The sequence below is a fragment of the Candidatus Sysuiplasma acidicola genome (assembly GCA_019721035.1).
Lineage (GTDB): Archaea > Thermoplasmatota > Thermoplasmata > Sysuiplasmatales > Sysuiplasmataceae > Sysuiplasma > Sysuiplasma acidicola.
Window position 1 is genome coordinate 1 of sequence record JAHEAA010000002.1, and the last position, 115,343, is coordinate 115,343.

At 51.1% G+C, this 115,343-nt stretch carries 114 protein-coding genes, 4 tRNA genes and 1 other RNA gene (1 of these 119 running past the window's edge); 70 read left to right on the forward strand and 49 right to left on the reverse strand.

Annotated features, from left to right (window positions below; translation table 11 throughout):
* A partial coding sequence (locus KIS30_00915; protein ID MBX8645310.1) for a hypothetical protein occupies nt 1-251 on the reverse strand: 251 nt, incomplete at its 3' end.
* A gap of 107 nt (nt 252-358) precedes the next feature.
* Between KIS30_00915 and KIS30_00920 the strand changes: the two genes are divergently transcribed.
* The 8 genes from KIS30_00920 (at nt 359) to KIS30_00955 (ending at nt 6,016) form a co-directional block, all read left to right on the forward strand.
* Complete coding sequence (locus KIS30_00920; protein ID MBX8645311.1) at nt 359-520, forward strand: DUF2080 family transposase-associated protein; 162 nt, start codon at nt 359-361, stop codon at nt 518-520.
* A gap of 145 nt (nt 521-665) precedes the next feature.
* Complete coding sequence (locus KIS30_00925) at nt 666-818, forward strand: hypothetical protein (GenBank protein ID MBX8645312.1); 153 nt, start codon at nt 666-668, stop codon at nt 816-818.
* A gap of 52 nt (nt 819-870) precedes the next feature.
* Nucleotides 871-1,782 (forward strand): ribonuclease Z, encoded by a 912-nt coding sequence (rnz, locus tag KIS30_00930; protein ID MBX8645313.1) that lies wholly within the window; start codon nt 871-873, stop codon nt 1,780-1,782.
* Between the two features lie 119 nt (nt 1,783-1,901).
* Nucleotides 1,902-3,101: a methionine adenosyltransferase gene (locus KIS30_00935; protein MBX8645314.1), complete on the forward strand. Its 1,200-nt coding sequence runs from the start codon at nt 1,902-1,904 to the stop codon at nt 3,099-3,101.
* A complete protein-coding gene (locus tag KIS30_00940; GenBank protein ID MBX8645315.1) occupies nt 3,082-3,687 on the forward strand; it encodes a hypothetical protein in 606 nt (201 codons plus the stop codon). The genes KIS30_00935 and KIS30_00940 overlap by 20 nt, the downstream gene beginning before the upstream one ends.
* Nucleotides 3,688-3,984: 297 nt before the next feature.
* Nucleotides 3,985-4,374 carry a hypothetical protein gene (locus KIS30_00945; protein ID MBX8645316.1) on the forward strand — a complete coding sequence of 130 codons (390 nt, stop codon included), beginning with the start codon at nt 3,985-3,987 and terminating at the stop codon, nt 4,372-4,374.
* Nucleotides 4,375-4,477: 103 nt separating this feature from the next.
* On the forward strand, nt 4,478-5,242 hold the full coding sequence (locus KIS30_00950) for a hypothetical protein (GenBank protein ID MBX8645317.1): 765 nt from the start codon (nt 4,478-4,480) through the stop codon (nt 5,240-5,242).
* A 156-nt stretch (nt 5,243-5,398) separates the two neighbouring features.
* A complete protein-coding gene (locus tag KIS30_00955; protein ID MBX8645318.1) occupies nt 5,399-6,016 on the forward strand; it encodes an FMN-binding negative transcriptional regulator in 618 nt (205 codons plus the stop codon).
* Between the two features lie 172 nt (nt 6,017-6,188).
* Here the strand turns inward: KIS30_00955 and KIS30_00960 are convergent, their stop codons facing one another.
* The 4 genes from KIS30_00960 to KIS30_00975 all read right to left on the reverse strand — a co-directional run bounded on the left by KIS30_00960 (nt 6,189) and on the right by KIS30_00975 (nt 7,446).
* The gene (locus tag KIS30_00960) at nt 6,189-6,422 is read right to left on the reverse strand and encodes a hypothetical protein (protein MBX8645319.1); all 234 of its coding nucleotides are present in this window, start codon (nt 6,420-6,422) and stop codon (nt 6,189-6,191) included.
* Between the two features lie 99 nt (nt 6,423-6,521).
* Nucleotides 6,522-6,707, reverse strand: coding sequence for a hypothetical protein (locus tag KIS30_00965; GenBank protein ID MBX8645320.1), 186 nt, complete (start codon nt 6,705-6,707; stop codon nt 6,522-6,524).
* Nucleotides 6,708-6,885: 178 nt separating this feature from the next.
* Nucleotides 6,886-6,970 (reverse strand) — tRNA-Leu (locus KIS30_00970).
* A complete protein-coding gene (locus KIS30_00975; GenBank protein ID MBX8645321.1) occupies nt 6,961-7,446 on the reverse strand; it encodes a hypothetical protein in 486 nt (161 codons plus the stop codon). The genes KIS30_00970 and KIS30_00975 overlap by 10 nt, the downstream gene beginning before the upstream one ends.
* Nucleotides 7,447-7,589: 143 nt before the next feature.
* Between KIS30_00975 and KIS30_00980 the strand changes: the two genes are divergently transcribed.
* Together KIS30_00980 and KIS30_00985 are read left to right on the forward strand one after the other, a co-directional pair.
* Nucleotides 7,590-8,000 carry a hypothetical protein gene (locus KIS30_00980; GenBank protein MBX8645322.1) on the forward strand — a complete coding sequence of 137 codons (411 nt, stop codon included), beginning with the start codon at nt 7,590-7,592 and terminating at the stop codon, nt 7,998-8,000.
* A gap of 1 nt (nt 8,001) precedes the next feature.
* Complete coding sequence (locus KIS30_00985; protein ID MBX8645323.1) at nt 8,002-9,234, forward strand: 2,3-bisphosphoglycerate-independent phosphoglycerate mutase; 1,233 nt, start codon at nt 8,002-8,004, stop codon at nt 9,232-9,234.
* Here the strand turns inward: KIS30_00985 and KIS30_00990 are convergent.
* From KIS30_00990 to pheA, 6 genes are all read right to left on the reverse strand, one after another.
* A complete protein-coding gene (locus KIS30_00990; GenBank protein MBX8645324.1) occupies nt 9,231-10,247 on the reverse strand; it encodes an isocitrate/isopropylmalate dehydrogenase family protein in 1,017 nt (338 codons plus the stop codon). The genes KIS30_00985 and KIS30_00990 overlap by 4 nt on opposite strands.
* 30 nt (nt 10,248-10,277) lie before the next feature.
* Nucleotides 10,278-10,796 carry a 3-isopropylmalate dehydratase gene (locus KIS30_00995; protein MBX8645325.1) on the reverse strand — a complete coding sequence of 173 codons (519 nt, stop codon included), beginning with the start codon at nt 10,794-10,796 and terminating at the stop codon, nt 10,278-10,280.
* Nucleotides 10,793-12,115, reverse strand: a complete 1,323-nt coding sequence (locus KIS30_01000) for a 3-isopropylmalate dehydratase large subunit (protein ID MBX8645326.1) — start codon at nt 12,113-12,115, stop codon at nt 10,793-10,795. Before KIS30_01000 ends, KIS30_00995 begins: the two co-directional genes overlap by 4 nt.
* Complete coding sequence (locus tag KIS30_01005; protein ID MBX8645327.1) at nt 12,116-13,315, reverse strand: homoaconitate hydratase; 1,200 nt, start codon at nt 13,313-13,315, stop codon at nt 12,116-12,118.
* A gap of 516 nt (nt 13,316-13,831) precedes the next feature.
* Complete coding sequence (locus KIS30_01010; protein ID MBX8645328.1) at nt 13,832-14,311, reverse strand: YbaK/EbsC family protein; 480 nt, start codon at nt 14,309-14,311, stop codon at nt 13,832-13,834.
* A gap of 79 nt (nt 14,312-14,390) precedes the next feature.
* Nucleotides 14,391-15,245 (reverse strand): prephenate dehydratase, encoded by an 855-nt coding sequence (gene pheA / locus KIS30_01015; GenBank protein MBX8645329.1) that lies wholly within the window; start codon nt 15,243-15,245, stop codon nt 14,391-14,393.
* Nucleotides 15,246-15,521: 276 nt separating this feature from the next.
* Here pheA and rpe point away from each other — a divergent pair, with 276 nt between their 5' ends.
* From rpe to KIS30_01035, 4 genes are all read left to right on the forward strand, one after another.
* Nucleotides 15,522-16,169, forward strand: coding sequence for a ribulose-phosphate 3-epimerase (rpe, locus tag KIS30_01020; GenBank protein MBX8645330.1), 648 nt, complete (start codon nt 15,522-15,524; stop codon nt 16,167-16,169).
* Between the two features lie 365 nt (nt 16,170-16,534).
* Nucleotides 16,535-16,942, forward strand: a complete 408-nt coding sequence (locus KIS30_01025; GenBank protein MBX8645331.1) for a hypothetical protein — start codon at nt 16,535-16,537, stop codon at nt 16,940-16,942.
* A gap of 144 nt (nt 16,943-17,086) precedes the next feature.
* Nucleotides 17,087-18,589, forward strand: a complete 1,503-nt coding sequence (gene purH, locus KIS30_01030) for a bifunctional phosphoribosylaminoimidazolecarboxamide formyltransferase/IMP cyclohydrolase (GenBank protein ID MBX8645332.1) — start codon at nt 17,087-17,089, stop codon at nt 18,587-18,589.
* Between the two features lies 1 nt (nt 18,590).
* The gene (locus KIS30_01035) at nt 18,591-19,523 is read left to right on the forward strand and encodes a bifunctional 5,10-methylenetetrahydrofolate dehydrogenase/5,10-methenyltetrahydrofolate cyclohydrolase (protein ID MBX8645333.1); all 933 of its coding nucleotides are present in this window, start codon (nt 18,591-18,593) and stop codon (nt 19,521-19,523) included.
* On the opposite strand, the gene KIS30_01040 is transcribed toward KIS30_01035, so the two are convergent.
* Entirely contained in the window at nt 19,474-20,193 is a 720-nt protein-coding gene (locus KIS30_01040) for an N-acyl homoserine lactonase family protein (protein ID MBX8645334.1), read from the reverse strand. The two genes, KIS30_01035 and KIS30_01040, sit on opposite strands and share 50 nt — an antisense overlap.
* Nucleotides 20,194-20,357: 164 nt before the next feature.
* Here KIS30_01040 and KIS30_01045 point away from each other — a divergent pair, with 164 nt between their 5' ends.
* Both KIS30_01045 and KIS30_01050 read left to right on the forward strand, forming a co-directional pair.
* The gene (locus KIS30_01045) at nt 20,358-21,824 is read left to right on the forward strand and encodes an ATP-binding protein (protein ID MBX8645335.1); all 1,467 of its coding nucleotides are present in this window, start codon (nt 20,358-20,360) and stop codon (nt 21,822-21,824) included.
* Nucleotides 21,821-22,117 (forward strand): DUF357 domain-containing protein, encoded by a 297-nt coding sequence (locus tag KIS30_01050; GenBank protein MBX8645336.1) that lies wholly within the window; start codon nt 21,821-21,823, stop codon nt 22,115-22,117. The genes KIS30_01045 and KIS30_01050 overlap by 4 nt, the downstream gene beginning before the upstream one ends.
* 17 nt (nt 22,118-22,134) lie before the next feature.
* Here the strand turns inward: KIS30_01050 and coaBC are convergent, their stop codons facing one another.
* The 5 genes from coaBC to KIS30_01075 all read right to left on the reverse strand — a co-directional run bounded on the left by coaBC (nt 22,135) and on the right by KIS30_01075 (nt 27,533).
* Nucleotides 22,135-23,313, reverse strand: coding sequence for a bifunctional phosphopantothenoylcysteine decarboxylase/phosphopantothenate--cysteine ligase CoaBC (gene coaBC / locus KIS30_01055; GenBank protein ID MBX8645337.1), 1,179 nt, complete (start codon nt 23,311-23,313; stop codon nt 22,135-22,137).
* A complete protein-coding gene (gene tmk / locus KIS30_01060; protein MBX8645338.1) occupies nt 23,313-23,924 on the reverse strand; it encodes a dTMP kinase in 612 nt (203 codons plus the stop codon). Before tmk ends, coaBC begins: the two co-directional genes overlap by 1 nt.
* Before the next feature lie 63 nt (nt 23,925-23,987).
* Nucleotides 23,988-25,454: an aminomethyl-transferring glycine dehydrogenase subunit GcvPB gene (gcvPB, locus tag KIS30_01065; GenBank protein ID MBX8645339.1), complete on the reverse strand. Its 1,467-nt coding sequence runs from the start codon at nt 25,452-25,454 to the stop codon at nt 23,988-23,990.
* Nucleotides 25,451-26,767 carry an aminomethyl-transferring glycine dehydrogenase subunit GcvPA gene (gene gcvPA, locus KIS30_01070; GenBank protein MBX8645340.1) on the reverse strand — a complete coding sequence of 439 codons (1,317 nt, stop codon included), beginning with the start codon at nt 26,765-26,767 and terminating at the stop codon, nt 25,451-25,453. The genes gcvPB and gcvPA overlap by 4 nt, the downstream gene beginning before the upstream one ends.
* 70 nt (nt 26,768-26,837) lie before the next feature.
* Nucleotides 26,838-27,533, reverse strand: a complete 696-nt coding sequence (locus tag KIS30_01075; GenBank protein ID MBX8645341.1) for a DNA replication complex GINS family protein — start codon at nt 27,531-27,533, stop codon at nt 26,838-26,840.
* A 77-nt stretch (nt 27,534-27,610) separates the two neighbouring features.
* Here KIS30_01075 and KIS30_01080 point away from each other — a divergent pair, with 77 nt between their 5' ends.
* The 3 genes from KIS30_01080 (at nt 27,611) to KIS30_01090 (ending at nt 29,227) form a co-directional block, all read left to right on the forward strand.
* On the forward strand, nt 27,611-28,012 hold the full coding sequence (locus KIS30_01080; GenBank protein MBX8645342.1) for a hypothetical protein: 402 nt from the start codon (nt 27,611-27,613) through the stop codon (nt 28,010-28,012).
* A 172-nt stretch (nt 28,013-28,184) separates the two neighbouring features.
* Nucleotides 28,185-28,278: transfer RNA gene (locus KIS30_01085), tRNA-Lys, on the forward strand.
* 178 nt (nt 28,279-28,456) lie between these two features.
* Nucleotides 28,457-29,227, forward strand: coding sequence for an ATP/GTP-binding protein (locus KIS30_01090; protein ID MBX8645343.1), 771 nt, complete (start codon nt 28,457-28,459; stop codon nt 29,225-29,227).
* 114 nt (nt 29,228-29,341) lie between these two features.
* On the opposite strand, the gene ilvD is transcribed toward KIS30_01090, so the two are convergent.
* A complete protein-coding gene (gene ilvD, locus KIS30_01095) occupies nt 29,342-31,021 on the reverse strand; it encodes a dihydroxy-acid dehydratase (GenBank protein MBX8645344.1) in 1,680 nt (559 codons plus the stop codon).
* Between the two features lie 90 nt (nt 31,022-31,111).
* Nucleotides 31,112-32,401 carry an adenylosuccinate synthase gene (locus KIS30_01100; protein MBX8645345.1) on the reverse strand — a complete coding sequence of 430 codons (1,290 nt, stop codon included), beginning with the start codon at nt 32,399-32,401 and terminating at the stop codon, nt 31,112-31,114.
* 185 nt (nt 32,402-32,586) lie between these two features.
* Here KIS30_01100 and KIS30_01105 point away from each other — a divergent pair, with 185 nt between their 5' ends.
* Genes KIS30_01105 through KIS30_01115 form a run of 3 tightly spaced genes read left to right on the forward strand, consistent with a single transcriptional unit; the run spans nt 32,587 to nt 35,687 of the window.
* Complete coding sequence (locus tag KIS30_01105) at nt 32,587-33,300, forward strand: hypothetical protein (protein ID MBX8645346.1); 714 nt, start codon at nt 32,587-32,589, stop codon at nt 33,298-33,300.
* Entirely contained in the window at nt 33,301-33,546 is a 246-nt protein-coding gene (locus KIS30_01110) for a hypothetical protein (protein ID MBX8645347.1), read from the forward strand.
* 14 nt (nt 33,547-33,560) lie between these two features.
* Entirely contained in the window at nt 33,561-35,687 is a 2,127-nt protein-coding gene (locus KIS30_01115; GenBank protein MBX8645348.1) for a hypothetical protein, read from the forward strand.
* Here KIS30_01115 and dnaJ read toward each other — a convergent pair.
* The 4 genes from dnaJ to KIS30_01135 all read right to left on the reverse strand — a co-directional run bounded on the left by dnaJ (nt 35,674) and on the right by KIS30_01135 (nt 41,130).
* The gene (gene dnaJ / locus KIS30_01120) at nt 35,674-36,810 is read right to left on the reverse strand and encodes a molecular chaperone DnaJ (protein MBX8645349.1); all 1,137 of its coding nucleotides are present in this window, start codon (nt 36,808-36,810) and stop codon (nt 35,674-35,676) included. The two genes, KIS30_01115 and dnaJ, sit on opposite strands and share 14 nt — an antisense overlap.
* Nucleotides 36,811-36,835: 25 nt before the next feature.
* Nucleotides 36,836-38,713: a molecular chaperone DnaK gene (dnaK, locus tag KIS30_01125; protein MBX8645350.1), complete on the reverse strand. Its 1,878-nt coding sequence runs from the start codon at nt 38,711-38,713 to the stop codon at nt 36,836-36,838.
* Between the two features lie 21 nt (nt 38,714-38,734).
* Entirely contained in the window at nt 38,735-39,370 is a 636-nt protein-coding gene (locus KIS30_01130; protein MBX8645351.1) for a nucleotide exchange factor GrpE, read from the reverse strand.
* 116 nt (nt 39,371-39,486) lie between these two features.
* Nucleotides 39,487-41,130, reverse strand: a complete 1,644-nt coding sequence (locus tag KIS30_01135) for a TCP-1/cpn60 chaperonin family protein (GenBank protein ID MBX8645352.1) — start codon at nt 41,128-41,130, stop codon at nt 39,487-39,489.
* 318 nt (nt 41,131-41,448) lie between these two features.
* Between KIS30_01135 and KIS30_01140 the strand changes: the two genes are divergently transcribed.
* Both KIS30_01140 and KIS30_01145 read left to right on the forward strand, forming a co-directional pair.
* On the forward strand, nt 41,449-42,075 hold the full coding sequence (locus KIS30_01140; protein MBX8645353.1) for a hypothetical protein: 627 nt from the start codon (nt 41,449-41,451) through the stop codon (nt 42,073-42,075).
* Nucleotides 42,068-42,553, forward strand: a complete 486-nt coding sequence (locus KIS30_01145; GenBank protein ID MBX8645354.1) for a DUF2240 family protein — start codon at nt 42,068-42,070, stop codon at nt 42,551-42,553. Before KIS30_01140 ends, KIS30_01145 begins: the two co-directional genes overlap by 8 nt.
* A gap of 24 nt (nt 42,554-42,577) precedes the next feature.
* Here the strand turns inward: KIS30_01145 and KIS30_01150 are convergent, their stop codons facing one another.
* Together KIS30_01150 and KIS30_01155 are read right to left on the reverse strand one after the other, a co-directional pair.
* Nucleotides 42,578-43,093 (reverse strand): TIGR00270 family protein, encoded by a 516-nt coding sequence (locus KIS30_01150; protein MBX8645355.1) that lies wholly within the window; start codon nt 43,091-43,093, stop codon nt 42,578-42,580.
* A gap of 190 nt (nt 43,094-43,283) precedes the next feature.
* The gene (locus tag KIS30_01155; GenBank protein MBX8645356.1) at nt 43,284-43,997 is read right to left on the reverse strand and encodes a hypothetical protein; all 714 of its coding nucleotides are present in this window, start codon (nt 43,995-43,997) and stop codon (nt 43,284-43,286) included.
* Between the two features lie 391 nt (nt 43,998-44,388).
* On the opposite strand from KIS30_01155, the gene KIS30_01160 reads away from it, so the two are divergent.
* Nucleotides 44,389-44,514, forward strand: coding sequence for a hypothetical protein (locus KIS30_01160; GenBank protein MBX8645357.1), 126 nt, complete (start codon nt 44,389-44,391; stop codon nt 44,512-44,514).
* Between the two features lie 35 nt (nt 44,515-44,549).
* Nucleotides 44,550-44,915 carry a cupin domain-containing protein gene (locus KIS30_01165; GenBank protein MBX8645358.1) on the forward strand — a complete coding sequence of 122 codons (366 nt, stop codon included), beginning with the start codon at nt 44,550-44,552 and terminating at the stop codon, nt 44,913-44,915.
* Nucleotides 44,916-44,924: 9 nt separating this feature from the next.
* Here the strand turns inward: KIS30_01165 and KIS30_01170 are convergent, their stop codons facing one another.
* Entirely contained in the window at nt 44,925-45,431 is a 507-nt protein-coding gene (locus KIS30_01170) for an OsmC family protein (GenBank protein MBX8645359.1), read from the reverse strand.
* 554 nt (nt 45,432-45,985) lie between these two features.
* On the opposite strand from KIS30_01170, the gene KIS30_01175 reads away from it, so the two are divergent.
* From KIS30_01175 to KIS30_01185, 3 genes are all read left to right on the forward strand, one after another.
* A complete protein-coding gene (locus KIS30_01175) occupies nt 45,986-46,639 on the forward strand; it encodes a cyclase family protein (protein MBX8645360.1) in 654 nt (217 codons plus the stop codon).
* 121 nt (nt 46,640-46,760) lie between these two features.
* The gene (locus tag KIS30_01180) at nt 46,761-47,651 is read left to right on the forward strand and encodes a cation diffusion facilitator family transporter (protein MBX8645361.1); all 891 of its coding nucleotides are present in this window, start codon (nt 46,761-46,763) and stop codon (nt 47,649-47,651) included.
* A 528-nt stretch (nt 47,652-48,179) separates the two neighbouring features.
* On the forward strand, nt 48,180-49,625 hold the full coding sequence (locus KIS30_01185; protein ID MBX8645362.1) for an NADP-dependent isocitrate dehydrogenase: 1,446 nt from the start codon (nt 48,180-48,182) through the stop codon (nt 49,623-49,625).
* 93 nt (nt 49,626-49,718) lie between these two features.
* On the opposite strand, the gene KIS30_01190 is transcribed toward KIS30_01185, so the two are convergent.
* Nucleotides 49,719-50,336, reverse strand: coding sequence for a hypothetical protein (locus KIS30_01190; protein MBX8645363.1), 618 nt, complete (start codon nt 50,334-50,336; stop codon nt 49,719-49,721).
* Between the two features lie 163 nt (nt 50,337-50,499).
* Here KIS30_01190 and KIS30_01195 point away from each other — a divergent pair, with 163 nt between their 5' ends.
* Complete coding sequence (locus KIS30_01195; GenBank protein MBX8645364.1) at nt 50,500-51,069, forward strand: hypothetical protein; 570 nt, start codon at nt 50,500-50,502, stop codon at nt 51,067-51,069.
* Between the two features lie 8 nt (nt 51,070-51,077).
* Here KIS30_01195 and KIS30_01200 read toward each other — a convergent pair whose 3' ends face one another.
* The gene (locus KIS30_01200) at nt 51,078-51,524 is read right to left on the reverse strand and encodes a hypothetical protein (protein ID MBX8645365.1); all 447 of its coding nucleotides are present in this window, start codon (nt 51,522-51,524) and stop codon (nt 51,078-51,080) included.
* A gap of 239 nt (nt 51,525-51,763) precedes the next feature.
* Between KIS30_01200 and KIS30_01205 the strand changes: the two genes are divergently transcribed.
* Both KIS30_01205 and KIS30_01210 read left to right on the forward strand, forming a co-directional pair.
* Nucleotides 51,764-52,591: a methylated-DNA--[protein]-cysteine S-methyltransferase gene (locus KIS30_01205; GenBank protein ID MBX8645366.1), complete on the forward strand. Its 828-nt coding sequence runs from the start codon at nt 51,764-51,766 to the stop codon at nt 52,589-52,591.
* Entirely contained in the window at nt 52,557-53,531 is a 975-nt protein-coding gene (locus tag KIS30_01210; protein ID MBX8645367.1) for a DMT family transporter, read from the forward strand. Before KIS30_01205 ends, KIS30_01210 begins: the two co-directional genes overlap by 35 nt.
* A 94-nt stretch (nt 53,532-53,625) precedes the next feature.
* Here the strand turns inward: KIS30_01210 and KIS30_01215 are convergent, their stop codons facing one another.
* Entirely contained in the window at nt 53,626-54,972 is a 1,347-nt protein-coding gene (locus KIS30_01215) for a hypothetical protein (GenBank protein MBX8645368.1), read from the reverse strand.
* Between the two features lie 464 nt (nt 54,973-55,436).
* On the opposite strand from KIS30_01215, the gene eif1A reads away from it, so the two are divergent.
* From eif1A to KIS30_01285, 14 genes are all read left to right on the forward strand, one after another.
* Entirely contained in the window at nt 55,437-55,760 is a 324-nt protein-coding gene (eif1A, locus tag KIS30_01220; protein MBX8645369.1) for a translation initiation factor eIF-1A, read from the forward strand.
* A gap of 28 nt (nt 55,761-55,788) precedes the next feature.
* Nucleotides 55,789-56,658 carry a serine protein kinase RIO gene (locus tag KIS30_01225; protein MBX8645370.1) on the forward strand — a complete coding sequence of 290 codons (870 nt, stop codon included), beginning with the start codon at nt 55,789-55,791 and terminating at the stop codon, nt 56,656-56,658.
* Complete coding sequence (locus KIS30_01230; protein ID MBX8645371.1) at nt 56,636-57,214, forward strand: KH domain-containing protein; 579 nt, start codon at nt 56,636-56,638, stop codon at nt 57,212-57,214. The genes KIS30_01225 and KIS30_01230 overlap by 23 nt, the downstream gene beginning before the upstream one ends.
* The gene (locus tag KIS30_01235; protein MBX8645372.1) at nt 57,211-58,473 is read left to right on the forward strand and encodes a tRNA pseudouridine(54/55) synthase Pus10; all 1,263 of its coding nucleotides are present in this window, start codon (nt 57,211-57,213) and stop codon (nt 58,471-58,473) included. Before KIS30_01230 ends, KIS30_01235 begins: the two co-directional genes overlap by 4 nt.
* A complete protein-coding gene (locus KIS30_01240; protein MBX8645373.1) occupies nt 58,467-58,760 on the forward strand; it encodes a 50S ribosomal protein L21e in 294 nt (97 codons plus the stop codon). Before KIS30_01235 ends, KIS30_01240 begins: the two co-directional genes overlap by 7 nt.
* Nucleotides 58,757-59,086: an RNA polymerase Rpb4 family protein gene (locus KIS30_01245; protein MBX8645374.1), complete on the forward strand. Its 330-nt coding sequence runs from the start codon at nt 58,757-58,759 to the stop codon at nt 59,084-59,086. Before KIS30_01240 ends, KIS30_01245 begins: the two co-directional genes overlap by 4 nt.
* Nucleotides 59,087-59,100: 14 nt before the next feature.
* The gene (locus KIS30_01250) at nt 59,101-59,649 is read left to right on the forward strand and encodes a DUF655 domain-containing protein (GenBank protein MBX8645375.1); all 549 of its coding nucleotides are present in this window, start codon (nt 59,101-59,103) and stop codon (nt 59,647-59,649) included.
* 13 nt (nt 59,650-59,662) lie between these two features.
* Nucleotides 59,663-60,475, forward strand: coding sequence for a ribosomal RNA small subunit methyltransferase A (rsmA, locus tag KIS30_01255; GenBank protein MBX8645376.1), 813 nt, complete (start codon nt 59,663-59,665; stop codon nt 60,473-60,475).
* Between the two features lie 28 nt (nt 60,476-60,503).
* Nucleotides 60,504-61,691 carry a redox-regulated ATPase YchF gene (locus KIS30_01260; GenBank protein MBX8645377.1) on the forward strand — a complete coding sequence of 396 codons (1,188 nt, stop codon included), beginning with the start codon at nt 60,504-60,506 and terminating at the stop codon, nt 61,689-61,691.
* A 101-nt stretch (nt 61,692-61,792) separates the two neighbouring features.
* Nucleotides 61,793-64,189 carry a ribonuclease H-like domain-containing protein gene (locus KIS30_01265; GenBank protein ID MBX8645378.1) on the forward strand — a complete coding sequence of 799 codons (2,397 nt, stop codon included), beginning with the start codon at nt 61,793-61,795 and terminating at the stop codon, nt 64,187-64,189.
* A 151-nt stretch (nt 64,190-64,340) separates the two neighbouring features.
* Nucleotides 64,341-65,777: an IS66 family transposase gene (locus tag KIS30_01270; protein MBX8645379.1), complete on the forward strand. Its 1,437-nt coding sequence runs from the start codon at nt 64,341-64,343 to the stop codon at nt 65,775-65,777.
* Between the two features lie 165 nt (nt 65,778-65,942).
* A complete protein-coding gene (locus tag KIS30_01275; GenBank protein ID MBX8645380.1) occupies nt 65,943-66,647 on the forward strand; it encodes a hypothetical protein in 705 nt (234 codons plus the stop codon).
* A 512-nt stretch (nt 66,648-67,159) separates the two neighbouring features.
* Entirely contained in the window at nt 67,160-70,927 is a 3,768-nt protein-coding gene (locus KIS30_01280) for a DUF2341 domain-containing protein (protein MBX8645381.1), read from the forward strand.
* Nucleotides 70,928-70,981: 54 nt separating this feature from the next.
* The gene (locus KIS30_01285) at nt 70,982-71,635 is read left to right on the forward strand and encodes a phosphoribosyltransferase (protein ID MBX8645382.1); all 654 of its coding nucleotides are present in this window, start codon (nt 70,982-70,984) and stop codon (nt 71,633-71,635) included.
* Between the two features lie 34 nt (nt 71,636-71,669).
* Here KIS30_01285 and pgk read toward each other — a convergent pair whose 3' ends face one another.
* Both pgk and KIS30_01295 read right to left on the reverse strand, forming a co-directional pair.
* Nucleotides 71,670-72,917 carry a phosphoglycerate kinase gene (gene pgk / locus KIS30_01290; protein ID MBX8645383.1) on the reverse strand — a complete coding sequence of 416 codons (1,248 nt, stop codon included), beginning with the start codon at nt 72,915-72,917 and terminating at the stop codon, nt 71,670-71,672.
* A gap of 6 nt (nt 72,918-72,923) precedes the next feature.
* Nucleotides 72,924-73,940 (reverse strand): type II glyceraldehyde-3-phosphate dehydrogenase, encoded by a 1,017-nt coding sequence (locus KIS30_01295; protein ID MBX8645384.1) that lies wholly within the window; start codon nt 73,938-73,940, stop codon nt 72,924-72,926.
* Between the two features lie 285 nt (nt 73,941-74,225).
* Here KIS30_01295 and KIS30_01300 point away from each other — a divergent pair, with 285 nt between their 5' ends.
* Complete coding sequence (locus KIS30_01300) at nt 74,226-74,735, forward strand: 50S ribosomal protein L16 (GenBank protein MBX8645385.1); 510 nt, start codon at nt 74,226-74,228, stop codon at nt 74,733-74,735.
* A gap of 83 nt (nt 74,736-74,818) precedes the next feature.
* On the opposite strand, the gene KIS30_01305 is transcribed toward KIS30_01300, so the two are convergent.
* Both KIS30_01305 and ftsZ read right to left on the reverse strand, forming a co-directional pair.
* Nucleotides 74,819-75,571: an HAD-IA family hydrolase gene (locus KIS30_01305; GenBank protein ID MBX8645386.1), complete on the reverse strand. Its 753-nt coding sequence runs from the start codon at nt 75,569-75,571 to the stop codon at nt 74,819-74,821.
* Between the two features lie 95 nt (nt 75,572-75,666).
* Entirely contained in the window at nt 75,667-76,845 is a 1,179-nt protein-coding gene (gene ftsZ / locus KIS30_01310; protein ID MBX8645387.1) for a cell division protein FtsZ, read from the reverse strand.
* A gap of 181 nt (nt 76,846-77,026) precedes the next feature.
* Between ftsZ and KIS30_01315 the strand changes: the two genes are divergently transcribed.
* Together KIS30_01315 and KIS30_01320 are read left to right on the forward strand one after the other, a co-directional pair.
* On the forward strand, nt 77,027-77,728 hold the full coding sequence (locus KIS30_01315) for a hypothetical protein (GenBank protein ID MBX8645388.1): 702 nt from the start codon (nt 77,027-77,029) through the stop codon (nt 77,726-77,728).
* A gap of 3 nt (nt 77,729-77,731) precedes the next feature.
* A complete protein-coding gene (locus KIS30_01320) occupies nt 77,732-78,502 on the forward strand; it encodes a 3-oxoacyl-ACP reductase FabG (protein ID MBX8645389.1) in 771 nt (256 codons plus the stop codon).
* A 3-nt stretch (nt 78,503-78,505) separates the two neighbouring features.
* On the opposite strand, the gene KIS30_01325 is transcribed toward KIS30_01320, so the two are convergent.
* Together KIS30_01325 and KIS30_01330 are read right to left on the reverse strand one after the other, a co-directional pair.
* Complete coding sequence (locus KIS30_01325) at nt 78,506-80,317, reverse strand: hypothetical protein (GenBank protein ID MBX8645390.1); 1,812 nt, start codon at nt 80,315-80,317, stop codon at nt 78,506-78,508.
* A gap of 271 nt (nt 80,318-80,588) precedes the next feature.
* Complete coding sequence (locus KIS30_01330; GenBank protein ID MBX8645391.1) at nt 80,589-81,536, reverse strand: transcription initiation factor IIB; 948 nt, start codon at nt 81,534-81,536, stop codon at nt 80,589-80,591.
* A gap of 421 nt (nt 81,537-81,957) precedes the next feature.
* Between KIS30_01330 and thpR the strand changes: the two genes are divergently transcribed.
* Nucleotides 81,958-82,509, forward strand: coding sequence for an RNA 2',3'-cyclic phosphodiesterase (gene thpR, locus KIS30_01335; GenBank protein MBX8645392.1), 552 nt, complete (start codon nt 81,958-81,960; stop codon nt 82,507-82,509).
* 3 nt (nt 82,510-82,512) lie between these two features.
* Here thpR and KIS30_01340 read toward each other — a convergent pair whose 3' ends face one another.
* Entirely contained in the window at nt 82,513-82,881 is a 369-nt protein-coding gene (locus KIS30_01340; GenBank protein ID MBX8645393.1) for a hypothetical protein, read from the reverse strand.
* A 405-nt stretch (nt 82,882-83,286) separates the two neighbouring features.
* On the opposite strand from KIS30_01340, the gene KIS30_01345 reads away from it, so the two are divergent.
* The 3 genes from KIS30_01345 to KIS30_01355 are packed head-to-tail and all read left to right on the forward strand — an operon-like array spanning nt 83,287 to nt 86,100.
* Complete coding sequence (locus KIS30_01345; GenBank protein MBX8645394.1) at nt 83,287-84,444, forward strand: glycosyltransferase; 1,158 nt, start codon at nt 83,287-83,289, stop codon at nt 84,442-84,444.
* A gap of 5 nt (nt 84,445-84,449) precedes the next feature.
* Entirely contained in the window at nt 84,450-85,040 is a 591-nt protein-coding gene (locus tag KIS30_01350) for a hypothetical protein (GenBank protein ID MBX8645395.1), read from the forward strand.
* 1 nt (nt 85,041) lies between these two features.
* Nucleotides 85,042-86,100, forward strand: a complete 1,059-nt coding sequence (locus KIS30_01355; protein MBX8645396.1) for a glycosyltransferase family 4 protein — start codon at nt 85,042-85,044, stop codon at nt 86,098-86,100.
* On the opposite strand, the gene KIS30_01360 is transcribed toward KIS30_01355, so the two are convergent.
* Nucleotides 86,070-87,050, reverse strand: coding sequence for an FKBP-type peptidyl-prolyl cis-trans isomerase (locus KIS30_01360; protein MBX8645397.1), 981 nt, complete (start codon nt 87,048-87,050; stop codon nt 86,070-86,072). The two genes, KIS30_01355 and KIS30_01360, sit on opposite strands and share 31 nt — an antisense overlap.
* Nucleotides 87,051-87,070: 20 nt before the next feature.
* On the opposite strand from KIS30_01360, the gene asnS reads away from it, so the two are divergent.
* The gene (asnS, locus tag KIS30_01365) at nt 87,071-88,429 is read left to right on the forward strand and encodes an asparagine--tRNA ligase (protein MBX8645398.1); all 1,359 of its coding nucleotides are present in this window, start codon (nt 87,071-87,073) and stop codon (nt 88,427-88,429) included.
* A gap of 6 nt (nt 88,430-88,435) precedes the next feature.
* Here asnS and gcvT read toward each other — a convergent pair whose 3' ends face one another.
* The gene (gene gcvT / locus KIS30_01370) at nt 88,436-89,539 is read right to left on the reverse strand and encodes a glycine cleavage system aminomethyltransferase GcvT (GenBank protein MBX8645399.1); all 1,104 of its coding nucleotides are present in this window, start codon (nt 89,537-89,539) and stop codon (nt 88,436-88,438) included.
* Nucleotides 89,540-89,566: 27 nt separating this feature from the next.
* On the reverse strand, nt 89,567-90,727 hold the full coding sequence (locus tag KIS30_01375; protein MBX8645400.1) for an AAA family ATPase: 1,161 nt from the start codon (nt 90,725-90,727) through the stop codon (nt 89,567-89,569).
* Nucleotides 90,728-91,374: 647 nt separating this feature from the next.
* On the opposite strand from KIS30_01375, the gene KIS30_01380 reads away from it, so the two are divergent.
* Entirely contained in the window at nt 91,375-92,811 is a 1,437-nt protein-coding gene (locus KIS30_01380; GenBank protein MBX8645401.1) for an IS66 family transposase, read from the forward strand.
* 517 nt (nt 92,812-93,328) lie between these two features.
* Complete coding sequence (locus tag KIS30_01385) at nt 93,329-93,907, forward strand: 50S ribosomal protein L15e (protein ID MBX8645402.1); 579 nt, start codon at nt 93,329-93,331, stop codon at nt 93,905-93,907.
* Here the strand turns inward: KIS30_01385 and KIS30_01390 are convergent, their stop codons facing one another.
* Nucleotides 93,908-94,765 (reverse strand): hypothetical protein, encoded by an 858-nt coding sequence (locus KIS30_01390; GenBank protein MBX8645403.1) that lies wholly within the window; start codon nt 94,763-94,765, stop codon nt 93,908-93,910. It lies immediately after the preceding gene.
* Nucleotides 94,766-95,015: 250 nt separating this feature from the next.
* Between KIS30_01390 and KIS30_01395 the strand changes: the two genes are divergently transcribed.
* Nucleotides 95,016-96,413, forward strand: a complete 1,398-nt coding sequence (locus tag KIS30_01395; GenBank protein MBX8645404.1) for an MFS transporter — start codon at nt 95,016-95,018, stop codon at nt 96,411-96,413.
* A gap of 18 nt (nt 96,414-96,431) precedes the next feature.
* Here KIS30_01395 and KIS30_01400 read toward each other — a convergent pair whose 3' ends face one another.
* A complete protein-coding gene (locus tag KIS30_01400; GenBank protein MBX8645405.1) occupies nt 96,432-97,655 on the reverse strand; it encodes a hypothetical protein in 1,224 nt (407 codons plus the stop codon).
* A gap of 153 nt (nt 97,656-97,808) precedes the next feature.
* Between KIS30_01400 and KIS30_01405 the strand changes: the two genes are divergently transcribed.
* Nucleotides 97,809-97,893 (forward strand) — tRNA-Leu (locus KIS30_01405).
* Nucleotides 97,894-97,968: 75 nt separating this feature from the next.
* Complete coding sequence (locus KIS30_01410; GenBank protein MBX8645406.1) at nt 97,969-98,721, forward strand: aminoglycoside 6-adenylyltransferase; 753 nt, start codon at nt 97,969-97,971, stop codon at nt 98,719-98,721.
* Between the two features lie 99 nt (nt 98,722-98,820).
* Here KIS30_01410 and KIS30_01415 read toward each other — a convergent pair.
* Together KIS30_01415 and KIS30_01420 are read right to left on the reverse strand one after the other, a co-directional pair.
* Nucleotides 98,821-98,905, reverse strand: a tRNA-Leu gene (locus KIS30_01415).
* A gap of 111 nt (nt 98,906-99,016) precedes the next feature.
* Complete coding sequence (locus KIS30_01420) at nt 99,017-99,982, reverse strand: NAD-dependent epimerase/dehydratase family protein (GenBank protein ID MBX8645407.1); 966 nt, start codon at nt 99,980-99,982, stop codon at nt 99,017-99,019.
* 84 nt (nt 99,983-100,066) lie between these two features.
* On the opposite strand from KIS30_01420, the gene KIS30_01425 reads away from it, so the two are divergent.
* The 3 genes from KIS30_01425 to KIS30_01435 all read left to right on the forward strand — a co-directional run bounded on the left by KIS30_01425 (nt 100,067) and on the right by KIS30_01435 (nt 101,884).
* Complete coding sequence (locus tag KIS30_01425; protein MBX8645408.1) at nt 100,067-101,251, forward strand: glycine C-acetyltransferase; 1,185 nt, start codon at nt 100,067-100,069, stop codon at nt 101,249-101,251.
* 122 nt (nt 101,252-101,373) lie between these two features.
* Nucleotides 101,374-101,667: RNase P RNA component (gene rnpB, locus KIS30_01430), an RNA gene on the forward strand.
* Between the two features lie 73 nt (nt 101,668-101,740).
* Nucleotides 101,741-101,884: a hypothetical protein gene (locus KIS30_01435; protein MBX8645409.1), complete on the forward strand. Its 144-nt coding sequence runs from the start codon at nt 101,741-101,743 to the stop codon at nt 101,882-101,884.
* 13 nt (nt 101,885-101,897) lie between these two features.
* Here KIS30_01435 and KIS30_01440 read toward each other — a convergent pair whose 3' ends face one another.
* Nucleotides 101,898-103,127 carry a threonine ammonia-lyase gene (locus tag KIS30_01440; GenBank protein MBX8645410.1) on the reverse strand — a complete coding sequence of 410 codons (1,230 nt, stop codon included), beginning with the start codon at nt 103,125-103,127 and terminating at the stop codon, nt 101,898-101,900.
* Nucleotides 103,128-103,379: 252 nt separating this feature from the next.
* Between KIS30_01440 and KIS30_01445 the strand changes: the two genes are divergently transcribed.
* The 3 genes from KIS30_01445 (at nt 103,380) to KIS30_01455 (ending at nt 106,687) form a co-directional block, all read left to right on the forward strand.
* On the forward strand, nt 103,380-104,348 hold the full coding sequence (locus tag KIS30_01445; GenBank protein MBX8645411.1) for a hypothetical protein: 969 nt from the start codon (nt 103,380-103,382) through the stop codon (nt 104,346-104,348).
* On the forward strand, nt 104,338-105,489 hold the full coding sequence (locus KIS30_01450) for a hypothetical protein (GenBank protein ID MBX8645412.1): 1,152 nt from the start codon (nt 104,338-104,340) through the stop codon (nt 105,487-105,489). Before KIS30_01445 ends, KIS30_01450 begins: the two co-directional genes overlap by 11 nt.
* A gap of 295 nt (nt 105,490-105,784) precedes the next feature.
* On the forward strand, nt 105,785-106,687 hold the full coding sequence (locus tag KIS30_01455; GenBank protein ID MBX8645413.1) for an NAD(P)H-binding protein: 903 nt from the start codon (nt 105,785-105,787) through the stop codon (nt 106,685-106,687).
* Here KIS30_01455 and KIS30_01460 read toward each other — a convergent pair.
* Nucleotides 106,684-107,337, reverse strand: coding sequence for a hypothetical protein (locus KIS30_01460; GenBank protein ID MBX8645414.1), 654 nt, complete (start codon nt 107,335-107,337; stop codon nt 106,684-106,686). The genes KIS30_01455 and KIS30_01460 overlap by 4 nt on opposite strands.
* A 45-nt stretch (nt 107,338-107,382) precedes the next feature.
* Between KIS30_01460 and KIS30_01465 the strand changes: the two genes are divergently transcribed.
* The 3 genes from KIS30_01465 (at nt 107,383) to KIS30_01475 (ending at nt 111,080) form a co-directional block, all read left to right on the forward strand.
* Nucleotides 107,383-108,510, forward strand: a complete 1,128-nt coding sequence (locus KIS30_01465; protein ID MBX8645415.1) for an AIR synthase family protein — start codon at nt 107,383-107,385, stop codon at nt 108,508-108,510.
* A 78-nt stretch (nt 108,511-108,588) separates the two neighbouring features.
* Complete coding sequence (locus KIS30_01470; protein MBX8645416.1) at nt 108,589-109,854, forward strand: MFS transporter; 1,266 nt, start codon at nt 108,589-108,591, stop codon at nt 109,852-109,854.
* 131 nt (nt 109,855-109,985) lie between these two features.
* Nucleotides 109,986-111,080, forward strand: a complete 1,095-nt coding sequence (locus KIS30_01475) for a hypothetical protein (protein MBX8645417.1) — start codon at nt 109,986-109,988, stop codon at nt 111,078-111,080.
* Nucleotides 111,081-111,085: 5 nt separating this feature from the next.
* Here the strand turns inward: KIS30_01475 and trxB are convergent, their stop codons facing one another.
* Together trxB and KIS30_01485 are read right to left on the reverse strand one after the other, a co-directional pair.
* Complete coding sequence (trxB, locus tag KIS30_01480) at nt 111,086-112,012, reverse strand: thioredoxin-disulfide reductase (protein MBX8645418.1); 927 nt, start codon at nt 112,010-112,012, stop codon at nt 111,086-111,088.
* A 246-nt stretch (nt 112,013-112,258) separates the two neighbouring features.
* A complete protein-coding gene (locus KIS30_01485; protein ID MBX8645419.1) occupies nt 112,259-112,597 on the reverse strand; it encodes a hypothetical protein in 339 nt (112 codons plus the stop codon).
* 140 nt (nt 112,598-112,737) lie between these two features.
* On the opposite strand from KIS30_01485, the gene KIS30_01490 reads away from it, so the two are divergent.
* Both KIS30_01490 and erpA read left to right on the forward strand, forming a co-directional pair.
* Nucleotides 112,738-113,826, forward strand: coding sequence for an alcohol dehydrogenase catalytic domain-containing protein (locus KIS30_01490; GenBank protein ID MBX8645420.1), 1,089 nt, complete (start codon nt 112,738-112,740; stop codon nt 113,824-113,826).
* Nucleotides 113,827-113,971: 145 nt separating this feature from the next.
* Nucleotides 113,972-114,304 (forward strand): iron-sulfur cluster insertion protein ErpA, encoded by a 333-nt coding sequence (gene erpA, locus KIS30_01495; GenBank protein ID MBX8645421.1) that lies wholly within the window; start codon nt 113,972-113,974, stop codon nt 114,302-114,304.
* Here the strand turns inward: erpA and KIS30_01500 are convergent.
* The gene (locus KIS30_01500) at nt 114,286-114,747 is read right to left on the reverse strand and encodes a hypothetical protein (GenBank protein MBX8645422.1); all 462 of its coding nucleotides are present in this window, start codon (nt 114,745-114,747) and stop codon (nt 114,286-114,288) included. The genes erpA and KIS30_01500 overlap by 19 nt on opposite strands.
* Nucleotides 114,744-115,343, reverse strand: the 3' portion of a protein-coding gene (locus tag KIS30_01505) for a M48 family metalloprotease (GenBank protein MBX8645423.1). Its footprint extends 588 nt past the window's final position; only the last 600 of its 1,188 coding nucleotides appear in the window; its start codon lies off the right edge, out of view — the gene reads right to left on this strand; it ends in the stop codon at nt 114,744-114,746. Before KIS30_01505 ends, KIS30_01500 begins: the two co-directional genes overlap by 4 nt.

Genomic DNA, 115,343 nt, shown 5'->3' on the forward strand with positions numbered 1-115,343 from the left:
AGTATGACGACCTTCTGCTCGGGCGTCACCTTCGGCGGCCTGCCCGTGCCGCCGTCAGCAGACAGTATGATTGACGATGCACTCTTCACAACAGTGTACAGTTCCCTTGCAGCACACTTTATCCGCTGTTCATATGACTGCTCATACTCACTCCAGTCCCTTGCGGTGTGCCTGGCGTACTGTTCCCTGTACTTCTTCACAAGGAAATCGAATTCACTGCGGAAACGGTCGAGCTGCTCGTTTGTCAGCACAAACAGTAATGGTCGCAAAGGTATATATGGATATCCATCAATATCCATATGCAGACAGACGGGCAATCTGCTTAAACGCACGTTGTCCATGCTCTGACGGTCATAACATGTCGCGCGAAATAAAGGTGGATGAGGGCACGATACTGCTGAAAGACGAGGTTGAGGTATTCTATGAGCGGAAGATCACAAAGTTCGGCAACTCTGCAAAGCTCGATGCACCGAAGAAATACATAGGCAAAAGAGCCTATGTTATCGTTCTCAAGAGATAGCCCGTGGGCGACTTATGTCCCACTCCCCCGGTGCTGCATTGATTTATTAATGTGTATGTATCTTTCCAAAGCGATGGCTGAAAGGCACGCATTAAGAAAGGGCTCGACAGAATCATGTTCGGTTGCCGGTTGCGGGGAACCTGCTATGAAATCAGTTTCGGCCAGGGAAGCAGATAAAAAGGCAAAGCTTTCGCTGGAGGGAAACGCCAGTGGCAGGGCACATCTCTGCAAATATCATTACAAAGAATACAAAAAGGCAACGAAGGCGGAACGTGAACTGGACAGACTTGCATGGTAACCTGAAACGACAGTGAGCTGTGACAGTTTCAGCCTCTCAAGGAGAGAATGTTGTGGAAGTGCTTTTTCTCGGTACTGGTGCAACCTTGCCTTCCAGGAAGCGCAATGTTTCATCCACTGCAGTGATACTGGATGACAGCAGGATGATGCTGCTTGACTGCGGAGAGGGAACTCAGCGGCAATTGATGCTTTCAGGCCGTTCGTACATGAAGGTGAGATGGATAGCACTCTCTCACTTCCACGGTGATCATATGCTCGGTATACCGGGGCTCGTACAGTCCATGCAATTTTCCGGAAGAAAGGAGGAGCTGACGTTTTTCGGACCTGCAGGGCTGGTCCGCCTTCTGAAGGCGATGCGAACTGCGGGCCTGCTGAATAACACGTTCCCGATACGTGCTGTTGAAATGCATGACGGGAGAGTCCGTGCTGTCGACCTGGGGAAGTTCACACTCCGCGCCATCGATTCGGAACACAATGCTCCTTCTCTCGCATTCAGGGTGCAGGAGAAGGACAGACCGGGCAGATTCCATCCGGGAAAGGCGCGCAGACTCGGTGTTCAGCCAGGGCCGCTGTTCAGCAGGCTCCAAAAGGGTATGTCTGTCACAGTTAACGGGAAAGTAATCAGGCCGGAGATGGTAATGGGCCCTCCTCGCCCCGGCCCCTCAGTAGGCTACGCCGTGGATACAAGGCCCACTGCAGGAATCACGGAATTCATGCATATGGTGAGCGTTCTTGTTTTCGATTCCACCTTCGACAGCGGGCTGCGCTATAGAGCGCTTGAAACGAAGCACTCGACATGTGTGGAGGCGGCAGAGACGGCAAAGCAGGCAGAGGTCGGGAGACTGTACCTTACACACATCGGGGGAAGATATGATGACCCTGGCCTGCTTAGCGAGCAGGCAAGGAGCATCTTCCCGTCATCATTTGTTGCAAGAGATTTCCTGAGATACGTTCCAAGAAAATGAATAAGCTGTTCGTATGTGCCTCTTGAACTGGATATTCCATATGGAATACATTTCGGACAAACAGCTATTAACGATCAAAATATCGGAGCGTTAAAAGAGGTTACAAGGGAGTTAGTAATTTGGCAAAGAATATCACAGTCAGAGATCTGAAATCCGAGCCTGTTGAGAAGAAAGAGACGGAGATGGTGGAGAGGAAGGGCATTGGCCATCCAGACAGTGTGGCTGACGGCATATCGGAGCAGGTGAGCAGGGCGCTGAGCAGATATTACTTGAAGAATTTCGGCAGAGTTCTGCACCACAATACCGATGAGTGCCAGATAGTCGGCGGTCAGGCAACTCCCGCGTTCGGCGGCGGTGTCATAACGGAGCCTGTGTACATCCTTCTTGTCGGAAGAGCGACTGACTCGGTTAACGGCACCAAAGTCCCGGTCAAGGATATTGCCGAGGAGGCTGCAAGAAATTACCTTAAGAATACATTCGGCGAACTCAACACCGAGAAGGATGTCATCATTGCTACGAAAATTGGACCGGGCTCGGTGGACCTCAGGGGAGTGTACGAGACACAGAAGCTCCTTGCCAATGACACAAGTTTTGGTGTCGGTTTCGCGCCGTTTACTGAAGCAGAGCGTATTACGCTAGAAACTGAAAGATATATCAACGGCGAACTGAAGAAGAGCATACCTGGTGCCGGCAAAGATGTCAAGGTTATGACCTCGAGGCGGGGTGACAGGATTGTCGTTACATGTGCCGTCGCCATGATCGGCAGACGCATTCGAGACAGAGATCACTACGTTAGCGTCAAGGAAGAGCTGCGCGAGAAGGTACTAGACTTTGCGGTGCGCATCACCTCCCGTGAAGTGGTCGTCAATGTCAATACCGCGGATGATTATGAGAGTGGCATATACTACAATACCGTCACTGGCCTATCAATGGAGAATGGGGACGATGGCTCCGTCGGAAGGGGTAACAGGGTGAACGGGCTGATCACACCTTTCAGGCCGATGAGTCTTGAGGCAGCTGCAGGCAAGAATCCTGTTACACACGTTGGCAAGATATACAATCTGCTCTCAAACCAGGTGGCCGCGAAGGTGTGCGAGGTTGCAGGAGGAGATGTTATCGAGGCTAATGTCAGGATACTCTCACAGATTGGCAAGCCCGTTTCGGAACCGCTCTCCAGCAATGTAGATATGATACTGGGCAACGGCGTGAAACCCGGCAGATGGTCAAGCGAGGCAGAAAGCATACTATCGGAATACCTAGACAACACAGATAAGTATGTAACACAGAGAATAATAAGGGATGAACTATCGGTTTTCTGAACTGCTCCGTATGGGCGGCAAATCGGAAAAGGGGCCAGGAAGGAAATTTGGCCCCTTTCATTATTTTAAAGCACTGACGCTGATTGACAAAGCAGGAAGGACAGGAAGAGCGAAACTTGCCTCTGAGATCGGGATCGGTGAGGGAAGCATAAGGACTCTGCTGGATGATCTGGAAACGAACTCGCTTATTGCAAGAAACAATTCCGGCAACGTCGTGACATCTGAAGGGAAACGTGTTATCTCCTCTCTGCCTATCGCGATAATGGGCATACAAAACTGCAGCCTTTCTCTCTCGGGTCATTCGAGTGTCGCCGTTGTCAAATCCGCTTCAAAACGTGTGACGAACGGCATAATGCAGAGGGACGAGGCTGTTCGCAATGGCGGTGTTGGTGCCACCACGCTGATTGTAAGGAAGAAGGGCCTCTATATACCGCCTGAAATGAAGCATGTAAACGACAGGGAACTCGAAAATGCCGTGTTCGGGGAGATGCATGCGAGCGAGGGTGATGTGGTTATCGTTGGGTCAGGCAGCACTGCCATCTCTTCTGAAATCGCCGTTTTCTCAGCTTCATTAACACTATTGTGAAACAGCCACATTTGGATTCATAGTGCCGTTGGCCGAAACGTCATGCACACATACTGTCCTCTTCTCATCATGAGCAAACTTTTTGTCTGAATGCCATCGAAGTACCGCCGGTGGATGCACCCAGGGGCATAAGAACGTCACAGAATGCACTTCGAACGCCTGTCTTGGTGACTCGAAACGCATCGCTGGAACTCACTGGCTGACGAATCGTCATACAATGTACGACGCACAACAAAAATATTATATACTATCCGACTGTTATCTTCACTTCGCAAATACCCGAAGGAGTGTAGCATAATGTCGGACAACCGGATATCTCTGCGTCTTGACGACCACGAGATTAGGACCATCGACGAATTCCTGGATACGCATCCGGATATCGCCAACAGGTCCCAGCTCGCAAGAGTGTCGATAAGACGGTTTATCACCGAGGAGAACGGTGAGAAACTGTCTGATGACTCTCAGGCAGATCAAGAGCGGGGAAAAAGGGTGATGGTTGTTCTTGCCCCGGCTGAAGCGGATTTGCTCGAGCAGATGGTGAAGAACGGATTATTCGTGTCCTTGAAGGATGCGATAAGCTACATCATGAAGACTTACACCATAAACAGGGAGAACAGGCTCGAGAAAGTCATGGAGTCTATCTGTGACATGAGGGAAAAGCTGGTGCAAGTGGACCGCGAGCACTGAGAAGGGAAAGAGTTTAGCGGCTGTCAGAAGGGATGGGATGCACGTACAGTTCCTAAACAATGGGCACCTTCGGGATATTTCGGATAAATAAAGGAGGAGACAAATGTCTGAATTCGGAGAGTTCATCCAGGAAGGAATGGATGTGTCCATTGTGGGCGGAATCGGAGAACCCAAAGTATGCGTTGTTGGCTGCGGCGGCGCGGGCAACAATGTGGTCGAGGGGCTATACTGGGACCACCCCGGCATAGAAACGATAGCCCTTAATGATAATCAGGACAGGCTCTGCTCGATTTCGTGCAGTTCGGCGCTGTTGATCAGGCCGGAAGACATGGATGCAATCGAAGAGCTTTACGGCGGAGCGATACGGGAGAAACTGTCAAATTCAGACATCGTTTTCGTGGTTGTCGGCCTGGGTGGAACATTCGGTTCGGTAGTGGCGCCTGTTGTTTCAAAAGTGGCCAAGGAGATGAATCTGACTGTCCTCTCTGTAGGCATACAGCCCTTCGCGGAGGAGATGAGACCGCATTGCGAGGAGACGCTCAGGGAACTGAGAGTCATGTCGGATGCCGTCGTAGTCATAGATAACAACAAACTGACTGAGATTTCCGAGGACCTTACGGTTGAAGAGGGTTTCAAGATCATACAGAACGGCATATCAAAGATCATCACGGCAGTCTGCCAGCACATAACGGACCAGATCGCGAGCTACCTCAATACCGACATAGCGGAGGAAATAAGATACGACCTGCAGAGCATGAGCGATGTGGGGCACGAGCAGACGCCAGGGCACGCAGTCACAGGCACAGAGTCCGCATTCATGCAGGCGTCACTATTCAGCGTCGAAGGTCCGTTCTTTAACTTTCAGTGATTGCGTAGCCGCAACCAACCTCCCTGCGAGTTGAATGCACTCGGGGGAGAAATCCATTTCCACTTAACTTTCGACGTGCTAAAGCGACTGGACTCGAAAAGACATGTTCAGCATCCGACATAAACGTCTTATTCTATCTAATCCTCACTAGTGCTTGTGTACGTACCAAAATATTACATCATGGAAGGAAAACATGCTAAGGTTGAATTCATCCGTAAGAATTCATTCGGTGTGATGTTCTCACGGCATGAGGATGCCCCATGGGCGACGCACACCCCATTCATCTACGCAGAGAAGGCAGACGATCATGATGTCCTTCTTGGGCACATGGCAAGGGCCAATCCGCAATGGAAGGACATGGACTCGCAGAAAGTCCTGGTTGTTTTTCAAGGTCCGCATGCGTATATATCGCCTTCGTGGTATATCGAGAAGAATCAGGTGCCGACGTGGAACTACGTCGCGGTGCACGTCACTGGAACTGCAAGTGTGCTCGATGATGCAGGAACAAGAGAGGTTGTTGCAGGACTGCTGAGTTTCTATCGCAGCGATGCTAACTTGATAGAAAGTCTGGGCGATGAGCCTTTCAGGAGTTTGTTGAAGGCGACAGTTGGTTTCAGCATAGCGATTGAAAAGCTTGAGGGTGTTACAAAGCTGAACCAGAACAAGTCGACCGCGAGCAGGGCAAATGTTGCCGAACAACTGCTGGTTTCGGAAAATCCCACAACAAAGGAACTTGGCAGGATTATGAAGGATTATATTTCCTTCAAAGAGTGACAATCCTACGGAACATCCGGTGCTTTCTTTTTGATCTGTGTAACGGCTCTCCTAATGGCTGAAGAAGTGAAGGTCTAATTAACACATTTCGATAGTTGCAGATTCCATCGTCGGTTATGCTGAGAGTTTGAATGTGATTGCCGCCTGGTTTACGAACCTGCAAACTAAGCGTTCAGGCATGCGGATCACCTACAAACCACATTTCCAGAGCTTCATTTTCCCCTTTGAACATCCAGCCCCCTCCCAATCGTCTCCTGCCAATGGTCTTGGTGAAAAGATATATTACCTTGTTTTCTAGCACAACTTTGAGCGGTGGTATGAGTCCACGTGAATCTCTGAATCTCTCACCGCACGTCACAGTTATGTCCTTTATTGAGCGCTTTTCTATAATGAACAAGAGATCCATCTTATCGTTATAGAAGCGCAGGGCATTCTCTGTAACAGACAGATATCCTTCATGCTTGTGCAGGGGTCTACCCAGAGGCTGTGATGTGTGAGCTGTAAGTCATCTTTCCAATTTCGTAATGTTTTCAAACTCATCTGAAAATATCCACAAAGCCTCAAACAGGGAACCGGCTGTCTTGAGCACATTCTCAATGTACTTGCTTCTTGGAACGTCTCCTATCTCCGCATCTATTAGTTTGATTATATTTTCATCGAGAGATATGCTTATTTTTTCATTCGTCTGCACTGCCTCATGCGATTATCGCACTTTATGAATTAATGCTTTTACTACTAGTAGTAAATATTTGCATTACACAATTCAATCACCACCGTTGCGGAAACCTGCAAGACTGCATCTCTCCTCATGAATGTGTCTGATACGTCTTCATGAGGTTGAGCGGAGAATCGCAGACGAAGAATGCTGATGCAGGAGGCCGGATTCGAACCGGCGAACCACTGCTGGACAAGGTCCTAAGCCTTGCGCCTTTGGCCAGTCTTGGCTACCCCTGCTTATTCCGTACCTCGTCTATTAATCTACTGATGAAGCCGATTGCAGTCTCTCTTTTCCCTGGATATGTGATGAGACGTATTTCAATGTCTACAGAATCCCTTTGTTTCCTAGATGCCGGGTCCGCCGACGAGTACAGTACCGGAGCATCGGCAAAGGCAGACTGCTTGTCAAATCTCATATGAAGTCTGTTCGAATCATCCATCCTCTGGTCCAGCTGATTAAGTAGTTGATCAATATCTTTCCCTGTCAATCTTGATAGTATATGTGTGAACGCCGCATTGCCTTCCGTTCGTCCAGTGACCAGCTTCATGGGCAGACCAAAGTGCGACTCTGCGACTACCAGTTCAAATCTTGCATCAGGTCCGAGAAGGTTACGTATGGCCGTCACTACTTTCTCCGGATCTTCTGTGGGGTGACAGATGCCCAGGCATGAGATATCGCCTATTCTTCCCTTAGGGTACTGTTCTTTTTCCATATTTTGCACCTTCAGGCAACTGCCAGGTTTCAGCGTACAAAACTCAATCACTACTTATTTCTAGCCTGTCCGTATTGGAATTCCTGCCGGATGGCAGGGCACGTCAGATGGGCTAGATTTAATTCTGAGTTTGCGTTAATGCTGTGAACAAAGAAGACGGTGTGCATAACGTGGTGCCTAAAGCCAATGACCTGGTGAATGCCGAAATACTTTCTGCAGCCATTCAGGCAAAGACCGGTTTGAGCCCGGCAGAATCAGACGGGATAGCAGAGATGGTGCTCTCGTATTTCGGCTTTGACCTGCAGGTAATAGACAACGCGCTAGAGCCCGACGACAGAAAGGTGTTCTATCTGCTACATGATGCAGGCATACTGTCCAGTGACTGGGAGGAGACGATGATACCGAACGGCAAGATGTGGCGCATCTACTACTGGGAACTAAACGTGGCGCAGGTAAGGAATATCATCTCTAAAAAGAAGAGCGGCGTCACTGACACGAGCGTATATGATCGTCTGCCTTCTGAGGCATGGGAGCGCCACACAACGCGGAGATGAAATGATGAAACGAAAAATATTGTTAATAGTGTGCGACGGCCTCGGTGACAGGCCTACGCCGGATCTTGGTGGTAAGACGCCGCTGCAGGCTGCCTTGAAGCCGAACATTGACATGCTTGCGGGAAAAGCGATGCATGGACTCATTTACACCATCTCACCTGGCATTGTGCCTGGCAGCGACACATCGCACCTTTCCCTGCTGGGCTACGATCCGCGGGATTTCTATACAGGGAGGGGCCCGTTTGAAGCACTGGGTGCAGGCATGAAACTGAAACCCGGGGAAGTAGCTTTCAGGTGTAATTTCGCAACAGTCGACGGGAAGGGAGTCATCACTGACAGACGGGCCGGAAGGATTCGGGAGCCGGAGACCGCTGAGCTCGCATCGCTCGTCTCCGATATGCATATAAACGGAGCGCACGTGCGATTTAAGGAGAGCACCGAGCACCGGTGCGTGCTAGTCATCGGCGGCAAGGGGCTAGGACCAAAGGTCAGCGACACAGACCCTGGCAGTACCGGCATGCCACTGCAGCTTTCAAAGGGTAAAGACGCCGCTTCGGCTAAAACGGCAAAGATACTCAATGAATTCACAAGAATCGCAGGCAAAGCATTTTCAGACAGCGCGATAAACAGGGATAGAATCAAACAGGGCCTGCCGCCTGCCAATGCGGTGGTTGCGCGCAGCGGCGGCACATTCCCCTCAATCGAACCATTCAGAGAGAAGCACGGTCTTAAATTCGGCGCGGTTGCCGCAGAGGGCCTGATAATAGGGCTGTGCAAGGCTCTTGGCGGAGAAGTTGTCACGCCTCCGGGCGCTACCGCCGGTATGGATACGAATCTGAGAGCCAAGGGCAAGGCTGCTCTGGCGATGCTCAGAGAAAAGGATTTTGTCCTGGTGCATGTCAAGCCCACTGATATTGCAGGACATGACGGCAACGCTCGCGGTAAAGTGGACATACTGCAGAGGACGGACGCAATGCTCGGCGACATAATAAGTAAGGCTGGAGATGACGTTGTTCTGGCAATCACCGGAGACCATTCGACGCCCGTTTCTGCGAAAGAACACACATGCGATCCTGTCCCGCTCATGGTTTTTGCCAGTGGTCTGCGTCCGGACGGCATTCCGGCGTTCGATGAAATCAGCGCTTCCACCGGATCGCTCAACTGGCTTAAGGGCCTGGAACTGATGCCGCTGCTGAAAGGATATGCAGGGTGGAATGAGAAGTACGGTGCCTAGGCTGAATCGTGCGTCTCTCTGATGGCTTTCGCCACTGCCTTACCGAACTGCGACGTCGTGCACGACCCCCCTGCGTCCGGCGTACTGATACCTTTCGACAGAAGTTCCGACACTGCAGCCTCGATGGCTTCAGCCGCTCCGGAGTACTCACTGGCCGCTTTCTTCATGGACAGGTGCCTGAACATCATGGCGCCTGACAGTATGAGTGCAACGGGGTTGGCCACGTCACGCCCTGCTATGTCAAAGGCAGAGCCGTGAACAGGTTCGAATATGGCATGCTCCTCCCCTATATTTGCTGAAGGTGCGAAGCCCAGACCGCCGACAACCTGCGCCGCCTCATCTGAAAGTATGTCACCATAAAGATTCGATGTGACTATGATATCAAATGCTGCCGGGTCCCGCACCAGATTCATGGCGGCAGCATCGACGAGCATTTCGTCATATCTCACGCCTCCGAACTTTGACACCGTCTCCCGGCATGTTCTTGAAAAGAGTCCATCCGTTACCTTAAGCACATTTGACTTGTGCACGCATGTGACCCTCTTCCCCCTGTTTCTTCCGGCCGCGAGCTTCGAAGCGTATTCCGCAACCCTTGCTGTTGCCTTTTGTGTGATCAGTCTCAATGCCAGGGCCCCGCCTTCAAATTCAAATTCCATCCCCCTGTAGAGATCTTCCGTGTTCTCCCTGACGACCACGAGATCGACGTTGCTGCAGACAGAAGCGACGCCGGGCAGATTCCTGGCTGGCCTTATATTTGCATACAAATCGAGCAGTTGTCTCAGTTTCACTATGACCTCCGCAGCGCACTGACCGACAGGAGCCTTGAGGCAGGCATCCGATGAACGAATAATTTCCAGTGAGCGCTCAGGCAGCGCCGTGCCGGAGGCATTCTTTACCCGATCGCCGGCGTCCGCGCTCTCCAGTTTGACTTCGAAGCTGAATTTATCTGCTACTGCTTCAATGATCGGGTATACTGCCCTCATAACTTCGGGTCCGATACCGTCCCCTTCCATGATCGCAATGTTCAGTGGCACGTCTTTACCCTACCTTCCGGAAGAGAGTCTTTCTTTGAGTCTGCTCCTGGCCATTCCCAAATTGCCGCCGCGCATGACGACTTCCAGCTCCTTGTCATCCACGAGAAGCGACGATAGGCGTTCGCCGGATTCCGAAAGCACGATCCTGTCCTCCAAATTTATCTCAATCTCCTGCCCGGGACTCATCTCATCAACACTCTGTGCTTTAAGCAGCGGAAGGCCGTTGTTGACGGCGTTTCTGTAAAATATATCCGGAAAGGACAAGGCTATTACGGCCACGACATTATTGAATTTCAGTGAATACACTGCCTGCTCTCTGGAGCTGCCGCAACCGAAGTTCTCTCCTGCCACAACTATGTTCCGTTCATTCTTCCTGCACGCCGCCGCAAAGCCTGGATCATACTTTTCGAATGCATGCTCCGCGAAGAAGCTGCCTTCCCAGCTTTCCTGAAGCAGATTCGCGGGTATGATGAAGTCTGTATTTATGTTGTTCCCGAATTTTCTCACTATTCTGCCTTTAAGTTTCAAGCGTCATCACCGATGTAATTCCTAGGATCTGTTATTCTTCCCTCCAATGCCGATGCAGCTGCCACCGCCGGAGAGGACAGGTAGATGAACGCGTCATCGGCACCCATCCTGCCTCTGTAATTCCTGTTGCTTGTGCTTAGGCATCTGTTTCCCGGACCGAGAACACCCATGTGCTTGCCGAAGCAGGGTCCGCAGTTCGACGACTCTATGTTTGCCCCAGCATCCGCTATAGCTGAGAGAATGCCGTTCGAAGCGGCCCAGTTGAACACCCTCCTGCTTGCCGGTATCACAATCAGGTTCACGCTGCTGCTCACCCGTCTTCCCCTGAGTATGCGCGCCACAATTTCAAGATCAGTTTTTCTTGCATTTGCGCAGGAGCCTATGAAAACTGTGTCAATCTCATCGTGCACCTCGCTGACCGGTTTCGCATTAGCGGGTGAGTGTGGAAGTGACACCGTAGGTTCGACAGTGGATGCGTCAATATCCACCCTTCCTGCGTAGTCTGCATCGGCGTCGCTGGTCCGCGCATTAATCATTGCATGTTCGTCGAAATGCCTGCCTGTGTTTACGAAAGCCTGCCTGACGTATTCTGCCGTAATGTGGTCGGGATTCACCAACGCGCTGCGCGCTCCCATTTCGACAGAAAGATTGCACATGGTGAATCTGCCGTCCATCTCCATGGCGGAGACAGTATCACCAGAAAACTCCGCAACCCTCCTGGAACAGCCGCCCTCTCCCATCATGCCAAGAATGTGCAGTATCAGATCCTTTGGAAAAACACCTCTTCCCAGTTTGCCCGAAATCGAAAAGAGTATGGTCTCCGGCACCGTAAATGAATACAGTTCTCCGTTTGCCAGAGCATGATTTGCTTCGGTGGTGCCTATGCCGAAGGCAAGAGCTCCAAGTCCGCCCTGAGTGCACGTGTGAGAGTCAGTCGCCACAGCTATTTCACCGGGAAGAACAAACCCCTCTTCTCCTGCAACGGTATGTTCTATCCCGTCTCCTTCATGATACATCTTCACGCCTGTCTGCGAGGAGAATTCGTGCATCAGTCCGATTCCCCTGCTCACGCTTTCGGAACAGGAGGGAACGCTGTGGTCCGGGAAGAAGTTCACTCTCGAACGATCAAACACATACGGCTTCTTCCCCGCTTCCCTGAATATTTGACCGAAATCCCTGTCGAAGTTTAGAATCGCAGGAGGCGCGATGACCTCATTAAGATAGAGCCTGTCCACCGGCAGCGCATCTATTTTCTCTCCCGCACGGACATCCCTCCCCATGGCCCTGGAGACTATCTTCTCCACTGCGGTTCGCTTCATTTATACGCCTCCGTCATGCATGGCAATCTCGCCTGTCACTGTCTGTCTGGCCGCCTGTGCCAGCTGCACCAGTTCGTCTGTGGAAGTGATGCTTCCGTTGTCTCCCCTCTCCTTAACCTTCCTGACCACCCAACCCAGTTCCTTCGGTCCAAGGCTGATGTTCAGCGCATTGAGCTGCGCGGCAATGCCGTGCCTCCCAGAGTGCTTTCCCGCCTGCATCCACCTGCCTCTTCCGACGATGCCAGGATCGAACGGTTCATATGTGAGTGGATTTTCCATGATGCCCTGGGTATGTATGCCCGATTTGTGGCCGAATGCGTTGGTCCCGACAATCGGCTTGTTGACCGATATGGGGAATCCCGTGATCTCTGAAACGAAATTGCACGCTTCTGCGAGCCTACCGATCCTGATGCCCGTACTGAAACCGTAGAGCCTCTGCGCGGCCATCACGAACTCCTCGAGCGATGTATTGCCCGCTCTTTCCCCTATGCCTATGAGAGTTGTGTGCACTTGCTTCGCACCGGCCTCCACAGCCGAAATGCTGTTGGCTACAGCCAGTCCAAAATCATTGTGGCAGTGTACGCTGACGTCAATGCCAGTGGCGAAGATGGCCCGTACCAGTGCTCTCATTCTTTCAGGTGTACATATGCCAACCGTGTCCGCTATGTCGAACATTGTTGCACCGGCATCCCTCACGACACGTGCCACTTCGATTAGGTGAGACGTGTCTGTCCGTGTAGCATCCATCGCGGAGAACTCAATCTCAAGGCCGTGTGCCTTTGCAAATTCGACCGCATCCACGGCCTTCTTCATCATCTCTTCACGCGAAATTCTCAGCTGGTCTCTCAGGTGTATGTCTGATGATGAAATGAAGATGTGTATGCCGCCTACGCCGCAGTCAATCGCCTTTTCGATGTCCCTTATCTCTGCGCGTGCCAGGCATGTCACTTTGGCATCGAGTTCCGAGGATGCAATCATACTTACGGCCTTCTGCTCTCCCGCTGATGTTATCGGGAAACCCGCTTCAATTGTATTTACGCCGAGGTCATCTAGCATTCTTGCTATGTCCATCTTCTGTCTTTCCGTGAGAGATATGCCCGGCGTCTGTTCGCCATCCCTCAGTGTGGTGTCAAGTATGCTTACAGCACCTCTGCCGAAAGGAGTCGTGGCGTCGCCGATGTCTGTTGCGTACGGTTCTATCTCTGCAGGCACATTGTTTCCAATCCGCACATGGGCGGAACGTTCAGTAGCTGAGTATTCACTTCTCAAAAATACCACCTGGAATGATAGAGAGACAACAGACTGATCGCAGTCTGTGTCTCTCAGTTCAACAAAAGCAAGGCTGCATCATGCGAGACAAAAACAGCTGAAGCAGTCGTGCAATTGTTCATCTGTATGCGACATAGTAGCTTGCTTTTTAAACTTTTCTGTACGCTTTTTTCTGTGAGTTGCACAGCGCAGCAAACGGTCGGTTTCGGGGGAATCGTGATGGAACAGGTATATTGCTTTGTGCATCCGTATATTTTTAAAAACTTCAGTTCGAGTCAAGCATCAATGTTGTCTTCGAACGAGATTGAAATCCATTTTTATGCTAAGCGCCGTGCCATTGCTCTACTCATGATGCGGCGTGGTTTCAGACTCCGTAACTGCAATAATCCACGATACACTGCCTTCAGGAAACAACGTCTCTGTTTGTGACATAATTGTGTTGCAATTTCAGCTTTTATCTGCAAGCTGCTCCGATACACTGACCTCTGCGCCTCCGGCGAGTTCGATGAGCCTTTTAACCGGAATCCTGAAGACTGAGTTTGTTTCACCGCCCGCAGTCCAAACGTGTTTGAATCGTTTGAGTGATGTGTCAATCAGCGTGCGCACCTCGCCGTTGTGCGGAAACGGCGGAACCCCACCGGCAGTATATCCCGTGAGTTTTTTCACCTCATTCCTCGGTGCCAATCTGACCTTTGAGCCCAGTGCAGATGAAAGTTTCGATGTGCTTACTCTCATGTCTCCTGAAACAACAACGACAAACGTCCCTGCGCCTGTGAAAACAACGGATTTCGCAATTTCAGCCACGCTGCAACCCAGTGCGGCTGCAGCGAGTTCCGAACTCTCGGTGCTCTCTGCGAACGTTACAATTTCTGCGGGCAGGCCCCGTTCAGCAATATATTTGCGGACCCTTTCGACATCGTCTGGCATTCCGGTATGTATCGGTAAAGCCGCTATTATATTTTCGATTTACGCAGCAGGGCTGAAAAATCTAAACGCACAGAGTTATTCAGATAGCATTATTGCTTTTCGGAGGGAGCGCCATCGGATATGATCCAAGCACTTTTACATACTGTGAAAGGCCGCGCAACCGTCTGACTGCGTTTATGCATGCTTCATCATCCATGTTTCCTTCGAAATCCATGAATAGGTGGTATTCCCAGGGATGCCCTTTCTTTGGTCTCGACTCGACCTTGCACAGATTGATGCCCAGTTCCGCAAAAGGCGCCAGTGCCTTGTATAAAGATCCTGGTGTGTGGTCCACTGAAAATATGAGCGATGTCTTTGCCTGTTCAGCTACATGTTGAGAGTCCCTGGACAGGATCAGGAACCGGGTGTAGTTCGCGCTCTTTCCCTCTATGCCTTTCTCTATGACTGAAAGACCGTACAGTGCTGCGTTTTGCTCACCGGCTATCGCCGCGCCGTCCTTCATGCCCTTTTCCTTTATCATGCGTACGCTTCCAGCTGTGTCGTAGGTTCCCACCATCTTGACTCCAAGCCGGGTAAGAAATTCCCTGCACTGCTCAATCGCCTGGGGGTGTGAGTACACAGTCCGGATCTCTGAAAGGTGCGCTCCGTGAAGGCCTATTAGGCAGTGTTCGATTTTCAGCACGATTTCGCCAGTAATATTCAATGTCGTTTCTGCAAGCATGTCGTACGTTTCATAGATATTTCCCCCGATAGAGTTCTCAACTGGTACTACCCCTGCTTCCGTTTCGCCATTTTCGACTGCCCTGAATACATCACTGACAGTTCTCAGCGGGACGGGCTCAACATCTTGCCCGAAGTGATCGAATATTGCCTGTTCGCTGTATGCACCGTGCTCTCCCTGGAAGCCTATGTGTTTGACTGACAATTCATCCATCCATGTGTTCTGATGAGCTGTGTGTCACTTCTTCGCTCAAGGAACAGTAGGTGACATACTCTTCCCATTAAAAGGTGTCGTCTTGCCGCTTCAGTGTATATGTTTATTCTACCTCAGTTTTCACTTTGGTGTACCATCTGAATCAGTAGACGTGCGGGAGGAACAATACTTCATCGCGCAAGGAAGGGCATATTTCATATTTTGGGCGCGAAACTTCTCTTGTCAGAAACTTTAATAGTTGGATGATTTCATGCACACCCACGGAGAAGAGACAATTTGTCTAGCATCTCACCCTCCATACTTTCCAGCGATTTTGGAAACCTTCGTTCCGAAGTCAGAATGATTGACGCTGCTGGAGCCAGCAGCGTCCATATAGATGTCATGGACGGGCATTTCGTGCCAAATCTGACGTTCGGACCAGCACTTGTCAAATCTATCAGAGATGCCACGAAACTGCGTTTCGATACTCATCTTATGATTGAAAGGCCGGACAAGTTCATACCTCAATTTTCGGATGCAGGTTCAGACCTTCTGATAGTTCATCCTGAAGCAAAGCACGATATGCGGAAGACGCTGAAACTCATTGCAGACTGCGGCAAGAGACGAGGTGTGGCCGTGAATCCGGAAACACCAATAGTGAAAGTGCACGATTACATTGCTGACGCGGATCTTCTGCTCATAATGACAATCAATCCAGGCTTTGGCGGGCAGAAATTCATGCCTGAAATGATACCCAAGGTCGAGGAGGCACGCAGGTACATAGACAGGGAGGGCCTGAGAGCGATAATATCGATAGACGGCGGTGTTGACCTCGAGAATGGGAAACTGCTGCTAAGTGCTGGCGCACACGAGCTCGTTGCAGGGACGGCTGTCTTTCGTTCCGGAAATCCAGCCGAGGCCATCAGGCGATTCATTGCGCTCTGAGATATTATACTCAGGTCATGACTGTTAATTGCAATTTAATCGATGGATTACTCCCGTTGGTTCTGATGCTTGCAATTGATAGAACGCCTTCCAACAGGCATATTGATGGGTCTAATACAGCCAGTCCTCACTTCTGCGTGATCTTGCATTAGGAAGGAGTCTAGGCACAGGGTTTAAATTCTCCAATGTGAGAACATTGTGGATGTTTTCCGTTTGGAGACTGCAAGTGAAAAATTTCGGCAGGAATCTGATATGCATTTCCCCAGGCACGCCCTGGTTATTGAATGCACTGTTTCTTCGATTTTCGAACTGATTAACGTATTTTTCAAAAGAACTGTCCTGAAAGTTAGATTATGGTGTATTTCATGGGTGGCAGTGTAATGTCGCACAAGCTACCGAGCGAAGAAGACATCGCAAAGGCAATCATATCGTGCCTCAATGAACACGGAGTGGTGAATTCTCAGAGGAAGCTTGGTGAACTGGTAAGACAGAAAATCAAAGGGGAGGAAAGCAGTTATATTGTAAGCGACAAGAGAATCAGAAAAATCGCAATATCCAGGAAACTGGTCGAACTCGAATTGAAATATAAGGAAGAGAGATACAGCAGTCTCCCTCACAAGTGCCCAATATGCGGCTCTAGACTCAAACGGTTGAGAAACATGACTGTTTATGGAGGTACCGTGACGCTCGGCTACATTTGCAACGGATGCAAGTACTGGACGGGCCTGAAGAGAAACGTCCCAGCCAGATATATTTTCACCTCCAGAAGGTAGGAGAAACCGATTGTCTCTTCATTCATTTCTGAAACAACCTTTAAATCGGTGTCATCATTTCAATCAGGGTAATCAGAGTGCAAAGAGGAGGCGTTTTTCATTAGGCCGCTGAACGCACTTTTCAGCGTTCACGACAAACAGGGATTGGGGGAGTTTGCCCTCGAGCTTCAAAAATTCGGCATCGGCTTTTATGCAACCGACAGCACAGGCGCGTATCTGGAAACGCATGGTATAAACGTCAGGCGCATTTCTGACATAACAGGCTTTTCAAATCTCCTTGATGGGCGGGTGAAGACACTTCATCCGTCCATCTTCGCGTCGATACTCGCGGTACGCGGCGACCCTGAGCATATGAAACAACTCTCTTCGCTCAACATGCCGCCGATAGACATTGTGGTTTCGGATCTCTATCCCTTCGAATCTGCTGTCAGGGAGCCAAATCGCAGGCTGGAGCACATGCTCGAAAATATAGACATAGGTGGTGTTTCTCTCATCAGAGCTGCGGCAAAGAATTTCCAGAACGTTGCTGTTGTAACCGAGAAGCGGCAGTTTAAGGAAGTCGTACAGGACCTCGAAAAAAACGGCGGCTCTTTTTCAGATCATCTGCTCAGAGAGCTCTGTATCTCCGCCTATCGTAAGACTGCATACTATGACAGCGTGATCGCAGAAGCACTTTCCGGGATGCTCGGCATTGACGGATTTCCTGAGAGACTCACACTGAACGGTGCTCTGAAGACGGGACTGAAGTACGGCGAAAACCCGTACCAGCGGGCCGCCTCATACACAAAATGGAACAGCGGCGACGATTCCATACTCTCTGCCGAAATAGATGGTGGAAAAGAACTATCGTACAACAATCTGCTCGATGTCAACATGGCAGTCGAGCTGATATCCGGGTTCTCATTGCCTGGTGCTGTGGTCGTCAAGCACGCCAATCCCTGTGGCGTCGCGACAGCCGACGATGCCTTCAAGGCACTTTCGAGTGCGTTTGAAACGGATACCCTGTCCGCGTATGGTTCTGTGATTGCCGTGAACAGGAACTTGAATGCAGAAAGCGCGAGTTATCTCTCGGGGAAATTTGTAGAGGTCATAGTTGCCCCTGGTTACGACACTGAAGCGCTTGGAATATTAAGAAAGAAAAAGAAGCTGCGCATCATAACATATCGCGGGAAACCTGCTCGGGAAGGCAGTAATTTTGATGTCAGACGGGTGATCGGCGGATATCTGGTCCAATCGGTTGAGACCCCAGAGGTCCTGAATAGTGATTTGAAGATCGTAACAAAAAGAGCCCCCACAGATGAGGAGATGGCCGGTTTGCTCTTCGCCACAAGAATCGTGCGGTTTCTCTGGTCCAATGCCATTGTGCTTGCAAGCGGAACAAAGACCGTGGGCATCGGCGCCGGTCAGAGCAGCCGGGTTGACGCCGTGAAAATAGCTGTCTCGAAGAGCTGTGGAAAGTCGCGGGGCAGCGTCATGGGCTCTGACGCTTATTTTCCTTTCCGGGACGGCATCGACGAGGCTGCCAATGGCGGGGTTACGGCTGTGATGCAGCCTGGCGGCTCAATAAGGGATGCTGAAGTCATAAGGGCGGCAGATGAGAACGACATGGCAATGGTCTTTACAGGGATAAGACTTTTCAGACATTGAGATGGCAGACATGCATAGCTGCAGGACGATAGATGGAAAGAAGATCGCGGCATCGATAAGGGCGGGGACGATTGAACTGCTCAGCGCCGGTGGAGGCAGTTCGAAACCGGTTATTCTGACTGTTAGCATCGGAAACGATCCTTCGGTGGAAAGTTATGCCAGGCAGAAAGAGAAGGAGGCGGCTTACACCGGCATCGAATTCAGGAGAGCACACTTTGGTGCCGAGGCAGACGAGGGGGAGGTCACGGACCTCCTCCGAAAGGGTGCAAACGACGCAAATGTGAATGCGATAATGATACATGCGCCAACACCGCCGGGATTCGACATCGACAGATTGAGTGCTGCCATTCCGCCGGAGAAGGATGTTGACTGCCTTACCAGCGTTAGCCGCGGAATGCTGTTTTCCGGAAAGCCGATGTTTGCCCCTGCGACCGCTGAGGCCGTGATAGAGATACTGAAACACGAGCACATAGTTACGTCGAAAAAGCATGTCGTGATAATAGGAAGGAGTCTCACCGTCGGAAAGCCGTTGGCGAGTCTGCTGCTGATGCGCGGACAGTACGCCGATGCGACAGTCACATTATGTCATTCGGCGACCGACGACATAGCGAAATACACCAGACAGGCAGACATCCTGGTGGCTGCGGCAGGCAGGGCACATCTCGTGACGGGAGAAATGATACGGAGCGGTGCAACGGTGATAGACGTGGGCATCAATCCATTGCCGGTGCAGGGATCTGAACGCAGACAGGATATCACCGGTGACGTCGACTTCGACTCCGCTTTTCCGATCGCTGGAGTAATGACACCTGTACCCGGTGGCGTAGGGCCTGTGACATCTGCAGTCCTGATGAGGAACGTTGCCAGAGCCTGGCTGAAGGGAATCAGCCGACGACGACCAGATCGTATTTCATCTGCAGAAGATCGTGACTAGCTATGTAATCTCCGCCGATCGCCCGCAGCCTGTCTATGGACGCTAGCTCACTCTTCGGATCATACATTATTCCTGTCACATCACGGCGCTCAAGATTTTCCATCAGGGGACATGCATCACCCATGTATACAATCCGTTTGCCGCCGGCCTCTATGACTACAGATTGATGGCCCGGTGTATGGCCCGGCGTCTCAATCACATTCAGGCCCGAAGCTATGTTGCTGTCCCCGTCCACCAGCTCGAATTGCAATTCGTTGAAAAACTCCCTGACGTAGCCCCCTCTCATCCACCGATCAGGATTGTTTGCATAATGCAATTCCTGTTTCTGGACAAAATATCTCGCTTTTCTGAATAACCTGTTGTTCCCGCAGTGATCCATGTGCAGGTGTGTGTTAACCACGATTGTAATATCATCAGGAGTGAGGCCAAATTCGGAAAGACTTCCGACAATATCCTTCTTCTTCGTATATCTCACATGTTTTGCGAGACTGTCCGGCAGTGGAGCGATGCCCGTATCAACAATAATGTTTTCGTTATCCGTCCTGACAAGCAGCGGCTTGAGCGCTGCCATGTATTTTATCCCGTAATAGGGTGTTTTCATGTAAACGAGCATTCCCATATCCAGTTCGAGATAACCGTCCTCAAGAAGGTGAACTTCCTTTACAGGCATAATCGATCTGAACGCAATGACAGGCCCATAAATCAATCTTGCCTGTACCGCCGCATTGTCGGGAGAAGGAAAGGCAACGTGCTGTTCGCTTATGCAACGGCGCTAAGCAGGAGTCGACAATTAAATAAGAATGCCCGTTCATACGGCTGCCGGGATGCACGTAGATGGTCGAGTCAGCAGAGTCAGCATATTCTACACATTTTGCCGGTCCTGAAGAGGAAGCACTCGGTATTGTGTTCGGCAACGCCGGCACGTATGAATTCGAATTCGTCGTCACAGGTAATGTGGAGAGAAACGAATACGTCCAGGTACAGCACGAATCTTACGGTTGGATACTGGGGACAGTACAGGAGGTAAAAGTCAGGACGGATCTTTCGGACGAAGGCGCAAAGCGCATAGCCCTCGGGGAGAACGTGCAATTCGAGAGGACTACTATCGGCTCTGTCCGTGTATTCGGATATCCGGATGGAAAGGGCGGTATCAGTTCACCTGGAACGCCGGTTTCACCCGGGACACAGGTATTCCGTGCCACCGATGAAGCCATATCCTCAACGCTCGGCCTTAGTTTCAGGAAGAATGGCGCATACGTCGGCTCACTCAGAGGCCGCGACATACATGTGATGCTGGACATCGACACCATGGTGCAGAAGCACATCTCGGTTATAGCGAAGACTGGAGGAGGCAAGAGCTACCTTGCCGGTGTCATTATAGAGGAACTCGTGAAGAACGGAGTGACTGTGCTCATACTCGATCCGCATGGAGAGTACGGGACGCTCAGGGAGAGTGCTCCTGCAGGCGGCGCGGTATTCAATTATGGGAAGCATGTTGTGGAATTTGCATTCAACACAGAGATTAACAAAGGCGCGCGGGAGCTGCGCCTTACGTGCTCGAATTTCACAGCCCGTGAACTGCTCTCGATCACTTCTATCGGCGACAGCAAGGCACACCTCTCGATTCTCTCCTCGGCGATAGAGGAGGCAAAGAAGGAGGGCGGCTACGGCATCGATACGCTGATGAAGATACTGGAAAATGACGAAAGCCAGTTCTCTCTCCAGCTCATTGCGGAACTGAAGAATCTGGAGGAGGCACACATTTTTGCGCCCGAAGGAACGAAAATGACAGAGATAGTGAACAGCGGCATGGCAACAATACTCAACATGAAGGGAGCAGTTCCGGAAATCCAGTGTCTCTTCGTCAGGAGAATACTCACCGCGCTCTTTGAACTGAGAAAGAGGGACAGGATACCGCCGCTCCTCGCTGTTCTCGAAGAAGCACACAATTTCAGCCCACAGCAGGGCAAGACTGATGCGAGCAGAATCATACGGACAATAGCGGCGGAAGGGAGGAAGTTCGGACTGGGCATGATGGTCATAACGCAGAGGGCGGCAAAGGTAGACAAGAATGTGCTGAGCCAGTGCAACACGCAGTTCATACTCAGGATAACCAACCCGAATGATCTGAAGGCAGTCTACACTTCGATTGAAGGGCTGACGGAGGAACTCATGGAGGAGGTACCCAGACTCGCCACTGGGGTATGCATCGGTATAGGCGCAGGACTTCAGGTGCCGATCATGCTCGATGTGAGAAGAAGAGAAACGAAGCACGGCGGAGAGAGTGTAAAGGTGACATGAAAACAGACAGAATCACGGACGAGAAACTGCGCAGATATACCGAAATCACAGAACAGGCAATTTCAAAGCTGATAATATCCGTCCCGGAAGAAGGACTGCTGCGCAAAGCAGCGGAAGACTACCTCAGCATGGCGAAAAACTATTACAGCGATTCGAAGCACTTCGCTTCGGAAGGCGATTTCGTGAATGCATTTGCGTGCCTCAACTATGCGTACGGATGGATCGACGCAGGGGCCAGGCTGGGCCTGTTCAACGTCGGGTCCGACCATAAACTCTTCACGCTCTCGAAATGAACAGGCGGTAATGTTGATCAGAGTGAAGGGAGCATACCAACAATCATTTCAGCGAGCTCTCTCTTCGTGCCTTCAACGAGTTCATCTGTTTCTTTCGTTATCAGATGTGCTCTGGTCGTGTCGTCGCGCACGTGTGCCAGATTGTTTGCAACTATCATATCAAGCCGCGCTTCCTTCAACCGCTTTCTGGCGCTGCCCACAACGGCCGCCTCGTCCCCGACATCGGCCTTGAATGCGACCAGTACTTTGCATTTTTCCCTTATTTCTTCGATAAACTTCGGTGCCCTTTTGAGCCTGAGCTGTAAGTCGGAGGTCGACGGCATCTTTCCTTTCTTCCTTTCGGGTATGAAGTCCGGCAGGGACGCAGGAACGATCACTATGTCGAATTTCCTGTCAGCAATCATTGCACGCAAATCAGAAAGGGTCCTGAACGGCGTGCATTTTAGGTACGAAGGCACTTCAACGTCCATTCTGCCGCACCACAATGTGACATTCGCCTTCTGCTCGTAGGCGGCAGTTGCAATCTCAATCGCCGTCCTGCCGGTGCTCCTGCTTGTCACCATCCTGACGTCGTCAATCTGCTCTTCGCCTGCACCTCCGACAACGAGGACGCCGCGTCTCCTAAGTGTCCCTGTTGAGAAACATCTTGCCACCTCCTCGACGATGAACGCGTTGTCGAGAAGCTTCGCCTCGTCTTCAGCAATAATGGACGGGAGCACGTTGACGCCCTGTCTCCTCAGGCTTTCAATATTTCTCTTGAGAAACGGGTTGTTCATCATCGTCGAGCTCATGGACGGCGCAACGATCACAGGGACGTTCATGCCGAGTGCGTTCAGGCAGAGTGTCGTAACGGCGTCATCCGCGATTGCGTGCGAAATTTTGCTTAGGACATCGGCAGTCGCAGGCGCAACCACAACCGCATTCTGCCTGTCTTTGGCAAATGCCGATATGTGCTCAACTTCGCCCGTAAGCGCCGTGACAGGCTCCACGCCGCATGCAAACCGCAGCGCATCTCTGCTTATAATCCGCGTGGCCGCTTCAGTCATCAGCGGCACGACTTCTGCGCCGTGCCTGATGAGTTCTCTTGACAGCTTTACAGTCTCCGTCGCAGCTATGCTTCCCGAGATGCACAGCAGTACCCTGTTGCCACCGAGTCTCCTGTCCCTGTTTCCAAATATTCTGGTTGCCGGATGCATCAGCTCAGCTCCATTGCACTTTTTATTGCGTAGAGCACTTCCTCGCAAACCTCCGATGCCCGTCCGTTCGCATTTATGCTCAGTTTCGCCCCACGGTATGCACGGTATTCTCTTCTGTACGACGCGGCGGTCTCGCGGAGGAGTTGTTCGTTCTCAAACAAAGGCGAATGAGCGCCCCTGCTCCTTATCCTGCTGATTGCCACTGATGTATCACTGTCCATGTAAATCAGCATGTCGGGAGCATCCATGAATGGTCTGTTTATGGCGCGGAGCCACGAAGAACGGTCCACGCCTTTCAATCTGTACTGTGCCCCCTGGTATGCTATCGTAGACATGAAATACCTGTCACACAACACCGTCTTCCCCTGTGTCAGCCACCGTCTGATGTTGAGCGTGTGCACTGCCCGGTCGTGTGTGAACAGCAGTGCGCTGCAGTCTATTGCTGATACTGGCGCATCAGCGAATTTCCTCTCGCAGGCCTCCGCCGTTGCAAGAATCGTTCTGTCGTAAGGCTCTGATGTGAGTTTAACGCTGCAGACTTTCCTCAATCTGTTGTAAATGAACCGCGATACGGTCGTCTTGCCGCTTCCGTCTATTCCTTCGAAAACGATGAAGAATGGTCTGCGGGGCGTGCAATCACCTGCGCCCCATCGGACGCGGTTCGCGACGCACGCTCACTTCCCGCTCCCCCTTTGTTCGAATTCCTTCCAGGTGAACACCATGTTCCTGGCCGCCCTTACTTCATCTATCCTGCTGCGCCCGGTGGAATGGGGTGCGGTGTGCAGCACTTCCGCAGGTTCCGAGGCCGTCTCAATGAACATGCGCGCGACTTCATCCAGTGTGTCCCTCGACAGGTTTTCCGTCGGTTCTATCATCAGCGCCTCGCTTACTATCTGTGGGAAATAAATCGTCGGAGGATGTATGCCATAATCAATGAGCCTCTTGGAAATGTCCAGCGTGCTGACGCCTCGCTTTGACTTGATGTCGGATGCGCTGGCTACAAATTCATGTTTCTTCAGCCGCTTGTACGGAACCGAATACGCGGACGAAATGCGCTTCATCAGGTAATTGGAATTCAGCACTGCCGTCTCGCTGTTGTGTACAAGCCCGTCGCTGCCGTTCATGAGAATGTATGCATATGCCCGGAGAAGAATGCCGAAGTTGCCATAGAAGGAGTGGAGTTTGCCTATGCTCTCCGGCCTGTTGTAATCAAGATCATATGAATCGTTTCTGTGCACGACTACAGGCACTGGAAGGAATTTTTCGAGATGCTGCCTTACGCCGACAGGGCCGGCCCCGGGCCCACCGCCGCCGTGTGGAGTCGCGAATGTCTTATGGAGGTTGAAATGAACGATGTCGAAACCCATCGCGCCCGGGTTCGTCTTGCCGATGATGGCGTTCATGTTAGCTCCGTCGTAATAGAGCAGCGAACCCCTCTCGTGCATGATGTCCGCAATTTCGCCAACCTCTTCCTCGAAGAGCCCGAGCGTGTTCGGATTGGTCAGCATTATGGCTGCGACACTGTCATCCACAGATTTTCTGAGCAGACCGACATCGACCATACCGTCCTTTGACGGCAGCTCCCGGACTTCGTAACCTGCCATGGCGGCACTGGCGGGATTCGTGCCGTGAGCGGAGTCAGGCACGAGTATGGTATCCCTCTTCTCGCCTTTTTTCTCGAAGTGCGCTTTCGTCATGAGCATGCCTGCAAATTCACCCTGTGCGCCACCGGCAGGCTGCAGCGACACTGCATCCATACCTGATATTCTGCAAAGTGCCTGTGAGAGCTCATACAAGATGCGAAGTGCGCCCTGAACAGTTTCAACAGGCTGCAACGGGTGTAATCTAGCTACTTTTTCAAGCGAAGCTATATTCTCTGAAACCTTTGGATTGTACTTCATTGTGCATGAGCCCAGAAGGTGAGGGCCGTTGTCTACAGAATAATTCATTTGCGAGAGGTTGACGTAATGTTTCATCAGATATCGTTCAGATACATCGGGGAGGTGCAGCACCTTTCTCTCTAGCACACCCTTGTCTGTTCTGGCTGAGGGCCGCCTGATCTTGTTGTCGAAACCGAATACAGCAGGTGCCTCGATCTCGTTCAGCAGCGGCTCTTCCCAGTGAGCCTGGGAAAAGTTCAATTTACCGATGCGACTGCTTTGACCAGTTTCCGTATTTCTTCACCATCCGTTCTCTCGTTTACAGCCCAGAGGGATGCGTTGCCGAGTTCCGGCAATATGTCGCCGAGCGGCAGGCCCGCAATCACGTGATGTCTGAGCATCTCCTTTGCAATGTGTTCCGGTTTGCTGTTCGTCTTCAAGACGAATTCATTGAAACCGTACCCGCGAAACGGCACAATGAAACCCGCCTTCACAAATGCATCCATCGCGAGTGACCTGTTATACTCTATGGTATCAGCGAGTGATTTCAGTCCTCTGGTGCCCATCGCAGCTATGTATACGGAGGCGGCAACAGAAAGCAGCGTCTGATTGGTACACACATTGGACGTTGCCTTTGACCGTCTAATGTGTTGCTCTCTCGCCTGCAGCGTGAGGCAGAATGACCTCCTCCCCTCCCCGTCCACCGTCACGCCGACGACTCTGCCGGGCATCTTTCTCACATGCTCCTTTCTGCAGGCGAAAATGCCGAGATAAGGGCCGCCGAAGTTAAGTCCGAGGCCAAGCGGCTGCCCCTCTCCAACGACGATATCTGCACCGTACTCTCCGGGAGGAACTACTGTCGCAAGCGAAAGTGGGTTAACACCGGCCACAAGCGGTACATTCCCTATGCTGTTCTTGATATCCATGATGTCCTCCTGGTAGATGCCTAGGAAATTCGGCATCTCGACATAGGCGCCGCAGGCTCCCTCCCTGGCCATGGTCCTCAGTTCATCAGTGTTTGCCTGGCCAGTTGTTGCTGAATAGCCGTATTCCCTGAGTGTAACTCCTGTTCCGACCAGGTAGTTGGCTATGACTGATTTCTTCCATGGCGCCATGGCTCTTGGAATCAGGAAATTGCTACCCTCCCGAATGCGAGTGCACATCATCGCAGCTTCGCCTGTCGCGCTGGCTCCGTCATAAAGCGATGCATTGACAACGTCCATGGCTGTGAGTTCGCTCATCATGCTCTGGTATTCGAATATGAGCTGCAGCAGCCCCTGGCTCAATTCTGCCTGATAGGGTGTATATGAAGTGTAAAGCTCGGAGCGCCCTATAACGTGCTGGACCAGCGCCGGAACAAACGTGTCGTAAGCTCCGGCGCCGACGTATGATGTGTATTCCGCAGAACTCACGTTCAAGTCGAGCACATTCTTCAAATACGAAACGACTTCCATCTCGCTCATGCCTTCGGGTATGTCGGGCCTGCCCGTTCGAAACTTTTCCGGTATGTCTGAGAACAGATCATCGACAGAGCGCAGCCCCAGAAAGCGAAGCATCTCTTCGTTTTCATTCAAGTGTATCACCTACGATCAAAGTGGACCAGGACTTAATCTTTCCTAGCTAGCAGCAATGTATGTTTGCCCATCAAATGCCATGAGATGCAATCTCCACCGCAACCTTTCTGTTCGTGAGTATTTTCGCATACTGTGCCGGTATGTTTGCCACTTCACCTTTTTTCAAACTGAAATCACCGAATTCTGTTGAAAATTTCGGAGCGTCGCTGATGAATCGCAGCAGGACCATCTTCTGCTCACCAACCTCATGATCTATCTCATGATCTGTGTGTGCAATCCCAGCGGCAATCTGGGCCGGCGGTTCAGGATATTCATTTACAGTTTCGACGCGCTCCTTCACTGTTTCCACGCTTGTTTTGGCAGCTGTAACATACTCTTCCTTCTGAGGCTTTCCATCGAGTGATGACTTTTCATGCAGTCTTACAACGGATACTGCCTTCGAGAGAAGTGCCCTTTCTTCGTCTGCGAGCCCGCGGAGTTCCACTTCGGCCTGATGTCTCTGGCTCACAGCCAGCAGCATGAGTTTCCTGGTCCTGAATTCCCATATGTGCCTCAGCAGTTTAGTCGCCTCATTGATTTGTGATCTAGCGGCAGCAGAGAGCTCGCTGTTCTCGCGGCTTCTCTCCTCCTCCGCCGTCAGTTCCTCTATGTAGAGACGGGCCTTCGCGTAAAAATCGCCGGGGAGTTCGGTCAGCACATCTTTCCTTTCGTTCCTGTATATCTTTGTTATTTCGCTGTAGTTGACCCTGTACTCTTCTGAGGCCATCGCTGATTGATAGCCGGGACATTATAAGAAACCTTTTTTTATGAGTGCACAGATCTGTAAGCAGAGCGGCGCCCGGCATGACTTCTTCCCGCGAGTTTCTTGAGAAGATGGAAAAGGTCATCGCGGATCTTCGCGAACTGAATTCGGAGACTCCAATTATCGTGGAGGGACAGAACGACAGAAAGGCGTTGAGAAGTCTCGGCATCGGCGGCGAAATAATCGTTCTCAACGGCAGGCATACGATATTCGAAATGTGCGAAGAACTGGGGCGTAGGTACAGAAGGGCCATCATACTCACTGACTGGGACAGGAAGGGAGGGCAGCTGTGCCGTGCACTGTCGCACGGACTCGCGTCTAATGGCGTAAGGCCGGATGACCGTGTCAGGGCACGCATTTCTTCGCTCAGTATTGGCGAATCAAAGGATGTGGAAGGTCTACCATCGTATGTTGAGCGGCTGAAGAAGAGGGCGCTGAAGTGATACATTTCGCGATGCCGTAGTTCCACATGCACAATCAATTTAACCCCCCTGATGTTATGGGTGAATTCGCTGAGAGCGTGTATCATCTGGAGTGCCTGAATCATGCATGTCCGAAAGGTCAGTTGTATGTGCCTGTGGACTGCAGTAGTTCATCTCCATGTTCATGCTTCACGGGTCCGTAGCTCAGCTAGGTAGAGCAATCGGCTCTTAACCGAAAGGTCGAGGGTTCGAATGACACGCAGTGTCCGAATCTCCCTCCGGGCCCGCTTTCGAACTTATGTGATCCTGACATCGACAGTTGCTCGGCATGCATCTGCCATCATGAATCCGCGCGTAACACATATTTATGCTGCATTGCTTGATAATCTCGGACAATATGTGATCATAGCGACAAGATGAACACATTAATCTACAAGGATATACCAAAGACATCGTGGTGAGATCATGAAAAAAATCGTATTCGTCGGCACTGCAGGTGCAGGGAAAACCACACTTACGGCGGCTTTTCAGAACTGGATGCACGATAACGGCTATGATGCCGTCACTATGAATTTGGACCCGGGGGCCGATAAGCTGCCCTATTCACCTGATGTGGATATAAGAGACTGGGTGAAACTGGACAGTGTGATGAATGAATACAGTTTGGGTCCAAACGGCGCTCAGATTGTTGCGGCCGATCTTCTCGCGCTTAATATGGACAAAGTCCTAGAACCTGTGGAGAAGCTTGACAGCGACTATCTGCTCGTTGACACCCCCGGTCAGCTTGAGCTGTTTGCGTACAGGCAATCAGGTAGTATTGTTATCGAGAAGTTAGGGCTGGACGAGAGCATTCTTGCGTTTGTGACTGAACCCACTATGTGTAAGACGCCCTCGGGTTTTGTCTCTTCCGCCATGCTCTTTGCAAGCGTAAATTTCAGATTCGATGTGCCCGCGCTCAATATACTCTCCAAATCTGACATAGTGACGGGAGACGAGCTGGCAAAGATCATAGAATGGTCAAGTTCGGAATCGGGGCTGTACGAGGATCTCATGAACTCCGATGCAAAGGCATCAAAAGTCCTCAGTATCGAGGTGTATAAGGCACTTCAGGAAATAAGTGCGTACAGCGAGATGATCCCTGTCTCTGCAGAAGACTACTCCGGTCTCGCGGATGTGTATGGAAAGGCACAGGGGATATTCCAGGGCGGCGAGGATCTGGACAAGCGCATCAGCTAATGCACCTGATAGCATTGGTCGGGCGGAAAGGCACGGTGCAGGCAGCCGGGCATGATCCGCCGATGTATCCACTTCTGCAAATATGTGCAATCTGTAGCAAGCGCAACAGGTGTTTCAGCTGGCCCGCGGATTCAGCACCGCTCCCTCAGAAGCAGACGATACCAGGGCAGCATATTGGCGCAGCAGACCCGGGCCCGCGCCGTCCTCCTTCTTCTTCCATACACTCCTGCGCCGCGACAGTTCGGCTTCGTCCACATGGACATCCAGTCTGCCGTTTTCCGTATCGATGGTTATGCTGTCTCCGTCCTTCACGAGCGCAATGGGTCCGCCTGCAGCCGCTTCAGGGCAGACGTGCCCTACCATGATGCCTCTGGTGGCACCCGAGAACCGTCCGTCTGTCACGAGGCCGACTTTCTCTCCAAGCCCCTGGCCGACTATTGCTGCCGTTACTGCCAGCATTTCCCTCATACCCGGTCCTCCGCGCGGTCCTTCATATCTTATGAGGACTATGTCCCCCTCCCTGATGCTCTTCTTCATAACCGCGTTGAATGCATCTTCTTCCGAATCGAAGACTCTGGCCTTGCCAGTCATCTGCTCAACTCTGGAAGCGGAAGCCTTGATTACGGCACCATCAGGAGCGAGGGAACCATGCAATATTTTTATTCCTCCGCGGCGGTATATCGGTGATGATATTTCATGGACAACTTCCTGCGTCATGCCATTCGTCTCCAGCACTGAAAGGTTTTCTCCAACCGTTTTTCCCGTCACAGTCAGCGCATCATTTCTCAGCATGCCTGCATCAAGCAGCTTCTTCATCAGCGCCGGAACGCCGCCGACCCTGTGGAGATCGGCCATGACGTATTTGCCGGATGGCTTCATGTCCACAATCTCCGGGACCTTCGCGCCTATCCTGTCAAACTCTTCAAGGTCAAGTTTCAGACCGGCTTCACTCGCTATCGCAATGAGGTGAAGAACTGCATTCGTCGAGCCTCCGGAAGCCATGAGCACAGCGATGGCGTTTTCGAATGATTCGTGCGATAGTATGTCTCTGGGTTTCAGGTCCGTCTCCAGCAGATCCATCAGCTTCCGGCCGGTCTCGAACACAAAACTCGTTTTGGATCCTTCCACCGCCGGAGGTGAAGCGCTTCCGGGCAGCGCGAGGCCCAGTGCTTCCGTCATCATGGCCATAGTATTGGCTGTGTAGAGACCGCCGCAGGCTCCCGCCGTGGGTATGGCGCAGTCTTCCATGACCTTCAGCTCCTTTGCGGACATGTTGCCTGCCGAGTATGCTCCAACCGCTTCGTAAACATCTCCTATGGCGATTGGTTTGCCGTGGTAGCTTCCGGGAAGCGTGGTGCCACAGTACATTACAATGGACGGAAGGTTGAGCCTGGCCATTGCCATCATCATGCCGGGATTGGTCTTGTCACAACCTGAAAGGCCGACAAAACCGTCATATCCGTGTGCATTTACTGTGAGTTCCACTGTGTTTGCGACAAGCTCCCTGCTTATAAGCGAATATTTCATTCCTCTCGTGCCCATCGCTATGCCGTCAATAACAACGGGGGCGGTGAACATGCGCGGAGTTCCGCCCGCAGATCTAATGCCTTCCTTCGCTTTTTCGCCCAGTGATAGAACATGCATGTTGCATGGTCCTGCCTCATTCCATGCCGCGGCCACTCCGACGATGGCATGTTCCAGATCGTTGTCTGTCAGTCCCATCGACTTCATGAATGCCCTGTTCGGCGCCCTCTCGGGCCCTGCATAGACTTCCCTGGATCTTCTCTCAGACATGCGCTTAAACTCTGATTCATGTAATTTAATCTTGCGCAGCAAGACTGTTTTACTCAAGTGTAGCACGACTCGGATGCCGCGGCATGGCCATTAAATGGCGAATTTTCCCCTCACTATAGTCCTGTCTCTGGAATGCCCGACCGAAATAATCCTCGCTCTGACTTCGAGGAATTTTTCTATGAACGAGATGTAGGTCTTCGCCGCTTCCGGAAGTCCGGAATACCGATCCATCCCTTCGTCCAGCTCGTCCGACCAGCCTTTGAATTCCCTGTACACCGGTTTCACGGATGAAAGCACCGAAGCATCTGACGGGTAGTCCTTGAGCTTCCTGCCTTCGTATTCGTAACCCACTGCAACCTTCAGCCTGTCGATGCCCGATAGAACATCCAGTTTGGTCAGCGCCACCTCGCTTGCCCCGGACACCATAATTGCGTGGCGCACTGCGAACAGATCCAGCCATCCACAGCGCCTGGGCCTTCCGGTCGTGGTTCCGACTTCCATACCTTTGAGCGCAAGATGCTCCCCGACCTCATCCGAAAGCTCAGTCGGGAAGGGTCCGGCGCCCACTCTGGTAGAATACGCCTTCAGTACACCGAAGGTTTTTATCCTATGTCTCGGCGACATGCCTGACGAAGAATATGCATTCCCCGCGACTGTATTCGATGAAGTGACAAACGGATAATTGCCGTGGTCGATGTCAAGCATTATGCCATGCGCACCTTCAAAGAGCAGTTTCCTGTCTCTTGACATCATGTCATTAATCATGCTGGCTGTATCCCTGACGTGGCCTGAAATGACGGCATGGAATTTCAGTAAGGCGTCGTATATCTCGTCCGCATCTATTTTCACATCCAGTGAAAGGGCGGAAGCGTATGCACTTTTCACCCTGCAGACAAATTCCAGTTTCTGTTTCAGTTCATGGGGCTTCTGCAGTTCGTTAATCCTGAAACCGAGTCGTGCACATTTGTCTGCATAGCAGGGGCCTATCCCTTTCTTCGTCGTGCCCAGCGCATTCGCTCCACGCAGCATCTCTTCCGCACCGTCGAGCTGTTTGTGGTACGGCATCACCATATGCGCCCTGTCGCTTATGTAGAGCTTCGAGAGGTTGAAACCCTTGCTCTCTATGCCTTCCATCTCCGAAAGCAGTTCGCCCGGGTCCACGACTGAGCCGTTGGCTATTATGCCGGTGACACCCTTGTGCAGGATTCCCGACGGTATCTGGTGAAACTTGAAGCGCCTGTTGTCAAATTCCACGGTGTGGCCTGCATTCGCTCCTCCCTGAAAGCGCACTACTGCATTCGCCATCCCGGCCATAAAGTCGGTAATCTTACCCTTTCCTTCATCTCCCCATTGAAGGCCTACAAGAACAGTGGCAGGCATAGTTGCCTCAATCACGGTCAAAGCATAAAACTATCTCCGATCGTTTATCGTGCCTTATGACAATGTGAATCACGTTTCCACCGGGTGTGTTCAGCACTTAATTTGCAATGCAGCTGTGAATTAACATCTTTCGGCGACCTCTCCCCCTGTCGCCGTTTAAATAACCCTGCCTCCTGGATATTTACATGCAAACAGTAAATCCACGGCATGCCTCCTTCGTCCATCCTGGTGATGACGCAAGCGGTGTGCACGCGTACATGCCTATTGCCGAGTGCCCCGGACAGTTGATGGAGAGCGGCCGCAGCTATCTTCTACATGGCGACAGTCTTGCCGTGAACCGCATACTGCACTCCACCGTTTTCAAGTCACTGTGCGTCTCAGATGGCACCGTTCTATGGGTTGACGGCGGTAATGCATTCAATCCGTACGATATCGCCGAACTTGCGGAAAGATGCGGGTACGACACGCAGAAATTCCTCTCGAGGATAAGGGTGGCAAGGGCATTCACAGCTCATCAGCTGAACTCAATTTCACGCTCCGCAATGGCCGAGGCTGACCTGCACGGCGTTTCATTTCTTGCAGTCTCATCTATTGCCGAACTCTTCACCGGCGAAGTCAGGTGGAGAGAGGGCACGGATCTGCTCGTAAATTCGCTGAACAGATTCGGAGAACTCACGGCAAGACACGGATGCTGGACACTGATGACAACTTCCGTGGACGTCTGCGGGAGCAGTGAAATGGAACACGCGCTGAGCACCGGCTTCGACAGGACACTGTATGTGCAATATTGCAGCGGCAGGATAGCGGTAAGTGCCGACGGTGAGGCACCAGCCATAACCAGATGGAATGCGCATCACCATCAGCGTTCATTGCAGGAATTCGGGGAGGAAGTGTGCTGAATGGGAAGAACCGTTCCTACATTCAGGGAAGAGATAGAGCGGGTCGTTGCACGATGGGAATTTTTCGGCAGAGCGCTGAGGCGTGAAGATCGAATATACCTGAAACGAATAATCGTAAAGGCACGGCGTAACGCCGCCGCATCCTCGTACGCCGCTTTTCTGAATCCGGTGGAAGGCATGATGCTTTCCATTCTCATGGAGCAGGAAAAGGACATAGAGGAACTCAAAAACGGTCACCGCTTCTGAACGTGGCGGAACAGATGGAAGGGCATATACTGGACTGCTATGCAGATACAGAAAGAAACAGGATCGTCCTCTGGGTCAGTGGAAAGGAGACAAAGAAGATAGAGTGTGAATACAGGCCATATTTCTATATCCAGGGGACCGGCCTGGATCGTCTTGCAAAACAGATCGCCGCAGAAGGTGCCGACGTGCTGTTTGAAAGCAGGAGGACCGCGCCGTCCATGCGTGTATCTAGGCTGCTGAAAGTTTCTTCATGCAATTTCGGGCTGCTGAAAAGACTCGCGGAGCGCATATATGCTTCAGGGGCACATTCGGCATTTACGCTTTATGATGTTGACATACCGTATGAACAGCGTTTCATGATCGACACCGGCATTTTCCCGCTCGCCCGCGTCTCGATATCCGGCGGAGGGCGCATATATTGCATGGATTCCGCAAGCGATCTGGATTACGACTTGCCGGAGTTCAGTGTGTGCAGAATGGGTGCTACGATGCGCGGACGCGGCATCACGCAGAGCATAAGCGGAATCGATGTAGACGATACGGCATTGCGCGGCGATGAACGGCATATGCTCATGGAGGCAGTGCGGATACTCAGAGAAAAATCTGCAGACATAATAGTCACAGAAGGGGGCGATGATTTCATAAGGCAGATGTACCGTAGAGCGTCGGCCCTGTCGCTGCATTCATTCACGCTTGGAAGGGAAGAAGGGCTGCGTGATTCCTACGGCGCGAAGAGCTACACAACGTACGGACGCGTGATGTACAGGCCATCGCCTTCCATGCTCAAAGGCCGTGCACACATCGATGCAGACAACTCCTTCCTTTTTCTCGAATCCGGGATGAACGGCCTGGTGGAAATATCGCGCCTGTCGCTCATAGGGCTGCAGCAGATGGCAAGACTTTCTCCAGGCACGGCAATAAGCAGCATGGAGACAGCCGAGGCACTGAAGAGAGGTGTGGCCGTTCCGTGGAAGAAGAACAGACCAGAAGATTTCAAGAGCGCTTCGGAGCTCATCGTTTCGGACAGGGGCGGTTTCATATATACGCCACGCCCGGGTTTCTACAGCGATGTGTATGGCGTAGATTTTTCGTCGCTGTATCCAGGCATTATGGAGAAGGAGAATATATCTGTGGACACGCTCAACTGCGTCTGCTGTGCGGATGTGGCTGCACGTGTGCCGGGTCTCCGCTACCATTTCTGCAGAAGCAGAAAGGGCATCGTGCCTGCCGTTGCAGGCATGCTGATGGCGCGCAGGCGCCGCTACAGAAGATCTGGTAGCCATGCATCGCGGGAGAGGAGCAATGCGCTGAAATGGGTTCTCGTCACTTCGTTCGGGTATACCGGCTACAGGAACGCTAAATTCGGCAGCATAGAGTGCCACGAATCGATAAACGCGTTCGGAAGAGAGATGCTCCTGAAGGCAGCCGATATTGCAGGTGAAATGAACTTCAGCGTGCTGCACGGAATAGTGGATTCGCTCTGGCTCCGCGGTGATGGCGACATAGGCTCTTTTGCCCGGAGGGTCAGTGAGGAGACCGGCATTACGCTCTGCGTGGAAGGCAGATACAGATGGATCGTCTTCCTCGAAAACAAAGGAAACGGTGAAGGGAGTTTGAACAAATATTACGGTGAGTTTGAAGACGGCAGCATGAAACTCAGGGGAATAGAGTTGAGGCGTTCCGACACACCGGGTGTGGTGCGTTTTGCGCAGAACATCCTGTTGCAGAAACTCCGCGGGTCGTCAGGCATTGAGGATTTCCTGTCAAGAGCATCTGAGGGAATCAGCAGTATAAAGGATATTGTGAAATCCGTCGGGCGCGGAAACTATCCGGTGGATGAGCTCATAATGACGAAGAAGGTGTCGAAAAATATCGTCGAGTACAGAACTGAAAATGAGCAGAAGCTGGCACTCGCAGCTCTCCGCGCAGGGGGCATTGACCTGAATGCGGGAGAAACCGTGCGTTTTGTCGTCGCCCCGGACGGAAACGGCAGCAGAATTATTCCAGAACAGTTCCTGTCAGGTGGTGAGCTGTACGACGCATATTACTACACAAGACTCGTTGCAAGAGCCGTTTCCACAATGCTCTCTCCGTTCGGATACACCGAGGAGCGCGTGCTTTCCATGCTCAAACGTTCCTGAGTTTCGAGAAAAAACCTTTGCCCTTTTCATCGATGGTTTCAAACTTGCGCAACAGTTCCTTCTGTTCAGAACTGAGCTTTTTCGGTATCCTGACATTCACAGAAACAAACAGGTCACCATTGCCCTTGCCACGCATCCTCGGCAAGCCTAGCCCTGCCATCCTCAGCGTCGTTCCGGGCTGAGTGCCCTGCGGAATCTGCATCTTTGCCTTGCTGCCGATTGTCGGCACCTCTATTTCACCGCCAAGTGCAGCAAGCGTGAACGGAATTTCTGCCGTATAGAAGATATTCTCTCCCTCTCTCTTGAAGTGTGGATGCTCGGCAACATTCAGCACAACGTAAAGGTCGCCGGGCGGCCCGCCATTGGTTCCGGGCTCACCAGCGCCTGCAATCCTGAGGTGAGTTCCTTCCTCAGCTCCGCGCGGTATCTGCACCTCGATTTTGGAAAGGGTGTGCGTCTTTCCCTTTCCGTTGCAGGCGCGACACCTCTCCCTTATCACTTTGCCTCTGCCGCCGCAGGTCTGGCACGTCCTGACGGTGACAAAATTACCGCCGAGAGAACTCTGCCTGTGTGTCATCTGACCCTTGCCGTTGCACGTCGGGCATGTCGATAGATTGCCTTTCTCTGCTCCCGTTCCTTTGCACTCGGTGCAGGGGACTGCTCTTGGCACCTCTATGGTCCTGCTGCTCCCTGTATTCACTTCCTCGAGCGTTACGTCCAGGTCATACTGAAGCGATGCACCGGTTTCTGCATAGGAACCGCGTCGTTGCCTCTGCGAGCCAAAGAAAACATCGAAGATGGAGCCGCCACCGCCAAAGCCGAAACCAAGATTGCTGAAGATGTCACCAATGTCCTGGAAATGTGTGAAATTTGACCAGTCAAAGCCTCCACCGCCGAAGTTTACTGCCTCGCTGCCGTACGTGTCATAATTTTTCCTCTTCTGGGGGTCCATGAGAACTTCATAGGCTTCGGATATTGTCTTGAATTTCTCCTCGGCTTCCTTTCTGTCAATCTTGGCGACGTCCGGGTGATATTGTTGTGCCAGTTTCCTGTACGCGCGTTTTATATCGTCGGGGGAAGCGTCCTTGCCGACGCCCAGCACGGCATAGTAGTCCTTCGCCATCTGATGCAGACCTCAGGTAAATCTTTCACTTGTCATCCACTATTTTGTAGTTTGCGTCGACGTAACCGTCGCCGTCCTTTCCATCGCTCCCGCCTGCGCCAGACTGCGAATCACCGGATGTGGCGGTTGCTTCACCCGACGGAGGCTGCTGACTGGCCGCCTGACTCTGATAAACTTTTGACGACGTTTCGTAGAGCATCTTGCTCAGCTCCTCTGTCTTCTGCTTCAGCTTCTCGGTGTCGTCGCCTTTCAGCAGTTCCTCCAGTTCCTTCCTCACGTTCTCTATCTTTTCCTTGTCCTCTGCAGTGAGTTTATCTCCCAGGTCGTCCACAGTCTTCTTTGTGGTGTAGGATAGGGACTCGGCCATGTTCCTGACTTCGGCCTTATCCTTTGCCTTACGATCATCTTCTGCAAACTGCTCCGCTTCCTTCATCATTTTGTCAATTTCATCCTTTGAAAGCTTGTTGCTTGCGGAGATGGTTATCTTCTGCTCCTTCCCCGTTCCCTTGTCCCTGGCACTTACATGGAGTATGCCGTTTGCATCTATGTCGAACTCGACTTCAATTTGCGGAACACCGCGCGGCGCCGGAGGAATGCCTATCAGGCTGAATTGACCGAGCGTGACGTTGTTGGCCGCCATCGGTCTTTCGCCCTGAAGCACGTGTATCTCGACGCTCGTCTGGCCATCTGCCGCAGTCGTAAATGTCTCTGCCTTCTTTGTCGGTATTGTTGTATTCCGCTCTATGAGTTTGTGGAACACGCCGCCCTGCACTTCAACGCCAAGCGACAGCGGAGTCACATCCAGGAGCAGTATGTCTTTCACAGTCCCCTCCAGCACTCCTCCTTGTATTGAAGCGCCCATCGCAACACATTCCATCGGGTCCACGCCCCTCACGATCTTGCTGCCGAGTATGTCTTCGACGAATTTCTGCACGATCGGCATCCTTGTTGGACCGCCCACCAGTATGATCTTGTCTATGTTGGAAGCACTGACTTTCGCGTCACTCAGTGCCTGATTTATCGGCGCCCTGCATCTTTCTATAATGGGTCTGATAAGATCCTCAAGCTTTGCGCGCGTGAGCTTCATCGTCAGATGCCTGGGGCCGCTGGCGTCCTGCGCTATGAATGGAAGATTGATCTCCGTTTCCAGAACGGTGGAGAGTTCCACTTTTGCCTTTTCGCACGCCTCTCTTATCCTCTCCATTGCCGTCTTGTCGTTAACAAGATCGATTCCGCTTTCCTTTTTGAAGGTCCCAACCACATGGTCTATGATTGCCTTGTCCATGTCTGTTCCGCCGAGCTGCGTATCGCCGCTCGTCGATATGACCTCAAAAACACCCTGCCCGAATTCCATGGTGGTGACATCAAGCGTTCCGCCGCCCAGATCAAAGACGAGTATTTTCTGCTCCTTGTCTGATTTGTCAAGTCCGTACGCGAGTGCCGCGGCCGTCGGTTCGTTGATGATGCGTACGACTTCCAGGCCTGCTATTGATCCTGCGTCCTTGGTCGCCTGCCTCTGGTTATCGTTGAAGTACGCAGGAACGGTTATTACTGCCTTCTGGACCGGTCCGCCGAGGAATGCCTCGGCATCCCTCTTGATTTTCTGAAGTATGAATGCGGAAATCTGCTGAGGCGTGTAATTCTTTCCTTCAATGCTGTATTTGTAATCCGAGCCCATTTTCCGCTTTGCAGCAAATATGGTTCCAGCAGGATTGGTGATGGCCTGCCTTCTTGCCGGTTCGCCTATTAGCACACCGTCCTTAGTAAATGCGACAACTGAAGGAAAGGCCTTGCCGCCGATGCTGGTTCCTTCCGCGCTCGGTATAATCGTCGGCCTACCGCCTTCTATTACTGCGGCTGCCGAATTGCTTGTTCCCAGATCTATTCCAATGATTTTTGCCATATTTTTCTCACCTTGTGATATTCAAACATTCCTGTCCGTCTCTTCTGCGCTCTGTTTACGCTCCACTCTCCTCGACACCCGCACCTTCGCTGGCCTGACAACCTTGCCGTTCAGTGTATATCCTTTCTGGTACACTTCCATTATCTCGTTGTCCCCGTATTCGGAATTCTCCTGAACGACAAGTGCCTCATGGTAATAAGGATCGAAGAGCTTGTTCGTCGGTATCTCTTTCAAGCCTTCCTCGACCAGTATCTGCATGGTGTTTTCCCTGATTTTTTCTATTCCTGCCCTGAATGCGTCGTTGCCACCGTTTCCGTGCATTTCACCGAGTCCCCTCTCCAGGTCATCGATAACGTTCAGGAGTTTTTTTACAAGACGCTCATTGATGAGTTTACTGTACTCTTCACGCTCCCGCTCGATGCGCTTTCTGTAATTGTCAAAGTCAGCTTGTATTTTCTTCAGCAAATTTTCGTAGTCCCTGATTGTTGTCTCCTTTTCTATGAGGGACTTGCGCAGCAATTCTGTTTCAGTCCTGAGCATTTCTGCCGATTCCGCGCTTCCGACCTCGTCAACTTGTGCTTTCGCATCGGCGTTGCTCTTGCTACGCTCACCGTTATCTGTGCCTGCGATCTCCCTTTCCGACGAATCATTCTCCATGTTTTCAACCTTCAACGCAGTGTCGGCCTTTGCAATCCGTTTGCACCTGCTCTGTTATTAATTTTATGGAATCCCTGTTCATCCACGGCACGTTGCTGACCTGAAGATTGTTGCGCTCAGTCCTCGTCTCCACCTTCGCCGTACCCGCCAGGAGGAGTCTTTCCTCCTGGTGCGGAAGATTTTACAGATATTACATCATCTATGCGCAGTATCATCGACGCCGCATCGGCGGCCGACTGGATAGCCTGTCTGCCCACTCTCAGAGGCTCAAGTACCTTTTCCTTGCGCATGTCAGCTACCCTGCCTTTGAGTACATCCACTCCGTGATACTTGTTGCCCGCCTTGTGGCTGCTCCTGAGCTCAATCAGTATGTCGATAGTGTCCATGCCTGCATTTTCTGCCAGGGCCGTTGGTATGACTTCAAGTGCATTTGCAAAAGCTTCAATGGCCATCTGTTCTCTTCCTCCTACAGACGTTGCATAATCACTGAGTTTCTGCGAAAGTTCTATGGCTGTTGCTCCTCCGCCGGCGACCATTTTCCCGTCCTCCACTGCGAGGGCAACTACACTGATGGCATCGATGAGCGATCTCTCCAGCTCATCAACCACGTGCTCGCTCCCTCCTCTCAGCAGCACTGAAACGGACTTGGGATTCTTGCACCCTGTGACGAATGTAAGTTCATCATCCTGTATCTTGCGCGCCTCGACAGTTGCCGCATGCCCCAGATCGTTTGCACTCAGGTCGTTCAATCTGGTTACAATATTCGCGCCGGTGGCCTTGGCCAGTTTCTCCATGTCTGATTTCTTAACCCTTCTCACCGCGAATATGCCCTCTTTGGCAAGGAAGTGTTGAACAATATCATCTATACCCTTCTGACAGAACACTGTGTTGGCTCCTGCTTTCTTTATGCTTTCAACCATAGACTTGAGCATCCCCTCTTCCTCGTCCAGGAATCCGCGAAGCTGTGAAGGATCCGTGATCTCAATCTTGGAATCAAGTTCTGTTTTCTTTATTTCCAGGGCGGCGTCAATAACGGCAATTTTGGCATTCTTGACGGTTCTTGGCATAGCGCTGTGTACCGGCTCCTTGTCGATGATTATGCCGTTAAGGAGCATCGTGTCTCCAATTCCCCCTCCCTGCTTCTTGACAAGCTGTATGTCGTCATCATCGACGTGATAACTGCCGTCGACCAATTCCGCTACGCTGGTGACCGCATCGACTGCAATTTTTGCCAGCTGCTCCCTTACACCTGCAACTCCCTTCGAACTCATAGCTGTGGCGGCTATTTCCTGGAGCGTTTCTTTGTCTCCTGGCGAAATTTTGATGGACACACTGTCAAGGTAATCCATGCATCTGTTCGCGGCGTCTTTGTATCCTCTTGTGACGACAGTTGGATGCACGTTGGATGAGATGAGCTGCTGTGCGTTCTTCAGCAGTTCCCCTGCGAGAATTACGGCCGTTGTGGTTCCATCGCCGCATTCAGAATCCTGTGTCTTTGCGACTTCAACAATCATTTTTGCGGCCGGATGCTCGATTTCCATCTCCTTGAGTATTGTCACACCGTCATTGGTTATCACGACATCTCCCATGCCGTCAACGAGCATTTTGTCCATGCCGCGCGGACCGAGTGTCGTCTTCACTGCGTTTGCAATTGCCATGGCTGCATTTATGTTGTTGGACTGGGCGTCCTTGCCCTTTTCTCTCTTCGTTCCTTCTCTCAATATCAAAATCGGTATCTGATTGCCTTGACCTGCCATCATGCTTTTAATCGCCTCTGTTTATAACTGCTTATGTTTGCATTTCTATATATACTTTTCTATCAGCTTTCAGGTCTGCCGCATCTTCCATCCAATCACGACCTCTCTGCTTCCGCTTTCACGCGAGCTACCGAATCACATCTTTGATGGTTCAAGGATTCTTTGCGTGCAGGCAATTGGTGCTTCAGAGATTCCGCGCGCATGCCGCCAAGTCAATATGACCGTGTAAAGGGTGGCAAATTTCTGAGCAACGGCAGAGCTCTATTGCATACAGGGGTCTCAATGCAAGATATTTATTACCACTTGCATCTCCACTTCCGAATGAGCGGGCAGCGAATCATAGAAGTTGACGTTTCCGGCGGCTACGTTATTACAGATGGGGAGCGTATAGACCCTTTCGACGTTGTCGATTCATTGCATGGCACGGGCGATAAAATATTGATTCACGATATGGATGGAAGACGCCGCAATAAGCATCAGCTAGATATGATTCAGGATCTTTCAGCAGAAATAACGGTGTGGTATGAAGGCGGTTTCAGACGCGCCGATAATTTAATCGACCCCATTGTCGCTGGGGCTGAAGAGATAGTTGTCGGCCGTGGCCATTTCACAATGGCGGAGTTCGAAACGGCAATCAGAATAACTGATAGCGTTGTTATAGATGCTGATTTTGAACATACCGATGGGGTGAAGGATGCGGGTTTTTCGGAACAGTCCCTTTTCAGAATGCGCGATCTTTTTAATATGGGTTATTCGGGTTTCATACTTTCACCTGACAAGATTGAGGGTTTAAGTGAGTTCATAGGCAAAGCAGATATGAATCTCTGGATTAGAACGGGCGAGTCGATAGACTCGCTGTCTCAACTTTCAAGAGAGTTCCCGGCTCTAATGACTAAAGTGCAGGGACGTATAGCATCTATCAGTGAGCTGGAGGATAAAGATGGCTGATATTCAGGCCCTGAAGACTGCCGTTTCTGCAATTTTCAGAAGAAAAGGCAAAAAGACTATCACCGAGGAGGAATTTGTTTTTGCCGCATCGATGGAGCTGCGATGGTTCCCGCCAGACAGGGCTGCGGTTTTTCTCCGAAACGCGAAGCGGGCAGGACTCATACTGCAGAAGGAAGGCGGAATATGCCCTTCTTTTGACATCAATTCAAAGGATATAAAGCAGGTCATCACACCTCCGCTAACCATCGCAGAGGAACCAGGAGACGCTGCCGCTGAAATTGTTGAGGCCATTGCATCCAGTCTCAGGCTGAGCAAGAGTGAGGCTATGGCGAGAGTCAACCGAGTGCGCAAGGAATTGAATCTGGAAACAGCCGCTGCAGCAGTGCTTGTGGGCCTGAAGGAACATCTCGACATGTCCGAGTATGCGGAACTCGCGCTGGATGAGATGCGCCGTAACTACGGACATGCAAAGCAGTGATTACGTTCCGATCGCCCTGTTAACTCATTGTTCGAGAAAATCGCCGAGTGTCAACTCTCTCTTCTTTGCCGCGGGCAGTTTGTAATCAAATTTGGCATTCTCGATGAGCTTGATCTTCAACTGTTTCTCCAGCTTTCTCACGAGTGCATCACTCGGTGTCAGTTTGCCCGATTCCAACTCCCTTATCACGCTTCGCTTCTCGTTCAGCTTTGCCGCAAGTTCCTCCTGATTCAGTCCCATGGCAGTTCTCGCTCCCAGTATCCTTTTTGAATAGTCTCTCGCAAGTTCGCCGGCGCCCTCGCTGAGCGGATCCGGTTCATCTTTTTTTGCCGTTTTGGGTTTCAATGAGCCTGCCGCAGGGCTGATAGAAACTGTCCTGTATGACTTAGATGTGGAACTAACGATTTGATTTCTACGTGTGGGTGTTTCCACCAGTTTGCCGAATCTCATGCACTCCGGTCCGAGCAGCATGGTTGCGTTCTCAACTCTTGCTCTGACAACCTTACCAACTTCATTTCCGCACAATTCACAAACTGCCATTTGAACCGCTCCTTGATTATCTTCAGGGACTGTACCCCCGACCACGGCGCACAGGGCACGTGCGCGTCGATGTCGCACGCTCTGTTATCCCGCATCAGGACATAGGTACTGGAAATAGAATAATCTATGCTTTTTCATATCTTTTTCAAGAATTGATACGCAAATACGCCCCGTCAGTCATGCCGCATCTCTACTGCAATATGTCTCGTTCGGCCATTGAACGGAGCAACGTTGCCTTTTGGACCAGCTCATCGCTCTCCAAATTGCCTATCTGAAATAACGAAGTCAGTTCGATATATGCTTCAGGCATGTCAAGGATTTCAACCATCTGCTCTTTAATCCATTTGTCATATGCGATGGGATAAGTTTTTCTGCTTATGAACAGAGCCTGTAGATACTCCCTTGACGCGTTAAGAAGCCTTTCGAGGCACTGAAAGTGTAATCCTCTCCCCTCATAGAGAGGGATATGCTCCAGATTGTTGAACATATATCGTTTCACTTCCGCAAGTCTACGCTTTCTGAGTGTTTCGTCGTAGTAGGGCAGAAAGACGTTGCCCAATGCCTCGAATCTGCCGCGCCTGTCATAAAGGAGATGTGAATAAACAAATGTGTTTCCTATCTCCAGTTCAAAATTGTCAGGACCTGATGTCCAGCCGCGTTTCACCGGCAGTAACTTGCCGTCGGTTAAGTTAAGGTCAAGGTGTGAAAATCTGCCCGCACCTTCCAGTTCTTTTAATTCACGCACATTCATGCAGGCTTCTCCTACTTCCTTTTCAAGATGCGAAGCATGTGCCATGTCATCTAGCAGGATTGTTATATCGACGCACGAATCTGTGGTGGCTCTGCCTCTGGCACAGGAACCAACTAACAAAATTGATTCCACATGCTGATTTACGCTGAACAATTCGACGAATTTTTCCGCAGCTTTACGATGTAGGTCTGAGGGGTATGCTACCACGTTATCTGTTATCCTTGTAACTTTACAGCTTTTTTAATATTGTGAGCTGCGAATCTGCTCTATTTAGGAAAAAGTGTTGAAACTGAAACGCTTTATGGCCCAATATGCTTCTACTGTCAAGCATGGGCGGTGACGGAACCGAACCCTGAAATGCGTATGGAGCTCGGTGTTCGCATAACCCGTAATGGTGGCACTAATGTTCCGATTTTATGGCGAATTTTCATCGTCAACCTGGGAGTAAGTCACGCGTTCGGATGCAGATGATTAGTAATGAGCGGAATTTCTGGTAAGAATGCAATAGTATCTACAGTGAGCCACAATCAGGCAAAGCATTCATATGAAGCGTTTCGGTGAGCCGGAGGATCTGGGACAGCAGATGGCATTTATAGGCTCTAAAGAATCTTCAGACATCACAGGAGCAAACATTCAGATCGACAGGGGAATAATTAAATTTCCGTTTTGATGTTATGATGAATCAAGTTGTTACAGAACGGTGGTATGGGCTTGGTTGTTAAGCTGGAAAAAGTCTCCTGGGATGGCGTGAAGCAGGACACACTCTCAGACATGATAACAAGGCAGATGGTTTACGGGGAAAAGGCAATGGTGGCAAGGATTTTTCTCAAAAAGGGGGCAGTGGTCCCCGCACACAAACACGAAAGCGAGCAGCTTACATGGATCATTAGCGGTGCCTTGGAGTTCACGATAGATGGCAAGAAACTGACGGTCATCGCAAATGAAGTTCTCAAGATTCCTTCCATGGTGGAGCATGCGGCTGTTGCGCTCGAGGACACATACGACGTGGACATATTCAGTCCTATACGGCTGGACTGGATAAACGGGGACGACGCATACATGAGAAAGTAGGATTTATGATCAGACCTCGAGAATCTCCGTCTCAATCGGATGTTCGACCGCAAACACTGCCGGGCATCTCTTTCTTGCGGCCGACACCTGCGTTCTTATGTCCCTGTCGGCGATGACTTCTATCTTGAGTTTCTTAATGATGGGTATGTCGTTTTCGACCACAATCGGTCCGATATCATACGACAGTGTGCCTTTAACCTTCAGTTCTTTGAGTTCGATTCCGTCCACGGCACACTGTATTGCTAGCGTGGATGTATAGCATGCAAGCACGCCATACAGCATGTAGGCAAGAGGTGAGGGTCTGACGCCCTTTCCTCCCAGCGGTGAAGGCTCGTCACAGCTGACCAAAAAATCAGAGTAATCTGTGTGGAGCGTGGCTGTGAACATCGGACTTCCGATGAGGCTGAATGTACCGACGACCTCTTTCTCTATGGGTATCGAGCCGTTGTTCGCTCTGGCTTTCCTGGACGTTTCCTCAATTATGTCAAGAGAAAGATTATTTGCAATGCGTGCCATGCTGTTCCCGCAAACTCATAATTGTGACCATACTAATAAATTGGCCAATCTTCGAGTGTGCCGGACAGGGTGGGACATGTTCGGGACAATACAGCATACTTTCCTTGAGATACTGTCCAGATGGTGTTGCCTGCACGGGTAAAGAGAGTGGATGCCGACCAGATTTAGACGTGCAGTATCAGCGATGCGATGAGAGGTGGACTTTTTAATATGAACTCAACCAGATGTTAAGCGTCGGTGCTCTACTCATTGCAACAGTCTGGCGGATGACGGCGGACGGCAGTCCCAGCGCGATTCTGAAGAACCTTTCGGCGGTTGTTTCTGCACATTCTGAAAGTAGCATACCCTGCGCAACATCCTTATGAAGAGACACCGGTATAAGGCTTCAATCAGATTGATGGCGGATAATGGCGGTCATAATTCTGGTCGATCTAAGGCTTCCAGGATAATACACCTAAAACAAACAGGTTATCGTCTGAGCGATTATGAACGGAGCTCAGTCGGGGAGATTGCCAACGAAACCAACAATTATCTAATCAGGCATACTCTACAACATGGAAATAAAGGGCATCGTTGACCTTACAAATGAAGTTCGCACGCACATGCCTATATGGCCCACCTCTCCATTGCCTGTAATCTCGCCGGTCGGAGTCTTGAGCAGAGATGGTTACAATTTCGAAACGATTTCCGCGGGCACGCATACAGGCACACATGTAGACGCGCCTTATCATTTTGATGAAAAGGGAAAAACAGTGGATAAGATAGAACTCAAGACGCTGGTGAGCGAGGGCTATTGCCTGAAGTTCACCCCGAAAGGCACGGAGATAACCGTATCTGATATGAGGGCCAAATGGAAGCCTGAGTATGACGGAAGGACGATTCTTTTCAACACAGGATGGAGCAAAAAGAGGGGTTTCACAAAGGAATTTTTGTATGATTTCCCGGGCCTCTCGCTCGACACAGTCGAGTTTATCGTAGATCACGGCATCAACGTTCTTGGAATCGACACGCTTAGCATGGACCCATTCGCGCATTCAAAGTTCGATGTCCACAGGGCTCTCCTGTCAAGGGGAAAGGTATTCCTGGAAGACCTTACGAATCTGGAGGCGCTCACCGAAGGCAAAAAATATCTGATAGCCGCACTGCCGCTGAAACTTCAGAACGCCAGCGGCTCAATGGCGCGTGTTATCGCGCTCGACGTTTTCTGAAGGATTCTGAACCCTGGGCTGTCGGTTGAGCCACTTGAATAGTGACATATGGCTGTAAAAATTGAATTTGTGCGCAGAGCTTTTAAGACGGAGCACATCACTCTTAAACCTGGTAACCGGTTTGGAAAAAAACAGAGCCGCCACCCTGTCACTGATAAGCAACAGTGCGCTCTCGGTTTCCAAGATTGCTGTGGGGATCATGACCGGCTCCGCGGCAGTATTCAGCGATGGAATTCATTCATTCACCGATGTTGCTGCATCTCTTTCGACTGCTGTTTCTGTCCGCGCTGCATCGAAACCCGCAGACTTCCACCACAGATTCGGGCACCAAAAGTTTGAAAATGTCTCGGGTGTCTTCGAATCTATTCTGTTGCTTGGTGCCGGCGTCGTTATTGTAGCAGAGGCTCTGGGGCGGATAGCCGTGGGTTACCGAATAACCGATATGTGGATTGCCATCGCGGTCATGATTGTGTCCGCCGTGGTGGATTTCTCTGTCGCCTTGCCGGTACGCAACGCATCGAAGAGAGCTGATTCAATAGCGCTGAGGGTGGACTATGCTCATATCGCGACAGATGCGCTGGCATCTGTCGGCGTAATCGTCGCACTCCTCCTGGTTCAACTGACCGGCAACATCTTTTTTGATACAGCTACTGCATTTATGATCGCGATAATAATGGGCTTCTCCGGCCTGTCATTGCTGCGCGAGTCCGGCGGACCGCTTGTGGATGTTAAAATATCTGACTCCGAGGAGGAACGTATCAGGGAAATTCTGCTGCGATATTCTGATACATGCGGTTACCACATGCTGCGAACCAGAAAGGCAGGCAACGTACGGTTTGTTGATTTTCATCTTACGTTCCCGCTCTCGATCACATTGCTTGAGGCCCATGACATATCCGACAGAATAGAAGCGGAATTGATGGCTGTGCTTCAGAACTGCAATCTCACCATACACATGGAACCCGTGGGCGTAGATTGTGAATCCGACGTGCATGATGGTAAGAAATCCTGACCCGGATACCGGCAACGCACTCGGGCCGATTCACGGTTGACTGCTGCCGTTCAATGTTCATGACCCGCTCGCTGTTTGTAACCTTTCTGTTAGCACACATCAATCTGAAGAGAATGCAACTGGAACTCGACCTCATGCCCGACCAAACAAGATCACTGATTGTTGCACCAAATCATGTCTTAATCTTTTCACCTGCTGTAGAGCAAAGAGGAGAAAAGGCAGTATGCCGTTCTTAGCCACAATTCCACCCCTCCTGGGAGTATTCAGCTTGTAAAGTTTTCCGACCTCGCCGTAGACGTTCATTACTTAGGATAGTTCCGCGCTCCTGTATCAAAAGTCCGAGAAAATGGAAAGGCATTATGTCGCAGGAATCAGGAGTTGTGTGCCGGGACGCATGCAACTCTGCGTCCTCTCCATGGAGTGGAATCGTTCATCTGTGGTCTTTGGCTCGTGCATCTCTTTGGCAGACAAGGTTTCATGAAGAAGAAGGAGTTTAACAGGCGAGCAAGCTGAATGAAGAATGATAACATGACGCAACGAACTTCGATCTCAGTAGCATATGGGGACGGCATTGGCCCGGAAATAATGAAGGCAACACTGGATGTGATTCAAGCTGCCGGCGCGAACATCGAAACCGAGATTGTTGAGATTGGTGAAAAGGTGTACCTGCGTGGCGTGGAAACAGGAATAGAGCCAAGTGTATGGGATTCTCTGCGACGCACCAAGGTATTTCTCAAGGCACCGATAACCACTCCACAGGGAGGTGGGTACAAAAGCCTTAACGTCACTATGAGGAAGGCTCTGGGATTGTACGCAAACGTTCGCCCGTGCGTGTCTTATCACCCATTTGTCCAAACCAGGCATCCGACAATGGATGTTGTCATTATTCGCGAAAACGAAGAGGACCTGTATGGCGGGATTGAACACAGGCAGACGAGTCAGGTGTATCAGTGTCTCAAGCTCATAACAAGACCGGGGTCAGAGAAGGTTATTCGTTACGCGTTTGAGTATGCCCGTGCTAACGGGCGCAAAAAAGTCACTTGTTTTGTCAAGGACAACATCATGAAGCTTACCGACGGACTTTTTCACAAGGTGTTCGACGAAATTGCCGTCGAGTATCCCGATATCAAGAATGAAACGTGGATTGTCGATATCGGTGCTGCCAAGCTTGCTGACGGTCCGGAAAACTTTGACGTGATCGTCATGCCGAATCTGTACGGCGACATACTGTCGGACGTGGCTGCGCAAATCGCAGGATCTGTCGGGCTGGCCGGTTCTGCCAATATTGGAGAGCAGTGCGCAATGTTTGAGGCCATTCACGGCTCTGCACCACGACGTGCCGGACAGAATGTTGCGAATCCGTCAGGATTGCTGCTCGCTGGAGTCATGATGCTGGCTCACATCGGTCAGCCGGACGTTGCAGCACGTGTGTACAATGCATGGCTGAAGACGATCGAGGATGGCATTCACACTTATGACATATTCACCGAAGGTGTCAGCAGACAGAAGGTCGGTACAAGTGAATTTGCCGAGGCCGTGATAAGTCGTCTGGGAGAAGTGCCCGTGACGCTTAAGCCAGCAACCTATGCCACATCGCAGTCCATGCATCTGTGGCAGGCAGGGAACCGGGACAATAAGCCTGAGAAGCGTCTGGTAGGTGTCGATGTATTTCTGGATTGGGAACGTGGCTCTCCGGACGATCTCGGCACAGCTCTCAGTCAGATATCGGGCGGCCCTCTGCATCTGCAGATCATAACGAATCGTGGCATAAAGGTCTGGCCGAACGGATTGCCGGAAACATTCTGTACGGATCACTGGCGGTGCAGGTTTACAGGAAACGGAGAGGAAGCAGTTCAACCCATCCAGGTGATAGAACTGCTCAGGCGTGTAATAGAGGCGGGTTTTGATAACATCAAGACGGAAAACCTCTATCTCTTTGATGGCAAACCGGGATTCTCTGCCGTGCACGGATAGGAACTCTCAGCATGATGGTTTCGGACCGAAGGGAAACAACGCTGAATTGACGTGCAGGGATACAACTACTTTCCGCGCCCTGTCTGCAGAATCCTATTCTGCAGTAATTTCTATCCTTCTTCTTCGCAGCTGCATCACCGTCATCCTGAATGTGTTCATGGAATCGAACACCAGCGTGACAGGTGCGCTTGCTCCTGCTAAAGACATGCTCAACGACTGCATACCGGAAGGCATCGTCGAAGTCTTGACGCTTTCTATGTTGCTATAATAGAAAACTTCATTTCTTCCCGCATTCCGCACGCCGAAACCCTTCGCGAAAAATCGAATTCCGATCGCATTTCTTCTTGCAATCGGTGACAGGAACATTATCGCGAAGAGGAACGGGATAAAATATATTGGAGGCAGTTTGGCGAAGTACTCGAGCAGTACGAAAGCTGCGAACGGGCCGAACGATACAATTGTGGGCAACCATCTGTGCAATCCCTTCTTGCTTTTTATCTCGATTGTCGAGCCCGAAAGCGCCTCTGCTGCAGACGTACCGGCCGGCGGAGAATACGCAGTCGTTTGCGTATTGCGTGCCGATACGCTGCTGGAATGCAGGGAAGACGATATCCCGAGCTGACTGTCGAGAAGATAGTAACCGCAATTGGAACAAATTGCAACCGAGCCCTTGTTCTTGTAACCGCAATGAGCGCAGACTGTCTTTGCCACGGAACATCAACAGTCAGGCAAGATATATATGAGTAATCCTTCCTCCGTCGCGTTCTCCGGGGAGGACGCCTCATCGGGAACGTCCATTCGCAGCACGTATCGGTGCGCCCGCTCCCTCTCATATGGCAAATGCCGATATATGCATGGAAACAATTGCCCCTGCATGGCAAAAGACAGAAAATTCTGCAGATTCAACCGCGGTGCGTCTACTACTGTCGGCGATGTAAAGGATGATCCAGTGCTCACTAGGGACATACCAGAAGGTGGGTTCTGCATATCTGTGTTTGTTGTGATCAGACAGCGCGGCAAACAGAAGAATGTGCTCTTCGGAAAAATCAATCCGTCGGCAGACTGGAAGAATATTGGTGCACTCGACGAAAAGAGGGTGGAATTGTTCAAGGACGGATGGATGCTGCCGTCATCCCACCTGATTGTCCACGAATCACCGGCTGATGCTGCAGAAAGAATATTGGACGAGCAGCTTGGAATGCCAGGACTCAAACTCAGGGAACCAATCGTTGTTTCTGAGACATATCGTTCTTCACTCAAGCCGGAGGGACCGGAACACTGGGACATCCATCTCATATTCAACGGCACAATCAGCGGGAGCCGCCTGCTGCCGACCAATGCATGGTCGGAACTCAAGTTCATCAATACGGCAGGTACATCTGCGCGCAAGGTTGTACGCAACCACATGGACATCGTGCGATTCTCGTCCCGGGCGGGTAAATAAGCTTCAGCTCATGCCGCCTGCTTGAAATAGGCCACAACGCGCGGTCTTGTCAGGTATATGAGCAGCACTATGCCTATGACGGTTCCGAGCGGGAAGGAGATGAGTTCAAGCACCGCGAGAATCATGACCAGTATGCGAGCCCAGTTTCTCCCTGTCAGCAGCGCAGCGCCGAATATTATTTCCAGCAGCGAAATGGCTATGAGGCCGAGACCCAGCACACCAAACGGCGTGACAGAAAGCAACGTCGCTATGGCCGATGAGAATATCAGCGATCCCGCTCCGGCAAGTACCTGGAGTATTCCAAGGATCGTGACGCCAGTCGGTCGCCGTATTCGTGCGGGTGGATAATCGACAAACCTGGTGGATCCACAGGCATGGCAGTATGTCGTACCACGGTCCTCGGCGGTGCCACAGGTCGCGCAGTAATATCTCGGGGAGGCTATTTGGTTTGCCATGGCGTTTCCATCGATCAGTCCGTGTTAAAATGGATGCTATCTGGTTATCACATTGATTATTCAGTTGCGCATTTCCGGTCGCCGATTGCGTCAGGCCGCGGAGCAAGATTCAGACAAAACAACTATGATATGGGCATTGCTGGGGGATGTGAAATATGTACTGTTACGGCAGAAATGTGTGCGGAGATTCGTCGCGTGCTGCGCTGTGCTTGGAACGACTTACGGGCGGTGCGGGCTGATTGATGAACAAGAGTGAAACGGTTGAAAAATTGTGCGATTATATTCGCAGGAACGCTTCGTCAGAGATGTCTCTGTCGAGTCTGGGCAAGCATTTCAAATTGAGCCCGTTCACCATACAGAAGATGTTCAAGGAGATTATGGGCATCTCTCCAAGGAAATATATCGAGGAGTGCCGCATAGTCCTGCTGAAGAAGCATCTCAAAAACGGAGAACCGATTCCCGCTGCCATATACAAGTCAGGATATAACTCTCAGAGCTGGCTTTATGTCGATTCGACTTCGAAGCTTGGCATGACGCCGTCATGCTACAGGAAAGGAGGAGAGGGGGTCCATATACGCTATATGACGGCAAAGTGCAGACTCGGTCGTCTGCTCGTCGCGGAGACAGAGCACGGGATATGTGCAGTCAGCATAGCAGACGGCGAGCAGCAGTTGATTTCAACACTTCGCAACGAATATCCGAAGGCAGAAGTCACCAGATCAGAGAAGGTGAGGGACCGCCTGAATGCTGTTCTCGATTATTTCGATGGTCAGTTGCTGAACTTGCCTGTTGATATTGGAGGAACGGACTTCCAGCGGAGGGTATGGGCTGCCCTGCTCACCATACCATACGGTGAGACGCGAACATACAGCGACGTGGCGGAAATGATAGGCATGCCTCTCGCTCACAGGGCGGTTGCAAACGCATGCGCGGCGAATCCGGTTCCACTCATCGTTCCGTGCCATAGGGTCGTAAGGAAAGACGGGCAGATTGGGGGATATGCCCTCGGTCCGGAAAGGAAGAGCTATCTGCTTGAGCACGAACGTGACCGAAGGAGCCCTGGTTAGGTTGTCTGCGGAGGCGAAATTGACGGTGCCGTCCGCTGTTACGGCTCGGACGGCGCGGACAGGCAGAAAGCAAAGAATCGAGGCGTATTCTCTTCTCGTTCTGCTGGGTATAATCTGGGGAATGGCATTTGTGGCGCTGAAAGTGATGGAAACCTACCTTTCGCCGGTGAACATGACGCTTCTGAGGTGGCTTATAGCATGTGCCGCATTTATCGCACTCGCTCCTGTGGCGGGCAGGCTGAAGACAAGATTCAACATCAGGGATCTTCCAAGATTCCTGATAGTCGCCTTCACTCTAGTGGTGTGTTACAATCTCGCCCTGAATTTCTCGGAGAAAATAATATCCGCAGGTCTCGCGGGCCTCCTTGTTGCCCTGGGTCCTGTGTTCCTGATCATCCTCTCCTATGTCTTCACCGGAGAAGAACGCAGACGTGAAGTGGTGCTTGCAATGGTACTCGCCTTTTCGGGCGCTCTTATACTCTCATTTGGAGCTGAAGGCGGCGGAAGCGATTCAATCATAGGGGTGATGGAAGCGGTAGGATCGGCGCTTTCATTTGCCGTATATGCACTTCTGTCGAAACCGCTTGTAACGAAGTACGGCGCCAGGCCGCTGACGATATGGACAGGCATTGCCGGAACTGCCATGCTTCTTCCTCTTCTGTCGTCAAGTTTCTTCAGTCATGTGCAGGCGATGCCGCCCGCTGGATGGATGGCTATACTGTACCTTTCTTTGCTAAGCTCGGTAGTAGGCTATATGCTGTTCTATATGCTGCTTGACCGTGGCCTCATCTCAAGGCTTTCGATACAGCTCTATCTCGTGCCGGTTGTAAGCGTGATTGGCGGAACAGTACTGCTCTCGGAGCCTGTTACCGTTTACACAATTGGAGGAGGCGGCATGCTTCTGTCGGCGATAGCGCTCTCCTCCAGAAAGCGGAAATGAGTTTCCGCGATTCTGCCTCATCTAACGTCCACAGGGCGCATATGAGTCAAGACCGTAAAAACCGGATGAAAAAGGTTTGCCGGATGATCCTCGCTCAGCCCGTCTGCACGTATCCTGCTGTGCTGTCGCTGTAGTATGCGAAACTCCAAGTCGGCGGAGCGTTCAGTATGAACGGAATCATGTAGCTTGCATTCAGCGGTATCAACGAAGCGGTGCTTCCGTACTCGATGTTGTAAAGGCTTCCGTTGAAGTAGTAGTCGCTTATCGGATAGCTCGAGAAAGGCTGGAATTCAAGCTGCGTATACGTGCTGTAGAACGCCGTGCCGTTGTATGGTATCGTTGCATTCCAGTACTTGTATTGGGCAGGAGCATTCTGGTCGATAATCTGGAAAAAGAGGCTGTTGTTTGACGGCTGGTCTATGATGCTGAGTGTCAGCACTGATCCTGCCGGTGTCGGAAAGCCCGGCTGGATGCTTGGATTGCTGGAGTTAAGGAAGTAGTGAGCTATGCAGTTGACGCCCGGGACATACCACGGAGAGATGTATCCGTTCGGATTGATATCGACACCCAGCTGGAAGAAACCCACGCAGCTGGAGCGCGTGGTGCCGTAATAGTTCATTGCGTTAATCTGGAAGCTGAGCACACCTGTTTCAGGCACATTCCAGCTGTTCAGAACCATGTTAGCACGAAGAACGGTGAAGGCCGGCAGAATGTTGACCAGAAGGCCAGACCCTTGCCCGTAGCCTTCCATGGGGTTGTATCCCGGTATGTTTATGGGAATCTCGTAGCTAGTCAGGACGATGTCGGTGAAGTATGACGATGATGTAGTCGAACCTGCGACTGCGATTTCTATGCCGGTGTAACTGTATGCGGCAGGAGTGCTCAGGTTAAAGAAGTACGAGCTTGAGCCATCAACGAACAACTGCATTGTCCAGGAATACGACGTTGGCGTGCTCGTGTTGAGAACGATTGCCGTAACGTATACCCATCCGTCAGGATATACAGACTGGGGTATCGGCGCAGCCACCGGTCGGAGGCTGTTGAAACTCTGGCCTGCATAAACAACTGTCCCGCTCACCCCGACGGCGGCTACCTGACTGCCTGAAGCGCCTTGAATACCGAACATAGCCATTCCATTGCCCGCATAGATGGCGACCTGGAATGAAATAAGCTGGTCACCCTGAACGACTCCTTTTGAATCGGAGAGCAGACTGCCTGATTTCACTTTCAGTACATTTTCACCATAATAATTTGGCCTGTCGGTAAGCCTGGCACTTCCAGACAGCAGATTCCAGCCATAGCTGCCGTATGTCGTTCCCCTTGCAAATGTCGACACAAGGGCGAAAGCTCCCGTTGTTGAGGCGGCGGGTGCCATCCTTTCCTCCATTGTGGCCTGGTGACTTCCCGGTTGTGCGTACGCAGGGACCAGGGATGCGATCATGAACATTACCACACATATACACAGAATCCCCCTGATTTTCTGCATGAGCCAGCAAACAGCACTCGCGTATTTAATCAAGACGCGTGTCGCGATACGGAATTTTCTCGTGCGCCTGATTTGAACCGGACTCCGCGCCTGTTCATTGACGCTCTGATCCACTGTTCAGAATTCGGTCCAATGGCATGAAGGCCGCAAGGAAAAACGGAAAATCGGCGCTGAAAGGGCAGGCCATAAACGTTTTGGCCCTTCAATTTGTACTCTCATCCCGTTTCTATTTCCCAGCCGAATATGCGTCCCGTTGCTTCGTTGCCGGCTCTTTTCGAATGTGACGACCTGTTTTTAAGCACAACCTTTTTAATCGTATCCCTCTTACTTAAAAATGACGAACAGAAAAGCGGAGATAATATTTGAGCATTAAAAGTAACAGAGAAAGACAGGCGAGATTCGAGAGCAGAGCGGAGTCGGTGGTTGAGGGCGAGGAGGGCACCGACAATTATATGCGTGTCCCGCTTCCCAGGAGGAAGCAGGGCGAAATGCTGGCCGTAGCCGATCAGCTACTCGGAGGTTCCCGGATAAAGGTCCAGTGTGCCGACGGAAAAGCAAGGATGGGACGCATTCCCGGCAAGATCAAGAAGAAGATGTGGATCCGTGAAGGAGATCTGGTCATAGTCAAACCGTGGGATTTCCAGGAAGATAAAGCAGATATACTGTACCGTTACACCAAGACTCAGTCGTCGTATCTAAGCAGAAGGAATCTCATACCATCCGGCATCAACATTTTCACATGATGCTTATAAGAGGCTGTCTTTCTTCAATGTGGCATACGCGGCATCGGGTGACGGCATAGGCTGTTTGCCGGAAGCGATGCCGCTGTCCGAACCGGGTGCAGAGACAATGGTAAATGCCAAGGAAGACAGGTACGAAAGGATGCTCGAACCGCTCAAGAAGCGTATCAAGGGAGCGGATGATAGAAAAGTCTACGATCAGTTCTTCGACAGCCGTACTCTCATGCACATTTATTCGCTCATGAAGGCAGGCATCATCAATACGGTCGACTTTCCAGTAGCCACCGGGAAGGAAGGCGGTGTTTTCAAGTGCACGGCACCCAACGGCTCGGCTCTTGCAATGAAAGTGTACAGGATATCAAATGCAACTTTCAGATCTCTGTCAACATATATCGCCGGCGATGAACGATTCCGCGGGATAACCGGCAACTTTGGCAAAACCATAACCGCCTGGGTGGACCGAGAATTCGTCAATCTGTCGAGACTCAACAGCACTGGCCTGTTCGTGCCGTTCCCTGTCGCTCATCGTGGAAACGTCCTCGTCATGTCCTACCTGGGGAATGAGAGCGGGCCTGCGCCCCTGTTGAAGGATTATGCTTTAACCTCAGATGAAGCAAAGATATTTTACGCTGAATTGCTCAGCTTCGTTTCAGGGGCATTCATGGACGCGAAACTTGTTCACTGCGATCTCAGTCAATATAATGTCATGGTTTTTGACGGGCGTACATACGTCATAGATTGCAGTCAGGGCATCACCACAAGGCACCCGGAGTGCATGAAATATCTGAAAAGGGATGTTGACAACATAAACAGATTTTTCAGATCAAAGGATGTGAAGGTGATTGCGGTGGAGGATATCATGCGCAGCCTGGCAGGCGGTGAGAGAATTGCAGTATCTTAGGGTACCGCAGGAGCGTATAGGGGTATTGCTTGGAAAACAGGGTGCGTTGAAAAAGAGGATCGAGTCGGAAACGGGGGTCCGAATCAACATTGACTCAGGGGAAGGCTATGTGGAGGTTGATGGCAGCGCTGCGAGGGATCCGGTGATGGAACTCAAAGTATCGTCATACGTGACTGCAATATCAAGGGGTTTTTCGCCCGAAAGAGCCGAACGTCTTCTTGGCGAAGACATATTCTTCGACATTGTCGACATATCAGATTACGCCGGCGGCGGCAAGAAAAGGCTGCAGCGGATGAGAGGCAGAGTCATAGGCAAGGATGGCAGGGCTAGAAAAATGATTGAGAATCTCACCGAAACGATGATCTCAGTTCACGGCGATACGGTAGGAATTATAGGCGATCAGCTGGAACTCCAACTTGCGAAATCGGGAATAGATATGCTGCTCAGGGGAAGCGAGCATTCAGCTGTTTTTCATTTTCTCGAGGGCAGGAGACGAGAATTGAAGATCAAAGAGCTGGCCTATTCCAGGGAGCCTGAATGGCGGGAGAGTGAGTGAACCTGGAAAGGGGAAGCAGCAGGATCGCGCCTCCGTTCAATCAGACGATTGGAAGGGTCAAGACAGGTGATCCGAATCCTGAAAGATGCATCTGTGATGCGTGTGCCCTGAGGATTGTTGGAATTCGGTCGGACGAGAAGGAGCATGCAGCATTGACACTTCCGTCTGGTTACCGCCTCGTGCCAGAAGACGATGACAGCTGCACCGTGTGTGGCGGGCTGCTCAAGAGGCTTGAACCGGCTTCCAGGCTGCCGCTTGCTGAACTCTCCGCGTGGGAGTTCAGCACATTCTGGGTCGGCACTAAAGTGGAATTCGGTCTTCTCGCGAGGGAGCAGGAAGTGGCCGCTGATTTCGGCATAGTTCCTGCTCGATCGATAAAGGTCGATATAAACAGACGCATCGGGCTGCTCATTGCATCGGCCACTGGTAAGGAGGCACGGCTGGAGAACCCGGACATGCTGATCATTATAGATATTGCCTTCCTGGCATTCGAACTGGAACCGGCACCGCTCTTCATCTACGGGAGGTATACTAAGCTGGCCAGGGGCATCCCACAGACAAAGTGGCCATGCAGGAAATGTCACGGAAAGGGATGCAGTTACTGTGATTTCAAAGGGCGTATGTATGAGACGAGCGTTGAAGAAATAGTTGCTGCTCCTGCCATGCGAACTGCTTCCGCTGCATCACATTCATTTCATGGCATGGGAAGAGAAGACATAGATGCGCTTATGCTCGGAGAGGGCAGGCCCTTCATACTACAGCTGGACAGACCGCACAGGAGATCGTTCAGCCTGACGATATTGTGCGAACAGATCAATATAGAAGGCGAGGGCATCGTGCATGTCTCCGATCTCAGGTTTTCGAATCGCGAGGAAGTAAGGAATCTGAAGGCTGCAGCGCCGCACAAGGCATATGTCGCACGTTTTACCACGTTGGGCAAAGTTAATAAAGAGAAACTGGTTGAGGTGCTTTCCAGACTTAGCGGAACAACCCTTTCACAACGTACACCACTGAGGGTGGCTCATCGTAGGGCCGACCTTGTGAGGATGAGGACGATTGTCGAATGCAGGCTGTTAGAGTATGATGGTCAGACTGCTTCGGTCGAGATAATCGCCGAATCTGGAACGTATATAAAGGAGTTCGTGACAGGAGATGGCGGCAGAACTGTGCCAAGCATATCCGAATCTCTTGGGACGGGCTGCACCGTTATTTCGTTGGATGTGATGAAAATAGAAACAGGAGCTGGTGACGCATGGTAAAAGCATCAAAGGGTCTCAGGAGGAGATCCAGGAACATACTCAGAAAGAGCCCGAGGACGAGGGGCATACCACCAGTCGCGAGGATTATAAGGAAATTTGAAGAAGGGGACAGCGTCTCAATAAAGGTGGAGCCGAGCATCAAGGACGGTGCTCCTCACATAAGGTTCCAGGGACGAACGGGAAAGATCGTTGGAATCCAGGGACGCGCCTACAAGATACTCATATATGACGGCGGAAAGCAGAAAATTATATTATCAGATGCCGTTCATCTTACCAAGGCTGAGTGAACTACATGTCGGCAGGTCGTTACGTGACGCTCGCAGAGGTAAAGCAGCTTCTGTCGAAGGAAGAGAAAAACAGAGAGCTTACCCAGGAGCAGAAGGTCGCGTACGAACATGCGCAGAGATTCGCCAGGCTTGATGTGGATTCTGCAAAGAAACTTCACAAAGACCTCACTGAAATAGGTGTTGGCAGCGAACAGAACATCGTCAAGATTATAGATCTATTGCCGTCAGTGCCCGAGGACGTGAGACTCATCTTTTCAAAAGAGCGCCTGACGCCTGAAAAGAAGCAGATAGAACAGATTATCGAAGCCGTTCGAAAGTATATGTAGGCTGGTGATTGACCTTGGAAGACTTCGCCTATATACTTGATTATCTGCCACAGGGCTCTCCATCAGAGAGGGGCTTCAAGCATGAGCCTACCAGTTATGCCATAGGCTCAGAGGAATTCAAGCTATTCGAACTTGTGCCGAGACCCGGCGTCGTGACGTCACCAGGCGACAGGGTGTACATCGGAAAAGAGATGGACAAAAGGGAACATATCGCGCATGTCAAGAGACGCCTTTCTTTTGAGGAGCTTACCTCCAACAGCCAGTCAGAACTCCCGCATACGCTTGAGCGCATAGTACTGGACAACGAATCCAGATTCATACGTTTTTTCAACGAAGCTCAGCCGATAACCACAAGGCTTCACACGCTGGAGCTGCTTCCGGGTCTTGGAAAGAAGAGCATGTGGTCAATCATCGAGGAGCGTAAAAAGGAGAAATTCAGGGACTTTGCGGATCTGCAGCAGCGCGTACCTACTGTTCACAGCCCTGCAAAGATAATTGCGAAACGGATAACAGACGAACTGTCCAATCACGAGCAGAAGTACAGGATTTTCGTGGCCAGATGAAGGTGAATCACCCTTGTCTGCAGGCGAAATAAGACAGTCTCTGATGGAAATCGGGCTCTATCCGCGTAAAAAGCTTGGTCAGACCTTCCTCGCCGATGACAACATAGCAGACAGGGAGATCGCTGCCGCCGCCATCACGCGCAGGGAAACAGTTCTGGAGATAGGACCGGGTCTCGGTGTTCTCACGACGAGGCTATGCGAAGTGGCGCGTAAGGTCATAGCCATCGAAACGGACGATCGTCTGGTCTTCCACCTGAATCAACTGCTTGCAAACCGGGCCGAAGTGATACACGGAGATGCCATGGAAGTCGAACTTCCGCGCTTCGATGTTGCTGTCGGGAATCTTCCATATTCTGTTGCTTCCCAACTCATATTCAGGCTCTCTGACGCGGGCATGAAGAGGGGGCTCTTTATGATACAGCGGGAAATGGCGGAAAGAGTGGTGGCCCCACCGTACACTGCTGAATACTCAAGGATGGCGGCCGTGCTGCAACGATCCTATGCTGTAAAGCTGCTGTTTAACGTCGGCCATTCACACTTCTACCCTCAGCCTGATGTCGACTCATCTGTGCTGCTGTTCAGGAAAAGAAAGGGCGTAAAGAAGTGGCCGGAGTACGAGAGGGCGGCCGCTATCCTGTTCTCGCAGCGCAGGAAGATGATGGCATCCATACTCCGAAAGGCGCTGCCGGTTGATAGCACGCTCGATCTGAAATCCATGCCATACGGCTCAAGCCGGATTGAGGAACTCACTGTGGCGAAAATTGAAAAGGTTGTTTCATGGCTGCTGACTGATGCAGCCGCGTCGAGGATGCTGCGAAACCAATAAGAGAGGCATGCCGATAAGTCTGAACACCATGCAGATAGGCATAGTGGGAAAACCGAACGTGGGCAAGAGCACATTCTTTTCTGCCGCAACACAGTCGAATGTCGAGATGGCCCCTTACCCGTTCACGACAATAAAGGCGAACCGCGGCATAGGATATGTCCGTGGCAGGTGCCCGGAGGCGGATTTCGGCGTAAAGTGCAATCCCAACAATGCATCCTGCGTGGACGGAACCAGATTCATTCCAGTGGAACTCCTCGATGTTGCGGGTCTTGTTCCGGACGCCTGGAAAGGGAAGGGCCTCGGAAATGCATTTCTCGATGAGCTGAGACAGGCCGATGCGCTCATACATGTTGTCGATGCGAGCGGCGGAACAGACGCCGACGGCAATCAGGTACCAGTGGGGACAAGGGATCCTGTGGATGACGTCCGCTTCCTCGAGCGTGAACTGACGATGTGGATAAAGAGCATACTGGATAAAAATTTTCAGAAGACTGCGAAAAAGATACATCTTGAAGGACTGAAAGTCGAGGCGATGCTCCAGGAGAGACTCAGCGGGCTCGGAGTCACACAGGGAGACATATCAGCTGCCATGCGCGCCACCAATCCTGGTGCGGATCCTTCTCTCTGGTCCGACGCTGATCTGCTTAGGCTCTCCGATGCAATCAGGAAGATAAGCAAGCCAATGATTATAGTGGCAAACAAGGCCGACATTGCACCGGATGAGAACATCAGGCGGCTCAGGGAAGCCTCCGGTTATGAGATTGTGCCATGTGCTGCAGAGTATGAACTTGCCCTGAGACGTGCGTCTAAGGCCGGGGCCATAGCATACAGGCCGGGTGACAGCGCTTTCAAAATACTCTCTTCATCACTCAATGAAAAACAGCAGAACGCGCTGGGCCGGATAAGTTCCTTCCTGTCGCACAGTGATACGGGTGTCCAGAGGGCACTTGAAGTGGCGGCGTTCGAGCTACTTTCGCTTGTTTCTGTTTACCCGGTCGAGGATGAGAATGCGCTTACGAACCACGATGGTATGGTGCTTCCGGATGCATTCCTTCTGAGGAAGGGAAGCGGCCCGCAGGATCTTGCATACAGGATCCACACTGACATTGGCAGGAATTACATAACGGCAGTCAACGCGAGAACAAAAAAACCAGTCGGACACGATTACGAAATCAAAGATGGCGATGTCATAAAAATTGTTGCGAAGAGAAGCTGAAATCTGCAGCTGCCGGCTCGCGGCAGCCTCGATGATCATGCGGCTGAACCGCCTATCCCGTCCAAGAAAGCTTAATGAGGATCATCACTTTTGTTAAAGCGATGGAAGAAAGCGGATTCTGGGACATGCGCCTTCTGACAGCCACGTACAAGAGGGGTCCGGAAGACAGCATAACTGTTGAGCTGTACGGCAAGACAAGGGAGGGTAAATCCGCCGTGGCACGTTATTCGGCATTCAGGCCCTACTTTCAATTCATCGGCGATATTGAAAAAGTCAGGAGATTTCTCGCAACGCGCAATGACGTCATAGATATAAAGGAGGCTGAATTTTTCAACGCGGGCGAAACGGCGCGCGGCGGTATCGTTACGGTAAAATTTCCGTGGACGGTGCCGGATTTCCGGTCGATGCTCAGGGACATCGTCGAAGTGCGCGCAGCCGATATACCATTTGCACACAGATTCATCTATGACAAAGACATAGCATCCTGTTGCAGAGTGAGAGGAAGACAGGCGGACACTAGGCTGAGGGCCGCTTATTCTTGCGATATTGTCATTGAGGCGGAAAGTTTCGAAGAAACGCAGGACTTCATGCCCGAACTCAAGGTTCTGAGCTTCGACATCGAAACCAGCATCAAGAACGGAAACATCTGGTGCATTTGCCTTGCATACAGGGAAAACGGTTCCATCGTCACGGAGCAAATAGATGAGGACGACGAGAAAAAAATGCTTCTGCGATTTTTTGAGAGCATAAGGCGCATTGACCCGGACGTACTGACGGGCTACAACATCGACGGCTTCGACATACCGAAGATCGATGAACGCAGCGGGAAACACAAGATCGAGCGGAGGGCGTGGGGAAGGGACGGAGACAATGTCCGTCAGGTGAGCAACAGGTTCTGGAGATGTAATGGCAGAATCGTCGCAGACGCATGGTGGCACATGAAGAAGCATTTTCATCCGAAGCAGGAAACGCTGAACGCTGTTTCGAGAGAACTGCTCAATGAGGAGAAACTCGACGTAGACAGGCTCAGGATTGACGAGGAGTGGAAAACGAACAGGAAACGCGTCCTGGAATACTGCGCAAAGGACGCAGATCTGGCGTTGCGCATACTAGAAAAAACCAGAGTGCTCACGAGGGGAATGGATATGGCCACTGTGTCGAAGCTGCCGCTCGATGATTCTCTCAATAGCGGCGCGTCACAGCTTGTCGATTCGCTGCTAATCAGAGCGGCGGACAGGGAGCACATAGCTACCCCGATGACAGCAAGGTGGCAGGACTCGGAAGAGGGAAGCATCGAGGGCGGCTATGTGCACAGCATTGCCCCGGGACTGTACCACTGGGTCGGCGTGCTGGATTTCAAGAGCATGTACCCTTCGCTCATCATTGCGAAGAACATATGCTTTACGACATTGAGCCAGAACGGCACGATCGTCAGCCCGACCGGCGTCAGGTTCCTTTCTACGGACATCAGAAAAGGCGTCATACCCGCCCTGCTCAGCAACCTCATGGATCAGAGGGACAACATAAAGTCCAGAATGAAGGCGACAACATCACAGGAGGAATATGCCTATCTCGACGGTCTCCAGCAGGCGGTGAAGATACTCATGAACTCGTTTTACGGCGTACTCGCATCTTCGTTCTATCGCTTCACCAACGTGGCGATTGGCGGGAGCATCACCGCCTTTGCAAGAGAGACGACCAAGGGTGTAATAAAACAGCTCGAGGACGACGGCTTCGCAGTGATTTACAGCGACACAGATTCAGTGTTTTTCAAGAGCCCTGTAGACAACCTCGACGGCACAATTGCACTGGGGAAGCAGCTGAGCGAAAGATTCTCCAGCCAGGGCGTCACGCTGGAATTCGAGGAGGTGATGGAGCCGCTGTTCTCCCATGGGAAGAAGAAGAGATATGTCGGAAGGCTCGTCTGGCCAGAAGAGGGACTGATTGTCAGAGGTTACGAGATCAGGCGGACAGATTCGTTCGATTACCAGAGTGAGAGCCTTTCCGCCGTCTTCGAAGAGATACTGAAGGGAAACACCGAGGGTGCAGTGAAGCTTTCCAGAAAGCTGGTGAGCGACGTGCTCAGCGGCTCGGTTTCGAAGGAGAAGCTTGTCATATCCAGATCATGCAGACCGTTTTCGGAATACAAGGATGAAGCGACACAGGTGCCAGTACAGACAGCCAAGAAACTCATTGCAATGGGAGAGGAGTTTATTCCCGGCATGAAGGTTTCATGGATCGTGGTGAACAGCCGCAAGTCTCCGCAGCAGGTTGAGCCATATATCCCGGGAAGGGAATTCAATTTCACTCCCGACTATACATACTATGCGATGCGCGTCGCACAGACGCTGTCCAGAGTGACGGAAGTTTTTGGAATGGATGAGGACAGTCTGTTGAGCGGGTCAAAGCAGTCGACACTGTTCGACGAGGTCCGCACGGAAAGGACGATATCCGGCAGCAGAACGGCTTCTAAAGTCAAACTAGAGGACTTTCTATGAATCCGCCTGTCTGACGGCGGCTCCGCGTTTTACTGCACATGCAAATCGATTGTAGTAACTGGTCAGTCTTATGAAAAGAGCCTAATGAAAGTGTTGTTTTCATTGAATTGACCGAAAGTTTTTTCGGGTAGGATCGCCATACACCCCTCTGATGAACCGGATTCTGAACGAAGAATTTGCAGGCAGGATTGAATTCCTTCTCTCCGCCGATGAGAAGAAGTTGAGACTCTCGCAGGATGCGAGACAGGAACTTCTCAGGAAGTTCCGTGAAATGATCGAGATGATCAGGAAGCTGGAGAAGGAGAATCAGAGACTCAAGGAGGATCTGAAGAAGGTACGTGACGATTACGAAGAGTACAGGCACCGCCATCCAGAGACAGTCGGCGTGAAGAACGGCAAGGCATACGCCATACCTGAGAACGCAAAGGATGAAGGCGAAGGCGGGAACGGGACCGGCAGGAAGCCGGGCGCTCAGCCCGGCCACAAACCGTTCTTCAGGGAAAAGCCGGCACCGGACTGGACGGAGGAACTGCCTGTCGATGTGTGTCCCGACTGCGGAAGCGGCGAACTCGGCGCGCCTTCACTGCGTGCAAGGACAGTGGAGGGCATCACACTGCCGGTGCACTTTGCAGTGGAGTATCTCATTCAGCGCAGATGGTGCGGCACATGCCGCACTTTTGTCGAGTCCGATGTGCCCGATGTACTGCCAGGGTCCAGGATTGACCTGAGGACGATGCTCGTCATGACATACATGCGCATCGCACTCAGGCTTCCGGTGCAGTCCGTCGCAGAGGCGATGCAGCGACTCTTCTCATTCCATGTCTCAGAAGGCGAAATCATAGGCGTGGAGAGGAAACTCGCTGACGCGTTCACAGACTACTACGAACAGCTGCTCGGGGACATACGCAATGCGCCTGTCCGCCACATGGACGAAACCACATGGCGTGTCGACGGCGAGAACAGCTGGTTATGGGCATTCGTCACAAAGTGGACCGTTGTCTATGCAATAAGGAAGAGCAGGAGTCATGAGGTGCCGCTCAACATACTCGCAGAACATGTTGCCGGCATCAACATCACTGACCGTTACAGGGCATACGACACGCTCGCCGCAAAGACGGGCGACCTGCAGTCATACTGCTGGTCGCATGTTCTCGGCGATGCGAAGGAACTGGCGGAGTTCTACGGCGAGGAGGGAAAGCGCATACACGACACGCTCCATTCCATACATGAAGATGCAGCGAAACTGAAACACATGGGAAATGAATATGATGTCGAGGCATTCGTATCGAGACTGAAAACACTCGACGTGCCGTACAAATCGGCACAGTGTGCCAGGTTCGTGAAGAACCTCATAGCAGACAGGGAAAAGCTGTTCCTGTTCGTCGAACTGGACATAGAGAGCACGAACAACCGTGCCGAGAGGGCAATAAGACCGGTTGTCATCTCGAGGAAGATATCTGGAGGCAGCCGCTCAGACAGCGGCGCCACCATGTTCGAGAAACTCGCGAGTATCGTACAGACGATGAAGCTCAGGGATCTCAATTTCCTCACAGACGGCATGAGAATACTGCGGACATCACACGGGTGAATGCCGCAACATACATTCTGACGGCGGGCGGCCGAATAATATTCGGAAACTCATGTCACTGTACACAAGACTGAATAGTTACTTTGTGCCAAAAAAGCGATATATACGCTCGATAATATATCACACTCGAGTCGAATACATGAGCATGCAACTGGAGGATTTTGAGTGCTCAATAAGATGATGGCCGCGGTAGTGGTGGGCATCGTTGTTGCTGCAGGAATAGTATCAGTCGCTTACGTAGAGTACAACGCGCATCACCTACCAATCCATTCAAGCAATACTGTTGTGAATGAGACTGTTGCAGAGAATTTCCTGAATTACTCAGTTGATGCCTCCCCTCCTACACCCCTATACAATTTCAACACTACCACTTCCTTTGCCTATCACGATTCCAGGTCGAATCTCACTCTGAAGGCAACAAAGTTTGCTCCGTTCTACGGACCTCTAGATAACCCGCCTGATGTAATCTTGTATGCCGCAATGGTTGTCACCGGCAACATTTCTACCGCCTTACACCCTACTGGTGTGCTGGTGACCCTCTCCGACGTTGGTCCGTTTAACAATAGCAATGTTCATGAGATTCCGTATGCCTCACAATCATATCCGCCTCAATCAAATGTGACATCACCTAACGCTTCAACTTTTCCACAACTGTCTGGAAGCTTTGCCGTGCATGGTTTGTTCAAATTGATAAACGAGAAGGCAACGAATGGTATGTTCACATTTGGGCTCATTATGGTGCTGTACTTTGAATTTTTCGTTTACCACAGCACCATAGGAACACACATTCTCCACATGATGGCTTCACTTCAGGGTCTCGGCGTTCCTGTCACAGCCTCGATCAATGTGCTTCTGATAGACAAGAAATGAGAGAGAAAGAAATGAAATGCATTTATTCGTTCTTGATTGCAGCAATTATAGTTACGGCCACATTAGGAATTTTTCCGATAATGGCGGGGAAAGCAAGCGCCCAAACTCCCTCAGTGACAACAATGCATTATGGCTGGGCTGGCTATAGCAAAAACGATACTATCTACATGGATAGATATCTGACTATCGATGGAATTAATCAAGACAATCTCAGCTCCTCCGCGTATGTACTCCCTGAAGTGAGCGCCACCTCAAACTATTCGTGGCACAGTTCGAGTCTTGGCTTAATTAAGGCTTCTGCAGGAATCATTTCATCAGGTACTGGAAACTTCTATGAACACTATTCACAGTTGAGGTCGCCAGCTCCATCTCTCGTGGTTCAAGTGCCATTCGCACTGAGCGGGGGATTAAAAGTAAAATCAACTTCCGCCATATCTGCAAATTCTTCTGGTGCGATTGGCCTAAACGCCTCACTCAGTGAAAAGAATTCATATGGGCTGAAGTTAATTCGAATGGGTAATGATACTGTTTTGAATGCCACAGGCATGAACGGAGAAGCCGGGAATGCTAACCTATTGAAACTGATACTCGACGCCGCATCCTTGGGATTGCTTTTTGTTCCAGGATTGGATGCGATCGAACTGGCATATCTTGGTGCAATTGCGTTGGGTACCACATCAGTTATGTTGGATTTCACCTCGCTAGCATCCACTTCCGCTGTTTCGCCCTCCCCACTATATAATAACGCAACTGTATACGAAGATTATGGTACAACCGGGGGCAATTTCCTTTTCGAAAATGTGAACAATGAAACATGGCAGGATGTTTATGCAATGGGAACGAACTTTCAAATTACAATTCCAGCAGGCGATTTCAATACAACCCACTATTTCAGCCTTGAAGGGCAGTTCCAGCTGGGTGGAAGCACCATTATTAATGATTACTATAATTTCTCAGCGGTTCCCGCGGTTGAAATAACTGGCCACGTACACACAGCTTCCGGTGCAAACGCTCCGAACGCATACGTTTACCTTGACCACAACGGCAATGCATATCGTGTGGAGACGAACCAGTATGGGCAGTACAGATTCTTCGCCCGGCCGGATGAGTCATACAGTGTGTGGGGAAGATATCAGACACCGTTCAGCGAAAGTGGTAATTCTTCTGTTGTTACAGTGCCTACTGGAAGTTACGGGGGACTGAAGTGGGCCAATCTCACGATACCCGCGACTTTAGTAAACGGAACTGTAAGAGATCACAACGGCAACCCGATTGAAAACGCCACATTAACTATCTCCAAACAGGGAAAGTGGATGACAGCACAGACAAGTACCACAGGCAGTTACATGTTCGGCGTACCCGTCACTGGCGTATACACCATCAGCGCTAATGCGTCTGGTTATAATCCAGAGGAGGCAAACATCGATATCTCTTCCATTAGTCAAACCTATTACACTGTCAATTTGCAGAGCATGGAAGGTGTTGTGAATCCATTGCCTCCGGGCATTCTGTCCTACTATCAGATTCTCATTACCAACACACAGAATACACCTACGACTAATCCATACGATCAGGAGGTTGTCATAGACAGCGCAGCTTATTACAATCTTGAGGCTGTCAATCTTTCAAATGTAGAATTTTTCTATTCGAACGGCACAGTGATACCGTCATGGCTGGAAAGCGGTAACTACTCGGCGTTGAACAAAACAGTATACTGGCTCAAACTGGGAGATATACCCGCACATTCATCCATAACTGTTTACATGGGTTTCGCGTCTCCATCAACCATATTGTTCAACGGAAAGAACGTCGGGGAAGCTCCTGAACTTTCCACGCCTTATGGCAAGTACGACAACGGCGCGAACGTTTTCCCATTCTATGACAATTTTACTGGGAAGTCGCTGGGTTCTCAATGGACTGTTAGCGGGATAACATACACCGTGGACAACGGTTTCACTGCGACAGCGGCCTCGTCAAGTAACGACGGAATCTGGTCAACGAGCTATACTGCCGGTGTCGGAACATACTTCGACATGTACACGACTGCGTTCTCTTATGGAACCGGATGGCTGGAGAGCGGCTTGGTGACAAACACAAATTCAAACAATTATGGCACATTCGTTCAATCTCAGTTACCTCAACAAACGCTTCAAGCGTCAATAGTTTACGCACAGCAGCAGGACGTCAACGGGTGGGCAGATGCTACGCTGACAGATTCTAATGTGTCCTCCTTCTCTCCGGGAATATACACTGTGAATCCGACGAGTAGTTCCTACTCAACGTATCAATATGATTACGGTCCGGCTGCGTATGTAGGAACAGATGCCCCATCCTATCCCCTTCATATCGGGCTGATAAAATCAAGTGGCGGCAGCTTCACTTTGCCATTCAAGGTCACCTGGATACGAGTCAGGTCGAGCCTGCCGGATGGCATCATGCCTTCGATCTATGGACCAGTTTCAGTTGCTGGTTGGATACACCTCGCAATAATCAATAGCCAGGGCGTCGCAACCCCAAATCCTTTTCAGCAGATGATCAAATTCAACGCGTCAGCATACTCATCATATGAGAATCAGGGTCTGCAGAACGTTGAGTTCATGTGGATTAATGGCACCATTATACCCTCCTGGCTTGAAAGCGGTACTTCGTCCTCCACGAATGCTATCTTCTGGCTCAGAATCCCGTCGATTCCTGCAGATTCCGGGTATGGCATTTATGTGGTATTTGCCGACAGGACTGCTGTGATGATGAACGGTGAAACAATAGGTGAAGCACCACAACTGTCTGCAGTCTACGGCCAATATGACAATGGTGCAAATGTTTTCTTATGGTATGACAATTTTGCAGGATCGTCATCTTCTGCGCCGCCTGGCTGGTCGCAATGGTCTTATGCCTCGATGAATAACGGACTTTACATAAATCCGCCGAGTACCGACACTGTGAATGTCGGCGTTACATACAATGGCGCATCGTTCGGTCCCTACACAACAACAGACATCTATGGGCAGCCTCTTTATCCCGACGGCAATGCGTATTCAGCTGCGTGGTTCGGTTATACCGGCGGCAACCTTCTGCTGGTCGGTAACCCATCTGGATACACATATGTCAGCTATCCCAAAAATGCACCAGGTGGCACAGGAGGCAAGACAAACTATCCTGACGCAGTTGAAATCTGGACAATTTCAAGGAGTGGTTCTGACGGCTATTCCTACCTGAACTACGGCGACTCTTACAGCGCAAGTGGGCTCCCGACGAACAATCAGAATGTCACCGATTCGGGACAGGGATTTTCTAATCCGTCTTTTGTGCAGTGGTGGCGAGTGAGGGCAACACCGCCAAACAACGTGATGCCGAGTGTTGTCAACTATGGCTACGTCACCTTCAAAGAATCCGGCCTCAGCGGACAGTCATGGTCCGTAACACTTTCCGGCCCTCTAGGCTCGCAGACTCAATCTTCCACTGGAAACAACATTACCCTTTATGGTGCGGGGAATAATGATTACTCTATCGGTGCGCCAGGAGGATACACCGCTAGTCCATCCAGCGGTAGTGTTGACCTCGGAATTTATCAGCAATCTGTCGATATATCCTTTTCAACTACCTATATCACAGGAGTATTCAGTGAGTCCGGTCTGCCGAGCGGCTCGACATGGTCTGCCACGTACAACGGCAAGTCAGGATATGCAAGTGCGGGTTCTTCGATAACAATCACTGTTGTAGACTCAGGAGACTATTGGTTCATACCACAGGTGTCTATTCGGGAGTCAAACGGCGATACATATACATACAGTCCTTCCCCATCCAGCGGAAACCTCCCTGGGGGAGGGCACGTAAGCACTACGTTCAGCCTCACAAAGATATGCAGTGGAAGCGTCTGCTTCAACAGTGTCAACGGCTCCACTCCTATCCTCCTCGCAAACGGCAGTTTTGAGCTTGCTGATGCCATAACCCCAGGCACTCAGATTATGGCATACAACTGGAGTTCCGGTATATACACTCCTGAAACCATCCTGAACGTATCAGTCACAACACATTCGAGAATGCTCACGATCAACGGATACCTCAGCCTGTCATACAATCAATCAGTGCTTACGGACCATGGATATGTAACTGCCGGCAATCTGACGAATGGCGACAGAGTCTTTGACGCATTCACAGGCACTTATGTCAGGGTCAACTCGCTGAGTCTGTCATATGGTCACTTCATAATGTATGATTTCGAGATAGGGGGAATTCAGGACTATATTGCATGGCAATATGTGCTGTATGCCAACTCATGACGTCCGTGAAATGTTTCAGGCAAAAAACTGTCAATATGCAGAGGTATATAAATCGTGAAAAAGGTTCCTTCCAGGCTCGTTGAGTGGAAAGATATTGCCCGCTGGTGCTCCGCAATCGGAGAAAAGGTGGTGGAAAGCGGTTTCCGGCCCGATGCTGTGATCGGCCTTGCGAGAGGAGGGTGGATCCCTGCGAGACTGGTATCGGATGAACTTGGCGTGAAACAGCTGATATCCCTCAGGACACAGCACTGGGGCGTCACAGCCTCGAAGGACGGGAAGGCTACGCTCGCCACGACGATACAGGAGTCAGTTGAGGACAGAAAACTGCTGATCGTCGACGATATAACAGACACGGGGGACAGCATAAAGCTTGCATTTGAGCATGCCACATCCCTCTCCCCGGCTGCTGTCAGGACGGCAACTATGCTACACATAAACCATTCCGGTTTCGTGCCCGACTACTTTGCGGAAGAAGTGGACGCAAATCACTGGACATGGTATGTATTCCCGTGGAATTACGGCGAGGACATGGCAACATTCATCGGAAACATTCTCTCTGAAGGTCCGCGAAGCCTGAAAGATGTGTCGTCCGCTTTGAAGGAGTACAACAACATAACGATCGATGAAAGAAAATTGCTTAGTACAATGATCAGGTTTTCAAAACTTGGCATTGTTTTCAAAAAAGGAAGTCTGTGGGAAAAGCGCTGAATGGTGAGTCCGCGGTTCATCCTGACCGGAGTGCTTAGTCGGATGTAAAGCGGGATGAAAACATGACCGCACTGTCCTTCAGATACTCGAGCACAGGCAGCTTTTTCCCTGAAATGAGCGCTTCGAGCGCACCGCCACCGGTGCTGATGAAGGAGAAACGCTCTGAGAAACCCAGTGCCCGCGCCGCAGCCGAAGTGTGCCCACCTCCGACCATGCTGAACTTCCCGGGTGCCGCCGCCGCTTCGAAAAGAGAACGTGTGCCAGTGTCGAAACCTGCGCGTTCATAAACGCCGGCTGGACCTGATATGAACACGGTACCTGCGCCTGAGAGCGTGCCCACATACTCCCGGATTGTGGCGCCGCCGATGTCGAGGGCTCTAAGGTCCTTCGGCCATGCCCGGACGCTTTCTTCCATCCTCTTTCCATCCCGTTCGAAAGCCATGTCAACGGGCAGATGAATTTTTTCAGAGGCTCTGAGTAGTTTTGATGCACTCTCCATGAATGAGGCATCAGCGTCAGAAGCAATGTCCAGTTCAGTAGCGCTGTCGATGCTCACTCCTCCTGCTGCAAGGAGTGCTATTGCGAGGTAGCCTGACAGCAACACAGACTCAATTTGTTCATTGGAGCAGACGCTTTCCAGAACGGGCACAAAATCAGAGAATTTCTTTCCTCCGAAGATGTAAACAACAGGCTTCGCAGGATTGTCCAGCAGTCTGGATGTGCCTCTCAGCTCTTTCTCCATGAGCCTTCCAATAGCAGAGGGCAGTGTTTTCGTGAAGCCCGTCATAGAGCAGTGTGACCGGTGAATGGCAGCAAAGGCATCGTTGACAAAAAAATCAAAGTGCGGAGAGAGTGCCGTGACGAGTTCTCTTCCAGCATGCTCTGAAGCTGTTGCTTTCTTCTGCTCATAATCGAGTTTTCTCACGTTGTCCAGGAGCAGCGCCCTGCCGGGCCTCAGCTTCGTTATTTGAACAATAGCGGTTTCAGAGCAAATGTCAGGAACAAACGAGACTGTACCACCGAGCATTCCGTTCAGTATACGGCAGTGCTCCTCCATCGATGTGAAATCATCGTCACCCGGCCTTCCCTGATGCGCAAGAATGGCGACGGCCGCGCCAGTTGACAGCAGTTCAGAGAGCGTTTCAGTGGCTGCGGCGATCTTACTGCCATCCTGTATCTTCCCCGTCTTCCTGTCGACAGGCGAGTTGAGATCCAAACGCAGCAGTATCCTCTTTCCACTGGCATCGAAGTCATCCAGCGTTTTGACGCCGTCAAGGAGCATTTTCAACTACACCAGGCCCAGCGACTTGTCCGTCTTCCTTATGCTCCTGGTAGCATCGCGTTCCATCTCCATCATGGAACGTATGCAGTCGATGTTTTCAGGTATAACATCACTCTCCTGGTGAACGGCCTGATAATAGTACAGATGCTTGCCCTCAACGTGAACGCCGTCATCCCAGACGATAGTTTCGGCAAAATCACCGCCGTGTCTGCCCAGATCTCTGGCTATCTCCATTATCTGTCCGCTCGTCTTGATCCCATGTTTGCCGCTGACAAACTTTATTCTTGGCATCTGGTCCCACAGTGAAAGGACATCAGACGTCTTGACGTTGGATTTCCTGAGTTTCGCGTAAATACAGTGAACATGCATGTTTGTCGTGGGGACCTTCGCTGCCATGGTGCTTATGTTGAGATCCGGCATGACTGTCCGGACGTCGACGCCGTGATGTGTGGGAAGATGCAATGACGGTTCCACCGCATTCAGCGCGCTTCCCTTTGACTCAGCAGGATCAGCGCCGCGTCTTATGATTGAGGCAAACACCTCGTCGAGCTTGAACATCCTGTCCAGCGGATAGAGTGTCCTGATCAGGCCCGTGGTATTGCACGAAACAACCCTGGAATACTTCCTGCCGTAGGCTGCATCATATGTCGCAAAGGCATTGAACGACAGGCCGGCGACTTCGTGTTTTTCCCCTCCCTGAAATATCGCCTTTACCCCTGCTTCCTCGTACAGTTTCTTGTTCTCCCTGCCGATGCCTTCGGGCGTGCAGTCGACAACAATATCGACCTTCGTGAGCAATTCCTGCAGATTGCCCTCGACCTCTATGCCCTGCTCCCTGAATTCATCAATGTTCCTGCCGTCGGCGACATAAAGAGGCATGCCCTCCTTGTTTGCAAGCCTCGATTCATAGTTGGGTTTCGTCTTTGCGACACCGACAACCTCCATGTCGTCCTGCAGCCTGACCGCTCTTGCGACTCGCTTCCCTATAGTACCGAAACCGTTGACCGCTATCCTAGCCGGCATTCCATTCGCCTTCCAGAAGGTGGCCAGCTGCCCTGATCCGCCGCCCCGGGCAACCTCAAAAATGGTTGCACAAACGCTCCGGATCTACGAGAGACAGCACACTTCAACCCGCAATACAGTTCGATGGATTATAAAGGTTGCATCCGGTGTCAACTTCTCACACGTTAGTCGTTATCTCCCGCAGAGGCACGAGAGCATTATGCATCACTGTCGCATCGTTCAACAGTCTCGAAAACTGTTATATAATCAACCCCTTTAGCTTCATTTGTCACAATTGGTGCTATAATGGCAAGAAAACCGGGTAGAATGTATTCGAGGATAAGGGGTCAGGCTTACACAAGGAAGGAGTACATGGGAGGTGTTCCTGCACCAAGAATCAGCCAGTTTGATCAGGGCGACCTTAAAGGAAGTTTTTCAGTATCGCTTAATCTTATTGTGAAGGAAACGTGCCAGATAAGGCATACAGCCCTTGAGGCGGCACGTATTTCGGCCAACAGAGCACTTTCGAAGAGAGCCGGTGCAAACGGTTTCTACATGAAAATCAGGGTTTATCCGCATAACGTTCTGAGGGAGAACAAACTGGCAACGGGCGCAGGCGCTGACCGTGTGTCAGATGGTATGAGGGCTGCATTCGGTAAGGCCATCGGCACTGCTGCACGTGTGGACAGGAACCAGACTGTGATGGTAGTGAAGGTCAACAAACAGCATGTGGATGCGGCAAAATATGCACTGAACAGGGCTGCGGTCAAACTGCCGAGTCCGTGTTACATAACAGTTGAAGGCGCATTGGGCTGAGTGCCTGCAGTACAACAGGATCGATTATCGTATTTGTGAAAATCAGCGACAGTCCGTTTCTGAGCGGATATGACGTTTTCACATTAACATGATCGTGCAGTGATGATCGGAATGAGTTCATCAAGCCGTCTTATCTTCGGCACATAGCCGCTTGTATCCTTTTCCTCTCTGTCCAGCAGAACTGGAGACATTCCGGCCGCAAGAGCGCCTGCAACATCCTTCTCGAATATGTCACCCACGTGGAAGAGTCGTTCTGGCTGTATGCCGAGTTTTGAAGAAGCCGCGAGGAAAATTCCGGGATCAGGCTTGTCGTATCCCTCCTCCTCTGATGTGACGACTGCATCGAAGAAGTGCCCAATGCCCAGAGAGTTCAGTTCACTTCTCAGGACATCAGACATCATTCTGTTCTGGCTCACTATGCCGATCCTGAATGATGCTTTCCTTATTGCGGCAAGCGTACCTGAGACATCCGGGAAAAGTGTGCGCCTGTCGAATGTGCTCCACTTTTCTCGTATGAGTGAGGCAGTTTCTTCAGGATTCGAAAAAAAGCCTGCAGACTTCAGAAAGAAGACGTTGCAGTCCTCCATAATTTGTCCGGACCACCTGTTTCCTCTGGGCAGAGAGGAATAATGTTCTTCCCAGTAAGAGCGCATTTTCATGAATGTCGAGTCGAATTCTTGCCTGCCAATCGCGATATCGAGGGACGTGAGTATGCTGTAGAGTATCTCGTCAGCCTCCCTGTTGCTCACGAGTGTTCCCCCGTAATCGAAGAGCACGCCTTCCATATGTCTGTCTACAGGCACATGGTGCATACCTGCTCCAGAGGCGAAGTACATAAAATAATCTGCCGGAGCTTAAGCTTCATCTGTTAAGAAAAAAGTTTTTCCGGCAGCCGTTCCCGCGGCATTGCCGGAATGCTGGTCTGACTGATTTACCTTATTACGTCGATGCCTTCGTCGAAGTTCTGCGTGGATGCAGCAACATGCGCCGCACGACCCACTTCGGGAAGTGTTTCCACGGAGTCCTCCTTCGTAAGCATGTACCTCGATCTTGCACCGGTGACTATCAGCAGAACCTTGACGGTTCCCTGCAGGCTGTCCTCGACCGAGCAACCCCATATGATCCTGGCGTTCCTGCTTATGGATGAACTGACAACCTCTGCGGCCTTCTGAGCCTCGGTAATCGTCAGATCATGTCCGCCCGTAACCCTGATAAGGCAGCCGGCGGATTCGGACAGATTGATTTCGCCAAGCAGTGGAGAATTCAGAGCCTCGCTTACGGCTTCCTCTATCCTCTTGTCTTCCGAGCTGCTCTCGCCGATTCCAACGAAGGCGACGCCTCCCTCGTTCATCACAGTCATTATGTCTGCGTAATCCAGATTCACGAGACCGGGTCTTGTGACTATTTCCGTCAGTCCCTTAAGTGTCTGCATGAGCACTTCGTCTGCCACCTTGAAAGCGGCCTCAATCGGCAGCTTTGGCACAAGATCCAGCAGTTTGTCGTTCGGTATCACGATGGTCGTGTCGCATATGCGCCTGAGTTTCTCGAGACCGGCCATCGCGTTTTCCATTCTCAATTCCCCTTCAGCCTTGAACGGAAGAGTGACGACGCCTATTGTCAGAGCCTTCATCTCCTTGGCCAGGCGAGCGACATAGTGCGCGCTGCCAGTTCCGGTTCCGCCGCCCATTCCGGCCGTTATGAAAACAATCTGACCACCCTGAAGGAAGGACCTGATGTCCGGATCTGCTTCCCTTGCAGCCTCCTCACCGACTTCGGGTATGGCACCGGCGCCAAGACCCTGTGTCAGTCTCTTCCCTATCAGTATCTTCCTCGGGGAGTGTACCGACAGCAGATGCTTTGCGTCAGTGTTGACGGCACACATCTGCGCTCCCTGTATCTGGGAGTCGTGGCATCGCGTAATGGTGTTGGTTCCGCCGCCTCCGCATCCGATAATCTTTATGCATACGTCCAGAGCCGACGCGATTTTCGCCAGCTCTTCGTCATCCTTGCTCACAGGCTGCGCATTCGCATTTCCCTGCGCATACACAACCTTCTCAGTCGGAACGGAATACTCCGTTCCAAGCGCATCCTTCACTAGAGAATTTGGCATAAGTGCATCCCTTGTTCCACCAGATAGCGTGCTGGAGTTATAAATTTTTCTGCACTGTCCAACCAAAATGACTAATCCGTACGCCAAATGTCAGACACAGACAAGGTGACAGGAGCGGCTTGCCTCTGCAGCTGAATTGCGAAAGTTTAATCATGGCGGCCGGATAATCAGCGGAGTTGCTATGACATTCATAGATGTGAAAACGACAGGCTGGCACATGCAGCAGGAGAGCGCCGGCAGGGCGGTATGCCTCATTTCCGGAGGCATAGATTCCCCGGTAGCCGCATGGCTCACCATGAGGTCCGGCATCAGGCTTGACCTGGTCCATTTCCACAGTTATCCGTTTTCCTGCACTTCGGCCATACAGAAAGCCAAGGAACTATCTGGGAAGCTCCTTCCGCTTCAGGGAGGGGGAAAACTCCATCTTGTCCCATTCCTGGATTTGCAGGAAGCAGTATTCAGAAACACACCGAACAGCCTGAGGATCGTCATCTACAGGAGGGCGATGGCCAGGATCGCAGAAAAAATTGCAAACAGACTGGGTGCTTCCTTTCTTGTCACAGGGGACAGCCTTGGTCAGGTGTCCTCTCAGACGCTGCAGAATCTCGCAACGGTGGATCAGGCCGTAAAGATGCCGATTTTGAGGCCGCTGATTGGCTTTGACAAGGCAGAAATCATTTCGGCGGCGAAAGGCATAGACACATACGAAATATCGATAAGGCCGCACGAAGACTGCTGCACGCTCTTCTCGCTTGGCAATCCTGCCACGAGGACAACGGCTGCAAGGGTCGAAATACAGGAGCAGAAAGTGGAGATGCGCGCATTAATAGACAGATGCGTGGAAGCTGTTGAAACGATTCCGATAGGGATTCGGGAGAACTGACATATGTGCGCCGCAGCGGTGGGCGCGAAGAATGCCCGCAGGACATGCGCTGTTGTGACGGGCGGCTCGCGCGGCATAGGCAGGGCAATTGCGCTTGAGCTTGCGGTAAAGGGCGTGAATGTATGCGTGTGCTTCAAGTCAGATGAAGCTGCCGCAGGCGACTCAGTCGCGCAGGCAGTGAAGACAGGTGTGGACGCATTTTATTTCAGAGCAGACGTGTCGAAAGAGACGGAAGTCCGCTCCCTGTTCTCGGCTGTGGAAGACAGATGGGGCGGTGCCGAGATACTTGTCAACAACGCAGGCATATATGAGCGATCTTCGTTCACTCAGATGGGATTTGCGGACTGGAAAAGAACAATCGAAAACGATCTCGACAGCATATACCTCTGCTGCAGCGCCGCTGTTCCGTACATGAAAAAGAACGGATTCGGAAGAATCATAAACATTTCGTCGCAGCTTGCACTGAAAGGCTCGAGGCATGGAGCGCACTATGCAGCGGCAAAAGCCGGCATCCTCGGATTCACACGTTCTCTCGCAATCGAACTCGGCGGTGCGGGCATAACAGTAAATGCCGTTCTGCCCGGCTCGGTGAAAACGAGAATTCTCGGCAGATACAGCGAAGAGCAGCTTGAGGAAATGGCGCGCTCGATTCCGGCTGGAAGGATAGGGACGGCTGAGGATGTTGCGCACACCGTCGCTTTTCTCGCTTCAAGGGAGGCGGACTACATCAACGGCGCATCAATCAACGTCTCCGGCGGACTCCTGATGTACTGAGCGCTAAACAGAGAAATCCACGCGCCTGGAAAGGTCGGACGGCAGATAGAGCGGCTTTTTCGGGTAGCCCGCCGATTTCAGTTCCGCCTCCGCGCTCAATTCCTGCAGTGTCATCTGTCTGCTAGAGTCTGTCTCGCGATCATACACGTTCAGCACCTGAGATGAAAGTTCCTTATCTCCGATCACGATGACATAGCTTACCCAGTCCTGCTTTGCCTCTCTCACCTTCTTTGAGATGGTTAGCTCCCTGTCATCGATTCCCGTCCTGAAGCCCAGTGCGCTGAGCATGCCCGATATTTCCCTGCACTTCTGAATATGGTTTGAAGACATCGGCAGCAGCCTGAACTGTTCCGGTGAAAACCAGAATGGGAGGAAGCCGGGCTTTCCGCTCATGGAAGCCCTGCGCAGCGCCTGATCAAAAACAGTGTACATGAAGCGCTCGATAGTGCCAACTATGGCCGTGTGCAGTATGATGGGGTAATTCTTTTTCCCTCCGGCATCGGCAAATGTGATGTTGAATCGTTTCGCGTTGCCTGTGTCAATCTGCACTGTGCCTATCTCCCTGGCCCTGCCCATCATGTCAAGCACGTGATACTCAATATTGACAGTCCAGTAGAAATTGGCACCCTCCGGATAGACGTGTATGAGACAATCCCTGCCCTTTTCCTTCAGCAGCGAAAGAATGAATTCCCTGTTCGATTCGAATGCCTGCATGGACGATACATTCACGAGCATCTCGTAGTCCGCTCCGAGTTTGCCGACCTCGGCATATATCTCGTTGTGTATCTTCCTGAACCAGAAATATGCCTCATCTGTATCCCTGCACAGCACATGCAGATCCGGCATATTGAGCCTCCTCAGCCTGAACAGAAGCATTGTTTCGCCGGACTGCTCGTATCTGTATGCATCCGCGATTTCGAATGCGGCTACAGGCATCTGTTTGTAACTTATGTTCCAGCCGCTCATCATCGAAAACTGCTGATGACATGCCGCATATCTCAGCACGTATCGTTTATTGTCCGATTCCAGTGAATAGAGGCGATCGCCGAAGAGTTCTGCATGTTCCCTGACTGCCGGCTCGTCAAGATTGAACATGTTAGTGCCCTTGACCGAAAAAACGGAGAGACCGAACCCTGTCACAACCTGTCTGGCATAGTCTGAGCTCAGATCGAACATGAGCGCAGCATTTGGATGATAAACTTCATGCCCGACATCGCTCATCCGTTCCCATTCTATGCCGAACTTTTTGCAGAGTTTCAGGTATCCGGGGGCATCGCTGCTGCCCACCTGCTCCCTGAGCGCCTCCTTCCTGAGCATTGCCATGAAACATTCGCTTCCAGAGGAGTACTCTCCGGGTTTGACGACCTCTCCTTCCTTTGTGAAAACAAAATATCTGTCTTCGCCTTTCTCCTTTGTCTCCTGAACATTGACCGTGACTGTCCTGGAGAGTTCTGAAAGCGGATGCCCCTTGCATGATACGGTGAACGACTTGTACCATCCGAATGGTGCCCTTTTCGTTTCGAATTTTCCGCTCACAGCGGTCTCGAGAGCCTTGAGAATCTTAAGAGCATCCGATGGTGATCCGAGTGAGGACGAAAGATGCGCGTACGGGTATATCAGGAGCCTTGTGGCCTTCACCATCGTGGCAACTTCTGCAACATCTGCAGCAGCACTGCGTATGAGTGCCTCACCCTTGGACGCGTCATCCTTTTCCACGGACGTGAAACAGACAAGAACGTCATCTACCGAGAAATGTTTTTCATCCTCGCCTATGTCCTCTGCAGCCTTGGTTTTGCTCTTTGCTTCATAGCTCATCCGGTCCGCGTGAATGAAGAGGAGTTTCAATGCGTTCAACCCTTGGCACGCTAGGCACCGTCTGATTAAATGCCTTTGCTTTGACGTGAGCTCCGAAGCAGGTCCGACAGTGACTGTCTGAGCTGCCGGCAGGACAGGTGCAAACATTGCACGGTGCTTCGAGAAAGGAAGACTGAAGTCAAAGACAATGTCTCAATCGAGTTCACACCCTGTAAGTGCGCCGGAATAGTACAGAGACGCCTGAGGCATCAGAAATCATAAGGAAAAAATCTCAGAGCTCTGTGTTGAGCGAGAGAGTGCCCGTGATATCTTTGAACCTGTTTCTGAGCGTCACTTCCGTGACGCCGGAAATATTTGCTATCTCCTCCTGCGTCCTCTTCTTTCCGCACAGGATGGCTGCGATGTAGATGGCTGCCGCTGCTATGCCGGTTGGTCCCTTGCCCACGTTTGAAGAGCCGTCATTCAAACTCTTCAGTATTTCCATCGCCTTTGTTTCAACGTCGTTTCCCAGATTGAGTTCACTGCAGAATCTCGATATGTAATCTTCAGGCGTAGTAGGGAGAAGCGAAATCCTGAGTTCACGCACAAGGGTACGGTAATTCCTGCCTATTTCCTTCCTTCCGACCCTGCTTGCCCTCGCAACTTCCTCTATTGCCCGCGGGAAGCCAAGCTGCCTTGATGCCGCATATATCGAGGCGGAAACTACACCTTCGATGCTCCTTCCCCTTATGAGATCCCTGGAAGCGGCCTTCCTGTAAATCACGGCCGCCTCTTCCCTGGCATTCTTCGGAAGCCCCATATTCGAGCTGATCCTTTCTATTGAGGCCAGCGCAACCATGAGGTTCCTCTCAACAGCGTTTGCCGCTCTGAGTCTCTTCTGCCACTTTCTCATCCTGTAAAGCTGCGGCTTGTTTCTTGCAGGGATGCTCTTGCCGTAAATGTCGACATTCTTCCACGATATTTCGGTGGAAAGTCCCTTGTCATGAACAGTGAACGTGGCGGGAGCTCCGGTCCTCGCCCGCTTCTCATTCTGTTCGGTATCGAAACCACGCCATTCCTGACCATGATCGATAATATTCTCGCTTATCACGAGTCCACAATCGGCGCATACTAGTTCGCCGCGCTCATAATCTTCCTCTAGGTGCGAACTGTTGCACTCCGGACAGAATTCGACGTCATCTACCTCAACCTTCTCCCTTGTCTTGCTAAATGCGGTCATTAAATCACACTCCGTTCAGGCAGTGTACGGTGGGAATGCGAACCGCCACATAGGGAACTGTTCTCCCGGAGACCAGCCTGCACAAGGAATCGGAAGAACATTTCTGTATTTCCAGCCACCATATTCTGTCTTTTTTTTTCTCCGTCTTGTTCTACGTCATGTATCCTATTTAATAGTTTTGAACTTATTAAGATACTTAAAGTTTACAAATATTACAAATATCCTCACTTCAAAACATATAAAGATACTAACAGACGGCAAAACATGAATGCATGCATCTGCCATGACATCTCCCGCGATTGAGGCTGCTGACGTGCTGGGGGCGTCTAGCGTCGATGCGTGACAGGATGAACAAAATCTGCATTTCTGTGGATTCCGATCGCCTTTCATTTAAATAAGCCTGCAGCGTGATCTGTCTGGCATGCGCGAATTCATCTGCATCGATATCACAGACTTTTCCTGTTTTGAAGAGCTCTGCTCCAGCAGGCTCTTCAGGGACGCATGTATAAGGGCGGTGCAGGCAGCGGGACTTCACTTCACGCTGCATTTCCTCGGTGAGGTGAATGAAGAAATGAACACCGAAATATCCGGGCTCTTGGAGGATGTTGTTTCCCGCCACAGGAGATTTTCGGTCGCATTCGGCGGAACTGGAGCGTTCCCGACCGTGCAGAGGCCCGAAGTCATCTGGGCAGGCATTACGGCCGGAGAAGAACTGGGAATAATTCACCGTGAAATAGGGAAGGGTCTTGATGCGCTTGGCATACCGATTGAGCACAGAAGATACAAGCCGCATGTCACGCTCGCACGTCTCAGATGCAGACCGGATGCCGCTTCCCTGGAAGACTTCTTCAGCACGTGGGGTGACAGGCGCATTGGAGAGCAGGAGATAAGGTCAATCAAACTGAAGCAGAGCGTACTTTCACAAACCGGCGCACTGCACCGGACGATTCATGATGCTTATCTCGGCCAGTAGCTGTCAGGCTCTCTGATGAGCAAAGTGGTCCCACTCAACGGTGTTCTTTATCCCTTTCTTCTGAAGAAGCTTGCTTATGCGCTCAGATATCCTTACCACTTCGGTACTTGCGGAATTCCCTGAGATGTACAGTTCCTTGCAGTCTATCGGAAAGATAAGCCTCATTCTGCCCTTGCGGTTATATCCTTCCGGTTTCCTGTTCATCTTCAGGTCCATCATATTGAGTTCGATGAACATGTTGAGAATCTCCTTCTCCTCGGGCATCTGATCTGTCTCCTGGAGGAAAACAGTCAGCAGTTCGGGAAAGACATCCTTCAGCTGTTTGTACCTGAAACTTGGAGTGAACCTTATGTGACCGGTTTCTGCCTTCACGCTGCCCTCTAAGAGTGCTGTTCTTTTAATCTCTTCGGATGGAATGTCCCCACCAGCAGTGTATTAAGACATATTTAAGCAGACATTATAGCACGTTAAATCATACCATGCTATCAGTTTTGACCCGCACTGTACACACGTCTGGCATGTGATTATGCCGTGCCCGGCCAGAGCTCACAGGCATACTGAAATTGGATCGATAGGTTAAAATACTCACCCTCAAATCGTTTCAGGGGTCGGCACGGCGCTAATACGGTCGATCCGATAGAGTCAGAGCGGAGAAAAGGAATGCAGACAATCCTGGAAATAAAAATCCTTCAGAACTGAATAGCGAGAGGGGAAAATGTCAAAGTATCAAGGCAGTCCATACCTCTGTGAAACTGTTTGTCGCGGGGTGTTCATCCGATGAAGATAGCGATGTTCACTGATTCGTATTATCCCGCAGTCGACGGTGTTGTAAACTCTGTATCTACCATATCCAGGGAGCTTGAGAGGATAGGGCACGAAGTGTTCATCTTTGCACCCGAGCCGACAAACGGCGAAGTGATCAACGACATAACGAAGGGCGGAACCTTCTTCTTCAAATCAATGAAATTCAGGCACTATCCGCAGTACAGGACGGCCTTCCTTCCTTCAAACAAGACAAAGGTTCTTGACCGGCTTGGAATTGACCTGATACACACCCACGGCATAACGACCGTAGGCCTTAAGGGTCTCAGTGCATCGAGAAAATTCGATGTGCCGGTGGCAACCACTTATCATACAATGGTGCATGAGGCAATGAATTATTACAAGCCTATCCCGCTTCCCACCAGCATCATAGTAAATCTTGCAGTGCGGTACATGCGTTTCTTCCTAAGCAGATCAGATGTTGTCGTTGTGCCCACAAAACCCATACTGGAGGAGCTTGTCAGAATTGCACCGCGCATGCCCTATGCAGCCGTGATACCCACAGGCATAGATACGAAGCGTTTCAGCCCCCAGGGCAGGGGCGATGCAGTGAGAGAAAAGTACGGCATCGGAGATGCACCCCTTCTGCTCTACGTCGGCAGAGTCGCCTTTGAAAAGAGCATAGACAGGATCATCATGCAGATGCCTCTGCTGAAGGACAGGTCAACCAAACTCATGATAGCCGGGGATGGGCCGGCAAGAAGCCGCCTCGAACAACTGGTTTCGTCGCTGAAGCTTAATGACAGGGTGATTTTCACCGGATTCATACCTGATGCCGAACTGCCTGACTATTACAAGGCGGCCGATGTTTTTGTGTCCGCTTCCAAATTTGAAACTCAGGGCATAACGATGCTCGAGGCAATGGCGTGCGGCAAACCGGTGGTGAGCATCAACTACAGGGCAGTAACCGATTTCGTGGTCAGCGGTGAGAATGGCTTCCTGTATGACGAGTACTCCGAGAACATCGCGGGCACTATAGAGAGGGCCATGAATGCAGAAGCGCGTGTAAAGAAGAATGCCAGGAGAACGGCGGAGAAATATTCAAAGGAAAACTGTGCCAGGACACTGAGCGAACTTTATACGAGAACGCTCAACATACACCTTAGCAGGTAGTATGGATGATCACTGTCGGCCAGTTTGTTTACGCACTGTTCAGGCCATACGGTGAAAGCGGACTCATATTAGCGCTGTTCATAATTTTCTTTCTGGATGCTACCTTCTTCCCTACGCTTCCCGAACTGTTTACGGTTGTCATATTCCTAGCCATGCCTACGTCCTCCTTTGCGTTGCTCATGCTGGCTACGATCAGTGTCGCGGAATTCTCAGGCATAAACAGCCTGTATTACATCGTGAAGCACCATGATCTGCCGCTGTGGATCAAGAGCAAAATGATCTCTTATTCAAGGTTCTTCATCGTGAAGGACGAGAAGATAATACTGTTGAACAGGGTTGCGCCTGTGATACCTTTTCTTGGAGCGTTCATAGCAACATGCGAGTGGCGCTACGGCCGGAGCATAGCTTACAATTTCATAGGAGGCATCGCAAAGTATGCGCTGATAATACTACTCGCGTCTTTTCTTCTCAGCGTCTTTTCCAACCAGTTCGAAGCCGAAGTCATAACCATAGTTGCCGTCGGTTTGCTCATAGGCTTCAGCGCATATCTCTCGAACAGGGAAAAGAGAAGACTGGGCATGGGAGCTGAGAGCTGATTTGAGAATTGTCGAGCTGAATCCGTTCTACCTGCCGTATGACGGTGGAATTGAGAAGAGGATAGCGGCGATAACCTCCAGGCTCTCCGGAAAGCACGAGATGTTTGTGGTGACATCCAGACTGCCGGGAACGCCGGAACGGGAGAATATCAGAGGGGCGACAGTCATAAGACTTCCGAGCAGCTACAGAGGAACATACAATCCACCCATGGTAAAGAGCACCGGAGTAACGGACACGCTCAGGATGCTCAATGCGGACGTGGTGGATTATCATTACCGCTGGGCGCATACATACAACAGCGCTTTCTTCCGGTATGACGGAAACAGGATTGTCACGTTTCACAATCAGTACGGGGAAGGCACCGGCCTGCTGGCAGTAGCCAGCAGACTGAACGACTTTTTCTACCTCCGCCGCATGAGAGGATTGAGGGTGATGGCCATATCCGATTTTGTGCGTTCCCAGCTGCTAAAGAAAGGCATAGAGCCGCACATGGTAAGGACTGTTGTAAACGGCATTGACATACATGAGCACGTGACAGCAGACGACGGTTTCGCTCTTTTCATAGGCAGACTGGTGCCGACCAAGGGAGTAGCACACCTGGTGGATGCCGCTGTCCGGACAGGAATTTCGCTGAAAGTTGCAGGCACTGGACCGATGTTTGAAATGCTGAGAAAGAGGGCAGCCGGGAGCTCGGTTGAACTCCTGGGCAGGATTGACGAAGAGCAGAAGGAGAGGCTGCTCTCGAGATGTTCATTCTTCGTAATGCCCTCTCTGCAGGAATCATTCGGCATAGCATTACTTGAGGCCATGGAGCACGGAAAGGCCGTGATTGCTTCCAGCGCCGGAGGCCTCGCCTCGGTTGCCGGAAATGCAGGCATCATCGTCCCGCCTGGAGACAGCGCCGCAATAGCTGGAGCAATGAAACAGCTGTGGGAGGACGCAGAACTCAGGAAGAAACTCGGTGAGAATGCGGTGAAGAGGGCCAAGGCCTATTCATGGGACAACATAGTTACGGAGATAGAATCGGTCTACAGCTCTCTCTGTGATACCGGAGCATAGACCACGTAGCCGGCTATGCCGACGCTCTTGCCTGTTGTCGGATTGCTTATGTAGGTTATCGTCACGGTGAAGTCCAGCGTTCTTCCTGTCACCGGCCTGTTGTAATTGAGCGTTAACGTTCCGTTTGAATTTATGGACCACAGCATGAATTTGCTCCCGTTCTGATCCTGACCACCGAGATTCTTCACCATCTGCTGGGAAACGTCATTGCGCAATGTGATCTGACCGAGTCCTCCGTTCGCCGAGCTGTTTATGTCCATAACGGTGACTGGCCAGGCACCGTAACCAGGTTCGGTGCTGGAGTTGAAAGAATATGGATATATGACCATGCCGGCAGAAGGGGTGTACTGATAGACTACAGTGCTGTTCTGGGTGCTCATTATCGTGTCTGTCCAGTGCCAGAATGGATCTCTGAACGTCATGCCGCTGTATGGCTGCTGGCCGGTTGAAGAGATGAACTGGGTTCTGTTGACTGTGTGCACCATTGTCAGATGCTGAAATATAGGCATATAGGTGAGCAGTGACATGTTGAGCGGGCCGTATCCCTGGGACGCGGGTATTATCAGGAATTTGGTCTGATTTACATGCATGCCGACAATACCGCTGTCCATGCCGGCAACCACCTGACCCGTTCCGACATTGCTTATCTGCAGTGGCGTATATGTGCTGCTGTTTCCCCTCCATGTGAATCCCGGCCCCTTGGGATATGTGGCGTTGTTCTTGGCAACGGAATAAATGGATGTGTCAAATATTTGTCCGTTGGAATACTGGCCGGTATAGTTCAGATATACGTTGTCGCCGTTCTGAACGGTGAGAGCCGGCCTGGCTTTTGACGAGACATAATACTGGTATCCAACATAACTGAGAAGGGCCGCGCCGATCAGGAGCATGACTATAACAAAAGCACCCGCCCTCGAAATCCTGCCACGTACTGGAGCACCGTCACGCATTGCGGACCGATTAAAACATCATGCTAATAAAGCTTCTCCGCAATGGAGCCCCGCGCGGCAAGGGAAAAGTGGTCTGTTTGGCGAACGTTTTTACGAGCATTCGTGATGTGATTTCTTCCGGAGAAGAAGGAAAGAGTTTCAGCATCAGGGGATGGATTTACAGGACAAGAAGCAGCGGCTCCATAGTGTTCACTGTCATGAGGGATGCCACTGGCATAGTGCAGTGCACAGTGAAGAAGTCCGGCGTGCCCCCCGAGGATTTTGAGCAGGCGGCAAAGGCGCTGATTGAGACTTCGGCCGAATGCACGGGCAGTTTGAAGGCGGATGCCAGGGCACCGGGCGGATATGAACTGGTCGCCACATCATTCAAAGTCATTTCATTCGCCGAACCGTTCCCGATAACCGAAAATCAGAGCGAACCGTTTCTGCTCGACAACCGCCATTTGTGGATCAGGTCACGGGAACAGACGGCCATAATGAAGGTGAAGGCGTCGATTCTGCTCGGAGCGAGGGAGTGGTTTACTGAAAACGACTTCTGCGAAGTCACGCCGCCGATACTCACCACGAATGCCTGTGAGGGAGGCACCACACTGTTTCCGCTGAAATATTTCGACCAGAATGCGTATCTGAGCCAGAGTGCCCAGATGTACCTCGAGGCGCTGACCTTCAGCCTGGAGAGAGTTTTTGCCGTGACGCCATCGTTCAGGGCAGAAAAATCCAGGACGCCGAGACATCTGACTGAATACTGGCACCTGGAAGGGGAGGAGGCTTGGGTGAATAACGAGGGCAACATGCACATACAGGAGGAGCTTGTATCGCATGTTGTCCGCCATGTTCTGCAGAAGAGGAAGGAGGAGCTCGCCGTCCTCAAACGCAATGTGGAAGACCTGAAGGCTGTTGAGCCGCCGTTCGTGCGGCTCACATACGAAAATGCGCTGAAGATGCTTTCAGAGCGAGGTATGAACGCGAAATGGGGCGACGACTTTGGAACGGAGGAGGAGAAGATGCTCACTCTGGACAGCGTGAAGCCGGTGTTTGTCACAAACTTCCCGAAAGAGATAAAGGCGTTTTACATGAAGGAGAATGAGCAGGACAGCAGAACGTACAGCTGCGCTGATCTTATTGCTCCGGAAGGTTTCGGCGAAGTGATCGGCGGCAGCGAGAGGGAAACGGATGTGCGGAAGCTGGTCGCGCGCATGGAAGAACAATCCATACCGCTTGAACCTTATGCGTGGTATCTCGACCTCAGGAAATACGGTTCCGTACCACATTCCGGTTTCGGCCTCGGTGTGGAGAGGCTCGTAAAGTGGATATGCAAACTGGATCACATCAGGGACGCAGTGCCCTTCCCGAGGACTCCGTCGAGGATATACCCCTGACAACGGTCAGCGCACGAACGGCGGCTTTACGACAACGCCATCTATTGTCCTGCCGCGTATGTCTATGCGTACTTTCGTCGAAACGGGCGGCACCGGATATGCATATCCCATCGCGACCGGTGTTCCGAGGACAGGCGAAAAACCGCCGCTGGTGACAGTGCCGGTTCCTCCGTCAAAACTGAATCTGTCTCCATGCCTTGGTATGCTCCTGCCCTCCACCCTTATGCAGATGAGGCGGCTGTATCCGCCTGCCCTCTTCTGCTCCTCCAGCGCTTCTCTGCCAATGAAATCATGATCCCACTTGATGACCCAATCATAACCTGTTTCAAGGGTCGACTGCCTGCCGTCGAAATCGGTGCCGGAGAGCAGATACCCTTTCTCCAGTCTGAGCGAGTCTCTCGCACCCAGACCGGCGGGCACCGTTGCTGCATGATCTGACGAGAGTATGTCGCTCCATATACCGGGGGCATCGGAAGCGTGCGTGAAAAGTTCAAAACCGTCTTCGCCGGTGTAACCGGTCCTGGAGACGAAGAACGAGGAGTTTTTCAGCCTGTCCATGAAGGGTCCCTGTCCACCGGAAAATGTGCCTGTGAAACTGCGCAGGGGAACTGAGTCCGGCAGAATAGCGCCGATAGTCTTCACTGCCTCCGGACCCTGCAAAGCGATACAGCACACTTCAGCACTGACGTCGGAGACGTCACAGCTCACATTATTCACCACCCAGTTCAGTATCTCTTCCGTTCTGGAGGCGTTGGGAACTATGACAAACTCATCGGCCCCAGTCCTGATGGCAATAGTATCGTCGATTATGATGCCCCTGTCGTCGAGGAAATGTGTATAGGTGCATGAGCCGATTTCGCGACCGGCTATCCTGTTTGTCGACAGTCTATCGAGATCGCTCTCGCAGCTCTTTCCGGACAATATGACTTCACCCATGTGCGAGACGTCAAAAAGTCCGGCACTTCTCCTCACATTCATGTGCTCCTCCAGTATGGAAGTGTAATAGAGGGGCATCTCCCAGCCTGCAAACGGTACGATGTGCCCCCCGAGCCCGACATGCTTTTCAAAAAGAGGGGTCTTCTTCAACGCAGCTCCTTTATCATCCGTCACGTGTTCACCGTCCGCACACTGTGCATATTATCTCTTCCTTGATGAAAGCATCTCCTCGAGCCTCATTACCATTATATCCGCAGGGATGTCAAGGAGAGTAATCATGCCGGTCACACCGGAGGCGCCCCTCTTTTTCGACCTGAGATCTATGAGTCCGAGACCAACAAGCTCCTTCATGTGAGAATAGAACTGGGTGTGTCCCCTCGGCTTCTCACTGTACTCTTCACATACAATCCTGTAGATGTTTTCAACCTCGGTTGTTTCGGCGTACGCCCTTGTTCTCAGCAGGCGGGATGCAGAAAGCAGAACAAGCATCTGCTGTCTGCTCAGGCTGGACACTTTTTCTTCTGTCACAAACGAATAAGTTGATGCTTTTGCCGCGCGCACATCTTCGATCCCTATCTTCTGCGACATGCGTTCGTTTGCCAGCATGCCTGAGTTTTCCAGCAGCTCAAGTGCAAATCTCGCATCACCCCATTCGCCTGCGCTCTCTGCAATCATATCGAGCAGTTCGTCATCGACGGCACCGCTGACGAGCGCAAGCTCGGCTCTCGCCGACACAATATCGCGGAGCTGCTTCACAGTATATTTGCCGAATTCTATCACGTTTGTTCTCTTGAAGGTGGACATGGCGGACATGTCCAGCAATTCGAAGAGGTGCCGTTGTGATATCAGTATAAGCGAAATCCTGTGCTTGAGCGTGTCGGACTCTTCCGGCAGCCTGCTCAGATAATATACAAGATCGCTTGCACCACTCCTGATCAGTGCATCCACTTCATCGAGCACGAAAACGCAGTGAGCCTGTTTCTTCTCTATGTGCCTGCGCAGAACCTTCCTCAATTCCTGTGAGGAGAATCCCCTGTCGGGAAAGTTGGGATCGAAATAATTTATCAGCTTGAGAAGTGTCGAAACTTCGCTGTTCCTCTGCCTGCAGTTAACGATTGTCCATTCTATCTTGCGCCCGGCTTTCGCCGTCCTGAGCGAAAGGTCTGAACAGAAACTCTTCGACGTTACAGTTTTGCCCGTGCCTATGCTGCCGACCAGCAGTACATTCTGGCTGTACCCTCCCTCCTGCACTGGTTCGAACATCACCTGGAGCCTGCGCATCTGCTCCTCCCTGTGAGGCAGCTTGTCGGGGATGTAATCGAATGAGAGCTTTCCAATGTCCTTGAAAACACCGCTAGGCATGGTTTCAGTCTGGACGTTAACAACTGCACTTTAATTAGCTTTGGCGGTAACGACCTTGTCAAGTTTTCATTGATATTCCAATTGCTTCATGACTTCTGTGAACGCTCCCCGCTGCAAGCTATCTTGTAGTCAGCAGTTGCAGACAACGACAAGGTTACTGCGGCCGACACTGTTTATGTTATGCGGAATTGGCATGCTTCGGCGACCTCCCCCTGTCGCCGTTTAAATAGCCTGTAGGAGTGGAATGATGACATGCTGACGGCACGTTATCGGCTCCGTGGCAATGCCCATGCGGTGCCACATATGATCGCGACAGAACCAGGATGTCTGCCCGTGACCCGGGCAGGAGCAGGAGGCTGATGAGGCAATGAAGCAGTTCAAAGATGCTGAGCGGAAGCCTTCAAGTCAATGTTTTCAAGGAAAAGTTGACAGAGTCGTAAACATGTTTCAGCCGAACGTGAGGCGTAGAACTGTCAGCAATCATGCTTCCCTGCCGGTAAACGTGACGCCCGACTTTCAGGCAGAGGTGGCGTCACAGACACCGGCGTTGGTAACTGGTCAGTCTTATGAAAAGAGCCTAATGAAAGTGTTGTTTTCATTGAATTGACCGAAAGTTTTTTCGGGTAGGATCGCCATACACCCCTCTGATGAACCGGATTCTGAACGAAGAATTTGCAGGCAGGATTGAATTCCTTCTCTCCGCCGATGAGAAGAAGTTGAGACTCTCGCAGGATGCGAGACAGGAACTTCTCAGGAAGTTCCGTGAAATGATCGAGATGATCAGGAAGCTGGAGAAGGAGAATCAGAGACTCAAGGAGGATCTGAAGAAGGTACGTGACGATTACGAAGAGTACAGGCACCGCCATCCAGAGACAGTCGGCGTGAAGAACGGCAAGGCATACGCCATACCTGAGAACGCAAAGGATGAAGGCGAAGGCGGGAACGGGACCGGCAGGAAGCCGGGCGCTCAGCCCGGCCACAAACCGTTCTTCAGGGAAAAGCCGGCACCGGACTGGACGGAGGAACTGCCTGTCGATGTGTGTCCCGACTGCGGAAGCGGCGAACTCGGCGCGCCTTCACTGCGTGCAAGGACAGTGGAGGGCATCACACTGCCGGTGCACTTTGCAGTGGAGTATCTCATTCAGCGCAGATGGTGCGGCACATGCCGCACTTTTGTCGAGTCCGATGTGCCCGATGTACTGCCAGGGTCCAGGATTGACCTGAGGACGATGCTCGTCATGACATACATGCGCATCGCACTCAGGCTTCCGGTGCAGTCCGTCGCAGAGGCGATGCAGCGACTCTTCTCATTCCATGTCTCAGAAGGCGAAATCATAGGCGTGGAGAGGAAACTCGCTGACGCGTTCACAGACTACTACGAACAGCTGCTCGGGGACATACGCAATGCGCCTGTCCGCCACATGGACGAAACCACATGGCGTGTCGACGGCGAGAACAGCTGGTTATGGGCATTCGTCACAAAGTGGACCGTTGTCTATGCAATAAGGAAGAGCAGGAGTCATGAGGTGCCGCTCAACATACTCGCAGAACATGTTGCCGGCATCAACATCACTGACCGTTACAGGGCATACGACACGCTCGCCGCAAAGACGGGCGACCTGCAGTCATACTGCTGGTCGCATGTTCTCGGCGATGCGAAGGAACTGGCGGAGTTCTACGGCGAGGAGGGAAAGCGCATACACGACACGCTCCATTCCATACATGAAGATGCAGCGAAACTGAAACACATGGGAAATGAATATGATGTCGAGGCATTCGTATCGAGACTGAAAACACTCGACGTGCCGTACAAATCGGCACAGTGTGCCAGGTTCGTGAAGAACCTCATAGCAGACAGGGAAAAGCTGTTCCTGTTCGTCGAACTGGACATAGAGAGCACGAACAACCGTGCCGAGAGGGCAATAAGACCGGTTGTCATCTCGAGGAAGATATCTGGAGGCAGCCGCTCAGACAGCGGCGCCACCATGTTCGAGAAACTCGCGAGTATCGTACAGACGATGAAGCTCAGGGATCTCAATTTCCTCACAGACGGCATGAGAATACTGCGGACATCACACGGGTGAATGCCGCAACATACATTCTGACGGCGGGCGGCCGAATAATATTCGGAAACTCATGTCACTGTACACAAGACTGAATAGTTACCGATTGTAAGAAGTTATTTATAATATAGCCAAATTCGAAACCAGTTCAGATTTACAATCGATCATATTGGTGTGCCAGATGAATAAGGAAGAAGAGAAGAAGGGCGCAAAGGAGAAGAAAACAAAGCAGTCCAGAGCAGCAAAGGACGAGAAAGCAGTTGCGAAACATGCTTCGAAGGAGACGCCTGAAAGGAAGGAGAAGAAGAGCAGGAAGGAGGGGAAGGAGGTAGTAGCTGCCGAGGCTGTTGAAGCCGAAACGGAGAAAGTCACAAGATCGGAGAAGCCCAAGAAGAAGAGAACACGAAGCAGGAAAGGATCCGGTGCAGCAGCGAAGTCGGGCAAGCCAACTGTTCCTGCAGAACCCGGCGCTCCTGTTTCACAGCTTGCTCCGGAAATGCCGCCTGCCATGAAATTGAAATATGGCAGTGGCACGAGCATGTATGCTCACATATCTTCCTATCGCAAGAACAGCTTCAACAAGGCACTCGGCAGGACTGAGTGGGAGAGGCTGATACGCTGGCGCAAAGAGGAAAATTACAGAACCATTGAACATCCGACAAGACTCGACAGGGCACGCTCCCTCGGCTATAAGGCCAAGCAGGGTGTTACGCTGGTCAGGGTCAGGGTACGCAGAGGCGGACTCAGAAAGAGAAGGATAGCCAAGGGGCGCAGGGCGAAGAGAAAGGGTATACTGCGCATCACCATGAAGAAGAATACACAGAGAATGGCTGAGGAGCGTGTAGGAAAGAGATACCCTAACATGGAAGTTCTCAATTCCTACCCCGTAGGTCAGGACGGCATGCACCGTTGGTTCGAGGTCATACTCGTCGACCCATACAGCCCGTCTGTTCAGAGCGACAGGCATCTCAACTGGCTTTCAAACCAGACACATTCCAGCAGGGCCTTCCGCGGCCTGACTTCCGCCGGCAAGAAAGGAAGGGGACTGCGCTGGCGGGGCAAGGGCGTCGAGAAGGTCAGACCTTCCGTAAGGGCCAACGACAGGAAGGGTAAGTAATCAGGATATTCTGGCGAGCAGAGCAAGGCGCTCGCCTTCGGTCATTCCCGCCGCCGGATAAAAGAATGCGAAATTGGACTTTACCATCGCCGCTGCGTCCGCGATCCTGTCCACACTCAACGCAATGCCTGAGCATCGCGCCTGGGCTGCGATCGAAAGCAGTTGTTCCAAACCATTTACAGAGACAATGCTTATTTTTGCATTCCATTTCCTGATAGGCTCGATGTCATCATCCGTATTTCTGCCTATGACAACGCTGCATCCTCTCCTCATCATCATCCAGGGAATAATGATGTCATCACGCTTTTCCACCAGACAGGCGACACTGCCCTGCGTACCCATCGGCAGGCCACCGGGTCCCTGTTCGGAATTCCCGTAGATGTACGCCGCCTTCTCTCTTGCCTCGACGAACACTTCCACGTCCGGATGATCGAGCGAAACACGCAGTTCCATGTCCTCATGGTCTCCGATGATGCGCGATCCTGCTTCTCTGGCGAGTTCCATGCTCGTGTACTTCTGTCCGCCTGATCTGCGCGCTCTAACCGCGAATGCACAGCCTCTGTAAAGCAATCCTGACGCATAAGCCGAGACAGCGCTGACCAGTTCATTCATACCCACTGGAGCCTCCACCACTTCACTGAAGGAGGCTATGCCAAAGGTGCGCGAGATGATCTCTCTGCTCCTCTCGGCATTGCCGGATAGAACGTATATTCTGCCTCTGTCTGAAGAGACGATACATTCCTGCCCGGAGCCTAGGAATGCGTTCTCTATGTTTTCGATGAGTGTGTTGATGAATCTTCTTCGAACCCTTTCGCTCTTGAGACCTATCTCGGCATATCTGAGCAGGAATAGTGTCATCGGGCACTGTTAGTCTTCATTGTAATTAAAGAATGTCTGCCGTATGCATCTTCAGCGTCTGCCAGATTTGTTGCAGGTGGCATGTTCATGGAAACTGAAAGTGCAGGCCAGTGATTTACATCGATGGCAGCTGATCCCGTTCCTTCCAACACATTTTGTCGACGCTGGCCTGCAATAGCCGCCAGCAGACAAGCGCTTGCCGGACCACATAGGAACGACTAAATAAGTGTCGGTAAGTGACGGCACAGGGATGGGTGCAGTGAGCTCTGACTCCGGGCGTTATAACTGGTTTTATTCATTTTTCCTGACGAATGTACCAAATGGCGGTACTGCCCCGCTGATACCGTTGTTCCTTGTGGTCGCGTTTTCAGGCACAGTCTTGCAGGTCGGACTCGTCACCGCAGCGACTTCAGTTGCGTCCATTCCTGCATTTATAGTCTGGGGCAATCTTTCAGATCACCTTCACATGAGGAGGGTTTTCATCATCGAAGGGTTTGCAGGCCTCGCCGTATCCATGCTTGTTATGGCGTTCAGCGTTAACTTCCTCATGTTCTTCATAGCGAACTTTCTCCTTGGCCTGCTCTACACTGCCAGCGCTCCGGCGGCCACAGCACTGCTCATAGAACAAACGCCGCGTGAGCTTTGGTCAACAATGCTGGGCAAGTTCAGCAGACTAGGTGGTGCAGGTTATCTGGCGGGCCTGCTTCTTGGAGCACTCTGGTTCGAGGCATTGCCATCAACCGCATTCGACATGCGCCTGTTTTTCACTACTGTCGGCATCATAGCGGTTGCCGGCACATTCCTCGCTGTTTTTCAGATAAAAGAGAAGCGCGGTGAGACTCGTAGCGGACGCAAAGGCAACCACTGGAACACGATTGCAACTGTTCCGCTCGGTCTGAACGAACGGGCGAAATATCTTCCTTCGCGGATTGGCTCTTTTGCCAGGCTCGCGACTCCGACATCGGGGGAGAGAGCCGAGCTCGGACGGAGGCTCATGATCTATTATCTCGTCACCATACTAATATCCACAGGCTTTACGAGCTTCTACGCTGTGTATCCTAACTATCTGGTCGATTATCTGGGTCCCAGATACGGCATCAGGGAACCCTCGGTTTTCATCATCTATATCGGAAGCTCGCTTGCGTCGACGCTCAGTTACGGTGCAGTTTCAAAATTTTCTTCCGCCATCGGAGAGAAGAAGCTGCAGGCCACTGCCCTTGCAGCACGCGTCCTGCTCATACCGTCATTCTTCGCAGCGCCTTTTTTTCTTCACAGCAGTTCTGAAGTTTTTATATCCATGCTTGGGCTGAATGCAGCGATGGGCCTCTGCTGGGCCGTAATAAGTGTAACGGGACAATCCATCGTTGCCGGTATGGCCGGACCACATACAAGAGGAGAGGCGATAGGACTGTATAACTCGTCCCTCGGAATAGGTGCCATATCCGGAGCACTGACTGCAGGACTGATTACCGAATTGTCCGGATATTTCACCGACTTCCTCTTCTCATCGCTTTCCATTGTGTCAGGCATGCTTGTCCTGGCAGGATTGGACGTGCGATCTGCGAGAGTTGCTCCAGCAAGCAAGACGGAAGAGAACAGGCGCAAAGGACTGATGAAGCGCATCAGACTGATGATAGGAATGAATTAATGCTACGAAGCATCTGCATCAGAGTCTTGATAATATCTTATTCACTTCGTCCTCAAGAGTCGCGGACCCCGTCCCCCCGTCGCCCGAGCCAAGCTCCGTCAATTCCGCACGGAGCTCCTCGACACTCTTCTCAAGCTCCTGTCTGATCTGAACAAATATCTCGAGATTTTTGCCGGCCTCCTGTCTAACCGATTCCTTTTCCTTCCGGATGCTGTCAGTGCCTTCAAATGTGATAGTCAATTCCCTGAGTCTCGTGATTTCATCTTCAAGCGCCTGCTTTCTTTCTCTGGCCTTAAGGACCTTGTTGTAATCAGTAAGTGCTTCGGAATTATTGTGTATGTAGTTAAGCGCACTCCTGATCAGATCGTTCCCGATTAAACTCAGGGGGTCATCATCCGCCAGTTCAGCCGTGAATTTGTCCAGTCGTGAAATTGCGACATCCACATCCCACTCAGTCAGCTCTCTGCTTCCAGACTTGACAACACTGCTGGTCATTTCACGTATTCTCGGCATCACTCTGACAACCGGATCTAGCAACGAGCCTGATGAATGAAGAAAGCTCTTCAGCTTCTCCATGGCCTCCGTCTCCTCTACGATTGCTGAGCGCAGACTCGATTTAGCCTCGTCCATTGCACGCAGGAGCTCCCGTTTCTTTTCCTCCTGTCTGGCGCCGGCGACCGTTTCAATGTCAAGAAACCCTTCGGGCTTTGGAATCTTTTGCCTGTATGCCTGCAGCTCATCTGTAAGATCAGCGATCTTCTTTCTGAGATAGAGAATATTCTCGATTTTTCCGTCAATTTCCTCAAGCCTTTCAAACATTCGCTGCTCTTTTTTGGAAAAACTCGAATAGTTGAAAATCTCCCTGTCCAGTTCGGCGACCGTTTCCTCAATCCGTTCCAATGCAACCTGAAGTTGCTTTTTTCTGGCAGGTTCGCAATCCAATTTTAACAGAGGCGGCTTGAGTTTTTCCGATATTTTTGCCGGTTTCATTCTGAGAGCCTCCCTGAGATCCGGGAATCCGCCATGCCTCAGGAAGAGTTTCATTTGCTTTACGTCCTTGGGGGAGTAATCGCTGAGGAGCAGTTTGTAGAACTGCTGGAGTTGCATCACAGCCCTTTTTTGTAAATCTCTTATCGTCTTGTCCGAGCTTTCACTCTTTCTGGCCTCCTCCAGCTTGGTGGTGATGCTCTTCCGGGTCTTCTCCAACTTGTCGAAATCATAGGGGATGTCGCTCTCCTGCATCGTTCCGAGTATTCGCTCTTCTACAATTAATGTTTCTTTGCGGATGCCTCATTTGTCTATACAGCCAGTGTCGGCTGCCATAAGACAACAGTATGCCGGGCCTCAGCGACAGCAAACTTTTAACATTAGGTCGGTTAATCGCCTTAAGTCGAAGCAGGGATAACCAAGCTTGGCCAAAGGTGCCAGATTCAGGGTCTGGTTGCGCAGGCATTCGGGGGTTCAAATCCTCCTCCCTGCACCGTTATTGGTGCTCAAAGTTCAAGTCATGAAAACGGCGAAGAGTACAGGGACCGGTGCAAAACCAGTGTAACTAATGAGATATGCTGATATGTTCACTATAGAATTCAGGGAATATATTCATGAAAGAATCCTGGAATTTGCAAAGGCAGACAAACGAATAAGTCAAGCGGCTCTGGTTGGTTCTACCTCAGAAACGCCTGATCGCTGGTCAGATTTGGACATCACGTTTGGCGTTTCCTCAAAATCCAACATTGAAGATGTACTGCGGGATTGGACATCGCATTTTGAATTTGTATTCAACGGGGTTTCACTATTCGACATTACATACAAAAGTTCAGTGTATATGGTGTTTATTCTTCCCGGTGGCCTTCAAGTTGATATCTCTTTCACTCCAGAATCCGACTTCGGTCCCCATGGACCCAGGTTCAGACTGTTATATGGTAATGTGAATAAAAGAATCCTTCACGAGGAGCCAGATCCAAAGCGTATGTTCGGGATGGCTGTACATCATTTACTAAGAACGCGTGTTTGTCTCGAACGCAGGAAAATTTGGCAGGCGGAATACTGGCTAAGCTCAGCCCGAAACGAACTCTTGTCCATTATCTGCATTAACCACAAATTACCTTACTCGAATGGAAAAGGATATGATAAACTGCCAAAAGAAGTGGTGGATTCTTTCACTCCAGCCTTTCCAAAATCACTAAACGGGATTGAATTGTGCATGGCCTTAAAGATTCTGATAGAAAACATCCCTAACAACAAGGAATTTTCACTGTTCTTGACTCAAAGGTTGGAAAACATATTGAAAGAGTTGATATCATCGTGAGCGGTCACTCTTACACTTTTCCAACTTGAGCAGATATGCTAATAACCGAAATGAAATTTTGATTTGTTAAAAGATGCGAAGATCGGCCGCAAGTTGTAGTGCGGAGGGCCGGATTTGAACCGGCGAACCCCTGCGAGACAAGACCCTCAATCTTGCGCCGTTGACCATGCTTGGCTACCTCCGCTCTGCAGGTACGACTGGAAAACAGCAGTGGTATTAAGCTTTTATTTACAGGCTTATGTCTGTTCAAAAGCAGGCTGAGTGCAGATTATGGTTGAATAAATCCAAGATGCTTTCAGTTCAAGTGCAGATTCCTGTCTCCTTTTTTTGACCGGAACTGCAAATTTACTATCATATCGGACACCATGCCCGGCATGTCAAATTTCGGGTTAAATCCCCATTCTCTAACTGCGCATGTTGAGTCGACGGAAGCGGGCCATGAATCGGCAATTTTCTGTCTTCCGTCAGGTGAGTACTTTGTTGTAAAATCGGGAAAATGTTTCTGGAGCTCCTTTTCGAGTTCTGCCGGAGTGAAATCGAATGCAGCCACGTTGAAATCTGTTCTATGTGTCAGACCAGAAGCAGGCGCTTCTGCTATGTTTACAAGTGATTCTATTGCGTCAGGCATATACATCATTGGAAGCCTGGTGTCATTTTTAAGGAAACATTCATAATTGCGGCTGGAAACAGCTGCTCGTATCATCTCTATCGCGTAGTCTGTCGTTCCACCGCCGGGTGCAGTCTTGTAGCTTATTATGCCAGGAAATCTCATGCCTCTGGCGTCAATAAGGCCCCTTCTGCTGTAATATTCACAGAGTTCCTCGCAGAAAAGCTTCGTTATGCCGTATATCGTCGAGGGCCTGGTGACGGTGTCCACTGGCACATTGTTTTTTGGTGTCGTGGGTCCGAACACTCCTATTGTGCTAGGCAGAATAAATCGCTCTACGCCGGAATGCATGGCCGCGTCGAGCACGTTTTTTGTACCGATAAGATTGACATTGAATGCCAATTCGGGTTGCTCTTCTCCCCTTGCCGAAAGCACTCCCGCGAGATGAAACACAACTGTAGCAGCTGTGTCTGAGAATGTCCTGAAGACCGACGGCCTGTCCGTGACGTCGAGGGAAACGAACTCACAGTGAGTGTCAGCAGGCTTTTTTATGTCGGTCGCCACAACGTTTTCACTGCCGTACCGAAGACAAAGTTCCCTGACGAGCTCGGAACCTATCTGACCGCATGAACCTGTAACAATTATTCGTTTCATCAAACTCACACGTGCAACAAGAAACAGCCTTGCGGGGAGTAGCATTGAGAACTTATTTAAGCCTACTTCGGCTACGCAACTGCTGTGACAAAAAACCATCCATGGATAGCTGAAGAACTGAAGGGAATCAGGGATGCCGGACGATACGTACCCATCAGAGCGCTGCAGTCACCGCAGGGAGCATGGGTCACCATCGGCAGGAGAAAATTACTGAATCTCTGCTCAAACAACTATCTTGGCTATGCCAACCATCCTGAGGTGAAACGCGCCGCGATAGATGCAATCGAAGCGTATGGTGTCGGTGCAGGTGCTGTGAGGAGCATTGCCGGGACGTCGGAACTTCATGTAATGCTTGAAGAGGAGATTGCGTCGTTTAAACACATGGAGGCAGCACTCGTGTTTCAGGGTGGCCTGCTAGCTAACGCCGGCACCATTCCTGTTCTGGTCGGCAAGGATGATGTAGTGTTCAGCGAGGAGCTGAACCATGCGAGCATCATCGACGGCGTAAGATTGAGTTCTGCGAAGCGTATTGTTTACAGGCATGTGGATGTGGAGGATTTGGGAAGACAGCTGAACCAGCACAGATCAGATGGAAAGAGATCCCTCATCATAACAGACGGTGTGTTCAGCATGGACGGGGACATTGCGCCGCTCGACAGGATCGCTCAGCAGGGCATGGACTCTGACTCAATGATATATGTTGATGACGCTCACGGGGAAGGTGTTCTGGGAGACCACGGTCGTGGCATAGTCGATCATTTCAGCCTTACAGATCGTGTCGATGTGGAAATGGGCACATTTTCAAAGGCAATTGGAAGCATGGGAGGCTTCGTAGCCGGTTCATCCGAATTGATAGAACTTCTGAGACAGAGATCTCGCCCATTCCTCTTCAGCAGCGCGCTGAATCCCGGGGATGCAGCCGCAGTTCTCAAATCGATTCAGCTCATGAAATCAGATGATTCGCCGCTCAGACGCCTTTGGGCTAATTCGGGATCTCTGAAGTCCGGGTTGAGGGCTGCAGGGTATGACACAGGCAATAGCAAGACTCCAATCACTCCGGTCATGATAGGGGATGAAAAGAAAACTGTGGAGCTTAGCAGGGTTCTGTATGAGGAGGAATCACTTTTCGCCTCCCCAATTGTGTATCCGACAGTCGCGCCCGGGGCTGCAAGAATCAGACTGATGCCGTCTTCTGTTCACAGCGACGATGACATCAGATTTGCGATTGATGCGTTCCGCGCAGCAGGCTCAAAGCTTGGACTTGTCTGAACTCTCGCGCATGAGCATTCCAAGGATGCAATACATTGTTGGCATAAGGTGCAACGTGCCTGCTGGAATACCGATGTGTCTACGCAAAGATTATTACCGTTCAGGAGAATGCGAGTCCTGCCAGGAGAAGAAGGGCGGCCGACGGTAGCCATCTCAGGATGGCAGCTGAGGAAAGTCCCCTCTCCAGAGAAAGGTGGCCTGTTTAAACGCAGGGGGGCGAGAGCCCCGGCAAGGGCGCAGAAACGACACAGCCAGGATGCAGAATGATTCGCCCGGCGATGACGTTGTCCTGGATTTGATGAAACGGCGACACCCCATCGGAGCAAGTCCAAATGGCCGGCATTTCTCAAATCCGGCAGGTAGGACGCATTAGTCGAATGCTGCCTGAAACAGAAAGGGGCTTACTACCTTCACCTGGCTCTGTTGAGCTGATGTCAAGCATAAGATTTATTAAGGCAAGATTATTTATTCTATTAACATAATATTGAGTTGGGTCAGGAAATGGAAAAATGCGAGCGCTGCAAGAAGCGGTTCGACACGCCGCTCAAACTGTACATACATTTGGTTGAGAAACATGAAGTGACCGATGATGAGGCCAGAAGGATTTCATGGCCCAAAGGAGCATTGCTCTAAACGCGAATGACATTCAGGACTCCAGCTTGAAATTCAATCCTTTTCTTCTGAATGAATCGATCAGTTTGTCGAGATGAAGGCTGTCTTCCACCTCGACAACGATCCTTGCGCGGAATCTGTTCAGTACTTCGGTCGAAATGCCTGAACTCTCCTGAAGGCTCATTACGGTGGCTCCGCCTTCGGCAATCAGATTCAGAGCGTCGCGCATCGCGCCGGGCCTGTCAGGTATGTCAAATTCAATGGCTGCAATCCTCCTGTGCATAATCATCCCCCTCATGATCATCTTCCTCACCAGACTCAGATCAACGTTTCCTCCGCTCAGGACGAGACCGACTCTCTTCCCCTCTACACTGAGCTTTCCGGAAAGCAGTAGTGCAAGAGTCGCGGCTGCGGCTCCCTCCACGAGCAGTTTCGAACGCTCCAGCAGCATGAACATCGCCTCTGTTATCTCGTCCTCGCTGACTGTATATATGGCATCGACAAGCCTGGAGACTATGCTGAAGGCCAATTCGCCGGGTTGTTTTATGGCAATGCCGTCGGCTATCGTTTCCCCTGCTTTCCCCCTGACTATTCTTCCTTTCCTGAGCGATTCTGCGAACGCGGGCATCGCGGCACTCTGGACACCGACTATATGTGTACCGGGACTGAGCTCCTTCATCGCGACAGCCACGCCAGAAATCAGGCCCCCTCCACCAACCGGAACAATGAGATAATCAAGGTTTCTGTTCTCCCTCGCGATTTCCATGCCGAGTGTACCCTGTCCTGCGATGACCAAAGGGTCGTTGTATCCGTGAACAAACGTTAATCCGCGCTGCTTCTGAATTTCTATCGACTTCGAGAGCGCATCGTCGAACGAAGCACCGTGGAGCACGACATCAGCCCCGTAGCTCCTTGTTGCAGCAACTTTGGCCAGCGATGCGTACTGCGGCATGACGACAACGCTCTTTATGCCGTTAAGTGTCGCTGATAGCGCAACGCCCTGTGCGTGGTTGCCGGCCGAAGCTGTTATCACGCCGCGTTCCTTCTGTTTTGCAGTCATATTGTATATCTTGTTGTATGAGCCGCGCATCTTGAACGATCCTGTACGCTGCAAATTTTCCATTTTAAGAAAAACGGTGCATCCGAACTTTTTTGAATAAGAGGAGGAAGTGTCAAAGGGGGTTTTGCTAACGACCCGACTCACTATGTCAGATGCTTTCTCGATATCGTCGAACCGGACGGTCTTGCCCTGTGCAGCAGTCATGTATCATTCAATAGACAAGGCTGATTTAAAGTTGCGTGGTCGTAGTTGAGTAATACATTCTTTGCGAAAACAGATGCCAGTGTTCGGTTAGTACCTGAATGAACGGTGCTGCCAAATGCTCAAAACCAATACAATTCCTAATAGAATGAAAAGCATTATTATTATGACCGCATTAAGGCGGCGTCGCTCTGCCAGCCAGACGAATCTGGCAGAGAAACAATTGCGTGAAAGCACAGTTGCAGTGGTAATATTATGCGCGTCGACAGATATCTTGTTGGCATTCAGCCAAGAACAGAAGAGCTTATAGCAGGCACAAGAGACAGGGACAGGAACAGAATCACAGAGGAGGAGCTGGAAGAACTCAGAACGGCTGCTGCAATGAGAGATTTGTCGATACAGATGCAGGAGCAGTACACGTTTCTTTCCGACCCTATGTTCCACTGGCAGGACCTGATCAGGCCTTTTGTAGATCTGCTTGAGGGACAGGACAGTGTGCCTCAGCTGACGAGGTGGTTCGACAACAATACCTTTTACAGACGACCTGTTATCGATACATATCCCAGCATTTCCCACAGAAAATTGTTGAAGTACTACTTTCCCAGACTTTGGGAATCGGGCAAAAGGGCTAAAGTTATCGTTCCCTCACCTTACACGCTATATGCTTCTTCAGAAGACAGTTATTTCCCTGACAGAAGGTCGGGCGTGCTTTCGTTCGCGCAGGAGATGGAGAGGGTGGCACTATTCCTGGAAGAGAAGGGTGCCCGGCAGATAGAGTTCGTCGAACCCTTCCTATTCTTTGGCCATCCCGAAGCGGAAGACATCGAACTCGCGGCGGATGCGTTTAATCTTTCCACTCAGAAGTTGAAGTGCGAAGTGATGATACACTTTCCCTTTGGCAAACTCGAGGGGCACTTCAAACAGGTGATGGAATTCAATGCTACGGTCATCGGAATAGATTTTTTCTCGACAGCATTATCATCGGTGACCAATTTCGACAGGTCGAAGGGAGTGGCCATCGGCTGTCTTGATGCTAGAAACAGCAGGCTCGAAAGCGTTGAGTGGGTTGTCAACTTTGCACGCTCTGTCGCAGAGAGAATAGGCGGGGTGGAACATGTGGCGCTCATTCCCAGTGCGGACATGGAATTTCTGCCACGGTCTATTGCTGAGGAGAAGATGAAGATAATTGGAGAAGCTGCAAGGAGGCTTGATAATGATGGATAAGTTGTTTCCTACACAGGAAATTGGAAGCATTGCAAAGCCCAATTGGAGGGTTCTAGGTTATCGTGGCGCTCCGATACCGGATCATGATTTCAACGAAGCGAAGTACTGGGGAAGGAAACTGAAAATAGAGGGGCATGAACAGCTGCTTGAATTGCTGAAGTCTGACGACTCCGCAGAGACTCGTGAGGCCATCAGGGAGTGGTCTGCAATATATGCCATCAGACTGCAGGAGGTTTCTGGTCTTGACATCGTTTTTGATGGGGAACAGTGGAGGACTGAAATGTATGAGGCGCTGGTCAGGGATATCGAGGGCTTCAAGTTTGTCGGACATGTACGTTCGTGGGATAACAAGTACTACAGGAAGGCTGCAGTTGTCGACGAGATAAAGTGGAAAAAGCCGATTTATCTTAATGAATTCCTCTTCACTAAGGAACACACCGACAGGGTAGTTAAGATTCCGTTCACCGGACCGTATACAGTAACGGATTGGTCGTTCAACGAGTTCTATCAGAAGAGGTTGGAGAGCCTTCATATCGATCCGCTCGAGCTGAAAAAGAAAGCGTATTCTGACTTGCTCTTTGAAGTTGCGAGAAAACTGATACGGCCCGAAATAGAGTCGCTCGTGTCTGCTGGTGCCCGCTGGATACAGATTGATGAGCCAGCTTTAAGCACCCAGCCCGGAAAGGACCAGGTGTTAAATTTTGTCCAGGCGATAAATGATGCGACGAAGGGTTTCGATTGCAAGTTTTCGCTTCATGTCTGCTATTCCACTGACTACACGACGATGTTCCCCGAACTCCTCGAGGCGCGTACACTGAGTCAATATGCCCTTGAGTTTGCAAACAAGGACAGTATGAAAAACGGGGGCACTAAACGCACAGGTTATGACGTTGTTAAATTGCTCGGAGAGTATGGCGCCGCCAAGCAGGTGGGTCTCGGCGTGATAGATGTCCACGATGACCGAATAGAATCGCCAACTCTAGTCAGAGATAGAATCTTGCACGCAGCGAGTCTGATAGGTGACCCTGCGCTCATCTATGTTAATCCTGACTGTGGAATTAGAACCAGAACCTGGAAGAACACCTACAATAAATTTGTGAATATGGTAAAGGGTGCTGAGTTGGCCAGAAAACAGACATGATTTGCCGGCACAGCTCCATACAGGTTGTCTTTGCAGTCCCCTGATTGAATTTGATGGATGTCATTTCATCGTCCGAGGAGCTGCTAGTTATCCGGCAGCATGCGTGCTATACCCGACTTCAATGGGCATAATAAGCTCAATTAACGCCCCGTCTAACTACAACTGCTGGCGCCTGCATCTCCCGCGAGACGGTGGCTGAGTAGTGCACGATGAACCTTCGTGCTCACTGTTGCGCAGGGAGTGAAAAAAATTACTTATACATTATGGGGGTTGAAATCGGCGAGGGAAAGAATCCATGAGCGGTCACCCGGCAGGTCCACCAATGGCTGAATGCGGCGTTCCGCAGATGCTCGGCAGACAGGTAATAAAGCCACCGGATCTCGTTCTGGTGGTCGGGGCAGAAGGCATTATTGGCGGGACACTCTTCTACGAGCTTCTGAAATCGGAATTCAACGTAAGATGCCTCATTCGCATGGAGGATGAGGCTCGTATCGACAGGAAGCCAGGTGTGGAATTTTTCTACTGCGACCCCTGGGGCGGTGACATACCGGAAAAGGCATTTGATGGCGTGAAGTATGTTGTCAATGCCGTATCTCCGCTGAACACTGGAAGCATGCCATCGGACAATGTGGAAGCATTCGAAAGGCTCTCCAACATACTCATTACGAGATGTGTTGCAAAGCGCCTTGAACGGTACGTGGGCATCAGTTCTGTCAATCTGTCAGAGAGGGAGAACGACAGTTGGGCATTCGCAAACAGGCACATTGAGATTTCTGCAATTCGAAGCGGCGCTCCCTATACGATTCTCAGATCAGGGTTGATGCTTGATGCACTCAATGAAGAAGTACTCAGACGCATCGGCTCAGCCGGACTTGGCTCACTTATCGGCAGAAAGGGTGCCGAACGACTGTGCGTTACACCGATGAAGAAGCTTGCCGAAACAGTGGCAAGAGTGCTGAAAACCGATCAGTCACTGAACAGAATATATGAAGTTGTGCTTGGCAGTCAGATGAGCAGAAAGGAGATTGGAAAGACGGTGGCTCACAGCCGTCGGGGGAGCCAACATAATCCATGGGAGATTGACATTCAGGCGGAACTTTCTGCTGGCAGATATGGTGGTGAAATAGCCGATTTGTCTGAGCTGGAAATCATGCTTCCAGACAAGGGTGCGCTCTTGGCACCTCAGGGCGCGGCTTAGCCATGTATTGTCATTGTCGAAAGCACCTGGATCAGTTCAGGAATGACCACGTCGGTTAGCAGCAATCTGTTAAAATTAAGGCTCCAGCTCCTCTTTGACGCAGAAGAAATCATGCCGTTGTTCTTCAGAGCTGTGTCTGCCTCCTTCAGCCGCGCTACGTCGAAAGCACTGTCGTGAAGCGTGAGCGTCAAGCGTGCTTCATCCATTGGCTTCAGATCGCGCACCTGCAGCAGAACTTTTTCGGTTTCTTCGAGCAACGTACGCTGCTGCAGGATTGTCCCGGTAATCGAAGCACCCCTGGTATCGGATTGCGACTTACATGAAATCCTTACCCTTGGATCGCGGTAGAACGACTTTTCTTCTTCAAACACCGGCATCAGATTCTCTATTCTGATTTCCTGTCCGCGTGGCTTCCGCTCAACCTCAATCGTGAGCTCCTTCATTATTCTGTGTCCAATCTTCCTCAGGCGGCTGTCCCTGCTGCCAGCAGGGCTGAAGTAAGCGCCGAGCACCATGTCTCCCTGTATTCTATATATTGGTTCGAATTTCCCGGAGTAGTAGAGTGCATCATATATCTCCAAAGGTACATCACCTGTCCTCGATGCTTTTATACTGATGGCGAGTTCTGATGACACTCTCTGCTTTGACATCGGACGATGCGATTGGCTTGATTATTAAAAAACATATGTGGTGATATGCGGCGAACCAGTCATCGGTTAAAGAATCGTGATCTTCACGGCGGTCATGACCCCTACGATCAGGGAAAGGCAGACTACAGGCTGTTCAGATCCATCTCAAAACTGACGGGCAGCAAACGGTCGGATGTGCTGCTTGGACCGATGTTTGGAGCAGATTTTGGCGTCATCGACACCGGCAATGGAAGGGTACTTGCGATTAGCACCGACCCAATCTACATCAATCAGCAAATGGAACTCGATAACGCTGCCTGGTTTGCCTTTCACATAGTAGTTACAGATGTCGCGCTTTCCGGTCTCGCACCGTCACATCTTGCACTCGACTGGAATCTTCCGCCTGGGTTAGATGACTCTATATTCCTCACCATCAGCAGAGTATTCCACGCCGAGGCTAAGGCCCTGAACATGTCGATCGTCACCGGGCACACCGGCAGATACGGCGGCTGCAAGGCACCGATACTCGGTGCCGGCACATCGATAGCAGTAGGAAGAAAAGAGAATCTCATCCTCCCGACAGGCATGAGGGCAGGGGACAGGCTCATACTCACAAAATATCCTGCGCTAGAAACAGCGATCCTGCTGTCCTACGAGTTCGACGACCTTCTTCGGGAGAATGTTGGTGGGAGCACATTGACCAGATTGCGGAAGAAGATTCGCATGCTTTCGCCACTCAACGAAGCGGCCGTTGTCTCATCTGCAGGAGGTGTCAGTGCGATGCATGATGCAAGCGAACGCGGCATCTATGGTGCGCTACATGAACTTTCAAAGGCGACCGGTCTGTCTTTTACCATCGAGCCTGACAACATCGCTATGGATTCAGATGTCAAGAAGGTGGCTGACTTTCTACGATTCAATCCCCTGGAAAGCAGCAGTGAAGGAACGCTGATACTAACCGCAAGAGAAGAGAGGGTACCGCAGATTGTACGCAAACTCGCAAGTGCGGGTGTAAGGGCAAGCGTGTGTGGTACTGTCATTCAGGGCAGGAACAGCGTGGCGGAGGTGACGGACGACGGGAGGTTACGAGCTGTTGGGATGCCGCTAACCGACGGATATCTCATCGCTCGACATGCTGCAAAGAGGATATTGCGCACTGCCGGGAGCAACAGCGCGCATCAGATAAGCGACTGATGCCATTCGTCAAATAAATCGCAATTCTTAAGAAGTTGCTACATGTGCTCCGGGAGCAAAAACAGGATAAACGCTAAAATGAAAAACGATTACATCCTGGCGGTAAGGACCCTTGCGATATCGGTGGGTGCAGGCGCCGCTTCAATGTTCGTTGGAGTTTATGGCGTTCTAATCGGCGCCTCTGCAGCGGAAATGGGCTGGCTCCAGTCTTCGGCAAACTCTATAGCAAACTCAGGTCAGCTGCTGTGGGGAAGGATCAGCGACAGGTTCGGAAGGAGAAAGCCCTTTCTGTTCTTCGGCAGCATCGCCCTGGCCGTACTCTGGCTGTTCATGGCAGTCATTTCAACGCCTGTCGAGCTGGTGATCACATATGCTGCAGTTTCACTCGTGGCAGCCATGATAACGGTGAACTGGTTCTCATTGATTGCAGACATAACCGCCTCCAGCAGGAGAGGCAGGTTCCTGTCCGTCCTGAATAATGTGGGCTCTGTTGGAACACTTCTTGCTGTTGGAGTCATGATATTCGTCCTTCATGGCTCTGCCAGAAGAGAAATACAGATACCATTCATCGCCGCAGCCGTATCGTACGTTGCGTCTGCCATACTGGTCACACAGATAAGTGAAAAGGAACATGCAACACGCCTAACAAGCAGTATACGACAGACATTTTCAAGCATGAAAGAGCACGATTATTTTTACAGATATTTCGTGGCTATGAATGTGCAGGGATTCTTCTGGTCCATGGCGTGGCCCATATTTCCGATAACAATGGTTTCAGTCATGCATTTCGACCTGCCAACAATTGCGCTGCTGACAGTCATCGCGCTTGTTTCAACCATTGTTGGGCAATTTCTCGTTGGCAGATTTGTGGATCGTGTGGACAGGATGCCGCTGATTTTCATTAACAGGCTGATGCTTTCCGCGATACCGCTATTCTATGCCATATTCAACACATTTGATGAATTTGCATTTCTCGAGCTGTACAGCGGTATTGCCGGGGCAATCCAGAATGTTGTCATGATGTCATACCTGATGGACGTTTCACCGGAAACCCATCGTGCCGAGTTCATTTCCATAATGAACGGATTCAACGGTGCAGTCTATTTCGCAGGCGCCCTCACAGGAGGCTATATGCTGGAATTTATGCTTAAAACCCATCCGCTGTTGATCGCACTTCCGATTGTCTACGGCATCATTGTGGCAGGCCGTTTTGGAACATCTTTCATGTTCCTGAGGCTCAAGGAGCCAGAGAACAGAGGAAGAGGCAGGCTTGGCATATTTGCCATACTCTACAGGCTCAAATTCCCGGGCATACCTTCGGGAGCCACTGTCAAACCACGATAGTAATTATTTACGCGGTGTGCCAGCCGGTGGCAGTGTGGGCGGGGGCTGGATTACCGGCACTGTCATGTTTTCAGGTAAAATAGCCTTGAAGAAACAATTATAAAGACACCGGCCTGATATATTTGGCACCGATGGTGATTCAACTGGCATCAATTGACGTGGTGGTTGTAAGCGAGAGCGGGTCTGACAACCAGGAAGACCTGAAAGCGCTTTCTTCCGTTCCAGGACTCAATGTATCGGCTTCGACACCACTCATGCTTATGCTGTCGCTGCATTCGATAAATTTCGGCACTGTCGCCGTGCTCGAGCTACCTTTTCTGCAGGAGAGTGAGGAGGAGTTTCTGGAAATACTGCTGAAGGGACCTTCTCCTGTTCCTGCTGTGCTTGTTACAGACGAACCCGTGAAATACCTGCGGCACCTTGGCAGGGGAACAGTCAAGCTAGTTCTGAGAGAGCCGGGATACCTGAATTCACTCCCTGATTCCATAAAAGATGCGAGCGATGGAGCGAGAGTGGTTTTTGAACGGGATGCGCTTGAGAAAAGACTCCAGGAATACGCGCAATATCTGGAGATCATAAACAAGATCATGGAGCATGACATAGGTGATCTAAACCAGGCGATACTGACCTTTTCAGAACTGCTCGGTAGGACTGAGGGGAAGGTCAGCAAGCATCTCATCGACAACATCATCGCGCAATCAAAGACTGTGGGAAATCTGATTAATGCGTTTTCCAATCTGGCTCGTCTTGCCAAGGGCAATGTTCAGGAGCTTGCATTCAGAGTTCATCCTCTGAAGCAGGAAATAGACGATGGCGTAGAAAAATTTGCTTCGGAGTCTGGCAGAGAATACAATGTGGCGATAAATTGCAGCAAGGATGAATCTGTTCTCGGCGACGCTCAACTGTCGAACCTTTTCGAATATTCACTCGCGCTTCTCGCCAGCATACAGAAAGATACGAATAGTTTTGATATAGACGTTCGTGAGGAAACGGCACTTCAGAAGTCGGCGGTGATAACAATCTCACCAAGGGGCGTGCCCAAATCGAGCATTCCGCGTGTTATGTCTCATGTGGACGACATAGATACGCTGCTGCGAGGCAACGTCGACCTCATGGCTGTCACAATACTCACACGGCGATATGGTGGAAATGCCTCAATCGGCACACTCGAAGTCGGGGGAAGGAATGTAACGTTTCTGACCATCATGCTTCCCCTGAGTGCCTGAGCACATCAGTTGTTTTCTTCCAGGAACTTCTGCACATCAAGTGCGGATACGCATCCCATTCCTGCGGCAGTTATTGCCTGACGGTATCTGTGGTCATGCACATCACCTGATGCGAAAACGCCATCAATGCCAGTCCTGCTGCCGTCATGTATTATGATGTAACCCTTTTCATCCAGAGGCAGCTGTCCCCTGAACACGTCTGTGTTAGGTCTGTGGCCTATGGCCACAAACAGCCCACCGACTGAAACGTCTTTCACTTCGCCGGTGCTGATATCCTTTACGACAAGGCCCGTGACTGTCTTGTCACCGGTTACTTCCTTTATTTCGCTGTTCCACATGAATGAGATTTTCTCATTGTCCATTGCCTTCTTCTGCATAAACGGGGAGGCTCGCAGCTTGTTCCTTCTGTGTATTACAGTAACGTGCGATGCATAACGCGTCAGAAACAGCGCCTCTTCCATGGCGGAGTCTCCGCCACCAGCTACTGCAACGTCCCTGTTCTTGAAAAAAGCACCGTCGCATGTCGCACACCCCGAAACGCCTTTTCCCATAAACTTCTTTTCTGATTCAAGGTTAAGCCAGAGTGCGCTCGCTCCAGTGGCTATAATCACAGTTTTCGCTAGATATCTATCATCGCCAACCATGATTTTAAAAGGTCTTGAGCTGAAGTCTACAGCACTGACGTCGTCATCCACGAAGTCCGTACCGAATCTTGCAGCCTGTTCTCTCATCTTTACCATGAGCTCTGGGCCGAGTATCCCCTCAGGGAAGCCAGGGTAGTTCTCCACTTCGCTCGTGATCATTAGCTGCCCGCCCGGAGTCCTGCCCGCAATAACGAGCGGCCTGAGAAGTGCGCGTGACGCGTATACTGCCGCAGTAAGCCCGGCTGGACCGGATCCGATGATTATTACGTTTCTTGTTTCTTCATTCATATCCTTGCCGGTCAAAGTTAGATTTAACCCAATTAAAAACGTTTGCCGTGAAAGAAGGCTCACCATTCAACTGTCAATGGGCCTGTTGCAGGGGCCCGTTGCAGGAAACATTTGAATTTGACAACAGGCGTTAACACGAGCTCGTGGCATCGAGTCATACGGATTTATCGCTTTATTCGCCGGGAACAGATGGAGAAAGCCGCTCTTCAAGGAGCAAACGATCCGGATCAGCTGCAGGCATATCATTCAGAGATGCTGAGATGTAGGCAGCATGCTCTGGTGGTTCAGCGCTCTACGTCTCGGAACGCGATATCTCAGCACTTCATCCAGTGGATAGTCTATATAATTGCACAATATTGCGAGACGGTCCATTGTGAATGGCTGCGCCCCGTTCATCAATTGCCTTACACTCCATCCAGGATGAACTCTGGATCTGTATCCCAATACCCTTCCTAACTGGTTGACGCTTCCCGCCTTCCTGATGCCTTCGGCAAGAAGAGATTCCCGGAAATCCGCCGCCAGCCAAATTTTCTCATTTCGCACCCCATCAGAAGTGATGTACGAGTCTGCTATTCCTTCTGTCATGTTCTTTATTTAGCATTGCACTTTATATCCGTATTTTGGTTCAAGCGTTTGACAGCATAACGAAATCCGAAGTTTCGTGTCCAAATTTATCATGCTGTTGTCATGCCAAAAGACTAATGATGTGAACGGTATTCAGGTGCGTGTCTGGCACTGCATCGTCTGATCATACAGGGAATATGTATGCTGTTTATTTCAGAAGGCACGGCGAATCTGATGTTCTGGAGTCCGGCCGCCTTCCCATGCCGTCTCCCGGGCGGCATGAAGTGCTCATTCAGGTCGAGGCGACTTCCGTCAACAGGCTCGACATTGCTGTCAGGAAAGGCTTTCCAGGACTTTCGCTGCCGTTGCCGCATATACCGGGTAGCGATGCCGTGGGTCGCATCATTGAAGCGGGAGGTGAAGTTTCTGGCTGCGCACCCGGACAGAGGGTTGTGATTAATCCCGGAATTGGTTGCGGGAGATGTCTTGAGTGCCTTTCGGGAAGAGTTACAATGTGCGGCCGTTTTGTCATTCTCGGTGAGCATATAAACGGCGCTTATGCGGAGTACGTCGCAGTTCCTGCCTCGAATTTGAAACGCGTTCCTGATGATTATCCCCTCATAAAAATCGCTGCAGCCCCCCTCGTCTACATCACGGCGTGGCATTCACTTGTTTCCAGAGCTGGTTTGAAGTTTGGCGACAGAGTTCTTGTCACCGGAGGAAGCGGTGGGGTATCTACTGCGGCCATACAGATCGCTAGGCTCTTCGACGCGTACGTCGTCGCCACGACAAGGTCAGCGGACAAAACAGACATCTTGCGCAGAATAGGTGCCCATGAAATCATTGTCACCGAGAAGCCAGAAGGATGGGCCAAGACTTACACGGCTTCAGGAGGTCGCCCATTTGATATTATCATCGATTCCGTTGGTTCGGCACTCTGGAACGACAACATGCGCCTTCTTGTCAAGGGTGGAAGACTGGTCAACTACGGGCGGACTTCCGGTGGCCAGGTTTCGATGGATTTGTCATTCATATTTTGGAAGCAGCTGCAGGTCACCGGATCCACCATGGGCGATCCTGGCGATTTTGAAACAGTCATGAACCTGATATTCAGCAGGAAGCTTGATCCTGTCGTGGACAAGGTGTTTACGATGCGCGAAGCCGCAGCAGCTCAGGATTATGTTGAGGCGTCTAGACACACAGGCAAGGTTGTGCTTGTCAATGGTGAACGAAATGCTGCTGACAGTTAGTCGCTATTACCCAGTCACACAGTCCCTCTGAGTCGACGATATGGAAGTAGCAGCAGCTTCTGCCAGAGGATGACACTCAGCCTGACAGAGTCGAAAGAAAATAAGCTTAAATACCAAGTGTGGCAATTCAAAGATAGTGATTCACATGTTCGATGTCACAATTTCAGAAAAAGCCATAGAGAAGGTTAAAACACTCATGCCAAAGGAGAATGACAAGCAGGTCTTCCTCAGGGTCTACGTGGCCGGAGGAGGATGTGGCGGCTTCAAGTATGGTCTCAGCTTTGAGAACAAAGCGGACATGCTCAACGACTTCAAGCTGGAGAAGGCAGGGGTTAACATAGTCGTCGACCGGGAGAGTGCGGCTTATCTGGAAGGGACCGAAATAGATTACGTGGACAGCCTGGAGGGCTCAGGATTCACATTCATTAATCCGAACGCAAAGAGCACCTGCAGCTGCGGTCAGTCGTTTACCGCCTGAAGGGTGCTGTCGAGCCCCAGCTTTCTGAACAGCAGTTTCCTTCCCTCTTCAGGATTATCCAGACCGAGCACAAACTCGACTCTGCCGTCCTTCTTGTTGATTATGTATGTTGAATTCACCTTTACCCTTGACTTATCCAGCTTTTTTAGAATCTTTGCCAGAGATCCGGGCTTGTCATCGATCACAACAGTTATGATTTCATCTTCCGTGAACTCATACTTGCCGTGATTAAGCATATCTCTGCACGTCAGTTCGTCAGATGTGATCAGCCTGACTTGTCTTGAATTGCGCGAGCTGCTCATCGTCAGCGTAATTATGTTAATGCCGCTGTTCCCGAGTGTGTCTGTCAGCTCGGCTAGCCCACCGTCTTTATCATTTAGGAGAACGGCAAATTCCTTCGTTTTTACCCCTTCGGGGGAATGAGCGTTTTCTCCATATTTCAACCTTCTTTTGCCGCTTCGGCGGAACTACGCCACGCTTCGCCCATTCTGACCCTCTCAGCCGTCGACGGGTGCGTGGCAAAGAGTATCTTCCTGATCGTGCCTGGATCGTCGTCCATCAGGTTGAGGTCGCACAGCCTTTTCTCGCTAGAAATGAATGCTACCGGGTTGCGATATGCGTTGAGTGAGAAAAGATCTGCACATCGCTCTCTCTTTCTCGAAATGTAGTTTGTCAGTGGAGTCAACGCTGCTCCGGTGATACTCAGTGTGATCGAGAACAACAGAAGGACATATGGATCAGTCGGGGAATAGAGTGAATGCATATGAAGCGCGAGACTGTAGACGGCATAAAGAAGTAATGCGGAAATGTAGGCCATCAGAACGTTCGACACCCATGACTTCCAACTGTCCCCGGCAAGATAGTGGCCCAGTTCGTGGGCTGTTATGCAGGTAACCTCTTCAGGCGTGAAAAAGCGGATTGTATTGTCGTAGAGCACGATGCGTTTCTTCTTTCCTATGCCGGCAACGAATGCATTGGCCATCGTGGATCTCGAGCTTTCATCAATCACGTAAATGCTCATCCGGTCGAGTGAGAGGGA

Excerpts from the sequence above, each read along its gene's own strand:
- KIS30_01305 (MBX8645386.1), bottom strand. The coding sequence starts at position 75,571 with ATGTACTTCGCCTCTGGAGCAGGTATGCACCATGTGCCTGTAGACAGA.
- coaBC (MBX8645337.1), bottom strand. The coding sequence starts at position 23,313 with ATGCATCCGGCAACCAGAATATTTGGAAACAGGGACAGGAGACTCGGT.
- KIS30_01320 (MBX8645389.1), top strand. The coding sequence starts at position 77,732 with ATGTGCGCCGCAGCGGTGGGCGCGAAGAATGCCCGCAGGACATGCGCT.
- KIS30_01045 (MBX8645335.1), top strand. The coding sequence starts at position 20,358 with ATGGTCGAGTCAGCAGAGTCAGCATATTCTACACATTTTGCCGGTCCT.
- KIS30_01170 (MBX8645359.1), bottom strand. The coding sequence starts at position 45,431 with ATGGCACGCATTGCAAATAATCTTTCTCTTGACATAATTGAGGAAACG.
- KIS30_01460 (MBX8645414.1), bottom strand. The coding sequence starts at position 107,337 with ATGTCAAAGCAGAGAGTGTCATCAGAACTCGCCATCAGTATAAAAGCA.
- KIS30_01440 (MBX8645410.1), bottom strand. The coding sequence starts at position 103,127 with ATGACTGCTGCACAGGGCAAGACCGTCCGGTTCGACGATATCGAGAAA.
- KIS30_01200 (MBX8645365.1), bottom strand. The coding sequence starts at position 51,524 with ATGGCAAACCAAATAGCCTCCCCGAGATATTACTGCGCGACCTGTGGC.
- KIS30_01215 (MBX8645368.1), bottom strand. The coding sequence starts at position 54,972 with ATGATCGCATCCCTGGTCCCTGCGTACGCACAACCGGGAAGTCACCAG.
- KIS30_00975 (MBX8645321.1), bottom strand. The coding sequence starts at position 7,446 with ATGGAAAAAGAACAGTACCCTAAGGGAAGAATAGGCGATATCTCATGC.
- KIS30_01240 (MBX8645373.1), top strand. The coding sequence starts at position 58,467 with ATGGTAAAAGCATCAAAGGGTCTCAGGAGGAGATCCAGGAACATACTC.
- KIS30_00960 (MBX8645319.1), bottom strand. The coding sequence starts at position 6,422 with ATGGATCTCTTGTTCATTATAGAAAAGCGCTCAATAAAGGACATAACT.
- ftsZ (MBX8645387.1), bottom strand. The coding sequence starts at position 76,845 with ATGCCAAATTCTCTAGTGAAGGATGCGCTTGGAACGGAGTATTCCGTT.
- KIS30_00990 (MBX8645324.1), bottom strand. The coding sequence starts at position 10,247 with ATGGAAGGGGACGGTATCGGACCCGAAGTTATGAGGGCAGTATACCCG.
- KIS30_00920 (MBX8645311.1), top strand. The coding sequence starts at position 359 with ATGTCGCGCGAAATAAAGGTGGATGAGGGCACGATACTGCTGAAAGAC.
- KIS30_01280 (MBX8645381.1), top strand. The coding sequence starts at position 67,160 with ATGGGTAATGATACTGTTTTGAATGCCACAGGCATGAACGGAGAAGCC.
- KIS30_01400 (MBX8645405.1), bottom strand. The coding sequence starts at position 97,655 with ATGCAGGAGAGCGACATCCCCTATGATTTCGACAAGTTGGAGAAGACC.
- dnaK (MBX8645350.1), bottom strand. The coding sequence starts at position 38,713 with ATGGCAAAAATCATTGGAATAGATCTGGGAACAAGCAATTCGGCAGCC.
- KIS30_01260 (MBX8645377.1), top strand. The coding sequence starts at position 60,504 with ATGCAGATAGGCATAGTGGGAAAACCGAACGTGGGCAAGAGCACATTC.
- pgk (MBX8645383.1), bottom strand. The coding sequence starts at position 72,917 with ATGCTCCTTGACGGCGTCAAAACGCTGGATGACTTCGATGCCAGTGGA.
- KIS30_01470 (MBX8645416.1), top strand. The coding sequence starts at position 108,589 with ATGAAAAACGATTACATCCTGGCGGTAAGGACCCTTGCGATATCGGTG.
- KIS30_01075 (MBX8645341.1), bottom strand. The coding sequence starts at position 27,533 with ATGGCCTCAGAAGAGTACAGGGTCAACTACAGCGAAATAACAAAGATA.
- erpA (MBX8645421.1), top strand. The coding sequence starts at position 113,972 with ATGTTCGATGTCACAATTTCAGAAAAAGCCATAGAGAAGGTTAAAACA.
- KIS30_01160 (MBX8645357.1), top strand. The coding sequence starts at position 44,389 with ATGAAGCGTTTCGGTGAGCCGGAGGATCTGGGACAGCAGATGGCATTT.
- KIS30_01130 (MBX8645351.1), bottom strand. The coding sequence starts at position 39,370 with ATGGAGAATGATTCGTCGGAAAGGGAGATCGCAGGCACAGATAACGGT.
- KIS30_01135 (MBX8645352.1), bottom strand. The coding sequence starts at position 41,130 with ATGATGGCAGGTCAAGGCAATCAGATACCGATTTTGATATTGAGAGAA.
- thpR (MBX8645392.1), top strand. The coding sequence starts at position 81,958 with ATGCGCGAATTCATCTGCATCGATATCACAGACTTTTCCTGTTTTGAA.
- KIS30_01345 (MBX8645394.1), top strand. The coding sequence starts at position 83,287 with ATGAAGATAGCGATGTTCACTGATTCGTATTATCCCGCAGTCGACGGT.
- KIS30_01145 (MBX8645354.1), top strand. The coding sequence starts at position 42,068 with ATGGCTGATATTCAGGCCCTGAAGACTGCCGTTTCTGCAATTTTCAGA.
- KIS30_01110 (MBX8645347.1), top strand. The coding sequence starts at position 33,301 with ATGGGAAGAACCGTTCCTACATTCAGGGAAGAGATAGAGCGGGTCGTT.
- KIS30_00950 (MBX8645317.1), top strand. The coding sequence starts at position 4,478 with ATGTCTGAATTCGGAGAGTTCATCCAGGAAGGAATGGATGTGTCCATT.
- KIS30_01195 (MBX8645364.1), top strand. The coding sequence starts at position 50,500 with ATGGCAAAAGACAGAAAATTCTGCAGATTCAACCGCGGTGCGTCTACT.
- KIS30_01080 (MBX8645342.1), top strand. The coding sequence starts at position 27,611 with ATGACTTCTTCCCGCGAGTTTCTTGAGAAGATGGAAAAGGTCATCGCG.
- KIS30_01185 (MBX8645362.1), top strand. The coding sequence starts at position 48,180 with ATGACGCAACGAACTTCGATCTCAGTAGCATATGGGGACGGCATTGGC.
- KIS30_01325 (MBX8645390.1), bottom strand. The coding sequence starts at position 80,317 with ATGAGCTATGAAGCAAAGAGCAAAACCAAGGCTGCAGAGGACATAGGC.
- KIS30_01330 (MBX8645391.1), bottom strand. The coding sequence starts at position 81,536 with ATGACCGCATTTAGCAAGACAAGGGAGAAGGTTGAGGTAGATGACGTC.
- KIS30_01360 (MBX8645397.1), bottom strand. The coding sequence starts at position 87,050 with ATGCGTGACGGTGCTCCAGTACGTGGCAGGATTTCGAGGGCGGGTGCT.
- KIS30_01105 (MBX8645346.1), top strand. The coding sequence starts at position 32,587 with ATGCAAACAGTAAATCCACGGCATGCCTCCTTCGTCCATCCTGGTGAT.
- KIS30_01450 (MBX8645412.1), top strand. The coding sequence starts at position 104,338 with ATGATGGATAAGTTGTTTCCTACACAGGAAATTGGAAGCATTGCAAAG.
- ilvD (MBX8645344.1), bottom strand. The coding sequence starts at position 31,021 with ATGTCTGAGAGAAGATCCAGGGAAGTCTATGCAGGGCCCGAGAGGGCG.
- KIS30_01385 (MBX8645402.1), top strand. The coding sequence starts at position 93,329 with ATGTATGCTCACATATCTTCCTATCGCAAGAACAGCTTCAACAAGGCA.
- KIS30_01475 (MBX8645417.1), top strand. The coding sequence starts at position 109,986 with ATGGTGATTCAACTGGCATCAATTGACGTGGTGGTTGTAAGCGAGAGC.
- KIS30_01390 (MBX8645403.1), bottom strand. The coding sequence starts at position 94,765 with ATGACACTATTCCTGCTCAGATATGCCGAGATAGGTCTCAAGAGCGAA.
- dnaJ (MBX8645349.1), bottom strand. The coding sequence starts at position 36,810 with ATGGCGAAGGACTACTATGCCGTGCTGGGCGTCGGCAAGGACGCTTCC.
- KIS30_00925 (MBX8645312.1), top strand. The coding sequence starts at position 666 with ATGAAATCAGTTTCGGCCAGGGAAGCAGATAAAAAGGCAAAGCTTTCG.
- KIS30_00940 (MBX8645315.1), top strand. The coding sequence starts at position 3,082 with ATGAACTATCGGTTTTCTGAACTGCTCCGTATGGGCGGCAAATCGGAA.
- KIS30_01175 (MBX8645360.1), top strand. The coding sequence starts at position 45,986 with ATGGAAATAAAGGGCATCGTTGACCTTACAAATGAAGTTCGCACGCAC.
- KIS30_01380 (MBX8645401.1), top strand. The coding sequence starts at position 91,375 with ATGAACCGGATTCTGAACGAAGAATTTGCAGGCAGGATTGAATTCCTT.
- KIS30_01040 (MBX8645334.1), bottom strand. The coding sequence starts at position 20,193 with ATGCCTGTAAAGGAAGTTCACCTTCTTGAGGACGGTTATCTCGAACTG.
- KIS30_01395 (MBX8645404.1), top strand. The coding sequence starts at position 95,016 with ATGGGTGCAGTGAGCTCTGACTCCGGGCGTTATAACTGGTTTTATTCA.
- KIS30_01165 (MBX8645358.1), top strand. The coding sequence starts at position 44,550 with ATGGGCTTGGTTGTTAAGCTGGAAAAAGTCTCCTGGGATGGCGTGAAG.
- KIS30_01270 (MBX8645379.1), top strand. The coding sequence starts at position 64,341 with ATGAACCGGATTCTGAACGAAGAATTTGCAGGCAGGATTGAATTCCTT.
- KIS30_01420 (MBX8645407.1), bottom strand. The coding sequence starts at position 99,982 with ATGAAACGAATAATTGTTACAGGTTCATGCGGTCAGATAGGTTCCGAG.
- asnS (MBX8645398.1), top strand. The coding sequence starts at position 87,071 with ATGCTAATAAAGCTTCTCCGCAATGGAGCCCCGCGCGGCAAGGGAAAA.
- KIS30_01375 (MBX8645400.1), bottom strand. The coding sequence starts at position 90,727 with ATGCCTAGCGGTGTTTTCAAGGACATTGGAAAGCTCTCATTCGATTAC.
- KIS30_01485 (MBX8645419.1), bottom strand. The coding sequence starts at position 112,597 with ATGACAGAAGGAATAGCAGACTCGTACATCACTTCTGATGGGGTGCGA.
- KIS30_01410 (MBX8645406.1), top strand. The coding sequence starts at position 97,969 with ATGAGATATGCTGATATGTTCACTATAGAATTCAGGGAATATATTCAT.
- KIS30_01035 (MBX8645333.1), top strand. The coding sequence starts at position 18,591 with ATGGCAGACATGCATAGCTGCAGGACGATAGATGGAAAGAAGATCGCG.
- trxB (MBX8645418.1), bottom strand. The coding sequence starts at position 112,012 with ATGAATGAAGAAACAAGAAACGTAATAATCATCGGATCCGGTCCAGCC.
- KIS30_01295 (MBX8645384.1), bottom strand. The coding sequence starts at position 73,940 with ATGCCGGCTAGGATAGCGGTCAACGGTTTCGGTACTATAGGGAAGCGA.
- KIS30_01350 (MBX8645395.1), top strand. The coding sequence starts at position 84,450 with ATGATCACTGTCGGCCAGTTTGTTTACGCACTGTTCAGGCCATACGGT.
- KIS30_01150 (MBX8645355.1), bottom strand. The coding sequence starts at position 43,093 with ATGGCAGTTTGTGAATTGTGCGGAAATGAAGTTGGTAAGGTTGTCAGA.
- KIS30_01025 (MBX8645331.1), top strand. The coding sequence starts at position 16,535 with ATGGGTGGCAGTGTAATGTCGCACAAGCTACCGAGCGAAGAAGACATC.
- KIS30_01465 (MBX8645415.1), top strand. The coding sequence starts at position 107,383 with ATGCGGCGAACCAGTCATCGGTTAAAGAATCGTGATCTTCACGGCGGT.
- KIS30_01100 (MBX8645345.1), bottom strand. The coding sequence starts at position 32,401 with ATGCCTGCCACTGTTCTTGTAGGCCTTCAATGGGGAGATGAAGGAAAG.
- KIS30_01050 (MBX8645336.1), top strand. The coding sequence starts at position 21,821 with ATGAAAACAGACAGAATCACGGACGAGAAACTGCGCAGATATACCGAA.
- KIS30_01445 (MBX8645411.1), top strand. The coding sequence starts at position 103,380 with ATGCGCGTCGACAGATATCTTGTTGGCATTCAGCCAAGAACAGAAGAG.
- KIS30_01090 (MBX8645343.1), top strand. The coding sequence starts at position 28,457 with ATGAAAAAAATCGTATTCGTCGGCACTGCAGGTGCAGGGAAAACCACA.
- KIS30_01140 (MBX8645353.1), top strand. The coding sequence starts at position 41,449 with ATGAGCGGGCAGCGAATCATAGAAGTTGACGTTTCCGGCGGCTACGTT.
- KIS30_01000 (MBX8645326.1), bottom strand. The coding sequence starts at position 12,115 with ATGAAGCGAACCGCAGTGGAGAAGATAGTCTCCAGGGCCATGGGGAGG.
- KIS30_01315 (MBX8645388.1), top strand. The coding sequence starts at position 77,027 with ATGACATTCATAGATGTGAAAACGACAGGCTGGCACATGCAGCAGGAG.
- KIS30_01010 (MBX8645328.1), bottom strand. The coding sequence starts at position 14,311 with ATGCCAGACGATGTCGAAAGGGTCCGCAAATATATTGCTGAACGGGGC.
- KIS30_00985 (MBX8645323.1), top strand. The coding sequence starts at position 8,002 with ATGATGAAACGAAAAATATTGTTAATAGTGTGCGACGGCCTCGGTGAC.
- KIS30_01300 (MBX8645385.1), top strand. The coding sequence starts at position 74,226 with ATGGCAAGAAAACCGGGTAGAATGTATTCGAGGATAAGGGGTCAGGCT.
- KIS30_00945 (MBX8645316.1), top strand. The coding sequence starts at position 3,985 with ATGTCGGACAACCGGATATCTCTGCGTCTTGACGACCACGAGATTAGG.
- KIS30_01115 (MBX8645348.1), top strand. The coding sequence starts at position 33,561 with ATGGAAGGGCATATACTGGACTGCTATGCAGATACAGAAAGAAACAGG.
- KIS30_01265 (MBX8645378.1), top strand. The coding sequence starts at position 61,793 with ATGGAAGAAAGCGGATTCTGGGACATGCGCCTTCTGACAGCCACGTAC.
- KIS30_01455 (MBX8645413.1), top strand. The coding sequence starts at position 105,785 with ATGAGCGGTCACCCGGCAGGTCCACCAATGGCTGAATGCGGCGTTCCG.
- pheA (MBX8645329.1), bottom strand. The coding sequence starts at position 15,245 with ATGGATGAATTGTCAGTCAAACACATAGGCTTCCAGGGAGAGCACGGT.